We start from the raw sequence: 111147 nt of genomic DNA, 5'->3' as shown, positions 1-111147 counted from the left end.
TGGCGATGGCCTCGATGCGGTCAGCCGGCATCTCCAGGAGGTAGCTGTCCGCGGTGCGCAGCACGCGAAACACCGCGTAGGCGCGCCCTTTGGGGCTGGAGTAGCTGGAAATCTGGCTGTGGCTGGCATCGACCTGGGTGATGTCGTTGCCGAACTGGCCCTGCAGGAACTCGGTCGCGTCCTCGCCGCGGACCTCCAGCAGGCCCCGGTGGGACAGGTCGCAGATCACCTCGCCATTGATGGCCATGCGGCGTTCGCGTTCGGGGTTTCCGTAGTGCAGGAGGTCGTCGTCCTCGAACTCGGCCCCGGCGTCGATCAGGTGATTCTTCCAGTCTTCGCGCATCGAAAACTCTCCCGTGGCAGCGCGTCGTGTGTCCGTTCGGCTGGTGGCCTTGGGGACCCACGGCGGCGGATTGAGGTGGTAAGCTCAACACAGGTCGGGCGACCGGCTGAACCAAGCGGGTCGATAGTAGACGAACCTCTTGCAGGGTGTCAGCCCGACATTTTTCATCATCCGGTTTTGGGGGTGGCATGAGTTCTCCGGCACGGCCCGTTTTCCTGGATCTGCGCAAGATCCGCCTACCGCTGAATGCCGTAGTTTCCATCCTGCACCGTATTACCGGGATTCTCCTGATTCTCGCCATCCCCGTGCTGTTGTGGCTGCTGGATCGCTCGCTGGCGAGCCCGGAGGGCTTTGCGCAGGTGGCCGCGATCATCCGGCACCCGGTCGGGCTGGCGCTGCTGCTGATCGGCCTGTGGTGGCTGCTGCATCACCTGTTCGCGGGGATTCGTTATCTGCTGATGGAGTTCGGCATCGGGGAGGACCGGGCCGGCTCGCTGCGCACCGCGCGTGATGCCCTGTACGCCGCAATCTTCGCCACGCTCGCCGTCTGGCTGGGGCTGATCCTGTGAGGCTGCTGTCGGGGCAGGGCGCCTGGCTGCTGCAGCGGATCACCGCGGTCTACGTGGGGCTGTTCGTGATCGCAGCCCTGGGCTATTTCCTGATCGCCCCGCCGGCCGATCACGCGGCCTGGGTGGCGGTGATCGCGCACCCGGTGGTGGCGCTGGGCAGTGCACTGTTTGTCGTGCTCCTGCTGCTGCATGCGTGGATCGGGCTGCGCGATGTCGTACTCGACTACGTGAAGCCGCTGGCGCTGCGCCTGACCGTACTGACCCTCGGCGCGGGCGCGCTCATTCTTCTGGGCCTGTGGGCCCTCTACCTCCTGATTCGAACGGGGCTTGCATGAATCTGACCCGGCGCAAATTCGACGCGCTGATCATCGGCGCCGGTGGCGCGGGCCTGCGCGCCGCGCTGCAGCTGTCCAACGGCGATGCCAAGGTCGCGGTGGTCTCCAAGGTGTTTCCCACGCGTTCGCACACGGTCGCCGCGCAGGGCGGGGTAAACGCCGCGCTGGCCAACGTGCTGCCGGACTCCTGGCACTGGCACATGTTCGACACCGTGAAGGGCTCGGACTACCTGGGCGACCAGGATGCGATCGAGTACATGTGCCGCGCGGCGCCCAAGGTGGTCTACGAGCTGGACCACTTCGGCGTGCCGTTCTCGCGTCTGGACAACGGCAACATCTACCAGCGCGCCTTCGGCGGGCAGAGCCAGAACTTCGGTCAGGACCAGGCGGCGCGTACCTGTGCGGCGGCCGACCGTACCGGGCACGCGATTCTGCACTCGCTGTACCAGCAGAACCTGCGCGCACGCACGCACTTTTTTGACGAGTACTTCGCGGTGGACCTGCTGCGCGACGAGCAGGGCTTCGTGCTCGGTGTGCTGGCCTTCGAGATCCTGACCGGCGAGCCGATCGTGATCGAGGCCAAGACCACGCTGATCGCCACCGGCGGGGCGGGGCAGCTGTTCCGCACCACCACCAACGCCCTGATCAACACCGGCGACGGCATGGCGATGGCGCTGCGCGCCGGGGTGCCGCTGGAGGACATGGAGTTCGTGCAGTTCCATCCGACCGGGATCGCCGGGCGCGGGATGCTGATTACCGAGGGCGCGCGCGGCGAGGGCGGGTTCCTGATCAACTCCGAGGGTGAGCGCTTCATGGAGCGCTATGCCCCGCGGGCGAAGGACCTGGCCTCGCGCGACGTGGTCAGCCGTTCCATCGCCACCGAGGTGCGCGAGGGCCGGGGCTGCGGGCGCAATGCCGACCATGTGCTGCTGGATCTGCGCCACCTGGGCGCGGACACGATCATGCAGCGTCTGCCGGGCATCCGCGAGACCAGCATGACCTTCCTCGGGGTGGACCCGATCGAGGCCCCGATCCCGGTGTTCCCCACCTGCCACTACAGCATGGGCGGGATCCCGACCAACCGCTTCGGCCAGGTGGTGGCGCCGGTCAAGGACACCCCGGAGGACCCGGTTCCGGGGCTGTACGCGGCCGGCGAGGCCGCCTGTGTCTCGGTGCACGGGGCCAACCGCCTGGGCGGCAACTCGCTGCTGGATATCCTCGTATTCGGGCGTGCGGCGGCCAATCACATCCTCGAGTACCTGGGCGAGAACCGCTATCACCGGCCGCTGGACGAGACGGCGGTGGAGCAGGCGATGGCGCGGCTCACGCGCTGGGACCGCAAGGACCCGGGCGACGGCTCCGCCGAGCAGGTCGAACCGCTCAAGCGCGAACTGCGCAAGGTGATGGAGGACCACTGCTCGGTGTTCCGCAGCGACGAGGTGATGCGCGAGGGGGTGGAGAAGGTCCGCGCGCTGCGCGAGCGCTTGAACCACGCGGTGATCGCGGACCACTCGGCCACCTTCAACACCGCGCGGGTGGAGGCGATGGAGCTGGAGAACCTGATGGACTGCGCGATCGCGACCATCCGCTCCGCGCTGGGACGCGAGGAGAGCCGCGGGGCGCATTCGCGCATTGACTTCCCCGAGCGCGACGACCAGCACTGGCTCAAGCACAGCCTGTACTCGCTGGCCGACGACAGCCTCGACTACAAGCCGGTGCGCACCCAGCCGAACACCGTGGCCTCGTTCCCGCCGAAGGAGCGGGTGTATTGACGGCCGGTGCTGCTTGCAGGGAAGCCTCGCAGGATGCGATGAGGGCCGTAGGATGCGATGAGCTTAGCGAATCGCATCAACAGGCGCCTGATCGGACCACGTTCGGTGCATTTCGCAGGGATTGACACATCCCGCGCACCACGGACCGTATGAGATCAGGAGGCGGCGATTTCAGGGGACTGGATCGCAATAGACAACCTGTAGCAACGCTGACAGGAGAGACGATTGGAATTCTCGATCTACCGCTTCAACCCGGAGACGGACACGCTGCCGAAGATGCAGCGCTTCACCCTGCCCGACGACCAGATCGAGCCGGGGATGATGCTGCTGGATGCCCTGCTGTTGCTGAAGGAGCAGGATGACTCGCTGGGCTTTCGCCGCTCCTGCCAGCACGGGGTCTGCGGCTCCGACGGCATGAACATTAACGGCATGAACGGCCTGGCCTGCATCACGCCACTGGCGGATCTGGAGGGGCCGGTCACGCTGCGTCCGTTCCCGGGGATGCCGGTGATCCGCGATCTGATCGTGGACATGGGCAACTTCTGGGAGCAGTACCGAAGAGCCGAGCCCTGGCTGGTCAACGACAGCCCGGAGCCCGAGGTCGAGCGCAAGCAGAGCCCGGAGGATCGTGACCAGCTGGACGGCCTGTACGAGTGCATCCTGTGCGGCTGCTGTTCCGCCGCCTGCCCGTCGTACTGGTGGAACCCGGACAAGTTCCTCGGCCCGGCCGCACTGCTGCAGGCCGCGCGCTTCATCCAGGACAGCCGCGACGAGGCCACCGATCACCGCCTGGCTGAGCTGGACGATGCCTGGAAGCTGTACCGCTGTCACACCATCATGAACTGCACGCAGGTCTGCCCGAAGGGCCTGAACCCGAGCCGGGCGATCGGCGATATCCGCCGCACCATGCTCAAGAAGTCGCTGTGATGGAGCCCGACAGCCGCACCCGCTGGCGTTGCCGCCGCGGCATGCTGGAGAACGACTGGCTGCTCGGGCAGTTTCTCGCGCAGGGATATGCGCAACTGGACCAGGAGGGTCGCGATGCCTTCGAGCGCCTGCTCGACTACCCCGACAATGTGTTGCTGGATGTGGTCATGGGTCGCCAGATTACGGTGGACGACGGGATAGCCCGGCTTGTCCCGGCGATCCGCGCCGCCGCTGCGGCTGAGACTGCACCCTGACCCCGTCCTGCCGCGGCTCGCGCAGGCCGGGCAGATCCTGCTGGTCCTCGCCGTCTCCGGTTTTGTGCTGGTCTACAGCCCGTTGTGGATGCTGCTGCCCGTCTGGGGCCTGGCGGCCGTCGGCTGGTGGTGGCAGCGTCGCGATGCGGCACCGGACTGGGCCTGGCTGGGGCAGACGCCGGAGGGGGATACCTGGGTCGCGACCCGCGAGGGCCTTCGCCAGGAACAGGTAACCTGGGTGGAGTTGTTGCCCGACAGCCGGGTCCTGGCCGGGATGGTCCTGCTGGTGCTGCGCGAACGGGACGGGGGGCGCCTGTGGCGGCTCTGGCTGCATGCCGCGCGCATGGATCCTGATGACCTGCGCCGGCTGCGGGTCCGCCTGCGCTGGCCGCCAGTCGCAACACCGGAATCCGGTTGGCGCGTGCGGCTTCGGGCCGGGTGGGCATGGGGCGTTGCTATACTGGCGCGAATGCGATCATGCGGAGGACCGACCATGGCGGGACCCGACAAGGCACAGGTGATGGTGGACGTCTCCCACCTGCTGAACGACGACCCGGATCATGTGTACAGTGAGGACGAACTGGACGCGATCGAGGAGCTTGATCCGGAACTGGCCCTGCGCCTGGACCGGGCACAGACCTTCGCCGAGCGCGAGGCGTCCGATGTCCCGGCGGACGGGCCGATCGACGAAGATGCGGTGCGCGCGGCGATCGAGGAGGCACGGCGCATCCTGATGCAGGACGGCGGCGATATCGAGTTCGTGGAGCTCGACGGGCGCACCGTACGGGTGCGCTTGAAGGGGGCCTGCGTAGGCTGCCCGCGTTCGACGCTGGATCTGAAGAACGTGGTCGAGCGCCTGGTGCGCTCGCGCGCGCCGGGGGTTGCCAGCGTCGCGAATACCTTTTGACTCGACGGGCGTTCGCTCGTCGAGCGCCGGCAGGGAGTGCATGATGCAGCGGGCGTTCCGGATCCAGACTGAACTGCGGGAGATCCCGCGCCTGGCCGAGCAGGTGGAGGCCTTCTGCGAGGAGGCCGGCGTCTCGATGTCCTCGGTCTACCCGATTAATCTGGTGCTGGACGAGTGGCTGACCAATCTGATCACCTACGCCTTCGATGATGGCGCGGAGCACACCATCGAGGTGGAGCTGCGCAAGGCGGATGACGGGTTGACGATTACGGTCACCGACGACGGCCAGGCCTTCAATCCGCTGACCGATGCCCCCGAGGCCCAGCTCGACGGTGATATCGAGTCGCGTCAGGTCGGCGGGCTGGGGATTCATTTCATGAAGACGCTGATGGACGAGATCGACTACCGATCCGCCGATGGCGTCAATCGTCTGACCCTGCGCAAGCAACCGGTCTGATTCCGGTCGCGTCCGCGCGGTGTAGCGCGTGTGGGCGGGGCCGCTATTCAACGCAAACGAAAAGGCAAGGCGCACCGATGCAAGTCAACGAAGAGACGATCGACGGCGTGCTGGTCGTCAGTCCGACCGGCCGTCTGGACAGCAATACCTCGCCCGAATTCGAGGCCCATCTGTTCCAGCGGATGGAAGATCACCCGTCGCTGGTCATCCGCTTTGGCGACGTCGACTACATCTCCAGCGCGGGCCTTCGCGTGATGCTGATGACCGCGAAGAAGGTCAAGCAGAACGGTGGGAGACTGGTGCTGTGCGAGATCGGGGATCCGATTCGCGAGGTGTTCGAGATCAGCGGGTTCCTGACCATCCTCGAGGTGTGTGATGATCCCCTGGGGGCCGTGGAACAGGTCAACGCCTGATGGGAAAACCCGGCCCGCTCGCGGGCCGGGTGGCAGATCGGATCATTAATCCGCCGGGGGCATGTACTCGTGCCGGATGTGATCGGGCTGCGCGGGCAGCTGGATCCCGGCCTCCTCGAGCGCTTCGGTCAGTTCCTCGCATTCGTCCAGTTCATCGGCGCGCTTTTTCAGCGTGGCCAGGGCATCGGAGGCCTCCGCCTCCGGCATCGTGATCAGCAGTTCGCCGTTCTCGGCCTTTTCCAGGTGCATAACGTCCTCCTCGCGGGTTCCGTGTGTATACGAGCGGGCTCGCGTCAGTCCTCGATCGATGGCTGCTTGGGTGCGTGCTCGTCGAAGGCATGTGGCGGCTGGCGGAATTCGTTCCCCAGCTCGTAGACGCCCTGCTGCAGTACGGAGCCGAGCGCGCGCGCCCCGTTGCTGATCTCGCCCTCAAGCTCGGTGATGTTCTCCGCGATGCTCTCGGCGGTCTTCTTGTCGATCTTCAGGGTTAGGGTCCCGTCCTTCAGTGTGGCCTCCATGTCGTGCTCCTTGTCGTCTGGCTTCGTGGGTCGCGTCCGCATTGCCCGCAGGGGCTGGAGCGCGTCTGAATCGCATTCCGTTGATCTGGGTCAATACCTTCCCGCGCCGGTGCCCGAATAATGGCCCCGCAGCCTCCGGGAACTCTCCGGGCGGCCTCTAATCACAAGTTTGTGCCGATTCACGCCAGGAGAATTGCAATGACCAGAACGCTTACAAAGATGACATCACGCGCCGGTGCCCGGTTCCTGCCGATTTTCGCGATGCTGTTCGCGGGTTTGCTGCTCGCCGGTGCCGCCCAGGCCGGCAGCCATGGCGGCGAGCAGCCGGACATGGTCAAGGTCACGCCCAGCCCGATGTCCTTCCCGGACACGGTCGAGGCCTTCGAGGCCCAGGTGAAAGACGCCGGCTGGAGCGTGCTGAACAAGAACTACATGTCCGGTGTGCTCTCGCAGCGTGGTTTCACACTGGATCCGGTAGTCATCATCGACGTCTGCAGCGGGGAGTACAGCGCCCGCATTCTCGAGGAAGACGCGTTTCGGCCGGTCTCGGCCTTCATGCCCTGCCGCGTCAGCATCTACCAGGACAGCCAGGGGGATGTCTTTATCTCGCGGATGAACGTCCCGGCCTTCCTGCCGATGATGCCGGACGAGATTGCGGAAGTGATGGAACTCTCCAGCAACGAGATCGAGGCCATCATCGAGCAGACTGTAGCGGAATAATCCGCCTCCAACTCGACCCGCGGACCCGGAATTCGGGGGCGCGGTTGATGAAGCAGCGAATGGGGCATGTCCGGGACGTGCCCCATTCGCTTTTGTGGGCATAATGCGCGAGCGGCATATCGCTTACCGATTATGTCGCCTGTCCGGAGTGCGGCATGGATCGACCATTGGGAGCGGCATGCGAGTGAGCAGGGTGGGGCCGGACGAAAGCTGGCGCAGGTCACGCGGTACGGCGTGGACGGGCGGTTGCGCGTGAATGAACGCGTACACAGCCCCCTGCGCCCTGCAGCCTGGATTGCCGGTACCTACACGGTGCTGGGTCTGCTGTGGATTGCATTGTCTGATGCGGTGGTGGCCTGGTGGTCGGGTGGGCAGGTCGGCGACGCGCTGACAGTAGCGAATCTCGGGAAGGGCTTCGGGTTCGTGATCGTCTCGGGTATGGCCCTGTTGCTGGCCATCCGCTGGGTCCTGGCGCGCCCTCCGGAGGGGGGGGCAGTCACCAGCCCGCTGCGCCCCGGGGGTTTCGGCTACGGGCCCTGGCTATTGCTCGTGCTGGTCGTGATTGTCTCGATCATCGGGGCCACCCTGGTGACCTACCATGTGCAGTACGCCTCGGCCCAGCGGCAGGCGCAAGAGGAGTTGCACCGCTCTGCCTTCCTGAAAGCCGGGCTGCTGGATCGCTGGCTGGCCGAGCGCGAAGGCGATGCGATGGTACTCGCCGAGGCGCGGGACTTCTCCGTCTTTGCACGAACCGCGGTCGAGATGCAGTCGGCGCTGGCGTTGGAACAGGTCCGTCACCGCCTGGAACTGATGCACGAGCGCTACGACTATGACGCCATCACGCTGATTGACCGCGACTGGCGCCCGATTGTCGAGGTGGGGCACAACTCGCTGGACCATGCCGCGGTGGACAAGGCGGTGACGGAGGCCCTGGTCAGCGGCGAGGTGAGCACCCCCCATCTGCATGCGAATGCCCGGGGCGAGGCCCGTATCAGCTGGGCGGTCCCCGTCGAGGACCGCGTGGACCCGGAGGGCGAGGCGGTTGCCGTAGTCGTGTTGTCCTCCGGTATCGAGACGCTGCGGGCGCTCCTGACCGTGGGCGAGGAAGCGGGCACCGTGGACCCGCATGTAGTGGCTCGGGAGGACGCACGCTGGGCTACGATCGCGCGGATCGAGGCAGGGGGCGGACGAATTATCGACCCGCCCGAGGCCTTTGCGCGCTTGCGCAGCGAGCTGCTCGATCAGGAACGAGACGGTGTGCGCGTGGCGTTGTTCGATGACGCCGATGGTGGTTTTCTGGCGGGCGTACAGCCACTGTCGGCGCCGGGATGGGACCTGATCCTCAAGCGAGATGTCGCACCCCTGGCGATCGTTCCGCGCCAGCAGGCGATCTGGATGGGGGCGGCCACACTCTTTGTATGGCTGGTCGTGCTGGCAGGGGGCGGTCTGCTTTGGCGTCAGCAATGGCTGCGCCATCACTTGCAGCTGATGCATTCGCATGCCGAGCAGGACCGTCTGCTGCGGTTGTACTTCGACATGCCGTTTCTGGGCATGGCGATCTCGTATCCGGGCGGCAGGGGCTGGGAGCGGGTCAACCCGTTCCTGGCACAGATGCTGGGCTACTCGCCAGAGGAACTGGTGCGGACCGACTGGGATCGGCTGGCGGTGCCCGAGGATCGCGGCTGTGAAGCGCCGCTGGACGCGGCCATGCAGGCCGGCGAGCGGGATAGTTACAGCATCCAGAAGCGACTGCTGCGCCGGGATGGGCGCGTTCTGGTCACCGACATCGATGTGAAGTGCACGCGTACCGCCGACGGCGCCGTGGATCGCGTGGTCGCAACCATCGAGGATATCACCGAGCGGCGCGAGGAGGAGGAGCGCCGACGGCTGGCCTCGGTGGTATTCGAGAACACCCGCGAGGGCGTGGTGATTACCGACGCCACCGCCCATATCCTGTCGGTCAATGGCGCATTCACCGAGTTGATGGGATATACCCAGGACGAGGTAGTGGGGCGCACGCCCAAGATGTTCCAGTCGGGTCGCCACGACCAGGCCTTCTACGCCAACATGCGGCGTCAGATCGAGACCGAAGGGCACTGGCAGGGCGAGATCTGGAACCGGCGCAAGACCGGCGAGATCTTCCCCGAGCTGCAAAGCATCACGGCAGTGCGCGATGACCAGGGTCGCCTGACACACTATGTCTCCGTGTTCGCGGATATCTCCCGCCTCAAGGCCTCGGAGGCCGAGCTCGACTTTCTCGCGCACCACGACCCCCTGACGGAACTGCCCAACCGCCGGTTGCTACGTGCTCGACTGGCACAGGCGATCGGGCTGATGCGGCGGCGTAATGGTCTGCTGGCGGTACTGATTATCGACGTTGACCGTTTTAAGGACATCAACGACTCAAGAGGGCATGCCGCGGGTGATCGCCTGCTGAAGATTGTCGCCGATCGTCTCCAGGCGGGGCGGCGGGGGACCGACACGGTCGCCCGCCTGGCCAGCGACGAGTTTGCCGTGCTGGCGGACAACCTGGCCCATGTGGATGATGCGGCACTGGTCGCTGAAGACATCCTTCGCGAAGTGGGGCGTCCGGCGGATATCGGTGATGGTGTCGAGATCGAGATCGCGGCGACGATTGGTATCGCGGTGTTCCCGGACCACGGGGCGGATGCCGAGACCCTGTTGCAGCAGGCCGGTACGGCGCTGTCGCGTGCCAAGGAAGACGGGCGCGGCGGCTATCGCTACTACTCGGATGCCTTTACTGAAGCGGCCCGCGAGCGCATCGACCTGAATGCGCGGCTGCGGCGCGCGATCGAGCAGGACAGCCTTGAGGTTCACTACCAGCCGCAGTATCGCGTCAGTGATGGTGTGCTGATCGGGGCCGAGGCCCTGCTGCGCTGGACCGATCCCGAACTGGGGCCCGTATCGCCCGGACGCTTCATTCCGGTGGCGGAGCAGACTGGCCTGATCGTGGAGCTGGGCGACTGGGTGCTGCGGCGCGTGCTGGCGCAGGGGCAGGCCTGGCGCGATGCCGGCTATCCGGCTGTACGCCTGGCGGTGAATGTCTCCGCACTCCAGTTTCAGCGGGTGGCGATCGACCAGCAGGTGGCCGATCTGCTGGAGGGGCATGGTTATCCGGCCAAGTATCTGGAGCTGGAGATTACGGAATCGGCACTGATGTTCGACCCCGAACGCGCCCGGCGTATCCTCCAGCGGCTGCGCGAGCGGGGCGTGAGCTTCGCGGTGGACGATTTCGGGACTGGGTATTCGTCCATGGCCCAGCTCAAGCGCTTCCCGGTCGATACGCTGAAGGTCGACAAGAGCTTCGTGGATGGCCTGGCGGCGGGTGCGCACGATGCTGATGACCGCTCGATTGCGCGGGCGATCGTGGCGCTGGGACACGGGCTGGGCCTGAGCGTGCTGGCAGAGGGGGTGGAGACGCGCGAGCAGCTCGGCGCGCTGCGCGAGCTGGGCTGCGATCACTACCAGGGCTATCTGGCCAGCCGCCCGCTACCCGCCGAGCGCTTTGCCACGTTGCTGGCCGAAGGGTTGGTGGCGGAAGAGTATTAGTCCGGGCGGGCTGGGTCGGTCAGGAATTCGCTGAAGTCGTCCAGCTCCTCGCGAATGGCCGCTGTCGCGCGGGCTTCCATCTCCCGGTAGCGCGCCAGTACCCGCTCGCCGAACTCCGTTACTTGTGCGCCGCCACCACCTGAGCCTCCCTTGGCCGTCTCGACCATGGGCTCACGGAAGCTCTGGTTCATCGTCTCGACCAGATCCCAGGCACGCCGGTACGACATGCCGACACTGCGTGCCGCGGCCGAGATGGAGCCCTTCTCGCGGATGGCCTCCAGCAGCATGGCTTTGCCCGGACCCATGGCCGTGACTTCGCCGAGCAGCACGCGCAGGCGCGGGGTTTGCGAGTGATCGGAGTGGTGTGTCGTCATGCCTTGGGTGCCCCGGGTGGAACGGATATGGTGCCCGGAATGGGGATCGCCGCCAAGGCACAAACGGTAGTAGGCCAGCCCCCTGGCCGATTGGGCGCCGGAAAGGGCCGATCGGCCAGGGGGCTGGCCTCCTACAGGGAGATCAAAGCAGGGCCAGGGCGGTGGGCCCCGGCCCTGACTCAGGCCTTGCCCTGGAGCTGCGGGATCACGGCCTCGTTTTCGAGGGTGGAGGTATCCGAGGTGATCTCTTCGCCCTTGGCGATGGAGCGCAGCAGGCGGCGCATGATCTTGCCGGAGCGGGTCTTCGGCAGGCCGTCGGCAAAGCGGATGTCGTCCGGCTTGGCGATCGGCCCGATCTGGTCGGCCACCCAGTCGCGCAGTTCCTTGACCAGTTTTTCCGCGCTGTCGCCCGTGGGACGGTCGCCGTGCATGATCACGAAGGCCACGATGGACTCGCCCTTCACGTCGTGCGGACGTCCGACCACGGCGGCCTCGGCCACGGCCTTGTGCGCGACCAGTGCGGATTCGACCTCCATGGTTCCGAGGCGATGTCCGGAGACGTTCAGCACGTCGTCGATGCGGCCCATGATCCAGAAGTTGCCTTCGGAATCGCGGCGGGCGGAGTCGCCGGCCAGGTAGTACTTGCCGCCAAATTTGGGCCAGTAGGTGTCCTTGTAGCGCTGATCGTCGCCCCAAACGGTGCGCAGCATCGAGGGCCACGGCTTCTTGATCACGAGGTAGCCACCCTGGTCGGCCGGCAGGCTGTTGCCATTCTCGTCGACGACATCGGCGTCGACGCCGGGCAGGGCCTGGGTGCAGGATCCGGGCACCAGGGTGGTGGAGCCGGGGATCGGCGCGATCATGTTGGCGCCGGTCTCGGTCTGCCACCAGGTGTCGACCACCGGGCAGCGTTCGCCGCCGACCACGCGGTAGTACCACATCCAGGCCTCCGGGTTGATCGGCTCGCCGACCGTACCCAGCAGACGCAGCTTCGAAAGGTCGTGCTGGGCAGGGAAATCGTCGCCGGCCTTCATCAGCGCGCGGATCGCCGTTGGGGCGGTGTAGAACACGGTCACGCCGTGGTCCTGGCACATCTTCCACCAGCGCCCGGCGTCGGGCACGGTCGGCACGCCCTCGTAGACGACCTGCGTCGCGCCGACCGCCAGCGGGCCGTAGGCGACGTAGGTATGGCCGGTGATCCAGCCGACATCGGCGGTGCACCAGTAGACGTCGTCGCCCTGCAGGTCGAACACCCACTGGTTGGTGATGATCGCGCCCAGCAGGTAGCCGGCACTGGAGTGCTGGATGCCCTTCGGCTTGCCGGTGGAGCCGGAGGTATAGAGCAGGAACAGGGGGTGCTCGGACTCGACCCACTCCGGCTCGCAGTCCACCGACTCGCCGTCCACGGCGTCGTCCCACCAGACGTCGCGCTCGTCCTGCATGGTCACGTCGTTGCCGGCCCGCTTGCAGACGATGACCTTCTCGACGTCGGCCGGATTGGAGTCCAGCGCCTTGTCGACGTTGGCCTTGAGTGCCACGGTCTTGCCACCGCGCACGCCACCATCCGCCGTGATGACCAGCTTTGCGCCGGAGTCGACGATGCGGTCACGCAGGGCATCGGCGGAGAAGCCCCCGAAGACCACCGAGTGGATCGCGCCGATGCGGGCGCAGGCCTGCATGGCGATCACGGCCTCGGCGTTCATCGGCATGTAGATGATCACCCGGTCGCCCTTTTCCACATCCATGGTCTTGAGCGCGTTGGCGAGCTTCCCGACCTCGTTGTAGAGGTCGCGGTAGGTCAGGTTGCGGGTCTCGCCGTTCTCCGCCTCGAAGATGATTGCGGTCTTGTCGCCGCGGACCTCCAGATGGCGGTCGATGCAGTTGTAGGACACGTTCATGCGCCCGTCGGCGAACCAGCGGTAGTGGGGGGCGTTCGAGCTGTCCAGGCCTTCGGTGAACTCGGTCTGCCAGTCGATCTTCTCGCGCGCGAGGTCGCACCAGAAGCCCTCGTAGTCGGCATCGGCCTTCTTGTACAGGGCCTCGAGATCCTCGGGCTTCAGACGGGCGTTCTTCGTGAACTCCGCCGGCGGCGCGAAGTGACGGGTCTCGTGCAGCGTGGACTCGATGGTGTCGCTCATCAGGGCCTCCGTGATTCAGTTCGGGAATCGTGATCAATTCGTGGCATTTTGGGGGCTGAGGATAGCATGCCGACCGTCGGGATCCGTGCTTTCAGAACCAGCCGGGACGGAACAGTACGCGCGCCAGCGGGACCTGCGCGTCCGGGGAAAGCTGGCTGACCAGGGCGGCGAACAGCTCGCCCGCGGCCAGCGCGTCGAACAGTGCATCGTGCGCACGGTACTGCGGCAGATTGTAGCGTGTGCGCAGGGTGTGCAGGCGCATGCCATCTGCCGGGATGGGGCGTCCTGCACGGCGCAGCTGGCGCTCGGCCAGGCGCAGGGTGTCTACCACCGGGAGTGGGGGACGCACGCCGTACAGACGTTGGCACGCCTCCTCCAGAAAGCCGAGCTCCAGTGCGGCGTGATGGGCGACCAGGATGCGTCCCTGCAGCGCCTCGAACAACGCGTCCAGGGCGTTGTCGACGGTGCCCCCTCCGGCGGCCTCGCGGTCGGTGATGCGGTGGATGACCGCGCTTTGTTCCGGCACCGGGCAATCCGCGCGCACTAGCCGCTGATCGGCGGTCGCCAGGTCGATCCGTACACCGTCCATCGCGACCCAGCCGATGCTCAGGATCGCATCGTGCTCCGGGTCGAGCCCCGTGGTTTCGAGATCCACCGCGAGAAAGCGACAGCCCGCCACCACGTGCCGGGCGGAGGGCAGGGGTGACTCCAGGCAGGCCCGCAGGGCCCCTGCCGGGGCGTGTCGCGCTGCTCGCTGGCGGTCCCGGCAAAAACGCCAGTGCCCGATGGGGCGCATCCATGGGGTGTCCTCCGGCCGTGGGCAGGGCATCAGGAGGCCTCAAGCCGGGGAGGAATTCGACACACAGGGCTAGTCACCCGTGTACCCGCTCGGCCTGAGCCAGGGCGGCCTTCTGCGCATGGGCCACCAGACGAAATGCGTTTTTCAGGTGGCTGCGCTCCAGCCCGGACAGCTCGTTCGGGGGCAGGGCGTTGTCGGGGGCGGACCCGCGCCGGATCTGCTCGGCCTGCAGGCGCGCGCGCAGCGTGGCGATGAACTGCCAGGCGTCGATCAGGTCGGCGCCTGTGCCCTCCGACAAAACACCCGCGTGGCGAGCGGCCCGCAGTCGCTCGACCGTGCCACGGGCGTCCGACCCGGCGCGCAGGGCAAACACCCGGGCCAGAGCGACGATCGGCATCAGGCCGCGCATCTTCAGGTCCAGGGTGTCGGCGTGTTCGCCCCCGCGCTCGAGTACGAACTGGCGAAAGAATCCGAGCGGCGGGCGCAGCTCCCGTGCCTGGTCGGCGAGCGTGCTCAATACCGCTTCGCTGCGATAGCCCTGTTCCAGGACCGCGTGGCGCATGGGCTCGAACAGGCGGGTCGGGCCATGGATCACGCGCAGATCGAGGTAATGGGTGGCGAGCATCGCATCGCGCGGTGAGGGGTGGCTCAACACCCGTCGAATCTCGCGCTCCCAGTCGCTGGTCGAACGGCGCCAGTGGGGCTGGCTTGGGTCGACATCGCCCGGACAACGGCGGATGCCGCAGGCTGCCAGGCCTTCGCCGACCTCGTTGGCCAGGCGCTGGAACCAGGCGTCGGCATCGGGGGGTGCCGCATCGTCGCAAACCAGCGCCGTGTCCTGATCGGTATGCACCGTCTGTTCGTGCCGCCCCTGACTGCCGCTGGCCAGCCAGGCGTAGGCGGTTGGCGCGGGGCCGAGCTTCTCTTCCGCCTGTTCGATCAGGCACTGCGTGAGGGTGTCGATCACCGTGGTGATGGTCTGGCCGATCTGGGTCGCATCGGCCCCGGCCTCGACCAGTTGCACCTGAAGGCTGGGCAGGGCGCGCATCACGTCACGCAGGCCGTCGAGGCCGTCGGCGCGGCGCAGATCGCGTACCAGGTAGACCGCGCTGGTGCCCTGATGTCGGATCAGGTCGGTGCTGGAGAGGATCCCGACCAGCGGGCCGTTCTCGCCATCGGTGACCGGCAGGTGGTGGATGTCCCGCCGCGCCATGCGCAGGAGAGCATCGAAGGCCGGGGTGTCGCGGCTGACCGAGGCGACCGGCCGGGCCATGCATTCGGCCACGCGGCATCCGGGGTCGGTGCCGGCGGCCAGGGCATGGCGCAGGTCGGTGTCGGTCAGGATGCCCACGGGGATGTCTTCCATTCCGGGCTCGTGCAGCAGCAGGGCGGAGATGTCCGCCTCGGTCATGCGCTGGGCCGCCTCGCGCAGGGTGAGGCTGGTGGGCGACATGATGGGTCGTGGCGTCATCAGGGCACGCACGGGGGTGGTCAGCAGGCTGCGCTCGCCCGCCGGCGAGGTCGCGGCTGGCGCCCGCAGGCGGTCGGTGCCGAGATCGACAAACTCGCGGAAGGCCTCGTCCCGGCCGGCGAGATCGCGGGCACGACCGGCCTCGAGCTGGTAGATCAGGGCATCCTCGGTGATGCGGCCGTGCAGGTGGTCGGTGTGGGCGGTGTTGAGCAGGTCGCCCTCGCCCAGACGGTCCTGGAGCTGGTCCTGGGCGTCGTACAGTTCGGCGGCCCCGGTGCGCACGATCCACAGCTCGCCGGGGGGCGCATCTTCGGGCGGGAACGGGCTGTCTTCGCGCAGGTAGCGCAGCGTCAGGCGCCGAACGAGGCTGGTACGGGTTTCGGACGGCAGTCGTGCGAGCTCCGGGCAGCGTTCGAGGAACTCGCGAATCTCTTCCAGTTCACCGTTCATGTGCGTACCAGGCAACCTTCGTTCGCGGCGTGGGTGGTGGGGTCAGAGCAATTCTCCAGTGCCTCTGCCGGGTACTGGAGAATTGTCCCGAAGGAAAAAAGGCCGACCCGGCATGCGCCGGGCCGACCCCCGGGGGAACCGGATCCCCCTTTCTTGCATGGACGTTCGTCATGCATTTCCATTCATGGTGGGCCGAGAGGCCCGGTCATGCCGCCGGCATGACCGGGCACGACATCAGCTCGGGTTGTCGGTGCGCGGGACACGCACGCTTTCCACCAGCTCCTGGATATGCTGCGGCGGCTCCTTGGTCAGCTTCATCACGATGTAGGCCGCGACGAAGTTGAACACCGCACCAATGGCGCCGAAGCCGGTCGGGTTCACGCCGAACAGCCAGTACTCCTCGGTATCCGGGAGCATGGCGGTGCCGGAGAAGAAGAACCACCCCTTGTAGGTAAAGATGTACAGCAGGGTGGTCACCAGACCGACCAGCATGCCGGCGATCGCGCCTTCCTTGTTCATCTTCTTCATGAAGATGCCCATCATCAGGGTCGGGAACAGCGAGGCCGCGGCCAGACCGAAGGCTAGTGCTACCACCTCGGCCGCAAAGCCCGGTGGATTCAACCCCAGATATCCGGCGAACAAGATTGCGCCTGCCATGGCGATACGTCCCGCCATCAGCTCGTTTTTCTCGCTGATTCGAGGCATGAATACGCCCTTCAGCAAGTCATGCGAGATGGCCGACGAGATGGCCAGCAACAGCCCGGCCGCGGTCGACAGGGCCGCCGCGATACCACCGGCCGCCACCAGCGCGATCACCCAGCCCGGAAGACCGGCGATCTCGGGGTTGGCCAGCACCATGATGTCGCGGTCGAGGGTCACGATCTCGGAGCCTTCCCAGCCGTATTCCTCTTCCGCCATCGCGGCGAACTCTTCGTTGTCCTCGTTGTAGTACTGGATGCGGCCGTCTTCGTTCTTGTCCTCGAACGCGAGCAGACCGGTCTGTTCCCAGCGCTCCATCCAGGCCGGCTTGTCCTCGTAGGCCAGGTGGCCTTCTTCGGTGCCGATCTCGCCCGGATGCACGGTGTTGACGAGGTTCCAGATCGCCATCGCACCGACCGCCGGGGCGGTGGTGTAGAGGATGCCGATGAAGACCAGCGCCCAGCCGGCGGACTTACGCGCATCGCGCACACGCGGCACGGTAAAGAACCGGATGATCACGTGCGGCAGACCGGCGGTACCGATCATCAGCGCCATCGTCAGCAGGAACATGTTGAGCATGCTCATGCCGCCCTCGGTGGCCGAGTACATGGTGAAGCCAAGATCCACCATCGTCTGGTCCAGGGCCTCCAGCAGGTAGGTGTCCTGACCCTGCAGGGTGGAACCCAGGCCGATCTGCGGGAACACCTGGCCGGTGAGCGTCAGCGAGATGAAGACCGCGGGCACCGTGTAGGCGAAGATCATGATCACGTACTGTGCGATCTGGGTGTAGGTAATCCCCTTCATCCCGCCGAGCACCGCGTAGATGAACACCACCGCCATGCCCGATACCAGGCCAATGGCCAGCGGCACTTCAAGGATGTTGGAGAACGCGATCCCCACACCACGCATCTGCCCGATCACGTAGGTGATGGACATCGCGAGCAGCGAGATGACTGCCACCACACGCGCGACCTTCGAGTAGAACCGGTCACCGATGAATTCCGGCACCGTGAACTTGCCGAACTTGCGCAGGTACGGGGCCAGCAGCAGGGCCATCAGCACGTAGCCGCCGGTCCAGCCCATCAGGTAGGCGCCCCCGGTAAAGCCGAGGAACGCGATCAGGCCGGCCATGGAGATGAACGACGCGGCGGACATCCAGTCCGCAGCGGTGGCCATCCCGTTGGCGATGGGATTGACACCGCGGCCGGCGACATAGAACTCGCTGGTCGAACCGGCGCGCGCCCAGATGGCGATGCCGATGTACAGGGCGAAGGTCGCCCCGACCACGAGCAGGCTTAGAGTCTGTTGATCCATGACAGGCTTACTCCTCGTGGACGTTGTACTTGCGATCCAGGACGTTCATGCGCCAGGCATAAACGAAGATCAGGATGATGAAGGTGTAGATCGCGCCCTGCTGGGCGAACCAGAAGCCCAGCGGATACCCGCCGATCGAGAACGCGTTCAGCGGTGCGGCCAGAATGATCCCCAGCCCGAAGGACACGAGAAACCAGACGGCAAGGCAGATTGCCAACAGGCGCAGATGCTCGCGCCAGTAGGCCTGCCGGCTCAGGTCTTCTTGTGACATGACGTAGCTCCTCTCATAGGTTTTATTGTTCGCTGTGACTCGTCTATGCGATTCGTCACAGCTGGTACTGCACTTCAAGCTGGCCTTGCAGCTTGCGGGCCTGCCGGAAGGATTCCTTGAGGATGCGTCCCTCAAGGGTGCCCAGTTCCTCCGGCCGGATTCGGTTGTCGTCGTCGCGTCCTTCTCGCAGCGCCTTTTGCTGGGCCCGCAGGCGCAGCATCTGCAGATAGCGCAGGGCGGCGTGATAGTCGCGCGCGTCGGATTCGCGCATCACCTCCGCGGTGACGGCCTGGTCGAGACGCTCGTGGGTGCGGGTGGCCGGCAGTTCGGCGGCCAGCGCGATCACGCGTGCCGCATCCACGAACGGGGTCAGCCCCTGCTTCTTGATGTCGATGCCGTCCGCACCGCTCTTGATCTCGCCGAACAGCCCCAGCGGCGGGCGAAAGGCCTGCTGGTTGGCCGCCATCTGGCGGCGGAAGCGGCTGTTGTAGGCGGTCTTTTGCAGCAGCTGGGTGCGCAGGGCCTCTACCGGGCCGTGGTCGCCATCCACCGCGCGCAGGTCGAAGAAGATGGTGCTCTTGAGCAGGTGATCGGGCGTGCCCTGCTCGATCCAGCGGGTAAAGCGCCGATCCCACTCCGGGCCGCTCAGGCAGCACTCCGGATTGCCCGCCATGATGTTGCCGGGGCACAGCATGAAGCCGCACTCGGCGAGTGCCTCGTTCACGGCCCGGGCGTAGGGCAGCAGGCGCTCGCGGACCGCATCCGCATCGCCGGCCTCGGCATCGAACAGGATGCCGTTGTCCTGGTCGGTGACCAGGGCCTGTTCCTCGCGCGCCTGGGAGCCGAAGGCCAGCCAGGTGAAATCGATCCCTTCGATCGCCTCGTATTGGGGGCGCAGCAGGGCCAGCACGCGGCGCGTGGCGTGCTCGTTCAGGCGCGTGATCAGGCGCAGCACCTGATCCGCCTCGGCCCCCTGGCCGACGACCGCCTCGATCAGGCGCGGGACCTGGCGCAGCCGTTCGGCAATGGCCGCCACGCTGTCGGCGCGGCGAATCTCGCGCACCAGGCCGTCCAGGGTCAGGGGCTGACTGGTGAGCAGGTCGCGTTCGCCGAGCACGCCGACCAGGCGGCCGTCGCGTACCACGCACAGATGCGTCATCCCGTGTTCGGTCATCGCCTCGATGCCCTCGAAGCCCGGCGCGCTTTCCTCCAGGGCGACCGGTTCGGGCGTCATCACCGCGTCCAGCGGGGTGTCGAGGTCGACATCCTTCAGGGCGACCCGTGCCAGCAGGTCCCGCAGGGTGAAGATGCCCACCGGTCGTTGTTCGGCGTCCACCGCGACCACGGAGCCCACGCGCTCGTCGCGCATGGTGGTCAGCACCTCGCGCAGGTGTGTGTCGGGACGGCAGGTCACCGGGACGCGGGCAATGCGCAGCGCGAGCGGGGTATTCAATTGCCCGGCTGCGCCGCCGTCACGGCTGGACAGGGTGTCGAGGCCCTGTTGCAGGCGGTCCAGCAGGTTGGCCAGCCGTCGCGTGCAGAAGTCATTGAAGACGCGGGAGCGCGTGCGCAGCCGGTCGAAGTCCTCCAGGTCCAGCTCCAGGCATACCGTGTCCTCGGCCGCTCGGTGTACCGTATGAACGGCCCGGCGACCGAGCAGGGCGCCGATCGGAAAACACTCGCCGGGGATCAGTTCCCACGCCTTGCCCGAGAGTTGCTCGTCTTCGCTGGGGGTCTCGCCACGGATGCGCCCCTGGCGGATGATGTGAAAGCGGCGCGCCGGTCCGGCATCGGGATCCGTGATGCGGGCCCCGCGCGCGTAGAAGCGACTCTCCAGACGCGGTACGAGGAACTCCAGCGCGTCGGGTTCGAGCTGATCGAACGGGGCGTGGGCGCTGAGGAACTCGCGGGTGCTGTCGAGCGCGTCGGTCATGGCGGTGGCGCATTCCCCTGGGTGAACGGGATCACAGAATGGCCTTCAACCTGCAAAAAGCACGCCATAAGTGGACAGTATTGGGAATCAGTCGTTTGGATGTACGACTTTCTTGCGGGTGTTACGCAAGGTAACGCTGGTGTTTCGATGCGTGACATGAACGCTTTTTGCGAAGACAAAGGAGCCCGCGATGCCTGTATCGCAAGGTTGCATCCTCGAGCAGATTGACCAGTTTGCAGACCTCGTGCCCGAGGAGAAGGCCCTGTTGTTGCAACTGGAGAAGGACCCGAAGCGTTACGCCGCCCAGACCTGCCTGTGTGCGGCTGGCGAGGAGGCCGAGCGTTTCTACACGTTGCGTTCTGGTTGGGCCTGTGCGGTACGCGACCTGGCCGATGGGCGGCGTCAGGTCCTGGACATCTTCCTGCCGGGGCAAATCCTGGGCTTGCGCGAGATGGGGTTCAACGAGGCGCGCTCGGACTTCGTCGCGCTGACGGACATCGAGGCCTGCCCGTTTCCCCGGCGTCAGTTGACCGAGGTGTTCGAGCAGGCCCCGCGTCTGGCTTCACTGTTCTTTCTGATCCTGGCGCGCGAACAGTCGATGCTGGTGGAGCGCATCATCAACATCGGCCGCCGGCCCGCGGCCGAGCGCCTCGCGCATTTTCTCCTCGAGATGAAAGTGCGCCTGCAGCGTCCGTCCGAGGAGGTACGGCTCCCGATGAATCAGAGCGTGCTCGGGGATGCGCTGGGCATGTCCGCGGTGCATGTGAGTCGATCGTTCAGCCAGCTGCGCAAGCGGGACCTCATTAGCACGGAAGACGGAGCCATCCGAATCAAGGATATGGACGGACTGGTACGCTTCTCCGGATTCAACCAGGCCTATCTGGACTGCGAAGCCAACTGGGTGAAAAGCGCAAGCCTCGGTTGCGCGGAGGAAGCCTCATAAAGCAATCGCCCGGCTCAAGGCCGGGCGATTGCAGTGCCAGAAAGACGTCTATAGCGGGGCGCCTATAGCGGGGGGCGTCGTCCCGTGATGAAGAAGATGACCGCCAGGATCAGGCCCACCACGAAAAGAATCCATGCAATATTGGTCGCTGCGCCCGCGATCCCGCTCAGGCCCAGCACGCCGGCTACGATTCCGACGATCAAGAACATCAGTGCCCATCCCAGCATCGTCCACTCCTTTTTTGGCTGTAATCGCGCCTGAAGTGTAGGGCATGGTCCGCGCTTTTGCGCGGTCCAGCGCCCGCAGGGTGTCTCGGTTCTCATTTTTCCCGTTTCCGGGGAGCTTTTTGCTTCAGGTTAATGCCATCGTTATCCGGTCTGTTCAGGCTTTACCGCCCGCGTGATGCAGACGCATTCAACAAAGGAAAACTGTATGAACAAAGATCAGATGCTGGGGCGTAGTGAACGATTCAAGGCGCGGCTGAAACAGGAATGGGGCCGCCTGACCGATGACGAGGTGGTTGAGGCCGAGGGCAATATGGACGAGCTGGCCGCGCGGGTTCGCGAGAAATACGGTGATAGCCAGGAAAAGATTGCCGCTAAGATCAACGAACTGATGGACGAGGTGCGTAATGAAGAAGACTCCTGAGACCCCGGCTGTTCGTTGGGTGGCGATGGGGCTGGCTGCGGCAGGCCTGCTGTTTTTGTCGGCCTGTTCCGATTCGGATACGGCGGATGATGCCGGTGAAACGTTCGAAGAAACGGTAGAAGACGCCGTGGATGCCGTTGAAGAATCGGGCGATGAGGCACGCGGCTGGATCGAAGATCAGCGTGAGGGCGAAGACGAAATCCAGCGTGAGGAAGAAGAAAACGAGGAGCAATACGAAGACGAGTACTATGACGAGCACCGGGACGGAAACCCTATTCGTTTCGATTAGTCCGTAGGCGTTTGAACCAGAAGGCTGGGGCGCGGGTGGCCACGAGCGGGTGGTCATCCGCGCCCCAGCCTTTTTGTTTTTATGGGTCGTTTTAGATTGATCCCTGACTTTCGCCTTAACCTGAGTCAAAGTGGGTGTGCGCTTTGTCAATGATTGATGGCCGGGGCATGTAGATATCGGTGTAATTATGAATCGGTTCAACCATTGCGCCTTCCATGTAGCCTGGATTGAATCAAGAATCATCTCCGTTCCTTTGCCGTCCTCAAGCACGATTAGCAAATGAGAAGGAGATGAAGATGAAACGTTATCTGGCTGCCGGGGTTGCAGTATCGGCGCTCGTCCTGTTTGGTTCCCAGAGTGCGCTTGGACAGCAGGACCGTGACCGTACGACGCAGGAGCGCGACCGCACCACAGGCCTGTATATGGGTCTGGGTACGGGGTTCAGTTCATTGAAGAATGACAGCGACGAGGTCGCGGATTTTATTGGGTCCGGGACGTCGGACTACAGCATCGACGATGACGACAATGTCTGGCGCGGCTTTGTCGGTTACAACTTCAATCGCTATCTCGCGGTCGAGGGCTTCTATACCGATCTGGGCGAGGTGCACCTGCGGGGCGACCAGGACGGTGCCCATTCGAGCGTCCGCTCGACGGCCTACGGTGCCAGTGTGCTCGGGAAGTTGCCGATTGGCCCCTATGTAGAGGCCTTCGCGAAGGTCGGCGCGGCCAAGTGGGATGCGGACGTGCGCGGCAACCTGGGAGACGAGGGCCGTACGCTGCGCAGTCAGGACGGTTTCGATCCGGTCTATGGTGTCGGCATGCAGGTCAATCTGAACGCGTTCATGATTCGCGCGGAATACGAGCGCTATGACTTCGACAGCGACTACAAGATGGACGCCTTTACCGCGTCGCTGGGCTGGCGCTTCTAGGGGAGTGAAGGACGCTAAAAAAGCCTGACGGGTATCGGCGAGCAAGCCGATCCGGCTAGCCGGATCGTTTCGCCATGGCCCTGGGCAACACAGGCACGCCGCCCCGGCGCTTTGCACAGGGGCGGCGTTTTGCCGTTTGCGACCAGCTGCCTGTCAAGCGGCCTTGGCCTTGGCCAGGCCCTGCTGGCGACCCGGGCGGGCCTCCTTGAGGGTCACCAGTTCCTCGGCGCTGGTGGGGTGCAGCGGAATGGTCAGGTCCAGGTCGCGTTTGGTGGCGCCCATGCGCACGGCCACGGCAAAGCCCTGCAGCATCTCGTCTACATGGGCACCGATCATGTGGATGCCGACGACTTTTTCATTCTCTTCGGCGCAGACCAGCTTCATCGCGACGGGCGGCACCTCGCCCTTGGCGAAGGCGCGGTCCAGGCCGCCGAACTGGGTCTCGTAGATGCGCACTGAATCACCGAAGCGCTCCACGGCCTGCGGCTCGGTCAGCCCGACCATGCCGGCGGTCGGGTGGGTAAAGGTGACCGTCGGGATCTGGTCGTAGTCCACGGGCACAGGGTTCGTCTCCGGGGCATACCAGTGATCTGCCAGTCGGCGACCGGCCGCGATGGCAACCGGGGTCAGCGGACCCTTGCCTATGATGTCGCCCAGGGCATAGATGCCGTCGACGCTGGTTGCCTGCCACTCATCCACCGGGACGGTGCCATCGCGGGCCAGTTTGACACCGGCGTCTTCCAGCCCCATGTCAGCGGTGGCCGGCTTGCGGCCAACGGCCCATAGCACTTTCTCGTACGGGCCCAGTTCCTGGCCGCCCTCGAGCTGGACGGTCACGGCGCCGGGCTTGCCGCCCAGGCCGGCGACCTTCACGCCCAGGTGGCGGTCGATGCCCTGGTACTCCATGTGTTGATCAAGCGCCTGCGAGACCATCGGGTCGAACATCTCCAGCACGCGGTCCTCCATCGCAACCACGTCGGTCTTCACGCCCATGGAGCGCAGCATGCCGGCCATCTCCAGGCCGATGTAACCGGCGCCGATCACGGCGATGGATTCCGGCAGTTCGGTCCACTCGAAGAAGTCGTCGGAGGTCGCGCCCAGTTCGGCCCCTTCCAGCGGCGGCACGATCGGGGCACCGCCCATCGCCAGCACGATCCGCTCGGCGGTGTATTCGGTGCCGCTGTCGCTGATCACCTTGTTCCTGTCGGTCAGGCGAGCGCGTTCCGGGATGTGGGTCACGCCCAGCTTCTCCAGGTGCCCGGCCCAGAACTGGTTCAGGCCTTTCAGCATGGCCTGGCGCTGGTTCGCCAGATCGGTGTAGCGGATGCCCTTGATCTCGACATCGACACCGAACTCGTGCGCCTGACGGGCCTGCGCAGCATGCTCGGCGGCATACCAGGTGAGCTTTTTCGGCACGCAGCCTTCGTTCACACAGGTACCGCCGAGCGGTTTCGGGTCGAACACGGCGACGCGCGCGCCGTGCGGGGCGGCGCGTTCCGCCACGGCCAAGCCGCCACTGCCGCCGCCAATCACGATGATGTCGTAGTGTTCCATGTCGGTTCCTCGAAGGGTTCGGTGAAAATGGTACATAACGACCGCGTTCCGCGCGGTCGCCAGGGTCTGCCATCCGTGTCCGGACGTCCGCCTGTGCGGGCATCCGGACACGGATGGCCACCCCACAGGGTGACCACCGGGGACGGGTCACAAGGACCCGACCCGGCAGGCGGGGTTACGCCGCCTTCTTCTCGCGGGAGATCCACTCCTGGAGATCTTCCGAGTCGCCGATGCGGTGGCCGCCCACGAATACCTGCGGGACGGTCATCGCACCGGTGGCGGCGCGCAGGCTGCGCAGGCTGGCGTCGCGGCCCAGCACGATCTCTTCGTAGTCGAGACCGGCGTTCTCGAGCATCTCCTTGGCACTGGCGCAGTACGGGCAGCCGGGCTTGGTGAAGACGACCACGTCTTCGGGGCAGGCCGCGTCCGGGGCGACGTGGGCGAGCATCGTGTCGGCGTCGGAGACCACGAAGGGGTCGCCCGGCTCGTCCGGCTCGATGAACTGCTTCTCGATCACACCGTCACGCACCAGCATGGAGTAGCGCCAGGAGCGGTGGCCGAAGCCGAGGTCGCTCTTGTCGACCAGCATGCCCATCTGCTCGGTGAACTCGCCGTTGCCGTCGGCGATGAAGGTCACGCGGTCGGCCTGCTGGTCAGCCTGCCAGGCCTCCATCACGAAGCCGTCATTGACCGAGATGCAGACGATCTCGTCGATGCCGTGCTTCTTGAGCACCGGCGCCAGCTCGTTGTAGCGCGGCACGTGGGCCGAGGAGCAGGTCGGGGTGAACGCGCCCGGCAGGGCGAAAACGACCACGTTGCGACCCTTGAACAGGTCTTCCGAGCGTACGTCGTTCCAGTCGTTGTCCTTGCGGCAGCGGAAGGTGACTTCCGGGACGCGCTGGCCTTCGCGATTTTCGAGTTCCATAAATACTCTCCTTAATTAAATGGCGCTTGCTTGTCAGTCAGGGATGAAGATTTCTTTTCGGCCGGGGTAGTTCCCGGCTACGGGACCCAAGGTAAGGCCTGGCCATCGATTGATCCAGTTTTATGTTTCTATTGTGTCATTAGTTTTCGGCTATTGTGTATGCTTGACGTCACCCGGCCAAACCCGGAAGCTTGCCACCCCGATTCGAGTTCGCCTCGATTCGAGGACCGCGTTATGGTGGTCCGTATCAGTCCCCTCGCGACGACAGGTTGTGAATCCCGCCAGGCCCGGAAGGGAGCAACGGTAGCAGCTGCGTCGGGCGCCGGGGTGTGGCGGGTGCGGGCCACCACCCTTTTCCCTGCGGCCCCGACTCCTGCGGTGATGGCCCCGCACGCGGGCTCGCGAAAGACTGCACTGACGGGGGAGGCATGAGTCACCAGGTTCTGGCCCGCAAGTGGCGTCCCGGTCGTTTCGAGGACCTGGTCGGGCAACCGCATGTGGTGCGTGCTCTGGCCAATGCCCTGAGCGGGGATCGTCTGCACCATGCCTACCTGTTCGCCGGGACGCGCGGCGTGGGCAAGACCACGATCGCCCGCATCCTCGCGCGCTGTCTGAACTGCGAGACGGGTGTTACCCCGACCCCCTGCGGTGAGTGTCGCTCCTGCGTGGAGATCGCCGAGGGCCGGCATCTCGACCTGATCGAGGTCGATGCCGCGTCGCGCACCCGCGTGGACGACACCCGCGAGCTGCTGGATAACGTCTCCTATGCCCCGACGGCGGGGCGCTTCAAGGTGTACCTGATCGACGAGGTGCACATGCTCTCCGAGAAGAGCTTCAACGCCCTGTTGAAGACGCTGGAAGAGCCGCCGGATCATGTGAAGTTCCTGCTCGCCACGACTGATCCGCAGAAGCTGCCGGTCACCGTGCTGTCGCGCTGCCTGCAGTTCAATCTCAAGCCGATGCCGCCGGCGCTGATCGCCGAGCACCTGACGCGCATCCTCGAGGCCGAAGGCTTGCAGGCCGAACCGGGCGCGCTGCTGCGCCTGGGCGAGGCGGCCGAGGGTTCCATGCGCGACGCGCTGAGCCTGACTGACCAGGCCATCGCCTACGGCGGCGATCGCCTGACCGAGTCCGATGCCTGCGACATGCTGGGCCTGCTGCCGCGAACCCGCCTGACCGGCCTGCTGGACGCGGCGTTTTCCGGTGATGGTCCGGGCTTGATGCAGGGTCTGCAGGAGCTTACGGGGCTGGGGCCTGACTGGTCCCGCCTGCTGGACGAGCTGGCGGCCCTGGTGCATCGCGTGGCCGTGGAGCAGCTGGTTCGTAGTGCCGCCGGCGCGGACGGTGACGATGCCGCCGAACGCTGGGCGCGCGAGACCGCAGCTCGGGTGGATCCGGAAACCCTGCAGCTGACCTACCAGATCCTGATCCATGGAGCCCGCGATCTGCCCTGGGCGCCGGATGCGCAGATGGGCGTGGAGATGACCCTGTTGCGTCTGCTGGCCTTTCGGCCGGAAGGGCCCGGCGAAGGGGTCGTGCCCGTCGAGCGCCAGGGCGGGGCCCCGGCCGCACCGCAAGCTGGCCCGAGTGCGGGTTCGGCCACGGCCCGGCCCGACACCACGGCGCGGTCGGCTCCGCCCCCCATCCCGGAGCCGCCGCGCGAGCGGGTTCAGGAGCGGGTGCGCGAGCCGGATCCCGGCCCGGATACCGGGCCGGCCGAGTCTGCGCCGCCACCCCGGGATGCCAAGCCTGTCATGCCCCCGGAGCCGGATTCCGGGCCCTTTGACTGGCATCGCTTTGCCGAAGGTCTGCCGACCGGCACGGTGCGCGAACTCGCGCTGCATGGCGAATTGCAGCAACTGGATGACGAAAGCGTCGTGATCGCCGTAGCCCCGGGTACGCTTTATACGGATCGAACCCGAACGCGCCTGAAGGAGGCCCTGGAGAAACGCCTCGGGCACTCGGTGCGGCTGGAGATTGTCGACCAGACACAACCCTCGCAGGCCACGCCCGCTGCACGGCTTGCGGCAGACGCAGCGGAACGTCAGGCTAGCGCCGAAACGGCGATGCGCGAGGATCCGGTGGTACAGGCCCTGGGCGAGGCCTTCGGGGCCGAACTGGGCGCGGTACGCATTCGCGAGGACCGTGCGGGTGACGAGCCGTCCGCGTCGCAATAGATTGAACGACAACCCTCGCGCACGGCGTGGGGCAGGAGAGCGAAATCATGATGAAAGGTGGCATGGGTGGCCTGATGAAGCAGGCCCAGAAGATGCAGGAAGACATGCAGAAGATGCAGGCGGAGCTGGCCGAAATGGAGATCGAGGGCCAGGCAGGCGGCGGTCTTGTGAGTGTGCTCATGACCGGCAAGTACGCGGTGCGCCGGGTCAAGATCGACCCCAGCCTGCTGGAGGACGACCGCGACATGATCGAGGACCTGGTGGCCGCGGCCATCAATGACGCCGTGCAGAAGGTCGAGTCCACCACCCAGGAGCGCATGGGCAGCCTGACCGAAGGTATGGGCCTGCCGGCCGGGATGAAGCTGCCGTTCTGATCGCGTCTCCCTGGGTCGGAACCGGCGCTGCGCGCGATGGACGCTGAACTCGACGAACTGGTGCAGGCGCTGCGCTGCCTGCCGGGTGTCGGTGCCAAGTCCGCGCGGCGTATGGCGCTGCACCTGCTGGAGCGCGACCGCGACGGTGCGCGCCGGTTGGCACGGGCCGTCGATCAGGCGGTCGAGCGCGTCGGGCACTGCCAAGTGTGCCGCACGCTGACTACCGCAGAGGTATGTCCTCGCTGCGCGGATCCCGAGCGCGACCCGGGCGTGATCTGCGTGGTCGAGAGCCCGGGCGATGTGATGGCCATCGAGTCGGCGACCGACTTTGCCGGCCGTTTCCACGTGTTGCTCGGGCGGTTGTCGCCGCTGGATGGCATTGGTCCCGAAGAGCTGGGGCTGGATCAGCTGGAGACGCGCTTGCAGGAAGAGGGCGTACGCGAGCTGATCCTGGCGACCAATACCTCGGTCGAGGGCGAGGTCACCGCGCACTACCTCGCGGAAATGGCGGCGCGCCACGGCATTCGCGCTACGCGCATCGCGCAGGGCGTGCCGACCGGGGGCGAGCTCGAGTACATCGATGCGGGGACCCTGGCGCATGCCTTGTCGGGGCGCCGCGATTACTGATCGGGATCAGGTTTTCGGGATGCATTGAATGCATTACCGTTTCCTGATATAAACCCGCGCGTCGTTTAGGAGAACATGATGGCTGACTGCATCTTTTGCAAGATCGTCGCGGGGGAGATCCCGGCGAAGGTCGTGTTCGAGGACGACCAGGTCCTGGCCTTTGAAGACCTGAATCCTCAGGCCCCGACGCATGTGCTGGTGATCCCGAAACAGCACATCGCCACCCTGAACGAACTGACCGCCGAGACGGCCCCGGTGATTGGGCACATGGCGCACGTGGCGGCACAGATTGCACGCGATCGCGGATTTGCGGAAAACGGTTATCGAACCGTGATGAACTGCAACCAAGACGGCGGGCAAACGGTCTACCATGTACACATGCACGTACTGGGCGGTCGCGCGCTGAGCTGGCCCCCGGGCTGATCGAGACAACACAACACGGACGATACGGCGTGACGCGACGGAATCATCACGGTGAAGCCAGGCAAGCAGCGCGGGGCAACAGCCCGCAGCTGGCGCCTGCGCGTGTGCCGGTCGCGCTGGCACTGGCCGTCTTGTTCGGAGTGGCCGCCACCAGTGTGGCGCATGCCGACGATCACTATTCCCTGACGTATACCCCCACCAGCACCGAGTCGACGCTTGGTGGGCCGGATCGCGTCGATGAAGAAGCCGAGTACGAATCCGAGAGCGGGACCGTGGTGGACCCGGTGGGCATGGAGCCGATCGGTGGCTCTGCCCGCTCCGCGCCCAACGTCCTGCCGATGACCGATCCGGAACCCGCCTCGGCGAGTCGCGACTGGCGCTATCAACTGACGCTGCGCACCGAGACCACTGGTGGCCTTCCGGGTGACGAGACCGGCATGGGCGTCCTCTCCAGCCGCCTGTTCGAGGTGGAAGGGGCTTACCACCAGCAGCTGGGCGCGGGCTTTGGTTATGGCTTGAACCTGGGGGTTGGTATGGAGACTCGTCCGGGCTGGTCGGACCTGGGCCCGGAGACTGAATCCACGGCCTATTTCACCGACCTCAGCTTCGGCCCCACCTTTGCGTCCGGGTCTGGCCGCTTTGACAGCCAGTTCCGTGTCGGCGTGCGCCAGTCACTGACGAGTGGAGACGATGCCCTCGGCTTCGGCTACTGGGGCCGTCATCGCGAGTTGGGTCGCAGCGCGGGGTATCTCAGCCTCGACAGTCGCCTGCGCCTGCAGAATCAGTCCGAGTTGTCGCTGAGCCTGTATTACGACGACTACTCGCTGAACACCTCAAGCGACTGGATGTCCGATCGCCTCGATTTCGAGAGTACCCGCGACTCTTCGTCGTCGGTGGTCGGCGTGGAGATGGGGCTGACGTTCTAGTCGCCTTCCCCTAGCGTTTCTCCAGCGTCCCCAGTAGGGCGGTCCAGGCCTCGAGCCGTGCCACGGGCAGGGTGCCTTGATCGACGGCCTCCCTTGCCGCGCAGCCGGGTTCGGACTGGTGCCGACAATTGCGAAATCGGCAATTGTCGGCAAGCGCTTCGATATCCGGAAACCCGCGCACCAGCGCATCGATGGATTCCAGTTCCGGCGTAAAGTCGCGCACGCCCGGCGAGTCGATCCAGGCGCCACCCCCTGTCAATGAATACCACTGTGCCGTGACCGTCGTGTGGCGGCCCTCGCCGGACACCGCGAGATCTCCCGTTTCCGGAAGCTTGATATCACCGCTGCCGTGGCGCTCCAGCAGCGCGGCGATCAGCGAGGATTTGCCCACCCCGGACTGTCCGATCAGGATGTTGGTATGCCCCCGGGCGGCCTCGGCGAGGGCGGACAGCCCGTACCCACTGCGGGCGCTGACATGCAGGGGGTCAAGGTCCAGGTGAGCGTAAGGGGCCAGCCAGTCCCCCGTGTTGGCGGGTCCCGCGTCCTGCTTGTTCACCAGGATCCGTGGCCGTGCGGGGAGGTTGTATACCGCAACCAGGAAACGGTCGATCAAGTACCGCGCCGGCATCGGGGAGGGCGCGATCACGATCCAGACGGTGTCGATGTTGGCCGCGATGACCTTGCGCCGGCCAAAGCCGTCCTGGCGCACCAAGGTATTGTCCCGGGCCAGGCGCCGCTGAACCTGCTCGCCGGTCGCATCCATCTCCACGCGATCACCGCAGGCGAGATCCTTCACCCGGCGGTGCAGCCGAATGCGGCGCGGCACCGCGTTCGCCGGCGCCGCGATGTCGGCCATCTGGTTGTGGCGGGCGTGAACCCGGCCGACCCGGCTCAAGAGGTCGGACCAGCCGGTGCCGTGCTGGTCACGCTGTTAGTCAAAGAGCGCATCGATGCGGGCGGCGCAGATCAAGTCGTTCTCCGTCAGGCCACCCACCGCGTGCGTCGAGAATTGCACCGAGCAACGGTTGTAGCCGACCGCCATGTCCGGGTGGTGATCCTCGACATGGGCGATCCAGGCCACCGCGTTCACGAACGCCATCGTCTCGTGAAAGTTCTTGAATTTGAAGCCGCGCTGGATGCTGCGGCCGGCCTCGTCGATGCCCCAGTGGCTGTCCAGCTGGCCGAGGCCGCGCTCGGCGTCCGCGCGCGACATCGGCTCGGTGAACCCTTCACAGGCCTGGCAGTGCTTGGTCTTCAGGTCACTCATCGAACTGGTAGTACTCCGCGTTCAGGTAGGCCACCACCGCCTCGATCTCGTCGTCGAACCAGTTGGTGCCCAGTTGTGCGTTGCAGTTGTTGACCTGCCGGACCAGGTGGTCATAGTCGCCAACGATCCGGTTGTCGCGCGTGTACAGGTCCGTACCGTCGCCACCGACCATGTCGGCATGACAGCTGATGCAGTTGTCCTGATGCAGGTTCTTGCCCTTCTGGATGTCGTCGGCCTGGGCGGTGCCCAGCGAAAAACCGAGGCCCAGGGCCGCAAGGCTTGAGATGATCAGTCGCATGATTCCCTCCTTTGTGGGGAATGGATCCGGCGGGGCCGTATGGCCCCCGAGACCTTGGCCGCGTTGCAGGTGAGCAAAACGGACAACGTCATCCTGGACCATGATGATAGACTTTGAGCGCACAGGAAAGGAGCGGGCATGGCAGCGAGCGCCGAAAACCTGATCTGGATCGATCTCGAGATGACCGGCCTGGATCCCCAGAACGACCGAATCATCGAGGTGGCCACCATCGTCACCGACAAGGAACTCAACATCCTGGCGGAGGGCCCGGTCCTCGCGATCTACCAGCCCGCCGACGTGCTGGATGCGATGGACGAATGGAATCGGCGCACGCACGGGGCCTCCGGCCTGATCGAGCGCATCCGCCACAGCAGTACGGACGCGGCCGCCGCCGAACGCGAGACGATCGACTTCCTGTCCGACTATGTGCCGAAAGGGGCCTCGCCGATGTGCGGGAACTCGATCTGTCAGGATCGGCGTTTCATGGCGCGCCTGATGCCGGAGCTGGAGGCCTATTTCCACTACCGTAACCTGGACGTCTCCACGCTCAAGGAGCTGGCCCGACGCTGGGCCCCCGACGTGCTCTCGAAGCTGCAGAAGAACGCCTCGCACCAGGCGTTGCAGGACATCCGCGACTCCATCGACGAACTTCGCGTCTACCGCGAACACTTCATCCAGCTGCCGCCCGCCGCCGCCCACGACTGATCGCGCCCTGCGCTCTAGGGCTAGGCCTGGTTCGTCCTCTGGAGTTTACGGTGCCTTCGGCCGGCCGCCTGCCTGCGCTGTTTCGCCAGCGCGCCGCGAGGTACTTTCTTGCTTGCCCAAGAAAGTACCCAAAGAAGGGCACCCGGATTCCGCCCGGGGACCTTGCTCCAGGGCCCTCGGGCCGGCGGCGCTGAAACTCGCTTCGCTCAGACAGTCAGCGCCTCTCTTCCGTCCCGAGGACCCTTCCGCAAGGGGCTTCATACGGGGGGGGATGAAGGTCAAGACAACGGCGGCCCTAAAGTCTGCACCAGTGGATGGAGGCTGGGTGTTCGGACATCTTGGCACGCGGGGCCTTCGGCCCTGGCGTGCCGCGCCCGCCAGGGGGCGCCAGATCCCATCGTAGGATGCTGATGAGCGCAGCGAATCGCATCAGGGTTGCCCCGGCGTTGGCAGGGTGCGTTTCGCTGCGCTCAACGCACCCTACAGCTCGGGGCTTACCGCAGAGGTTGGAATACCACTTGTTTTGACCTTTCCTCCCGATATGAGCCCCTTGTGGAGGGCGTGACAGGCCGGAGAAAAGGCGCTGACTGTTTGAGCGAAGTCAAAGGCGTAGCGAGTTTCAGCGCCGCCGGCCTGGCGCGTCCGGAGCAAGGTCCCCGGGCGAATCCCGGGCGTGTTTCTTGGTTACTTCTTTGCACGAGCAAAGAAGTAACTCGCGGTGCGCTCGCGAGTGAGCGCAGGCAGGCGGCAGGCCGCAGCCACCGTAAACTCTAGAGGCCGAACCAGGCCCAACTTCAACGGCACTGCCAACCGACCGCAGGCGGCTGCACTAAGACCGGCGCCAAGAGCGGCCGGCAGGCGGAGGCTAGTAGAAACGGCCGAGGGCGCCGCGAACCTGCACCTCGGTCTCCGGCGTCAGGTGCGCGCCCAGCTCCAGCGGATGATCCGGCAACAGCAGCACCACCGACGAGCCGAGGTTGAAGCGCCCCATCTCGGCCCCGCGCTCGAGCGTGATCTCGCGATCCGGGTATTCGCTGCAGCTGTAGGGCTGCCCGGCCGGCGGCGTCACCTCGCCCGCCCATACCGTCTCGATCGAGCCGACGTTCTGGGCTCCGATCAGGGCGACGGCCATCGGCCCGAAATGCGTGTCGAAGCAGGCCACCACGCGCTCGTTGCGGGCATACAGGCGCGGGACATGGCGCACGATGCGCGGCGCGACCGAGAACAGCCGGCCGGGCACATGCAGCATGTGGGTCAGCGTGCCGGTCAACGGCATGTGCAGCCGGTGGTAATGCCGCGGCGACAGATAGAGCGTTACGAAATGGCCATGCCGAAACGGTTCGGCAAGGTCTTCCTCCCCGCCCAGAAGCTCCCGCACCGTATAGTGGTGGCCCTTGGCCTGAAAGATCTGGCCGGCCTCGATGCGCCCGGCCGCGCTGACCCGCGAGTCGGCGGGGCTGACGACCGTGTTGTCGTCACCCGCCAGGGGGCGGGCGTCCTCGCGCAGCGCCCGTGTGAACAGGGCATTGAAGCTGGGGTAGGCCCCGATGTCGGGCTCCGCCGCCTCGTCCATGTTCAGCCCGTACTGGCGCACGAACCAGCGCAGCAGCGGCTGGACGCGCGGAGTCTCGATGCGGGCCAGGCGGTGCACGACCCGCGACAGCGCATGCTGCGGCAGCAGGTGGGAAGCTCGGGCCAGCCAGGGGTCTAGGGCACTCATCGGAATACTCGGTTCGGGCGCACGGGACGAAAGCGAGCCGGTATGATGACGGCCCCCACGCCAATGGGAAAGGCCCAAATGGAATCCACCACAGGACTGCGCACGCTGCGCGACTTCATCCGCTTTGGCGCGAGCCAGTTTCGCGCGGCCGGGCTGAGCTTCGGCCACGGGACGGACAACGCATTCGACGAGGCCGCCTGGCTGGTGCTGCATACGCTGCATCTGCCGCTGGATCTGCCCGAGAGCTGGTGGTCGTCGAACCTGAGCGAGGCCGAACGCACGCGGGTGATTGCGGTGCTGCGCACGCGCATCGAGACCCGCAAGCCAGCGGCCTATCTGACCGGCGAGGCCTGGTTTGCCGGGCTGCCTTTCTTTGTCGACGAACACGTGCTGGTGCCGCGCTCGCCCCTGGCGGAGCTGATCGCGGTCGGTTTCGAACCGTGGATCGAGGCCGATTCGGTGGAGCGGGTGCTGGATCTGTGCACGGGCGGCGGCTGCATCGGTATCACCACGGCGCTGGCCCTGCCGCAGGCACAGGTCGATCTGAGCGATGTCTCCGAACCGGCGCTGGCCATCGCAGCGCGCAACATCGAGCGCCATGGCGTCGGTGAGCGCGTGCAGGTGCGGCACTCCGATGTCTTCGATGCGCTGGGGACGGAGGATCGCTACGACCTGATCGTGAGCAATCCGCCCTATGTTGATGCCCGCGACATGGCCGAGCTGCCGCAAGAGTACCGCCACGAACCCGAATTGGGCCTGGCTGCGGGCGAGGACGGGCTCGACATCGTGCGCCGCATCCTGGCCGATGCGCGCCGCCATCTGACCGAGGACGGCGCGCTGATCGTCGAGGTCGGCAACAGCCAGCCCGCGGTGGAGGAGGCCTTTCCGGATCTGCCGCTGATCTGGCTGGAGTTCGAATCCGGTGGCCACGGGGTCTTCCTCGCGTATGCCCGGGATCTTCCGTAGTCTTCGCGGGCTGGGAATGAACAGAAACGAAGGAAACACGGCAATGATTCGAGTGGCAGTGGCGGGCGCCGCCGGGCGCATGGGGCAGAACCTGGTGCAGGCCGTCGAGGATCACCCCGGAGGCACGCTGGGGGCGGCGAGCGAACGACCGGGCAGCGAGCGTCTCGGTACCTCCGTGGGGTCGGCGGCCTCGGTCCAGCTGGTCGAGGACCTGGCGACCGTGGCCGATGACTTCGACGTCCTGATCGACTTCACCAGCCCTGAGGCGACCATGCAGCACCTGGAGCTGTGCCGCACGCACGGCAAGGCGCTGGTGATCGGTACCACGGGCCTGGATGCCGCGCAGGAGCAGCGGCTGCGAGACGCGGCCGGGGCGATGCGCATCGTCTATGCGCCGAACATGAGCGTCGGGGTGAACCTGACCTTCAAGCTGGTCGAGCTGGCCGCCCGTGCCCTGGGCGACAGCGTGGACGTCGAGATCCTCGAGGCGCACCACCGGCACAAGGTGGATGCCCCCTCGGGTACGGCCCTGAAGCTCGGCCGGGTGGTGGCCGAGACCCTGGGGCGCGACCTGGAGCACGACGCCGTCTACGGCCGCGAGGGCCAGACCGGGGCGCGCGACCGGCGCACTATCGGATTCGCGACCGTGCGCGCCGGCGATATCGTGGGCGAGCACACCGCGCTGTTCGCCGGCGACGGGGAACGCATCGAGATCACCCACAAGGCCTCCAGCCGCGGGATCTTCGCCTCGGGTGCGGTGCGTGCGGCGGTATGGCTGGCTGGTGCCGAACACGGCCTGTACGACATGCAGGACGTACTGGGGCTGCGGGAGCTCTAAGATCCAGCTGCTTTAGGGAGACGCTGATTTAATCGCACGTCCGCGTTGGTGCCCCCTGTTTTCCGAGACAAGGCGCGTCGCGCAGCGGGTAGTGGTTCTACCCGCAAGCGGCGCAACGAAGGATCGGGGAACAGGGGGCACCAACCCCACAAGCCATTGAACGCAGGGGCTCGGCCGCTTTTGCGCGGGAACGGCGTTGCGGTTCCCTTGTGCAGAATGACTGCACGGCAGTCACCGCGCCTTGTTCGCACGCAAAAGCGACTCGAGCGCGGACGTGCGATTAAGTCAGCGTCTCCCTAGCTACGCGGCTTGAAGCCGGGCGGGTGGCGCGCGATCCAGACGACGAAGTCCTGCACGACCGGCTCGGCGAGCAGGGCCTCCGCGGTGTTCAGGTGCTCGGCCAGGGTCTGCTCGTCAAAGTGCTTGTGGATGTGGTCGTGGCAGGGGCGGCAGACCCAGAGGATTCGCTGTTCGCGCTCGCTCCGACTGAACAGGCGCCGGATGCGCTTGCGGCGGTGCTGCTTGCGCGGGATCAGGTGATGCCGCGTCAGGTCGTCCATCGACCGGCCGCACAGCCCGCAGGCCGGTGGCGGGCCGGGCACCCCGGGCGTCATGGCTTCGTCCTGGCTCACGGCATGTCGTGTGCGCCCCCGGCGGGAGGCGATGTGCGGCCACCCATGCGGCAGCGCGGGGGTGGCTCCGTGATCGCGTAGGCCGGATCGCCCAGGTCCATAATGCAGGGCGCACCCTCGGGATCGACAATCCGCTGCAGCATGCCGCCGAGGGCGTCGAGGCTGTCGCGCCGGGGGAGTTCGCCGACCTGGCGCGAGGTGATGGGCTCCCAGTCGCCGTTGTGCTCCTCCGCGATCTCGAAGCCGAACGGGAAGAAGCCGGGGACCCCCAGGCGGATGTCGGTGACCACGAGCCGGTCGGGGCCCTCGTCATGCGCGGTGCGATGAAAGCGCAGGAAGTCGCCGGAGAACCACTGCAGGCGCTGCCCGTCTTCCAGCGCCAGCGCGGCCTCGCGCAGTTCCGGGTCACCGCGCTCGAAGCGTTCGAAGTCGGGTCGGATCGGGTCGTCGAAGATGCCGACCCAGGCATCCAGGAACTCGTCGCCGTTGATCACGGTGACACGCCACAGCAGCAGGTTGAACGGGGTCGGCTGGACCATTCGCGGTTGCTCTTCCAGCTCCATCGCCGCCAGCACGGGCTGGATGCGGTGGTCGATCCAGGCCTTCAATGCCAGGCCGGAGCCGGCATAGACGGTCGAGAGTACGAGCCCGGCGACCAGCAGGCGCGGGGCGAAGCGGTAGAACAGCGCGCCGATCGCCGCGACCAGCAGCGGCAGGGTGTAGAACGGGTCGATCACGAAGATCGAGCCCGTGGACAGGGGGCCGACTGGCAATGGCCAGAGTACCTGGGTGCCGTAGGTGGTCAGCAGGTCGTTCAGCGAGTGGGTGGCCCAGATCAGGAAGAAGAACAGCCACCAGCGGCCAAAGCCGATTTCCCGCGTTGCCGGGACCTTGGCGAGCAGCCCCGCGACGCCGGTGGCCACCAGCAACTGCACCAGCCAGGAGTGCGTAAAGCCCCGGTGGTGGATGAACTCCGATACCGCGTCCCCGTAAGCTATGAACGCGTCCAGGTCGGGCAGCAGCGCGACACCGGCGCCCAGTACCACGGCCTTGCGCCCCAGGCGGGAGCCGAGGGTGAGGCCGCCGATCACGGCGCCGAGACTGGCGTGGGTAATGGGGTCCATGCGCGATAATTCCTTTGTTTAAGGCCCGTGAATTACGAGCCTGCGACCGGGTCACGGGGCGCGAGTTCGGGCGATCAAACCAGAGCGGTGGACATGACTCAAGCCACAGCGGCGAAAGACTGGCATTTCTGGGTGGACCGGGGCGGGACGTTCACCGACCTGGTCGCACGTGATCCGGCGGGGCGCCTGCACACCCGCAAACTGCTGTCGGAGAACCCGGAGGCCTACCGCGATGCGGCCGTGCAGGGTATTCGCGATCTGCTGGAGCTCCCGGCCGAAGCACCCATTCCGGAGGGCGTGGTACACGAGGTGCGCATGGGCACGACCGTGGCCACCAACGCCCTGCTCGAGCGCAAGGGGGAGCCCACACTCCTGGTGATCACTGAGGGGCTGGAGGATGCGCTGGCGATCGGCCATCAGGCGCGCCCCGATCTTTTCGCCCGCGAGATCCACCTGCCGTCCCCGGTCTACGCACGGGTGGAGCCGGTGCACGAACGGGTGAATGCGGCCGGCGAGGTCCTCATCCCGGTCGATCTGGACGCGCTGAGGCCGCGGCTGCAGGCGGCGCTGGCGGACGGCATCCGGTGTGTGGCCATCGTCTGCCTGCATGGCTATCGCTATCCGGCGCACGAGCAGGCGATCGCCTCGCTGGCGCGCGAACTGGGGTTCGCCGAGGTCGCGACCAGCCACGCGACCAGCCCGCTGATCAAGCTGGTCCCGCGCGGCGAAACCACGGTGGTCGACGCCTATCTCTCGCCGGTGTTGCGCCGTTATGTCGAACAGGTGGCGGGTGAGCTGGGCCGTGTACCCCTGCGGTTCATGCAGTCGCATGGCGGGCTGGTGGACGCGGCCCGGTTTCGCGGGCGCGACGCGATCCTGTCGGGGCCGGCCGGGGGGATCGTCGGGGCACTCAAGACCGCCGGTCCGCTCGGCTTCGAACGCCTGATCACCTTCGACATGGGGGGCACCTCTACCGATGTCGCGCATCTGGCGGGGGCGCTGGAGCGCCGCCAGGAGAGCGAGGTGGCCGGTGCGCGGCTGCGTGTGCCCATGCTCGATATCCATACGGTCGCGGCCGGGGGCGGATCGATCTGCCGCTTCGATGGCATCCGTCTGCGCGTGGGACCGGAGTCCGCCGGCGCCCAGCCCGGACCTGCCTGCTACGGCCAGGGCGGGCCGCTGACCGTGACCGACTGCAACCTGCTGCTGGGGCGGCTGCGCCCGGAGTACTTCCCGGCGGTGTTCGGGCCGGATCGCGACCGGCCACTGGATGCGGAGCCGGTGCGCCGACAGTTCGCGGAGCTGGCCGCCGCGGTGGCGGCCGCGACCGGGGAACCCGCGACCCCGGAGAGTCTGGCCGAGGGGGCGCTGCAGATCGCGGTGGAGCATATGGCCCAGGCGATCAAGACCATATCGGTGCAGCGCGGGCATGACGTCTCGCGTTATGCGCTGGTCTGTTTCGGGGGCGCCGGGGGGCAGCACGCCTGCCGCGTGGCGGAGCAGCTGGGCATGCGGCATATCCTGTTTCATCCGCTCGGTGGCGTGCTGTCCGCCTACGGCATGGGGCTGGGCGAGTTGCGCGCCCTGCGCGAACGCAGCCTGGAGTGGCCGCTGGACGAGCCGCATGCCGGGGCGATCGAGTCCGCCCTGGCGGAACAGGTCGCGGCTGCCCGCGCCGCGCTGACGGATCAGGGCGTGGCAGCAGCGGACATGCGCATCGAGCGGCGGCTGCATCTGCGCCTGGCCGGTTCGGACACCGCGCTGGAGGTCCCGGCGGGCGAGCCCGCGGCGTTGATGGCGGCCTTTGCCGAGGCCTACCGCGCGCGCTACGGCTTTGCCCCGCCGGATCGTGAGCTGGTGGTGGCGATCGCGACGGCCGAGGCGATCGCCGCCCCGAGGGAGACCGCACCGGAGCGCATGGCGGCAGCGGCGGCCCAGGGGCCTGCGCCGGAGGCGGATACGGTCGCGATGGTCATCGACGGCGACCAACGCCATGTGCCGCTGTACCGGCGGGAATCCCTGCAGCCCGGCATGACCCTGGCCGGTCCGGCCATCGTGATCGAGCCGACCGCGACGCTGGTGCTGGAGCCCGGCTGGGCCGGGTGCATCGAGGCGGACGGGACCCTGCGGCTGGATCGCGAGCGGGGCAGCGCGCGGCGTCCGGGCGCGGCGGCAACAAGCCCCGAGGCCGTCCCGCGCGATCCGATCCTGCTGGAGGTGTTCAACAACCGCTTCATGGCGATCGCCGACCAGATGGGCTTCACCCTGCGCAACACCGCGCACTCGGTGAACATCAAGGAGCGCCTGGATTTCTCCTGTGCACTGTTCGACACCGAGGGCCGTCTGGTCGCCAATGCCCCGCACATGCCCGTTCATCTCGGCTCCATGGGGGCCAGCGTGCGCGCGGTGGTGGAGGCGTTCGCCGGCGACCTGCGCCCGGGCGATGCCTTCGTGCTGAACGACCCCTACAACGGCGGCACCCACCTGCCGGACATCACCGTGGTCACGCCGGTGTTCCTGGATGGGGGTGAACAGGTGACCGAAGACCCGTCTGCAGCGGCCGGTGCCCCCGCGTTCTTCGTCGCCTCGCGCGGGCATCACGCCGATGTCGGCGGCATTACCCCGGGCTCCATGCCCGCGTTCTCCACATGCCTTGAGGAGGAGGGCGTGCTGATCCCGCCCACCCGGCTGGTGCGCGACGGGGTATTCGACAGCGACCGCATGCGCGCGCTGCTGGGCGAGGGGCCGTGGCCGACGCGCAACCCCGATCAGAACCTCGCCGATCTCGAGGCCCAGGTCGCGGCCAACCGCAAGGGACTGGAGGAGCTGGGCCGGCTCCTGGATGAGTACGGCGCGGCCATGGTGACAGCCTATATGGGCCACGTGCTGGACAACGCGGCCGAGGCGGTGGAACGGCTGATCCCGCAGCTCGAGGCCGGCACGTTCGCGTATCCGATGGACAACGGCGCCGAGGTGCGGGTACAGGTCGCCCCCGGTCCCGCCGACCGGCGCCTGCGCATCGACTTCACCGGTACCAGCGCGGTACGCGGGGACAACTTCAACGCGCCGAGCTCCATCGTGCGCGCGGCGGTGCTGTATGTACTGCGTACCCTGCTGGAGGATGCGATCCCGCTGAACGATGGCTGCCTGGCGCCGGTCGACCTGGTCATTCCGGAGGACGGCCTGCTGAACCCGGCGCCGCCCGCCGCGGTGGTGGCCGGCAATGTCGAGACCTCGCAGGTGGTCACCGATGCCCTGTTCGGGGCGCTGGGGGTGCAGGCGGCGGCCCAGGGCACGATGAACAACCTGACTTTCGGCAATGCCGACTACCAGTGCTACGAGACGATCGCCGGCGGGGCCGGCGCGGGGCCGGGTTACGCCGGGGCCAGCGCGGTGCAGACCCACATGACCAACTCGCGGCTGACCGACCCCGAGGTGCTGGAGAGCCGCTTCCCGGTGCGGGTGGAGCGCTTCGCCTACCGCCGCGGCTCAGGGGGGCAGGGGCATTATCCGGGCGGTGATGGAGTGATCCGCCGGCTCGGGTTCGACCAGGCGATGGAGGTCGTGCTGTTGTCCAACCGTCGCCGGGTGCCGCCGTTCGGGATCGCCGGTGGCGGGCCGGGTGCGCCGGGGGATGATGCGATCCTGCGCGCCGACGGCACGCGCGAACCGATGTCCGCCTGCGATCGCCGCCATGTAGAGCCAGGGGATGCGATCGAGATACGCACACCCGGCGGCGGTGGCTACGGAGACCGTCGCAGCGATGCGTAGGCGTTGAATCGCGGGAACCGGTCACACTTCCCGGGGTCCATGTTGCACTCAAGGGGAGATGCGGCATGCAGCGGATGATGGAGTGGGCGGAGCAGGGACGCGTGCCGGATATGCTGGTGCGTGCGGGGATCCGCCTGCTGCTGGCGGAGCGCCTGGCAGAGGTCTCCGGCACGGCCGAGGAGACCATGGAACGGCGCTACGCCCTGATCGAATCCATGCGCGCTTCTCCCGTTGCCCTGTCCACCGATATTGCCAACGAGCAGCACTACGAGATCCCCACCGCTTACTTCGAGCATTGCCTGGGCCCGCGCCTCAAGTACTCCAGCGCCTGGTGGCCGGAGGGTGTCGACACCCTGGAGGCGGCCGAGGTCGCGATGTTGCGCCTGACCTGCGAGCGCGCGGGGATTGCCGACGGCCAGCGGGTGCTCGAGCTGGGCTGCGGCTGGGGGTCGCTGTCGCTGTGGATGGCCGAGCAGTACCCCGGCGCACGGATCACCGCCGTCTCCAACTCCAATACCCAGCGGGCCTTTATCGAGGCCCGGCGCGATGCCCTCGGGCTTGCCAATCTCGAGGTCCTGACCGCGGACATGAACACGTTCGCCCCACCGTCGCCGGGCTTTGACCGGGCGGTTTCGATCGAAATGTTCGAGCACATGCGCAACTGGCCGGAACTGCTGCGGCGCATTGCCGGGTGGCTCAATCCCGGCGGGCGCTTCTTCATGCATGTGTTCGCCCATCGCGAACACGCGTATGTGTTCGAGTCCGAGGGCGAGCATGACTGGATGGGGCGGCACTTCTTCCGCGACGGCCTGATGCCGTCGGACGACCTCGCGCGGCACTTCCAGGAGGACCTGCGTGTGATCCGCCAGTGGCGCGTCGGTGGGCAGCACTATGCCCGCACGCTCAACGCCTGGCTGGCCCGCCAGGATCGTGCCCGCGACACGCTGATGCCCCTGTTCGAGACGGCCTATGGTGCACAGCAGGCGGCACTCTGGTTCCAGCGCTGGCGGATCTTCTACATGGCCTGCGCGGAGCTGTTCGACTACAGCGGCGGGGACGAGTGGTTCGTCTCCCATGTGCTGTTCGAACGGCCGGGAGACTGATCGCGATGGAGACACTGATGGCGTTTCTCTGGGGCCTTATGGCCAGCCTGCTCCTGATGACCCTGGTCTGGGCCGGCAGCGTCTGGCGCCACGACGCCAGCCTGGTCGACCGCTTCTGGGGCCTGGGCTTCGTGGTCGTGACGCTGGTCTGGTGGGGGCTTGCGGGCTGGCCGGCGCAGGGCCTCTGGATCGTGATCCCGGTGCTGCTGTGGGGGCTGCGGCTGTCGCTGTTCATTACCTGGCGCAACTGGGGTCACGGCGAGGACGGGCGCTATACCGACATGCGCGAGGGGCTGTCGGAACGAGGGTTCGCCGCGCGCAGCCTGGTCACGATCTTCTGGCTGCAGGGTGCGCTGGTGGCCGTAATCGGCCTGCCGATGCTGGCGGTGACGAATGCCGTGAGTGTCTGGTGGCCGCTGGCCGCCCTGGGCGCGGCCGTCTGGGCGCTGGGCACGCTGTATGAATCGGTCGCGGACGCACAGATGGCGCGCTTCCGGGCCGACCCTGCACGGCGGGGCGAGGTCATGGACCAGGGCTTGTGGCGCTACAGCCGCCACCCGAACTACTTCGGCGAGATCGTCGTCTGGGTGGGCTACGGCTTGCTCGCGCTGGCCGTCGGGGGCTGGTGGGCGGTGCCCTCGGCGATCCTGATGATCGTGCTGATCCTGCGTGTGTCGGGCGTCACGTTACTGGAAAAACGTCTGCATGCCTCGCGGCCGGGCTATGCGGACTATGCGCGGCGCACCAATACGCTGATCCCGGGTCCGCCACGATCTTAAGGAAACACCGATCCGCCGCCGATTTCGGTGGCACTCCCTTGCTGTGCTTTCCCCGTCCGCGCTATAAAGCGCGCATCTTTCCGGTCTTCCGACGCGCGTTGGAGGCCGAGTTTCCCGATCGCCGATCTCACAGCAGGGCCCTACGCACGCATGAGCGCTACGCCGAGTCCCGTCCAGACCATTGAACTGAAAGGGCGCATGATGCTGGTGTCGGTGCTGCGGGTGTTCCAGACCGACCCCCGGCAGCTCGGCGAGCAGCTGATCGCACACCGGGAACAGGCCCCGGATCTGATGCGCGACATGCCCATCGTGCTGGACCTCGAGCCGGTGGCCGAGGCCCCCGAGAGCGACCTGCAGGCGACCATCGAGCAGGTGCGCGCCGAGGGCTTCAAGCTGATCGGCCTGCATGCCGGCGAGGTCGCCGAGCGTCTGCAGAGCTATTCCGAGCTATTCGATGTGTTGCCCGTGCTGCAACTGGGTGGCCGCGGTGGCGCGCCCAGTGGCGAGGTGCCCCTGGATGAAGGCGAGCCGCCGGAGCCGGCGCCGAGCAAGAAGGGCAAGAAATCCGCGGACAGGTTGGCCGAGGCCGCCCCCGCGGTCCACAGCGCGACCCGTGTGGTGGATCGTCCTGTCCGTTCCGGGCAGCAGATCTACGCCCGCGGCGGCGACCTGCTGGTGACCGGGGCGGTGTCCGCCGGTGCTGAACTGCTCGCGGATGGCCACATCCATGTGCTGGGTCCTCTGCGCGGGCGGGCACTCGCCGGCGTGCGGGGCCTGGAGACGGCTCGGATCTTCTGCCGGCGACTGGATGCAGAGCTTTTGTCTATCGCGGGACATTACCGGGTGGCCGAGGATATCGCCGAGTCCGAGCGCGGCGAGAACCGGCTGGTGACACTCGCGGGCGAAAGCCTCAAGATCGCTGAAATCTGAGCGAGCGGCGTGGGGCCGCTCGGCCTTGCACATGCCCTCGCACGACGACCAAGGAGAAGCAGCCACCATGGCACGCATCGTAGTGATTACCTCGGGCAAGGGCGGGGTCGGCAAGACCACCACCTCTGCCGCGATCGCCACCGGTCTGGCCCTGCGCGGCCACAAGACGGCCGTGATCGATTTCGACGTCGGTCTGCGCAACCTGGACCTGATCATGGGCTGCGAGCGCCGTGTGGTGTACGACTTCGTCAACGTGATCAATGGCGACGCCAACCTGAAACAGGCGCTGATCCGCGACAAGCGCGCGGACAACCTGTACATCCTCCCGGCCTCGCAGACGCGCGACAAGGATGCCCTGAGCCAGGAAGGCGTGGAACGCGTGCTGAACGAGCTGTCCGAGGACTTCGAGTACATCATCTGCGACAGCCCGGCCGGTATCGAGCGGGGCGCGCTGATGGCGGCCTACTTTGCTGACGAGGCCATCGTGGTCACCAACCCCGAAGTCTCCTCGGTGCGTGACTCCGACCGCATCCTCGGCATCCTCGCCAGCAAGACCCGGCAGGTGGAACAGGGCGGCGAGCCGATCCAGGGGCGTCTGTTACTGACCCGCTATGCCGCGGAGCGCGCCGCGCGCGGCGAGATGCTCAGTATCGAGGACGTGGGCGAGATCCTGGCCATCGACCTGCTGGGTGTGATCCCCGAGTCGCAGGCCGTGCTGAACGCCTCGAATGCCGGCCAGCCCGTGGTGCTGGACGAGGAATCCGACGCCGGTCAGGCCTACCAGGATGCAGTGGATCGCTTCCTGGGCGAGGAGCGCCCGCTTCGCTTTGTCGATGTACCGAAGAAGGGCTTCTTCGGACGCCTGTTCGGGGGCTGACCATGGGCATCTTCGACTACTTCCGCCAGCCGCGGCAGAAAAGCGCCAGTGTTGCCAAGGAACGCCTGCAGATCATCGTGGCGCGCGAACGTGCGGCCCGGGGCGGGCCGGATTATCTGCCCGCGATGCAGCAGGAGCTCTTGCAGGTGATCCGCAAGTACGTGAAGGTCAACGACGACGCCGTGCAGATGAACGTCGACCGTGAGGGCGACTGCGAGGTGCTGGAGTTGAATATCACCCTGCCCGACGATCGGGGCTAGCATATGTTCAGCCCGTCTCTCGCTGTAGGAGCTCAGCCCCCTGAGCGATGGGGAGCCAGGCCCGGCCCCCATCGGCCAGAGGGCTGGCCTCCTACGGTGGGTTGCCCCGGCCCCATCGGCTTGACATCGGCATAAGGCACATGATCCGTCCATGAGAATCCTGGTCACCGGCAGCGCCGGTTTTATTGGCAGCGCCCTCTCCCTGCGCCTGCTGGAGCGGGGCGACGAGGTCATCGGCGTCGACAACCTCAACGACTACTACGATGTCTCGCTGAAAGAGGCACGCCTGGCGCGCACGCAGGACCACCCGAGCTATACCGAGGTCCGCGAGGACATCGCCGACCGCGCGGCGATGGAGCGGGTGTTTCGCGAGCATCGCCCGGAGCGGGTGGTCAACCTGGCGGCCCAGGCCGGGGTGCGCTACTCGCTGGAGAACCCGGCGGCCTATGTCGACACCAACCTGGTCGGGTTCGGCAACATCCTGGAGGGCTGCCGGCACAACGGCGTGGAGCACCTGGTCTACGCCAGCTCCAGCTCCGTCTACGGCGCCAACACCACGATGCCGTTCTCGGTACACGACAACGTCGACCACCCGCTGAGCCTCTACGCCGCGAGCAAGAAGGCCAACGAGCTGATGGCGCATACCTATGCGCATCTGTACCAGCTCCCGGTGACGGGCCTGCGCTTCTTTACCGTCTACGGCCCCTGGGGCCGGCCGGACATGGCGCTGTTCCTGTTCACGAAGAAGATCCTGGCGGGCGAGCCGATCGACGTCTTCAACTACGGCCACCACCGCCGCGACTTCACCTACATCGACGACATCGTCGAGGGCGTGATCCGCACGCTGGATCGTCCGGCGCAGCCCAACCTCGACTGGACCGGCGCCGAGCCCGACTCGGCGACGAGTGCGGCCCCCTACCGGCTGTACAACATCGGCAACCACGAGCCGGTGGAGCTGATGCGCTACATCGAGGTGCTGGAAGACTGCCTGGGCAAGAAGGCCGAGAAAAACCTCCTGCCCCTGCAGCCGGGCGATGTGCCGGACACCTACGCCGACGTCGAGGCCCTGCGCGAGGACGTGGGCTATGCCCCCGCGACCGCGGTGGAAGACGGTATCGCCCGCTTTGTTGAGTGGTATCGCGAGTACTACCGCGTCTGACGGGTCACCCCCAGTACCCCTGCCGGAACCACTGGCCGCTGCGCAGGCAGCGGTACAGCCACAGCCTGCGCCCCTGCCGGTCGCGCGTGACCGCGTAATCGCGGCGCACATCCTGCCCGCGGTCCCACCAGCCATCCTCCAGTCGACCCAGCCTGTGCGCCTGCAGTGGGGGCGGGATCGGTTGCGGGTCCTGTAGCCACAGCGCCGTGCCGCAAATCATTTGCGCGGGTGTCGGCGGCGGAGGCGAGGCCGCCGCGTCGAGATCGTGTTGCGCGCCCTGGGCGGCCTCGGGGCGCGGGATGCCGCTGGCGGTCAGCCGGACGATTGCCTGCTCGCCCAGGCGGGCACTCAGGCGGGCCAGCACGGCCGGTAACTGTGCATCCGGCGGCGGGTGGCCCGGAGTCTCGGCCAGCAGGCTGGCGCCCTGCGCGGGCGGGTCGAGCAGCCGCGTGGCCCGCAGGCGCAGGCCGATGACCGGGGCGGGCAGGACCTCGCGTTCCAGCCGGGTCTGCCACAGGGGCAGCCAGTCCTCCGCACGGATACCGGGATCGCCGCGCTCCAGCGTTATTCGGGTAGAGGTAATACGTGAATGCGCCTCGCGGTGTTTCAGCTCCAGCGTCATCCCCTGCAGGCTGCGGTTCAGGCCGCGCAGCTGGGCCTCGGCCTGGCGCAGCAGGCGCTTGAGCGGGAAGGCCAGGGCCCCGGTCGCGTGAATCTCGTGTTCCAGGCGCAGCGACAGGTCCAGCTCCGGGGGTGGGTCAAAGCGCGGCAGGGTCTCCGTGCGCCGCCCCAGCAGCCGATCCAGCAGTGCCAGCAACTCCGGGCCGTGACGGCGCGCGAGTTCGGGGCGCGCCAACCGCAGCAGGTCGCCGAGCCGGCGCAGGCCGATGGCCCGCAGGCCCTCCCGAGTCGCGGCGGACAGTGGCAGGGCCTCCAGCGGGACGGGTGACAGGGTGCGGCGCAGGGCCTCGGCGTCCTCGGGGATCGCGGGGTTGCGCAGAGTGGCGAGCAGGCGCGCGGCGGCCGGGCTGCGCGCCACGCCGATGCGCGGGTGGAAGCCCAGCCCCTTCAGGGTCTCCCGTACCCGTTCCCGCAGGGCGGCGAGCCCGCCGAACAGGCGCCGGCTGCGGCCGACCTCCAGCAGGATGCGCCGGGTCTCCGGCTCCGGGTGCACGTGATCGGAGAACTGCAGCAGTACGCCGGCCAGCATGCTGACCTGCGCGGTCTGGGCCTGCGGGTCGTGCTCGACGAGCTCCGGGGTGTCGAGGATGGCGAGGGCATCGGCCAGCGCCATGCCCGGTCGGGCCCCGGCGCGCCGCGCTGCGCGGTTGGTGGCATGCACGCGCGGCGCAGCGCCGGCCTCGACCACCAGCAGGGGGCGCTCGGTCAGCCGTGAACGGTCCGCCTCGGCGCGCGCCAGGGTCTCCAGCGCCAGATGCGGCAGCTCGACCGCCATCCACTGTTCGTTTGCCGAGCGCGGTTCGACCCGTGGGGCAGGGCCGGACTCCGCTGGATGCTCCGAGGGTGCAATCGAGGGCGGAATCAGTGCTGCCTGGTGCCATGCGCGGGCCGGGCGCGAGGCACGCGGGTGCGGGACGGCTTGTGGTCGCTCCGGATGGCCCATCTCAGGGCACCGGGATGTGCAGGGCCTGGCCGGAACGGGCCCAGTCGCCGATGCCCTTCAGGCAGTTCAGTTCGAGGCCGTCGGTGGCGGGCTGCCAGCGCAGGCGCTGATGGGCCGGGGAGGGCTGCTCCGCGGCGCGCGGCGGGCGGTACAGGATGGCGCAGGCCTGGCTTTCGGCCGCGGCCAGGCGCAGCCGACGCAACAACGCGGTTTCCACCGGGCCGCCCAGCCAGGCCAGCAGGACCCCGAAGGCCGGGTCGCGCAGGCATTGTTCGCCGGCCCAGAGGGTGTCGCGGTTGTGTTCGGTGCGGATCAGCAGCAACCGTTCCGGCGGGATGCCAAGCGGCTGCCAGCCCGGCAGCCAGGGCGTGGCGGGCGGCGCCAGCAGTGCGATCCAGTACCCCTCGCGACCGCAGGCCTCGAGCATGGGGACCAGCAGACGGGTCTCGCCACAGCCAAAGGGGGAGCCCAGGAGTTCGATCAGCTGGCCGCGCGGCCAGCCGCCCCCGAGGGCCCGGTCCAGCGCCGGGTGACCACTCGGCCAGACCGGGGCATTCGCGGCAGGGGCGGCGCTGCGCCCGCGCCACAGCGCCGGATGATCGAGCAGGGCATCAATGCCGGGCACGGGCTTAGCCCTGCGCTTCAAGATCGCGCAGTACGCCGACCCCGATACCCTCGATCGCCAGCTCCTGGCGCTCCAGGTCGATCTCGATCGGGGCGAAGTCGGGGTTCTCCGGCAGCAGGCGCACGCGGGCACCGTCCTGCTCGAAGCGCTTGACCGTCACCTCGTCCTCGATGCGGGCCACGACGATCTGGCCGGGGCGGGCCTCCGGGGTCTGGCGGACGGCCAGCAGGTCGCCATCGAGGATGCCGGCGTCGCGCATGCTTTCTCCATGCACGCGCAGCAGGTAGTCCGGGCGGGCCCGGAACAGGCTGTCGTCGATCCGGTAGTGGCGTTCGATATGCTCGGTGGCGAGGATCGGCGAGCCGGCGGCCACGCGCCCGACCAGAGGTAGTTCGGCCGGTCGGGCCGCATGCGTACCGGCCAGGCGGATACCGCGCGCGGCCCCGCCCACCAGTTCGATCGCGCCCTTTTTCTCCAGGGCCTTCAGGTGGCATTCGGCCGCATAGGGCGAGCGGAAACCAAATGCACGGGCGATCTCGCTGCGCGTTGGGGCCGTGCCCTGGGTGGCGACGGTCTCGCTGATGTAGTCGAGGATGGCCTGCTGGCGCGCGGTCAGGGACACGGCGGGTGCTCCACGGATAACTGTTCATAAATACAGTATTCCGTGGCGAAGTCCGAGGCAAGTAGCGGCAAGCGCCTTCGTGATCGGTGTTTCCCTAAGGCGAGCCCTGCTCCAGTGTCTTGCGCAGGTGCTCGATCTGCTCCGGCTTGATGCCGGCGATGTCCTTGATCGGCAGGGTGAACGCGAAGCCGTTGCCGACCTCGCTCAAAGCGAGTTCTTCGTCCAGGCGTTTCAGCAGCCGTTCGGCGAGGCTGGCCTCCAGGACCATTAGCAGCACGTTGCGGGCCGCGGAGTCCTTCAGATCCATGATCGGTGTGCGGCGCAGCTGGGCAATGCCCTGGCCCTCCAGCAGCGTCAGGCCGGCGGCGCCCTCGCGGCGCACGGTCTCGATGGCACGGTCGGCCCGGTTGCGCGGGACCACGGCGGCGAGCAGTACGAATTGCATGGCGTTCCTCGCGCAGAAGATTAGGAAACACTGATCAATGTACACGCTCGCGCTCGAGTCGCTTTTGCGTGCGAACAAGGCGCGGTGACTGCCGTGCAGTCATTCTGCACAAGGGAGCCGCAACGCGGTGCGCGCGCAAAAGCGGCCGAGCCCCTTGGGGTTGGTACCCCAGGTTCCCCGATCCTGCGTTGCGGCCCTTGCCGGTAGAACCACTACCGGCTGCGCACCGCGCCTTGTCTCGGAAAACCTGGGGTACCAACGCGAGCGTGTACATTGATCAGTGTTTCCTTAGGGTTGGGCGGGGGTACCCGCGAACTGCATGCCCGCCAGGGCCTGGGCATCCAGTGTGAAGGCCAGGCCGTTGTACGGCTGCAGCAGGTCCAGTTCCAGGTTCAGGCGGCGGGCGATGCGCTCGGCGCGTTCCTCGTCCAGCTCCCAGATGCAGATCGACTCCCGGCCCTGGTAGGTCACGCCGAGAAAGGTCATGTGGTCCGGAAAGCCGAGCCCCGCGCCGTGCATCACCGTGCCGTCCGCGCCGCCTTCCTCGGCCGCGATCGCCAGCGCCAGGTCCTCGCGATCCTGATCGACGATGGCCACCAGAAATGTTTCAGCCATGATGTCTTTACTCCCCGCCCGGCTGGTCAGTTGCCGAGATAGCGGCGCAGCACGCGCTGCCAGTCGTCGGATTCCAGAATCTCCAGTATGGCAACGTTCATCGGGGCGCGCAGGGGCGAGCCCTGGGGCAGGGCGAGGGCGTAGTCCTGGCGCAGGAACTCCACCGGCAGGACCTCCAGTTCGCCGGCGAAGTGTTCGCGCGTCTGGTAGCGCAGCAGCGGGGCGTCGTAGACCATCGCATCGGCGCGCCCCTCGGCCACCGCCGTGAGGGCGGATGTCAGGTCCTGGTGGTCGCGGTAGGCAAAGCCCTGATCGTTCAGCCAGGCGGCAGCACTGGAGCCGCCGATGGTGGCGATACGCTGACCCTCCAGGTCGGAGACATTCTGGATGCCGGTATCCAGCGAGCTGACCGTCAGCGTGGTCGCGATCGCGGCAGTAAATGTAGACACGAGGATCAGCGCGGCGAACATCCAGACCAGCGCGATCATGCGTCCTGGCAGGGTGCGCGGGGCCTTGTCGCCATAGCCGACCGTGGTCATGGTGACTGCGGCCCACCAGAACGCGGAGCCGAGCCCCTGGGCGGCGTTGCCACCGAACTCGTCGGCGTTGCGCCGACGCTCGAACAGCCACAGCAGCGCGCCCACCAGCAGGAGCAGTCCGGCCAGGGCCAGTACCACCATCAGAAAGGGAACGGAGATGAAGGCCCGCAGCGCCCCGGCCACCGGGTTGCCCTGCTGAGGCACGGCGATGGACAGCCCGGTAGTGTAATAGGGGTGAGTGAAATCGACCCGCTCGGCGCGGTCCGAGGTGGCGGTCAGGGCGGCGACCGAGACATCGATACGCCCGTCCCCCAGCCCGTCGATCAGCCCCTCGAGACTGGTCTCGCGGTACTCGTAGTCCAGCTCCAGGCGCTCCGCGACCCGCTCCCACAGTTCGATCGCGATGCCGGTGGGGTGGCCCTCGGCATCGTCCGGCGGGATCACGAAGGGAGGTACGAAGCGGGTGCCGACCCGCAGTGTTTCCGTCTCACCGAGATCGGAGCCTGCCGTGGCCCCGGGGGGCTGGGCCGCGGCAGGGGCAGCCAGCAGCCCCGCGAGCACAGTCAGAACGATCAGGTACAACAGAGCGCGACCGCTACGGGGCATGGGCATATCCTCAAGGTGATTCGCCGTACCATACCGGGAATGCCCACAGGGAAACACCAACGGATGTACGACCCCTTTGCCTGCCCGGAACGCGCGCCAACGGCCATGGGTACGCCGCGCCCGGCGCTGGATGTCGGTTTTACCCTGGACTGGAGCAGTGCCGAGGTGCGGCATCGCGAGTGCCTGTTCCTGCCGTGGCTGATGCCGGCGCACGACGTCTGGCCGGGCGCCATCGGGTCGCAGCTGGCCGGCGTGGATGTCGGCGAGGCAGTAGACGTTCCGGGGGCACCTTTGGTCCCGGGGTGGGACCCGGCCGGGGAGGTCGAACTGCCGCCGGCGGCGTTCAATCGCCGCCTGCGCCGGCATCGGGTGGTGGAACCCCGGGCCGGGCGTTTCTATCCGCGTGCGTTCATCGCCGGCCATGCCGGCATCGAGGCCGGCGACCGCGAGCTGTTCCGCATCGGCAAGCTGGAAGACGCGCGGCTCGTCGCGGACCTGAACCATCCGCTGGCGGGCATGGACGACCTGCAGCTGCGCGCTCGGGTAATGGCGTTTCACGAGCAGGGACGCGAAGACGATCGGGCGGTGGCTGTTACCCGGATGCTGACGGCGCGCGGCCCGGGGATGCAGGCGCGGTGGCACGGGCGGCCGACGGACTTCTGGTCTGGGGAGGCCTGTGAGCGCGAGGATCCCGCGCCCGATCGCGAGTTCTACGCCGGGCCATGCATGGTGCATCACCTGGATGCCACGGCCCGTGCCCGGATCGCGGCGCTGTACGCCACGCTGATCCCGCAGGGTGCACGGGTGCTGGACCTGATGAGCAGCTGGGCATCGCACCTCGATCAGCTGCGAGGGCCCGAGGCGGTTGTCGGGCTGGGCATGAACCACGAGGAGCTGGCCGCCAACGAGGCCCTGGATCAGGCCCTGGTGCACGACCTGAACCGGCAGCCGGCGATTCCGCTGCCGCCCGCGAGCTTCGATGCGGTGGTGTGCACCGCCTCGGTGGAATACCTGACGCGCCCCCAAGCGGTATTCGCCTCGGTGCGCGAGCTTCTGCGCCCGGGTGGGGTGTTCGTGGTGGCGTTCTCCGATCGCTGCTTCCCGACCAAGGCGATCGCGGTCTGGGAGCAGTTGTACGACTTCGAGCGCATGGGGCTGGTGCTCGATTTGTTCCTGCGCGCAGGGTTCGACGACCTTTCCACGCTCTCGCTGCGCGGCCTGCCGCGCCCGCCGGACGACCCTTATGCCGGGCGCCTGGATTATGCCGACCCGGTGTTCGCGGTCTGGGGCCGGTGTCCGTGAGCAACCCCATCCGCATCATCGGCGTCGACTGTGCCACCCAGCCGCGCAAGACCGGGCTGGCCTGTGCCCGCTGGTCCGGCGACGACTTGCGCCTGGAGGAAGCCCGCCGCGCGCACCCGAGCGAGCCGGCGGCCGCGATCGTGGCCGGCTGGATGGATACGCCGGGACCCGTTCTGCTGTGCCTGGATGCCCCGCTCGGCTGGCCCAGCGCCCTGGCGCGGGAACTGTCGGGGCACCAGGCCGGTGCGGGCATTACGGCGGACGCGGATGCGATGTTCCACCGCCATACCGACCGGGTGATTCGGGAGCGCCTCGGCAAGCGCCCGCTGGAGGTGGGGGCGAACTTCATCGCGCGCACTGCGCTGGCGGCGGTCAATCTGCTGCAAGCGCTGCGCGACCAGAGCGGACGGGCGCTTCCGCTGCCCCGGGTTGCTGGGCCGGTTGCCGATTCAGCTGCGATCGAGGTGTATCCGGCCGCCCTGCGCAGGGTCCGTGGCTGGGATACCCGTGTCGATGTCCGGGCCCGGCTGCCCGAGGCCTTCGAGGGGCCCGTGCCAGACCTGAGTGTCGCCACCGACGATACGCTGGATGCGGCGCTGTGCGTGCTGGCCGGGGTCGATTTCCTGGCCGGACACGCAGTCGCGCCGACCGCGGATGAGGCGGCGCTGGCGGGCCGCGAGGGCTGGATCTGGTCGGCCGATCCGGACCCGTTTCGCAGGGAGGGAGATCGGCCCCCACGAACGACGTCTTAATCGGTAAACTGCGCGATGATTCGCAATGCCCGTGTCGCGGGCCGAACACAATGGGGAGCGCATGGCCGCAAGCAAGGCCAAATCCGGGGGCAAGGGCAGGAAGACGGCAGAGCCGGCTGCGGCACCCAGCCTGAGCGGGCAGTTGCTGCGCGGGCTGCGCGAGGGTGCGCTGCTGATCTTCGGCATGCTGGCGCTTTATCTGCTGGTCGCCCTGGTGAGCTATCACCCGGGCGATGCGGCCTGGTCCACCACCGGCGATGGCGAGAGCCTGCGCAACCTGGGTGGCACCACCGGCGCCTGGTTTGCGGACATCGCGTTTCACCTGCTGGGCTATCTGGCCTACCTGATTCCGCTGGCGGTCGGCGGCATCGGCTGGTGGCTGTTCCGGCATCGCCGCGAGGCGCGGATCGCCAGCCCGATGGAACTGACCGTGCGCGGGGTCGCGCTGATTGTGGCACTGATCTCGGGCGCGGCGCTGGCCGCGTTGCACCTGCTCCCGGGCGGGATGCCGGTGCACGCGGGCGGCATCCTCGGAGACTTGTTTGCCGGCTGGGCCGTGGCCGGGCTGAGCCTGGTCGGGGCGACGCTGGTGCTGCTGGCGCTGTTCCTGGCCGGGGTGACGCTGTTCACGGGCCTGTCCTGGTTCCTGCTGATGGACCGGCTGGGTCAGTTGACCATCCGTGGCTTCGAGCGGCTTCGCGCTCAGCTGGATTCGGCCCGGGATCGCCGCATCGGCGCGCGCGAGCGGGCCGAGCGCGAGACGCGGGTGGAAAAGGAGCGCAAGCGCACCGAGAAGCGCGCGCCCTCGCGCGTGGAGCCGCGCATCGAGGCGCCCGCGCCCAGCCCGCGCGTACAGAAGGAAAAGCAGGTCCCGCTGTTCACCGAAGGGTCCGGGGCCGATCCGCGTCCGCCGCTGTCCCTGCTGGACGAGGCGCCACCCCCGCCGGATGGCTTCTCGGAGGAGTCGCTGCAGGCACTCTCGCGCCTGGTCGAGCTGAAGCTGAAGGACTTTGGCGTGGAGGTCGAGGTGGTCGCGGTGCAGCCGGGCCCGGTGATCACGCGCTTCGAGCTGCAGCCGGCGGCCGGGGTCAAGGCCTCGCGCATCTCCGGGCTGTCCACCGATCTGGCGCGCTCGCTGTCGGTGATGGCGGTGCGCATCGTCGAGGTGATCCCGGGCAAGTCCACCGTGGGCCTGGAGATCCCCAACGAGAACCGCGAGATCGTGGCGCTCTCCGAGATCCTGCGTTCGGATCTGTTCGATTCGAACAAGTCGCCGCTGACCATGGCGCTCGGCAAGGACATCGGTGGCGGCCCGGTGATGGCGGATCTGGCGAAGATGCCGCATTTGCTGGTGGCCGGGACGACCGGCTCCGGGAAATCGGTCGGCGTGAACGCGATGCTGCTGTCGCTGTTGTACAAGTCCACGCCGGACGACGTACGCCTGATCCTGATCGACCCGAAGATGCTGGAGCTGTCGGTGTACGACGGCATCCCGCACCTGCTGTGCGAGGTCGTGACCGACATGAAGGATGCCTCCAACGCCCTGCGCTGGGCGGTGGCAGAGATGGAACGGCGCTACAAGCTGATGTCGGCGATGGGCGTGCGCAATATCGGCGGCTTCAACAAGAAGGTGCGCGATGCCGAGGCCGCCGGCGAGCCGTTGAAGGACCCACTGTTCAAGCCGGAGGAGGCGCTGACCGAGACCGAGGCGCCGGAGCTAGAGCCGTTGCCGTTCATCGTGATCGTGGTCGACGAGTTCGCCGACATGATGATGGTGGTGGGCAAGAAGGTGGAGGAGCTGATCGCACGCCTGGCGCAGAAGGCGCGCGCCGCCGGTATCCACCTGATCCTGGCCACCCAGCGCCCGTCGGTGGACGTGATCACCGGCCTGATCAAGGCGAACATCCCCAGCCGTATCGCCTTCCAGGTCTCCTCGCGCGTGGACTCGCGCACCATCCTCGACCAGATGGGGGCCGAGCACCTGCTGGGCCACGGCGACATGCTCTACCTGCCGCCGGGCAAGGCGATGCCGGAGCGCGTACATGGTGCCTTCGTCGGCGACAACGAGGTCCATCAGGTGGTGGAGTACCTGAAATCTACCGGCGAGCCGAACTACAACGAGGCGATCCTCGACGAGCCGGAGGCCGGGGCCGCCGCGATCCCGGGGCTGGAGGCACCGGGCGATGGCGAGGCGGAGACCGACCCGCTTTACGACCAGGCTGTGCAGATCGTGATCGAGACGCGCAAGGCCTCGATCTCGTTCATCCAGCGCCGCCTGAAGATCGGCTACAACCGTGCCGCGCGCATGGTCGAGGACATGGAGGCCGCCGGGCTGGTCAGCCCGGTGCAGTCCAATGGCAATCGCGAGGTCCTGGTCCCGGGGCCGAACGACTGACGCTCGGCCGGGTCCATGTACCGGATCCTGTGATCCGGCTCGACCTTTCTGTTGTGGTATTCACGTCCGGTTAAGCGACCGGGCGCAGGATCATCGTAAACACCCAACCGGAGTCCGCATGATCGTTCGTCTTGTCCCCCGTCTGTTGCTCGCCCTGGCCGCGACGACGATGTTCCTGTTCGCCGGGCCGCTGGCGGCCGAGCGCGGCCCGGCGCCGGATGCGCGCGCGGCGCTGGACCGTTTTGTCGAGGGACTGGAGACCTTTACGGCCGAGTTCACGCAGACGGTACGCGACGAGACGGGCTATGTGCTGCAGGAGTCCGACGGCTCGATGCAGCTGGGCATGCCGAATCGACTGCGCTGGGAGGTGACCGAGCCCTTCCCGCAGACGATCGTGTCCGATGGCGAGGACCTGTGGACCTATGACCCGGACCTGGCGCAGGCGACCGTGCGCCCGCTGGGGGATGCCTTCGATGCGACACCGATCGCGGCGATCACCCAGCCGGAGCGGCTGGACGAACACTTCCGCATGGATGTGCTGCCGGTAGGTGATGCCTCGGCCCTGCGCCTGCTGCTGATCCCGCGCAACGAACAGGCGGACTTTACGCACCTCGAGCTGGACCTGACGCCGGATGGTGACCTGACCCGCATGGCCTTTCGCGACATCTTTGGTCAGGAGACCGAGATTCACTTCGAGCGAAGCGAGCGCAATGCGCCGGTCGACGAGGCTGCGTTTACCTTCGATCCGCCATCCGGGGTGGATATCTATCGGCCGTAACGCACCATTCGCCGCGCCGTGGGAACCCTTGATGGGATTCGCCTGGCTCATCCCATCCTACAGTGCGGGGTGGGGGCAGGAGTAGGGTGCGGTTGAGCACCGCGAAACGCACCGTGCCGTGCGCCGTGGGAACCCTTGATAGGATTCGCCTGGCTCATCCCATCCTACGGCGCTGTGGGAGCGGCCTTGGCCGCGAACTTCAGGAGCGGGGCGTGCCCAGCGACTGTTCGATGCGGTCGGCGATGGCGGTGATGCGGGCCGGGCCGGTCTGCTCGGCGCGCTTGAGCTGCTCCTGGCATTCGAGCATCTCGTGAGCGAGGTTCAGCGCCACCATCACGGCAATGCGCTCGGCGCCGACCACGCGGCCGGTGTCGCGCAGTTCGCGCATGCGCTCGTCGACCAGGGAGGCGGAGGCAAACAGGTCGGCGCGTTCCTCGGGCGGGCAGGCGATCTGGTATTCCTTGCCCAGGATCGAGACGCGTACGGGTTCGGACTGGCTCATTCGCTGTGCTCCATCGACCGCAGGCGGGCGATCATCGTCTCGACCCGGTGGCGGGCCTGTTCGTTGCGTTCCTTGAAGGCCGCGCGCTCGCTTTTGAGCTGACGAATCTGCTCGTGCAGCAGATTGTTCTCCTCGCGCAGGGCGGCATGTTCATCGAGCAGCCGCGTAATCGCGGTCTCGAGGCGCTCGACGGGATCGTGGCTGGAATCCTCGGACGACATGGCGACAGGCCCCAGTTCGGTGAAGGCGACCGCGCACGGCGCGCGACGCAGTCCATGGAGTCTAGGAGGCCCCCCCGCAAATCGTCAACTTGTGTGACCTTTTTGCGGGAGCGCCTTCACTATTGCCATCCGCGACTGCCGGCGGCGACAGGGCCAAACGCGCGCGGACACGGCGCTTTGTTGCGACTCCTATGGCGGGCTGGTCACAATAGGCGGCATATCATTTCTCAGGAACTGCCGCGCCCATGATTCAGCCCCCCGAACCCGACCCGCAGGCCACCGTGATCGAGGGCACCGCCCACAACGGCAAGCCCTGCCGCATCGTGGACAATACCGGGGCGATCCCGCGCGCGGATCTGGAGCAACTGCTGGCGGACCTGATCGCGGAGAAGCGCTTTGGTCTGAATGCGCTGTCGGCCACCGGGTCCAGCGCGATCAAGCTGGGCGAGCCGCAGTTCACCCATCTGCAGGTCGGTGACGACCTCTACCGCTTCCTGCTGTTTCCGTACGAAGCCCGTCTGGAGTCCTTCTGATGGCTGCTCCGACCGGCGAATCGACCAAGGCGCGCGGCGGCCTTGAATCCGACCCGACCGCGCTGGCCGAGCAGCTCGCGCATGGCCTGCGCCGCATGGGCTTCGCGCAAACGCCGGCCTCCGCCCACGGGCTGTTCACCGGCTGTGTGGTCGCGGACCCCGGCGCGGATGTCGAGGCGCTGGAACAAAGCCTGGGCGAGGCGCTGCCGCTGACCGATGCCGCGCCGGACGACTTCCGCGCGACGGTGGAGGCGATCCGCCGGGCACTGCTGGCGCAGCTGTACGACGTCGAGCTCGGCTTCGGGCCCCTGCTGCCGGAAGACGAGCCGATCGAGGCGCGTGCCCAGGCCCTGTCCGAGTGGGTCGACGGCTTTATCTCGGGTTTCGGGCAGATGCCCCGGCTACAGCAGATGAAGCCCTCGGCCGAGGCCAGTGAAATCCTGCGCGACTTTGCCGAGATTGCGCGCATCGAACTGGAGCCGGAGGACGACGAAGACAACGCCGCCGCCTTCGAGGAACTCAACGAATACGTGCGCGTCGGTGTATTGCTGATCGCCGACGAGCTCGCCCCGGACGACCCGAAACGGATCCCGATGCAATGAATGCCCCCACGCGCCCCCCGCTGCCCGGCAAGACCCCGACCATCACCCTGGCCGAGTTCGCCCGGCGGCGTCAGCGCCTGATGCGCGGCGTGGGTGGCGACTCGATCATCGTGGTGCCCGCGGCGCACGAGCAGGTGCGCAATCGCGATGTCGACTACCCGTTTCGACAGAACAGCGACTTCCTCTATCTGACGGGCTTCCCGGAGCCGGATGCGGTCGCCGTGTGCGTCCCCGGACGCGAGGCCGGGGAGTACATCCTGTTCTGCCGCGACCGCGACCCCACGCAGGAGACCTGGCAGGGGCGGCGCGCCGGACCGGACGGGGCGATGGAACATTACGGCGCGGAGTGCGCGTTCCCGATCGAGGACATCGACGAGATCCTGCCGGGCCTGATGGAGAATCGGCGCGTGCTGTGTGCCCCGTTCGGGCGTGACGAGGCGCTGGACCAGCGGCTGTTCGGCTGGGTCAATCGGGTCCGCGCGAAGGCGCGCAACGGCGTGCGGGCCCCGCATGAATACGTCGCGGTCGAGCACTACGTGCACGAACAGCGCCTGTTCAAGAAGGCCCCGGAACTGCGCATGATGCGCCACGCGGCGGCGATCTCGTGCCAGGCCCATATCCGCGCGATGCAGGCGGCGCGACCGGGCGTGACCGAGTTCATGGTCGAGGCCGAGCTGCTGCACGAGTTTCACCGCCATGGCACCGAGCCGGCATATCCCTCCATCGTCGGCGGTGGCGAGAACGGCTGCATCCTGCACTACATCGAGAACCGCGATGTCCTGAACGACGGCGACCTGCTGCTGATCGATGCCGGCTGCGAGGTGCAGGGCTACGCCTCCGACATCACCCGCACCTTCCCGGTCTCCGGCCGTTTCAGCGACACCCAGCGCGAGGTCTACGAGTGCGTGCTGGCCGCCCAGCACGCGGCCATCGAGCAGACCCGCCCGGGCAACCACTGGAACGACCCGCACGATGCCGCCGTACGCGAGCTGACCCGCGGGCTCAAGGATCTGGGCGTGCTCAAGGGCCGGCTCGACAAGCTGCTCAAGGACCACGCCTACCGGCCTTTCTATATGCACCGCACCGGCCACTGGCTGGGGCTGGATGTGCACGACGTCGGCGACTACCGCGTCGGCGACGCCTGGCGCCTGCTGGAGCCGGGCATGGTGACCACCGTGGAGCCGGGCCTCTACTTCGGCCCGTACTCCGAGGCCCCAAAGGCCCTGCGCGGCATCGGCATCCGCATCGAGGACGACGTCGCCGTCACCCGCGACGGACACGAAGTCCTGACCGCCGCCTGCCCCAAGACCCCCGACGACATCGAAGCCTGCATGGCCGGCGACCTCCCGGGCTGGACCTGACCATGCGCTCCCGCCCAAACCCGGCCAACCCAAAATTCGTAGGGTGCGTGGAGCCCCGCAAAACGCACCGGTCGCTGGGGTGTGCCCACACCCCCGATGCGATTCGCTACGCTCATCCGCATCCTACGAAGGTTCGTGGCCCCAGGTGCCGTCATCGCGAGGTGCGCAGCGCCGCGGCGATCACCTTCCGCAGCCACCGGACCTCGCCGCTGCGCCAGCGTCCGGAGATTGCCACGGCCCCTTCGGAGCCTCGCAATGACCGGGTGCGGCGCTGAGATGAGCGTGCAAACCCCCGACATCGCCATCATCGGCGGCGGCCCGGTCGGCAGCCTGGCGGCCGCGACCCTCTCCCGGGCCGGCTATTCCGTGGCCCTGTTCGAGCGGGGCGCCGCGCCGAAGCCGGACACCACCCGCCCCGACACCCGCGGCTACGCCCTGGCCGCTGGCTCCGTCCAGCTCCTGGACGACCTCGGCTACTGGTCCTCCGTGGCCGACCAGGCCACCCCCATCCGATCCATCGTGGTCAGCCGTCGCGGCGGGCTGGGGCGGGTGCACCTGAACGCGCGCGACCATGGCCGCGCCGCGCTCGGGCAGGTCGTTCCGGCCGCCGCCCTGGACCCGATGTTGAACGAGGCCTGCCGCGCGGCCGGTGTGGACCTGCATTACGACTCGACCCTGGCCGGCCTCGATCCGGCCGAAGGGGATCGACGCACTCTGCATATTGAGGGGGCGAAGGACGAGGCGACCTGGTCCGCCCGTCTGATCCTCGCGGCGGACGGCGTGAGCTCCCCGACCCGCAAGGCCCTAGGGTTGCCGGTGCAGCGGCTGCGCTACGACGCCGATGCTTTGGTGTTCGACGTGCGCCCGGACCGTCCGCACAACGGCCAGGCCTTCGAGCGTTTCACCGACGAGGGGCCACTGGCCCTGCTGCCGCAGGCCGATGGCCGCATGAATGTCGTCTGGGTGGCGCCGCCGCAGACTTGTGAACAGCGCCTGGAGCAGGGCGAGGCGGAACGCCTGCGCGAGTTGCAGGCCCGCTTTGGCTGGACACTCGGGCGCCTGCGTCCGGCGGGGCCGGTCGTGCGTTTCCCGCTGGAGCGCGTCCACGCGCCGGACCCGGTCGCCGAGCGTGCGCTGCTGCTCGGCAATGCCGCGCACTCCGTGCATCCAGTCGCCGGGCAGGGGCTCAACCTGTCGCTGCGCGACGTGGCGGGCCTGCTTGGTGCGCTGCGCACGGGCCGGCAAGTCGATGGCACGCCCGCGTTTGCCGCTGACCCGGGTGCGGCGGCCGTTCTGGAGGCCTATGCAAAGGATCGGCGACAGGATGTGGGCAGCGTGGTCGCGGCCACCGATTTCCTCGCCCGGGGCCTGCTGCACGCCGCCGGGCTGCGCGGCCACGGGCTGGGGGCCGGCATGATGGCGGTCGATCGCCTGCGCCCTGCGCGCGATGCGCTGGCCCGCTCCGCAATGGGGCTGGGTCCGCTGCCGCGCCATACGCTCGCCCATCTACCCGCAGCCGGGCAGGGCACGCCATGACGAAAGGCACCCTCGAAACGCTGGACGTCTTGGTCGTGGGCGCGGGCGCCGTCGGCGGGGCGATCGCCCTGGGCGCCGCGCGGCAGGGCCTGCGGGTTGGCGTGCTGGAACGCAACGCCGCGCCCCAGTTCGATCCGGAGACGACACCGGTCACGCGGGTTGCCACGCTCAACTCCGCCTCCATGGCCTTTCTCGACGAGCTGGGCGTGCGCAAGGCGCTGGAGCAGCGCCGCGCCCATGCGTTCTCCGGCATGTACGTCTGGGATGCGAACGGCCCCGGCCATATCCGCTTCGATGCGGACGCGCTGGGTGTCCCGGCGCTTGGCTGGACGGTCGAGCTCGCCGCGCTCGAAGCTGTCCTCTGGAGCCAGTGCGAGGCCGCGGGCGTTGTCCTCTACCCGCAGACCGAATGGAAAGTCCTCGATCGCCGCCCGGATCGGGTTGATGTGTACGGCGACCACCGACACCCGATCGTCTCGGCCCGCCTGCTGGTCGCGGCCGACGGGGCGCGCTCGCGTGTCCGCGACTACGTCGGTATCCCGTTTACCGGACACGACTACGACGCGCGCGGCGTTGTCGCCACCATTACCACCGAGCACCCGCACCAGGACACCGCCTGGCAGCGCTTCGTCGAGGACCGGATCATCGCGCTCCTGCCGCTGGCGGACGGGCGCTGTTCCATCGTCTGGTCACAGCCGGAATGGCCCGCCGCCGAAGACACCCTGGCCCTGGACGACGAGGCCTTTTGTGCGGCGCTGGAGCAGGAGACCGATGGCTGCCTGGGCGCGATTACCGCCACGTCCCCGCGCGCCAGCTTCCCGCTCACCGCGTGGCACGCCAAAACCTACCATGCGGGCCGCGTGGTACTGGCCGGCGACGCCGCCCACACCATCCACCCGCTGGCCGGGCAGGGCCTGAACCTGGGTCTGGCTGACGCCCGTACCCTGGTCGACGGGCTGCGCGGCCCCGCCCGCCACGACCCGGGCACGGAGGCCGTCCTGCGCGCCTACACCCGCGCCCGCCGCCCGGAAAACGCCCTCATGCAACGCGCGATGGACGGCTTCAAGCTCCTGTTCGGCACCCAGGCCGCCGGCCTCCCGGAGCTGCGCGGCCTCGGCCTGCGCCTGGTCGACCAGGCCGACCCCGTCAAGCGGCGCCTCGCCCGCCGCGCCTTCGGCCTCGACTAGCGCAATCGCTGCCACACCCCCTGTAGGAGGCCAGCCCTCTGGCCGATCGGGCATTGGGCGACTCCCAATCGGCCAGAGGGCTGGCCTCCTACAACTCCATCTTCCGCCTTGCACGCCGCAGGATGCGTTGAACCAAGCGAAACGCATCACTCCAGCCTTCGCGCCGTCGCCTCAATTGTCGCCTTCCCGCAACAAATACTCTCGAACGCCTGCCCTGTACCGCTTCGTTGCACATATGCAACAGCTTCAGGGCGGCCGTATTCCATCCTCTAACCCGCCTGAAAGCGCACTTTTCTACAACATAAGATCATCCTTATATGGGTGCTCCATCACAACTACCGTGCGTTCTCGGCGGTTGCCATTATTCCGAATATTCAGTGCCTTGCGATGCAGTTCTGCACTGTCTTTCACCCGTATCCATGCGTTCCTCCCGGTTACCGAGGCGCAAACTTCCAACGCACTCGACATTTTTTCGCCACAAAGGGTTGAAATGCGACACCGTGGTGTATATAAAACACCTGTCATTCGCGGCATCGACCGTGGATGCAGGCGTAGAAACGAACCAAACACCTCTCCTGGGAGATACGCAACATGAAAAAACAGATTCTCGCAGTCGCCGTTGCCGGCGCCTTCGCGGTCCCGGCCTTCGCCGCCGCTGACTCCTCCGTCACCCTGTTCGGCCAGCTGCAGACGCAGGTCGTCCACCATAGCGGTGGCGATCTCGACAGCGGCTTCCGTGTGCACGACGGCGGCTTCACTGGCGTCCAGGGCGATGCCCGCGCTGATGGTGCGAACCCGAATCGTCTTGGCGTCATGGTTAACCACGACCTGGGCAACGGTCTGACCGCGCTGGCCAAGATCGAGCAGGACGTAACCACCCGTGCTGGATTCGGTTCCGGGCAGTCCGCCCGTGACGTGTACGTTGGTCTGGAAGGCAACTTTGGCCGTGTGACCATGGGTCGCATGACCTCGCCCTTCGTCACCGCCGGCAAAGACCCGCTGAACGCGACCTTCATGCAGGCCCGTACCAACGGTGCCCGCCTGAACCCGCAGGTTATTGGTGGCCTGGGTGAAGGTTCCTACCTGGATCGCGCGATTGCCTACTCGAACAGTTTCGGCATTGTCAGTCTGAATGCTGCGGTGATCGTGAACAACGCTGATGACAGCAATTCTGCGGTCGCCGGGCGCCTGAACTTCGATCTGGACCCGGTCGAACTGTACGTGGCGCACACCCATGCCAATGATTACAATGAAGACGGGGAAGATTTCCGCGCCACCAAGATCGGGGCTGACTGGCGCGCCGGTCCGTTCCGTCTGGTCGGTGAAGTGACCGACTTCAAATGGGACTCTCAGGCCGGCATCGATGAAGGTGACGGCAACAACTACTTCCTGTCGGGCACCTACACCATGGGCCGGAATGACTTCGTGCTGAACCTGGGGCACACCCGCAACAAGAACGACGGTAACGACGGCAACGTCGACTACGCCGCCATCGCGGTGAAGCACAACTTCAGTAACCGCGTGATGGCCTACGCCGGCGTTTCCTACGCCGACTACGACAACGACGCCCCGAACCATGCGGGTACCGCCGGTCTGCTCGGTGGTGAGGGTGGCGTGTTCACCGGCAGTAGCTCCACTTCCTTCACGGGTGTGGGCGCCGGGATGCGGGTGTCCTTCTAAGCCCGAGCACTGCTTACAAGCGGTATAACAACAAGCACTAGCTTGTTTTACGGGGCCCCCAGGGGCCCCGTTTTTTATGCACGACCTTCGGCCCCGTTCGGGACTTTTTTGTTGAGGCTTTCCCGAAGGGCTGCAGTGCGCCGAGGCGATGCGGACACGCGTGACCACCGTGTGACCCAAGTGACGCGCAACGGCGCGTAGTGAAGTGACTCTCCTGCCTGCGTTTCAAGTGATGTCTTGGTGGCGGCGAATGGTACGCGCGACGTGCGGTCCATCTTGAAGCGTGCGCAACCCCGTGCCGAGTTGGCCCTCTAAGGCGGGCGTATGCGTTGCAACCTCACGCCCAGGTAACGGATGGGCAGATAAATCGCGCGAGATTCGTTGATCCCCTTCTGGGTGGACCTTTATGGTTCGCTCACGCACACGTCTCGGGCTTTTTATACGACGCCCGATCCGATCTTGTTTGTCTAGGGGGAGAATATGACCAGCACCGCTTTCAAGCGAAACGCACTCGTGGCTGCAATCGCTTTGGGCTCGGCGGCGATGATAGCGCCGTCCATTGGTTCCGCCGCACCGGTTGGTAACTTTGCTACCTCCAGTGATAACCGCTGGAGTGTGACGATTGGGGTGGAACACTCGCGGCGCGATATGGAGCAGCGTGGCGAGACGCGAGTTGGATCGGAATCCCTGTTAGAACGTGACATCCTCGTGAGCGAAGTAGGCGAGGTGCCGGTTGCTACGGAGTACGAATCCATCAGTGGTATTGACGCCCGGGAAGATCACTCGGACCTGTTCGCCCAGATCAACTTTTCGGTCACGCCGAGGATCGAACTGTATGGCCGTCTTGGTGCCAGCCGGACCCGGCTGAGTGGATTCAGCGATTTCGACAACCATTGGACCACGCGAGTGCAGTCTGGCGAGGGAGAATTCACCCAGCGTGAATCGACGCGACAGCCCGGAGATGAGTTGAGCTCGGGTCGCACCAATACGGGCTGGGTGGCCGCAGTGGGCGGCAAGTTCAACCTTCACGAATGGGAAGCGCAGAACGCGGCGCTGAATCTGGATGTGATGTATCAGTGGCGTGATGCCGATGCGAGCTGGAACCTCGCGTCTGATAATGGCGGCGGAGATCGGCTGGACATCGATGGCTATTCCAGCGAGGAGTGGCATGCAGCGCTGGTTGTCGAGCGAACGACTGGCAGCTTCCGTCCTTACGGCGGCATCAAGTACAGCCGGATCAAGTCGGACTATGACGTGGTGCGTTCCAGCTCGTGGTCGAGTGAACTGGATGGTCAGAGCGACACGCTCAGTATGCGAAACCAGCGAGAGCTGGGGTTCGTGGGCGGCATGGAGCAGCTGGTCAGCGACAACCTCAGCTTTGTGGGCGAAGTGCGCGCGGGAGACGAGACCGCGCTCAATCTCGGGATGCGTTATCGGTTCCAGTAGCCGACGCCGCCGGTTGTGCTACCGCAGAAGGCCCGCCATAGCAGCGGGCCTTCTTTTTTTGCCCCACATGTCCCCGGAACCGGCTTATCTTTAAGCCGCTTGTCGCAGAAGCGTCGACCGAAGCTGGACCGACCTGCTGCGGCCTGGGTCACCGATGGAACCCAGTTGGATCGCCTCACGCCGGCCGTAGCGGAGCGGTAGGCCAGTATCCATAACGTCGAGATTGGCAAAGTGGTGGGTACGAGCGACGCACCCCGATCGCCGATCATTCCTGCGCGGCTTCCGGAATGACGATCGCGAGGCGCTGGGCGCTACACGGAGCGCCGACGGTCTCGAAGAAAGGTCCGCGTTCCTTGGTCGGGCGGTCAATCGATCGGGTCGACCCGGATCTGAAGGGGCAGGGCGTCGCGTTCGCGGGTGGTGCGACGGGAGACAATGCCGCGTTCGTCGAGGTCGAGGGTGCGGCCCACTCCGGCGAGTTCGTGCCATGCACCGGGGTCGATGGTGATGGAGGATTCGAGGGACTGGCGTTCCACGCGGCCCATGGTGGTGTGGGGTGGCTGTTCGTGCAGCTGATAAATATCCACGCGGATGCGGCCGTCGGGCTGTGTGTGGGGTTGCACTCGGAAGCCGCGGGCGGTGTCGCGAAAGACGGGTTCCATGCCGAAGCCGGCGCGGCCGGCGAATACGCGGAAGCCGTGGGCCTCGGTCTCGCCGACCAGGATGATGGCCTCGGTGCCTTCGCGCAGGCGGATCTGCTGGGTCTGGTCGTCGTGGCGGGTGGTGGTCCAGCGCCGGGCGGTACCGCGGGCCTGGGTGCCATCCGGGCCGGATTCGATGTCGATCCCTGCACCGGTTTCCTGCCGGGGGCGCTCGCTGCTGCGGCGTACCGAGAGGACGAGATCCTGGGCGCTGTGGTCGAGTTCGGCCACGACCTCGCGGATCTGCACGAGGGTCTGGGCGTCGGCGCGAACCAGGAGGCGGAACCCATCGGCGCGCAGCGTGGCGGCATTCCCGAACAGGCCTTGTAGCTCTGGCAGGATCTCGGCGGCCGGGCGATTTTGCAGCGGGAGCACGGCGACCTCGGCCTGTGGGTCGCGGGCCAACGCGGGTGCCGAGAGTCCGGGCAGTAGCAGGCTCCCCGCCAGGATGCGCAGGGTGCGGCGCCTAGACCATGAGCCGGCGCAGTTCGATCGCTTCATCGCTGAGACTCCAGTTCGCCTCGAAATCCAGGGCGGCCCGCTGGGTGCCCCCACGATCATCGACATCCCCCCGAAGGATTCGTTGCCCTCCAGCCTGCGTCAGCTGCATCCAGCCGCTGTGGTCAGCGATTGCGGTCAGCGTCAGGGGGCTCTCCTCGGCGGCATCGAGCCGGCGCACGGTGACGGCGGTGGGCAGACGCTTGATGGTTTCGACCAGTCCAGGGATGCGATCGCGCAGCGCCAGATCGTCGTCTACCAGAATGCGGATGTCCGTATGCCGGTGGCGGCGCGCGATGTTGGCCAGATACGAGCCCAGCTGCAGCCCGCGAAACTCCGCCAGGAGTCCCACGCGCGCATGCAGCCAGAAGCGCCGCCGGGTTTGGTCCAGCAGCTCCCCGAGAAGCACGGCGGCATCTTCCATCACGGGGTCGGTAGTCGGTTCGGCCATGCAGTCGCCTCCGGGCAGGGTCTCTACTCAGCATAGGCAACTACCGCCCATCGCGCATCTACGCGCATGCGCAATCAATGGAGATGGATGATTCGGTTCGAGCGGCTGTGCCGGGAAGGGGCCGTACCAACAATCGTGGTCACCCACAGCGTGGTGTGCGGCACGGGACCATTGTCCCGAGTGTTTTCGGAGGACTCGCAACTCGCGAGCAGGTGTTGGTTACCTGGCCTGCGCCAGGGGCTGGCGGATGCGGCGGAGCATGCGGCGGTGGGGGATGCCGGCGTCCTCGAAGGTGTCGGAGATGATGAAGAAATCGTGCTGGGCGTAGAAGCCCAGGCGGGTGTTCTGGGCGTTTAGCCAGACCTCGCGCCAGCCATGGCGGATGGCGGCCTCGACGGCGTAGTCGAGCAGCCGCGAGCCGATGCCGTGGCCGCGCCAGGGTTCGCGCACGGCCATGCGCCCGATCTGACCGGAGGGCAGCATGCGCAGGGTACCGATGGGTTCTTCGCCGGGGCCGATGGCCAGCCAGTGCAATGCGGTCACATCCAGACCGTCGAATTCCAGCGGTTCGGGGACGCCCTGTTCGTCGATGAAGACCTCGCGTCGGACGGCGGAGATGGCTTCGGCGTCGGCGGGCCAGCTGGCCTCGCGGAACTGAATGCGTTGTTGCATGGCTGGGGTCCTCGACCAATCGGGGCTCGACCACACGGGGCGGGTGGTGCGCGGATCCCGCTTTCCATGAGCCCGGAAATTTGCATTCTAGTCGACGAATCCAGAACCGTCCTGTGACTGGTGTCCCAATAAACTGGTGATTGGGTACCAGTTTGCGCTCATCGGTGGGGAGGGGTCTTGAGAATCTTGGATTATTGGGAAGTTATGTGGGGCACGCGCTCGTCCCGGTCGTGGGGCTCCAGGACTACCTGCATCAGGTCGACACGCTGGTGCTCGAAACCGACTTCGCAGTAGGCGAGGTAGTAGCGCCACATGCGGAGGAACTCGGGCGAGTATCCCAGGGCCTCGATAACGGGTTCGGCATGGCGCACCTCGCGATCCCAGCGACGCAGGGTTTCGGCGTAGTCCTGCCCAAAGAACTGCTGATCGCCGATCGCGAGGCCCGCCTGGCGGGCGGCGGCGTTGAAGCGGGGGACGGACGGCAGCATCCCGCCCGGGAAGACATACATCTGGATGAAATCGGCGTTGTTGCGGTAATACTCGAACGCGGCTTCGTCGATGGTGATGACCTGCAGTGCGGCGCGCCCGCCTGGGCGCAGGCAGGCACGCAAGGTCTCGAAGAAGCTGGGCCACCATTGCTGTCCGACCGCCTCGAACATCTCGATCGAGACGACGTGATCGAACTGGCCGTGCAGATCCCGGTAATCCTGCAGGCGCAGTTCGACACGGTCGGAGAGACCGGCCCGCTCGATCCGCTCGCGAGCGTAGTCGAGCTGCTCTTGCGACAGGGTAATGGCCGTGACCTGATGGCCGCGACGCGCGGCGAGTTCGGCAAAGCCGCCCCAGCCGCACCCGATCTCGAGGATGTGGGACCCGGGGGCGGCGTCGAGTTGATCCAGCAGGCGCTCGTACTTGCGCTGCTGGGCACTTTCCAGTGCCTCGTCGCCGCGGCTGAACAGGGCCGCGGAGTAGCTCATGCTCGGATCCAGCCACATGCGATAGAAGTCGTTGCCTAGATCGTAGTGGAAGCGGATGTTGGCACGACTGCCGCGGCGGCTGTTGCGGTGCCACCAGTGGCGCAGGGCGTCGAATTGACGCTGGACCACGGGGCGAGCCGCAAGATCGGCCAGCGCCGCCTCGTTGTCGGTGGCGAGGTGCAGCAGGCCCTTCAGGTCCGGCGTATTCCAGTCCCCCGCAATATAGCCCTCGGCAAAGCCGAGATCGCCGTGGCGCAGGATGCGCAGCAGCGTCCGCCAGGGCCGCTTGAGGTGCCAGATCACTTCACGTCCGGGTTGCTCGCCCTGTACGACCTCCCGTTCCCCGCGTGGGCCGACCAGCGTCAATTGTCCCTGCTCGAGACCGCGCAGGGCCCGGGCGATCAGTTGCAGGGCCCAGTGCCGGCGGGTCCCGAACCCGGTCGTCGCGCTTCCTTGTTCGACGGACATCAGTGCATCTCCTTTTGCGGCGGCGCAGGGCGCGGGTGGTAGCGTCCGCCGCGCAGCCAGATCTTGAGTGCCTGCCAGTGAATCAGTGGCAGGACCTTGAGGGTCATCCAGGGCTGGTGCATCAATGCGGCCAGCAGCGTTCGGTCGGCAAAGTCGCGCAGGCGGCCGTGCTGGGTTGCGACCAGGAATGGTGAACCCGCCTGGGTCTCGCGGATTGCCAACCGCACGGTGGCCCCGCGTTCCAGCCGTGCGGGCGAGATGGTGAAGGCGTAGCGCGCATCCATGTCGATGAACGGGGATACATGAAAGGCCTTGTCCTTCTCCTTGCGTACCGGCGTAGTCAAGGTGCGACCGCCTTCGTGCAGCAGGTAGTGGTGGTGCTCGCCGAAGGTGTTGCGGACTTCCAGCAACACGCCACGCAACCCGCCATCCGCGTGATAGGCGAACCAGACGCTGAGCGGGTTGAACGCGTGCCCGAATACGCGCGGCATCGCGAGCAGGTGGATCGCGCCGCCCGCGAGTTCAATGCCGTGCTCCGCGAGATGGGACTCGATCCAGGGCCGCCAGGGACGGCCATCGCGCGGGCCGTGGTCGCGGGTATGCAGGCTGAACAGGTTGAAACGGTCCAGCGAGAACAGCCGGCAGCGTTCTGCGGTGGTCTCCAGGCGATCAATGTCGAACAGCGCGGCGATTACCGGGTAGCGAAAGCGATACGCCGGCGTTGCAATGCGCTGGTGCATGACCGATGTATAGACCAGGGCCGCGTCCATGCCAGTGCCTCAGGCATCCTCGGGGCGCGCAGCCGGTGCCGCGGTCGGCGTCGCGCCGCCGCCGTTGACCGGCTCCGAATCCACCGCCACCGGCGCGGGTGTAGCACTCGGCGTGGAGTCCCAAGGGGGCGCGATGCCCATCGCCTCGCCGATCACGACGGCGGAGCGTAGCCCGTCCTCGTGGAAGCCGTCGCCCATCCAGGCCCCGGCGAAATAGAGTCCGTCCTGGCCCTGGCAGTCCATCAGGCGCTGGCGGGCGGTCTCGGCGGGGGCATCCATTACGGGATGTTCCCAAAGGTGCTCTCCGAGCACTGCGGTGGGGTGGGGCTCGCGCCAGGGATTCAGGCTGATCACGTAGTCGCGGCGACGCTCCAGGTTGTGCAGGCGGTTCATCCAGTAGGAGACCGAAACCCGTTCACCAGGCTGCGTGGTGCGTCCGCTCAGGTAGTTCCACGAGGACCAGACGCGGCGTGAGCGGGGCATCAGGGTGGCGTCGGTATGCACGATGGCGCGGTTTTCCTGGAAGCGGCAGTCCGCCAGCAGGCCGTCGAGCGCGGGCATGGTTCGCCCCAGGAGGCGGCGGGCGTCGTTCGCATGACAGGCGAACACGACTTGATCGAATCCCTCGGAGCGCTCCGCGGTCAGCACACGCCACTGGCCGCCTTCGGGGATCACGGCGCGGACGGCCTCGTGGATGACGCTACGTGGCTCGAGCCGCGCGGCGAGGCGCTGCACATATTCGCGGCTGCCACCGCGCACGGTGCGCCACTGCGGGCGGTCGCGCAGGTCCAGCAGCCCGTGGTTGCGAAAGAACCGCAGGAAACTCGCGGACGGGAACTCGCGGATGGACTCCGGCGGCGCGGACCAGATCGCGGCGGCCATCGGCAACAGGTAGTCCTCGATGAAACCCTGGCCAAAGCGGTGCCGCGACAGAAAATGGCCCAAGGTGCCCTGCGGGGTCTCGCCGCGCTCGAACAGTCGATGCCCCAGGCGGTTGAAGCGCAGGATGTCGGCGCCCATACGCAGAAAGCGCGGGCTGAGCAGGTTGCGCCGCTGCGCGAACAGGGTGTTCAGGTCGCTGCCGGCGTATTCCACGCCGTGGGGATGCCGGGAACAGGAGAACGACATTTCAGTCGGCTGGGTCGGCACGCTCAGGTCGCGAAAAAGGCGGGTCAGCAGCGGGTAGTTGCGCTCGTTGTACACCACGAAGCCGGTATCGAGGTGCGTGGGGCCCTCCGGGTCGGATACCTCGATGGTGTGGGCGTGACCGCCCAGTTCGGGCGCCGCCTCGAACAGGCGCACCTGGTGACGCGACTGCAGGATCCAGCCGCTGGCCAGCCCGGCGATGCCGCCGCCGATGACGGCGATGCGAGAGGTGCTCATGATGACGGTTCCGATTCCATCAAAGGGTGATGTACATCTTATACAATACCTGTACAATGCCTGCAAATGGTCGTCGTCCAGAATACGGCGCACAGTGAGCCCCGCACAGCCCGGGGCGCGGAGGGTGCAGCGATGCGTAGGGGTAGTCGGTTGCTTGTGGTGATAGAGCTGTTGTGGGCAGGCCTGACGTCCGAGGACCGGCGTTTGCGCGCCGCGATTGAGGCCGCGTTATGAACGACACCGCCCAGACCATGAGCGGCTGGCCTGCCGAGGTGCGCCAGGCACTGGTCGAGCACGAGGTCGTCGCGATCACCTCCGGGCTGTCCGATGTGCGCGATGCTGTGGCCCTGCTGGATGCAATGCTGCCCGGTCGCTGGGTGCGCCTGGAGTGGGGCATGGGCTCTGCTCACAACCGCGAGCAGTTTCATGCCCTGCAGCAGGCGACCGGGGCCGATGTATTGCCCTATTTCGTTGCGCGGGACGGTGCAATCGGGGGGCTCCCCGAATTGCGTGAGTACCTCGGTGCGCGGGCTGTCGCGGCCGGGGCCAACCGAGGTCCGCGTGACGTCGCGGAACGGGCAGGGCAGACGCAACAGTCCCAGGAAGCCTCGGCACCGATGCTTCAGGTGCTGGGATACGGAGGTCTGATCCCCTTTGTGGTCCTGGGCTTCGGGGCCTGGATGGCCCAGCCGGAATGGCAGGTTTTCGCGCTGGAGGCCCTGGCGTTTTATGGTGCCGTCATCCTGTCGTTTCTCGGAGCGATCCACTGGGGCCTTTACCTGGCGGATCGTGAGCACCGGGTGGGCCCGCTGTCGGCACCCGTGTGGGCGGTGGTCCCGGCGATCCTCGCCTGGCTGGCGTTGCTCCAACCGCTGCCCGAGGCGCTGATGACCCTGGCCGCGCTGTTTTTGGGGGCGCTGTGGGTGGACCGGTTGAGCCTGCGTGGGCGGCCGTTGCCGCGCGGGTACCTGGGACTGCGCATGGCGCTGACTGCGGGGGCTATCGTTTCGCTGGCCTCCGGGCTGGCCGTTATCATGGTGCGCTGACGCGCCCGCACGCCCCTAGGAATGCCGAAGATGGCACAGAACAAGGACCTATCGATGCAAGCAGATGCCCGTACCGCGGACGAACCCGTGACCAGCGCAGCCGATGGGCGGCCGCTGCCGGCCCCCGAGGCCCTGGCCCGTCATTATCGCGAGATCCTCGCCGGCCTGAATGAAGACCCGAACCGCGAGGGTTTGCTGGATACGCCGATGCGGGCGGCCAAGGCGATGCAGTACCTGACCCGGGGCTATCACCAGGACCTCGACACGATCGTCAACGGCGCGCTGTTCAGCTCCGACAACGACGAGATGGTGCTGCTGCGCGATATCGAGCTGTACTCGCTGTGCGAGCACCACCTGCTGCCGATCATCGGCAAGGTGCATGTCGCCTACCTGCCGAATGGCAAGGTGATCGGCCTCTCCAAGATCGCGCGGATTGTCGATATGTTCGCCGCGCGCCTGCAGATCCAGGAAAACATGACGCGGCAGATCGCCGAGGCCCTGAAGCAGGTCACCAATGCCAAGGGCGTGGGCGTGGTCGTGGACGCCAAGCACATGTGCATGACCATGCGCGGGGTGGAGAAGCAGCACTCCTCGATGGCGACGTCGGTGATGCTGGGTGCCTTCCGCGAAGATGCGCGTACCCGTCGCGAGTTCCTCAACCTGATCCACGGCTCCCGCGACTGAACCGCTGGCGGCGGGGCCCTGAACCGGCGAACCGGCGTCGAGTGATTACATCGGGCGCAGCGGGATACTGAACGAGATGTAGTTGACCCCGGCCATGCGCAGGTGTCGCACATCCTGCGCGAGGCTATTCAGCAGGTACAGCCCCAGTTCGCGCAGGGACTGCTCGTCGTTGTGACCCCATTGCCGGGCCTTGCGCAGCGAGGCCTCGTCGACTTCGGCCGCCGCACTGCGGTCGATCATCTCCACCGCGAGGTGTTCGCCCTCGCGTTCCAGACGGACATCCACCGGGCGGCTGCGCCCCGGCTCGCTGGCGGCCTGTTCGGACAGGTGCATGAACACCTCTTCCAAGGCCACCTGCAGCTTGACGGACTGCTTCTCCGGCAGACTCAGGCTCTCGCCGAACTCCCGCGCCATGGCCTGGATCTGCGGCAGGGATTCGGCCTCGGGCGCGAAGGTGCTGCGGCGTCGTGGGCGCGGGCGCAGGTTGAAGATCAGGCTGATGGCGACCGCGACGGTGCCGCCGGTGGTCACGCTGTTGTTCATGAACGGCCCCAGCGCGTCCGGGATCAAGTGATGGAAGAACAACTGGTTCTGGAACAGGAAGCCGGTGGAGAACGCCACGCCGATGATCAGCCCGCTCTGGTAGCTCAGGCCGTCCTGTGCGCACAGGCGAATGCCGGCCACGAACAGCAGCGCCAGAAGGATCAGCAGGAAGGCTCCGAAGACCGGGCCGGGGAGCGAGATCATCACCATGTTGAGTTTGGGGATGAGTGCGACCAGGGCGAGGAAGCCGGCGAAGTAGTAGCCGACACGCCGCGCAGCCATGCCGGTCAGCTCGATCGAGGACACGCCGATCCCGTAGGTGGTGTTCGGCAGCGTACCCAGGCCGCCGGCGATCATGTTGCCGACCCCGTCCGCATAGAGGCCGCCGCGCACGCGGTCGTAATCAACCTTGCGCGGGGTCCGGTGGGAGTTGCGTTGCGCGACCATGGTGTCGCCCACTGACTCGACCGATCCGACCAGGGTGACGATGATGAAGGTCAGAAGTAGTGTGAACCAGGCGGTCGAGAACTCGAAGTTGAAGCCCGGCCATTCCAGTGGCGGCAGACCCAGCCAGGCGGCGTCCGCGACCCTGGAAAAGTCCGTGATGTTGAATGCAACCGCCACCGCGACGCCAACCCCGAGCCCGATGATGGGTGCCCAAAGGCGCAGCATGCGACCGCCGAAGATCGCCAGCAGGATGGTGAACCCGAGCGTAAACAGGGCGACGACCAGGGCGCGCCAGGTGCCCTCGTACTCGCCTTCTCCATGCATCATGTCGGCCGTGGACGGGATCACGGTCAGCACCAGCAGCATGATCACGACCCCGCTGACGGTCGGCGTTATGATGCGCCGGAACAGGCCCAGGTAGCGGGCGAACAGTAACTGTGCGGGTGCGGACAGGATGGCCAGCGTCGCGACCAGCGCCATGCCGCCGACCATGGCCGCCTCGATGCCGACGGCCAGATACGCGGTCGAGGTGCCCATGAAGATCAGGTAGCCCGAACCGACCGGCCCGACGCGACGAACCTGGACCAGCGTGGCGAGCGCACTGCCGATGAGTGCGGCAAAGACGGTCCACTGGGTGGCGGCCAGGTCGAGGCCGATGGTGCGCGCCAGAATCAGGGGCGCGAGGATAATGGTCGGGGCGACCAGGATCAGACTCTGAAGGGCGCTGAGCGCGCATTTCCCGACCGGCGGATGGTCATCCACCTCGTAGAGAATCTTCGATTGCGAGGGTTCGGTCATTGCATCACCGCGTGGGGAGCACGAAAGCGCCGAATCGTATCAGGGTAAGGGGGGAGTGACCGCGCAGGCGTGAGTCAGGCGTTGGCCCGCGCCGACCCCGGTCGTGGGCCCGGACAAAAAAATGGCCCGGTGGGAGTCCGGGCCGAACGTTCAGACAACCGTGTGATGGAGTCTTCTAGTCTGAACGGCGGAACTGCGGCGGCCGTTGCCAGGCGCCGATTTTTCCGCTCTTGCCTCGGTGGACAGGGGTGTTGCCCACAGGTTCCTTCCGGATTCGGGCATCACGCGAACGCGTTCACACTTTGCGGCGCGTAGAATGGTTTCCATGCGCGGAGTGGAACAGATTCCCTGGCTTTATGACGCTCTGATGGGGCTGGCGGACGCGCTTGGTTTCCGTGGCTGGCGCCGGCGTCTCGTCGTGAGGGCACGGGGTCGTGTCCTCGAGCTGGGCTGCGGCACGGGCCGCAATCTTCCTCTGTATTCCGACCCGACGCAGCTCGTCGCACTCGATCCAGACCTGGCGGCCCTGCATCGGGCACGTGAACGCGCACCCGGGGCGCTTTTTGTGGTCGCCCGGGCCGAGGCATTGCCATTTGCCGATGGACAGTTCGACACGGTCGTCTCGGGGCTGGTGTTCTGTTCGGTTCAGGACCCGGAGCGGGGGCTGGGGGAGATCCTCCGTGTGCTGGGCGCCGAGGGCCAGTTACGCATGCTCGAGCACGTGCGGCACCGGCGCCCGAGCCTGGCCTGGGTACAGGATCGCGTACAGCCGACCTGGACCTGTGTGACCGGGGGCTGCCACCCGAACCGTGATACCGAGGCCGCGGTGGAGCGCGCCGGGTTCGCGATCGAGGCAGAGGATCGCGAGTCGCGCGGGGTCATGCGGCGCTTCGTGGCCCATCCAAAAAAATTCGAGGCGAACTCTAAAGTCTGAGCATGCGTGGTCGTCACCCCGGGAGAGCCAGGTCCGAGTCGGTGTTAATTACACCCGGCGGGCTGGCTCTACATTCGAATCAGGAGTGAACGATGGATGCCAGTGCGATTGCCAGCCAGGCCACGCAGATGAGCCAGCAGAATATCGCAGCGCAAAAGGATGTGGCGGTGCAGAAGAAGGCCATGGAATCGGAAGAGATGGCGGCACAGGGCCTGTTGCAGGCCATGCCGAACATCAGCGAGATGCAGGCGACCTCCCAGGGCCTGCCCGACCACGTGGGCAATAACGTCGACACGACCGCCTGATTGCCCATACGGTCACTCAGGGGAACACTGATCAGTGGTTCCCTTTACGCCCCGCCGGAGCGCCCCGGTGGGGCGTTTTCGTTGATGGGGCCTGTACGGTCCGTCTGATCAGGTGGTCTCGGAAGCCTCGGCGCGGGATTCGTCGGCAGCGGGCTCCGGCGCGGTCGCCGTGTGCTGGTCGATCCAGTTCTTGGCGGCGATCAGCAGGCCCATGGCCATGAACGCGCCAGGCGGCAGCAGGGCCAGCAGGAAGCCGTGCTCGGACGGGAAGATCTGGATGGTCATCGCGTGGCCCCACTCGCCGAACAGCAGGTGGGCGTTGTCCATCAGCGTGCCCTGGCCCAGGACCTCGCGCAGTGCGCCCAGCGCAATCAGTACGCCGGTAAAGCCCAGCCCCATCATCAGCCCGTCCAGCGCGGCGCGCGGGACCGAGTTGCGCGAGGCGAATGCCTCGGCGCGGCCGATGATCGCGCAGTTGGTGACAATCAGCGGGATGAAGATGCCGAGGATCAGGAACAGGCCGTGGAACCAGGCGTTCATCGCCAGCTCGATCGCGGTCACGATGGAGGCGATGATCAGCACGTAGACCGGGATGCGGATCTCCGGGCGGGCGTGGCGGCGGATCATCGAGACCAGCACGTTCGACAGCAGCAGCGTCAGGGTGGTCGCGATGCCCAGCCCGATGGCGTTGACCATCGTCCCGGAGATCGCCAGCAGCGGGCACAGGCCGAGCAGCTGGACCAGGCCCGGGTTGTTGTTCCACAGGCCGTCGCGAATGATGTCGGTCAGGGTCGGGTTCATCGGTCGTCCTGTTCCGTGAGCGGCTCGACCACCGCGCCTTCCTCTTCCTTCGGCGCGGTCGAGAGCAGGTCGTCGCGGTAGTCGTCGAAGTATTCCAGTGTGCGGCGGACGGCGCGAACCACCGCACGCGGGGTAATGGTGGCGCCGGTGAACTGGTCGAACACGCCGCCATCGCGGCGCACCGCCCACTCGCCAGGCTCGGGGTCGCCCAGGGAGCGGCCTTCGAAGCCATGGATCCAGTCGGAGCGCTCGGCCTCGATGGCATCGCCCAGTCCCGGCGTCTCGCGATGGCTGGAGACGCGCACGCCGAGCAGTTCACCGTCGCGGTCGACGCCGATCAGCAGATGGATGTTGCCGCTGTAGCCGTCGCGCGCGACCGCCGAGAACACGATGCCCATGACATTGTCGTCTGTGTCGCGGGCGAACCACGCCGGCAGGTTGTCGCCTCCCAGACGCTCGTCGCTCAGGGCCATCGTGTCGTGCACCGGGTCATTGGCGTAATCGAGATCGCCGGTGAGCTCCGCGATGCGGTTGCGGTTGACCTCCATGCGGTTGTCCGCGATGCGCGCCTCGGTGCCTTCCTGCACCAGCGCGACCAGCCCGGCGCCGGCCGCTGCAAAGCCGGCCAGCAGGACGGTGGCGATCAGGATATCGCGCGGTTTCAGGTTAAGCATGACCGTCGCCTGGCGGCGGCCCGCCGCGGCTGCGCCCGAAGACTCGGGGTCGCGTCAGGTGGTCGAGCGTCGGGGCGACCATGTTCATCAGCAGTACGGCAAAGGCGACCGCGTCCGGGTAGCCGCCCCAGGTGCGGATCACGAAGATCAGCACGCCGATCCCGGCCCCGTAGAGGATGCGTCCGAGCGGGGTGGTGGACGCGGAGACCGGATCGGTGGCGATGAAGAACGCGCCGATGATCACCGCCCCGGAGAACACGTGGAAGGCGGGCGAGGCGAACGAGTCCGGGTCCAGCAGCCAGAAGAAGCCGGCCGGGATGGCCACGCCGAGGATGACCGCCACCGGGATGTGCCAGTGGATGATGCGGCGGAACAGCAGGTACAGCCCGCCGAGCAGGAAGAAATTGCCGACCCATTCCCAGCCCGTCTCGGTGAAGGTGCCGAACAGCGGGCTGGCGGTGATCTCGCCGACCGTGCGTCCGGAAACAAGCCCTTCGCGCATCGCGTCGAGCGGGGTTGCGCGCGTGACCGCGTCCCACTCCTGGGCGCCGGGGAGGCTGCCGGTCAGCACCGTCTGCAGGCTTTGCAGCAGGGTGAGGGGGGATTCCGGCAGCGTGGTGGCGGCCGGCCAGAGCGCCATCTCGCGCGGGAACGAGACCAGCACGACGACATAGCCGACCATCGCGGGATTGAACGGGTTGTAGCCCAGCCCGCCGTACAGGTGTTTGGCGACGATGATCGCGAACGCGATCCCGATCAGCGTGACCCAGAACGGCGCCAGTGGCGGGATCGCCAGCGCGAACAGCCAGCCGGTAACGATCGCGGAGTTGTCCGCCAGCGTGGCCATGACGGGCCGCTTGCGCGCGGCGACCATCGCCGCCTCGAAGGCCACCGCGAACAGCACGCCCAGCAGCACGTTGACCAGCACGCCCCAGCCGAAGAACCAGGTCATCGCCAGGGTGCCAGGCACCAGCGCCATCAGGACCTGCTGCATCACGCCGCCCACGGAGTGCGCCGGGATTACATGGGGCGAGGATTGCGTACGAAAGCGCATCAGCGGTCGTCCCCGTCCCGGGTGTCATTAGTCGTGGACGTTTCCTCGCCGTTCGTCTCCGAGCCGGTCCCCTTCTCGCTATTCTTCTCGGAGCCTTCCGCGCGGGCCGCCTTTTTCTTCTGCGCGCGTTCCAGTGCCGCCTGGATCGCCGCCTGCTTGTCGCCGTCGTTTTCCTTGTTCTTCACCGCGGCCTTCTTTTTCGCCAGGCGTTCGGCCTTCTCGCGCTCCTCGCGCTCGATGCGTTCCTGGCGGAATTCGTAGCGCTCGCGCGCGATGTCCGACTTCTGGCGCTCCTTCTCCCGCGCCCAGATCTCGTTCTTGGCATAGCGGTAGTACTGCACCAGCGGGATGTTGCTGGGACAGACATAGGCGCAGCAGCCGCATTCGATGCAGTCGAACAGCCCGTAGTCCTGGATCGCGTCGAAGTCCTTCGCCTTCGCCTGCCAGTACAGCTGCTGTGGCAGCAACTGGGCCGGGCAGACGGCCGCACACTCGGCGCAGCGGATGCAGGGCATGACCGGGCCGGGGGACGGCGTGTCCTGGGGGCGTGTGGCGAGCAGGCAGTTGGTGGCCTTGATCACCGGGATGGAGTCATCGTGGACCGCGAAGCCCATCATCGGGCCGCCCATCACCAGCCGGTCGACGCCTTCGGCATAGCCCCCGGCCGCCTCGATGACGTCGGCGAACGGGGTGCCGAGCAGGGCCTCCACGTTGCGCGGGTGTTTCACGCCGGGGCCGGTGACCGTGACGATGCGGGACAGCAGCGGACGGCCCTGAATCACCGTGTCGCAGATCGCCTTGAAGGTGCCCGGGTTGTGGCAGACCATCCCGAGATCCGCGGGCAGTCCGCCGCTCGGGACCTCCTGGCCGGTCAGAACCTTGATCAGCTGGCGTTCGCCCCCGGTGGGATAGATCGAGGGGACCGATACCAGCTCGATCAGGTCGCGCAGCTCGGTCGGCAGGGTCTCGGTCAGTGCCCGCATGGCCTCGGGCATGTTGTCCTCGACCGCGAACAGCACGCGCTCCACGCCCAGCAGGCGGGCGGTGATGCGGATGCCTTCGAATACCGCCTCGGGGGCGGTGCGCAGCAGCATGTCATCGGCGCTGATGTAGGGCTCGCACTCTGCCCCGTTGACGATCAGTGTGTGGATGCGCTGGCCGGCGCGCGGGTTCAGCTTGACCGCGGTGGGGAAGGCCGCGCCGCCTAGCCCGACGATGCCCCCGGCGCGCAGGCGCTGGCGCAGTGCGCGCAGGTCGCGGGTATCCCAGTCCAGCCAGGGTTCCATGCGGGCATCGCCCCATTCGTCGCGCCCGTCGGGCTCGATGACCACACAGGGGGCGTTGAGGCCCGAGGGATGCGGTACCGGGTAGAGGTCGATGTCCGCTACCTTGCCGGAGGTGGGCGCGTGCACGTGGGCGGCGATGTAGCCCTTGGACTGGCCGATGCGCTGGCCCTTGGTCACGTGATCGCCGACCTGGACACAGGCCTCGGTCGCCTCGCCGATGTGCTGGCCGAGCGGCACGGTCAGTTTCGCGGGCACGCCCATCACCAGTACCGGCTCGGCGGTACTGGCGTCGGTCTCGTCGGCCAGTTTCAGGCCTCCATGGAAGCGGTGCAGCTGCATCGGCGTATTCTAACGGTTCGCGGAAAAGCGGCTTAATGGCCGCTGCGCGAGACGTCCGCAATCGCGTAAATGGGCCGCTCGATGGGCGAGGGTTCCGGCTCCGCCCAGCGCCACTCGGTGATATCGGTCTGGACCGGCACCATGTCGATGCAGTCGACTGGACAGGGTTCGATGCACAGTTCGCAGCCGGTGCATTCCTCCTCGATCACGGTATGCATCTGCTTGGCTGCGCCCAGGATGGCGTCCACCGGGCAGGCCTGGATGCACAGGGTGCAGCCGATGCAGATGTTTTCGTCGATCACCGCGACGGCCTTTTCCTGTTCCTCTTCTTCCAGCGGGGTCGGCTCGCGGTCCAGCAGGTCCGCCAGCGCCTGGACCGTGGCCTGGCCACCGGGCGGGCAGCGGTTGATGTCGGCTTCGCCTGCAGCGATCGCCTCGGCATAAGGGCGGCAGCCAGGGTAGGAGCACTGGCCGCACTGGGTCTGGGGCAGCAGGGCGTCGATCTGGTCGACGACCGGATCCGCCTCGACGCGAAAGCGCTGCGCGGCAAAGCCGAGGATCAGTCCGAACGCGGCGGCCAGACCGCCGATCGCGAGGATGGCGTAGACGACACTCACAGCCGCACCAGCCCGGAGAAGCCCATGAACGCCAGCGACATCAGGCCCGCGGTGACCATGGCGACCGCGCTGCCGCGAAAGACCACGGGCACATCGGCCACCGCGATGCGTTCACGAATGGCGGAGAACAGGATCAGCACCAGGGAGAAGCCGACCGCGGCGCCGAAGCCGTAGAGCGCGGATTCGACGAAGTTGTGTGCCTCCTGGACGTTCAGCAGGGCCACGCCCAGCACCGCGCAGTTGGTGGTGATCAGCGGCAGGAAGATGCCCAGCACGTTGTAGAGCAGCGGGCTGGTCTTGCGCACCACCAGCTCGGTGAACTGGACCACGGCGGCGATCACGAGGATGAACGCGATGGTGCGCAGGTACTCGAGCCCCAGTGGGGTCAGCAGGTATTCGTTGATCACGTAGGAACTGACCGCGGACAACGTCAGCACGAAGGTCGTGGCCAGGCCCATGCCGGTGGCCGTCTCGACCTTGCGCGAGACCCCCATGAACGGGCACAGGCCCAGAAACTTCACCAGTACGAAGTTGTTCACGAGGATCGTACTGATGAGGATCAGGACGTATTCCACGTTAATTCCGAGTCGTCAGGTCAACAAAATAGTATCAGGGACTGCTTATCCCGACTCAACCCTTCCGGGGCGCTGGTTTTGCGTGGGAGCGGGCCTGCCCGCGAAGCCCCTGCAATAGCCGGACCTTGGCGGGCGGCATTCGCGGACAGGCTTGCCCCTGCAGGATAGAGTCTAGTCGCCTGCCGGGATGAGCGATTCCAGGCTGCGCAGTGGGTGTTGGTCGGTAGCCGCCGGGTCGGTGAACGGGCGGGCGGTCTGCAGCCAGGCCTGGTGTGCGGCATCCAGCTCCTCGCCGCGCACCGACAGCAGCATGATCGCCTCCGGCGCGATGCCGATCTCGTCGGCCAGACGGCGGTAGCTGCCGGCATCGCGGCGACCGCCGATGCGGGTGTCGAACAGCCCGGTCAGACGCTGCTCCACCTCCGGATACGGGCCGTGACGCAGCCAGTCGCGCTGGACCGGGGCCGGGCTCGCACCAAAGCTGTACAGGGCCACGCTGGCATCGTCCAGCGCCATCAGGGCGCGGGCCGTGTCGTCCGACAGCTCAGGGCGCAGCATCGAGGCCTCCAGGGCGTCGGCCCAGATCAGCCCCTGTAGCTGGCGCAGGGGCGTGATGTCCTGTCCGCCGCGAATCCAGGCGCGGATCTGCGCGAGCAGCCCGTCGACGTCCAGCTCGCGGCCGGAATAGGCGAGGATATCCGCGAGCACGCGTTGCACCGCGGTACTCTCCGCGTGGCGCTCGAGAAAGCCCGGCAAGGCCTCCAGGGAATAGGGCTCGAGCGTGTCGCGCAGTACGCCGGGCGGCGCCAGCACCCCCTCGAACGCGAGGATCAGGGCCTGGGGCGCGGGATTCGGTGACATGTTCATCGGCTCATCTGGTGTGCAAGCGTCTCGCACTGGAACATGAATTCGAAGGCCTCGACCCGGTGCAGTGCCAGCTCCACGCTCGCGCCCCAGGTATAGAGGCCGTGGCCGCCGATCAGGAACCCGGCGAGATTCGGCTCGCGGGTCATGGCGGCGTCGACCCGCGCGGCCAGTTGCTGTACGTCGGGGTCGTTCGCGAACACGGGCAGGTCCAGGCCCCGCGCGGGATTCTTCACGCCGGGCAGTTCGCGCAGGACCTCGTAGTCGCGCAGGGCAAGCGTGCCGGTGAACTGGCGCGACAGTACGGTCGCATGTACGGAATGCGTGTGCAGCACGGCGCCCAGCTGGACATCGTGGCGGTACATGATGATGTGCAGGAAGGTCTCCGGGGCCGGCTCTTCGCTGCCGGCGACCACGTGGCCGTCGAGATCGACCACCAGGAAGTCGTGGCGGTCGAGAAAGCTCTTCTCGCGATTGGGCGCGGTGACGGCGATATGCCGGTCGTCCAGGCGCGCGGAGAAGTGGCCGGTGCGCGCGGGCAGCCAGCCGCGCGCCGAGAGATCGCGGCCTGCTTCGGCCAGCAGGCGTACCTGCGCCAGGAATTCGGGGCTTTGGTCCATGCGTCCGGGTATCGACAAAAGAGCGGCAGCTTACGCGAGCCGTGGGTGCAAATCCATGACGCGGGCGGCCTATTTGACCCGCATCCCGGCTTGGGCGCCGTCGTCCGGGTTCAGGATGTACAGCTCCGAGCCGCCGGGGCCGGCCGCCAGGACCATGCCCTCGGATACGCCAAAGCGCATCTTGCGCGGCGCGAGGTTGGCGACCATCACAGTATGCCGGCCGACCAGGTCCTCCGGCGCGTAGGCCGACTTGATCCCGGCAAACACCTGGCGCGTCTCCGAGCCGATATCGAGGGTGAGCTTCAGCAGCTTGTCGGCACCTTCCACGTGCTCGGCACTGGCGATGCGGGCGATGCGCAGGTCCACCTTTGCAAAGGTGTCGAAGTCGATGGTCTCGGCGATGGGGTCCACGTCGGGCTCCGCTTTGGTGCTGGGGGTGGGCGTTTGCGCGGTCGCGGCCAGGGTGGCCTTCGAGGCCTCCAGCAGCTTGTCGACGGTCTCGCCTTCGATGCGGGTCATCAGCGGCTTGAACTTCTCGATCGAGCGCCCGACCAGCGGCGCGCGCGTGTCCCAGGCCAGGCTGTCCAGCCGGAGGAAGGCCGCAGCGTCGGCCGCCAGTCGCGGCAGCACCGGGGCGAGGTAGACGATCAGGATGCGGAACAGGTCCAGGCCCTGGGTGGAGATGGCCTGTACCTCGGCCTCGCGGCCCTCCTGCTTCGCCAGCACCCAGGGCTGGGCCTCGTCGATGTATTGGTTGGCCTGATCGGACAGCGCCATGATGCGGCGGATGGCCTGGGCGTATTCGCGGTTCTCGAACGCGGCCGCGATGGCGTCGCCCTCGGCGACGAAGGCCTCGTGCAGGTCCGGACGTGGCAGCTCGGCCGCCAGTTCGCCGTTCGAGCGCTTGGTAATGAAGCCGGCGCAGCGGCTGGCGATGTTGACCAGCTTGCCGACCAGATCGGAGTTCACACGCTGGACGAAGTCGTCCAGGTTGAGGTCGAGGTCGTCGACCCCGGCACCCAGCTTGGCGGCGAGGTAGTAGCGCAGGGATTCGGGGTTCAGGTGGTCCAGGTAGTCGCGCGCGCGGATGAAGGTCCCGCGCGATTTGGACATCTTCTGCCCGTTGACGGTCAGGAAGCCGTGGCAGAACACCGCGCTGGGCGTGCGAAAGCCCGCGCCGTGCAGCATCGCCGGCCAGAACAGCGTATGGAAATACGCGATGTCCTTGCCGATGAAGTGATACAGCTCGGCATCGGAATCCGCGCCCCACCAGGCATCAAAGTTCAGGCCCTGCTTCTCGGCGTAGGCGCGAAAGCTCGCCATGTAGCCGATCGGCGCGTCCAGCCAGACGTAGAAGTACTTGCCCGGGGCGTCGGGGATCTCGAAGCCGAAGTAGGGGGCGTCGCGCGAGATGTCCCAGTCGGTCAGGCCCGCGTCGAACCACTCGTCCAGCTTGTTGCGGATCGCATCCTGCAGACGGCCGGAGCCGGTCCACTCGCGCAGGAAGGCCTCGAAGTCGCCGAGTTTGAAGAAGTAGTGCTCGGACTGGCGCGACTCGGGACGGGCGCCGCTGATCGCGGAAACCGGGTCTTTCAGGTCCAGCGGGCTGTAGGTGGCTCCGCAGGCCTCGCAGGAATCGCCGTACTGCTCCTCGGCGCCGCAGTTGGGGCAGGTGCCCTTGATGAAGCGGTCGGGCAGGAACATCCCGGCCTCGGGGTCGTAGGCCTGGTCGATGGTGCGCGTCTCGATGTGCCCGGCGTCGCGCAGCGCGGTGTAGATGTGGGCGGCCAGTTCGCGGTTTTCGTCCGAGTGGGTCGAGTGGTAGTGGTCGAAATCCACCAGGAACTCGCTGAAGTCGGCCTCGTGCTCCTGGCGTACGCGCGTGATCAACTCTTCGGGTTCGATGCCCTCGGCGCGGGCCTTCAGCATGATCGGCGTGCCGTGGGCGTCATCCGCGCAGACGTAGATCACCTCGTGGCCGCGCGCACGCTGGAAGCGCACCCAGATATCGGTCTGGATGTACTCGACCAGGTGCCCCAGATGGATCGGCCCGTTGGCGTAGGGCAGGGCGCTGGTGACCAGGATCTTGCGCGGCGTGTCAGTCATCGTCGGACTCGTGCGTCGGTAGCGGCGGGCGGTGGCATGCAGGGGCGCTATTGTCGGGGCTGCCAGCCGGGTTGTCGAGGCGTGGAAAAGTCCGCCACGGGCTTTTCCACAGAAGCTGTGGATAACTCTGTGGGCAACCCAGTGGAATTCATCGTCAGGCCTTGTCACGCAAGGGCCTTGTACAGATTGGTCAAAAAACGTTCAATTTCTTTTTATACCGAAAAAACAAATACATGAAGGTTCTTTGTGTAGTGCTTTCGGTGTTTTGGCTGCTATCTGGGGCGTTTTCAGGGGCAGCGAAGATTCATGTGTATAAAAGTCGCGAATAGGGGTTGACAGATCATCTGTGGCGCCTCTTGCGGCATGGGTAAAGGGCTGGCGTGTGGTGGTGCCATTGGCGTGCTGATTGCGGCCCAGTAGAATCGCGCGATCACTCCCAACTGCCGGATGGAACGAACGCCATGGCCGAACTCTCGCGCGAGCAGATCGAAAACGCCCTGAAGACCGTTCAGGACAAGTACCTGGAGCAGGACTTGGTGGCCGCCGGTGCGGTCAAGGACATCCGTGTGGAGGGCGCACGGGCGGCCATCACCCTCGAGATGGGCTACTCCGCGAGCGGCTATCACGACGAGCTGCGCGCCGCGATCCAGGGGGCGCTGGCCGGCGTCGCCGGGCTGGAGTCCTCCGAAGTGACGATCACCACCAGGGTGACCGCCCACGCGGTGCAGAAGAGCCTGAAGCCGATGCCCGGCATCAAGAACATCATCGCTGTGGCCTCCGGCAAGGGCGGGGTGGGCAAGTCCACCACCGCGGTCAACCTGGCCTTGGGCCTGGCGGCCGAAGGCGCGCAGGTCGGCATCCTGGATGCGGATATCTATGGCCCCAGCCAGCCGCGCATGCTGGGCATCAAGGACCGCCCGGAGTCGAAAGACGGCAAGTCCATGGAGCCGCTGGAACGCCACGGCGTGCAGGCGATGTCCATCGGCTTCCTGATCGACGAGGACACGCCGATGATCTGGCGTGGCCCGATGGTCACCCAGGCCCTTGAGCAGCTGCTGAACGAGACCAACTGGAAGGATCTCGACTACCTGGTGATCGACCTGCCGCCGGGCACCGGTGATATCCAGCTGACCCTGTCGCAGAAGATCCCGGTCTCCGGCGCGGTGATCGTCACCACCCCGCAGGACATCGCACTTCTGGATGCGCGCAAGGGCCTGCGCATGTTCGAGAAGGTGGAGGTGCCGGTACTGGGCATCATCGAGAACATGAGCATTCATATCTGCTCGAGCTGTGGCCACGAGGAGCACATCTTCGGCCAGGGCGGTGCCCAGGGCATGGCCGAAGAGTATGGCGTGGACATGCTCGGCGCGCTGCCGCTGGATATTCGCATTCGCGAGCAGGCCGACGGTGGTGAACCGACCGTGATCGCCGATCCGGACGGCCGCATCACAGAGATCTATCGCGAGATCGCCCGCCGTACCGGCGCCAAGCTCGCGGAGCAGGCGAAGGACTACAGCAGCAAATTCCCCAATATCGTCATCCAGAACAACTGATCCGGCGATCACAACCAGGGACAGGGCAGATGAGCATCAAGTCGGACCGCTGGATCCGGGAGATGGCCGAGACGAAGGGCATGATCGAGCCCTTCGAGCCCGGTCAGGTCCGCTATCGCGACGAGCAGCGCATCGTCTCCTACGGCACGTCCAGCTATGGCTATGACGTGCGCTGCTCGGAGCACTTCAAGATCTTCACCAACATCAACTCGAGCATCGTCGACCCCAAGGGCTTCGACGAGGGCAGCTTTGTGGACGTGCATTCCGATGTCTGCATCATCCCGCCCAACTCGTTTGCGCTGGCGCATACCGTCGAGTACTTCCGCATCCCGCGTGACGTGCTGACCATCTGCCTCGGCAAATCGACCTACGCGCGCTGCGGCATCATCGTGAACGTGACCCCGCTGGAACCCGAGTGGGAAGGCCACGTGACCCTGGAGTTCTCCAACACCACGCCGCTGCCAGCCAAGATCTACGCCAACGAGGGTGTGGCGCAGATGCTGTTCCTGCAGTCCGACGAGGTCTGCGAGACGTCCTACAAGGACCGCGGCGGCAAGTATCAGGGCCAGCGCGGCGTAACACTGCCCCGTACCTGACGCACTCACCCTTCTACCCAGGAGGCCGCCATGCGCATCGTGATCGCGCTGGGCGGAAACGCCCTGCTGCAACGCGGCGAGACGCCGTCGGCCGAGGCCCAGCGGCGCAACGCCCGTGCCGCGGCGCGGGCTGTCGCCGCAGTCGCAAACGAGCACGAGGTCGTTGTGACCCACGGCAATGGCCCGCAGGTGGGCCTGCTCGCCAGCCAGGCGGAGGCCGACTCCATCCACTGGCCACTGGATGTGGTCGGCGCCGAGAGCCACGGGATGATCGGCTACATCCTTGCGCAGGAACTGCACAACGCCCTGGGCCATGACCGGGTTGCCAGCCTCCTGACGCAGACCGAGGTCGACCCGGACGATCCGGCGTTCGCCCGCCCCGAGAAATTCATCGGCCCGGTCTGGGGTGAATCCCGGGCGCGTGCACTGGCCGAGGCACGCGGCTGGGATATCGCCCGCGACGGTGACGGCTGGCGGCGCGTGGTGGCCTCGCCGGAGCCGCAGAAGGTGCTGGGCGTGGAGGCCGTACGGACCCTGGTCGACGGCGGGTCCCTCGCGATCTGCGCGGGCGGCGGCGGTGTGCCGGTCGCGCGAGACGCTGAGGGAAGGCTGTACGGTATCGAGGCGGTGGTGGACAAGGACCTGACCGCCGCACGCCTCGCAGTGGAACTGGGCGCGGACTGGCTGTTGATGCTGACGGACGTCGACGGCGTCTACTGGAACTGGGGCGAGCCTGACGCCACGCGCTTGAAGGCATTGCTGGTGAGCGCGGTCGACCCCGCGTCGTTCCCGGCCGGTTCGATGGGCCCGAAGATGGAGGCCGCGCGGCGCGTCGCGGAATACGGTGCCCGTGCCGGGATCGGGGCGCTCGAGGACGCTGCCGCGATTATTGCGGGGCGGGCCGGGACGCGGATACTGCCGGTTGGGATGTCGTAGGGTCCGGGCCCGCGCGGGAATCAGCGTCTCGCCGTGGTGGATTGTTGCCAAGCCATTGGCGCCACGGCAAGCTCGCCAGTTCACGCCCCTGTCTTGCAAGGAAGAATGCTATGTACCGCCATGCCCGAATCACTGGATTCCTCGTTCTGTCGGTTGCCGCCACGCTTGTGCTGGCCGGTTGCGGAGGCGAGGAAGAAGAGGTGAACCCGCCGCAAGGGCTGGAACAGCAGATGGCGCCGCAGGACATGTCCAGCGACGATGCCCGCCGCCCGACCAATCCCGGTCTGCCCGCGGCGGACGTGAAGAAGTCGGACGACTGAAGCCGGCTGTCTGCACAATGCTGGGCCGCCTCCCGGGATGGCTTTTCCGCACCCCGGTGCTGGGAAAAATCGTCATTTCATATTAGGATGTTGGGCTATTTTGATTCCTGCTGGGTGATCCCGTCACGATCACGCACGAGCCCTTAGGTAAGGAAGTCGACCACCATGTCCGAGACCTCAAGTTCCTCCACCGCCATCACCGGCGCCGAAATCTTCTGCCGCAGCCTGCAGGCCGAGGGTGTCGATGTCGTATTCGGGTATCCCGGCGGGGCGGTACTGCACATCTATGATGCGCTGTATCGCCAGGACAAAGTCTCGCACGTACTGGTGCGTCACGAGCAGGGTGCGGTGCACGCGGCCGAGGGCTATGCCAAGTCCTCCGACAAGCCGGGTGTCGCGCTGGTCACCTCCGGCCCCGGTGCGACCAATGCGATTACCGGGATCGCCGATGCCTACATGGATTCGGTGCCGCTGGTGGTGTTCACCGGCCAGGTGCCGACCAGCCTGATCGGCAACGATGCCTTCCAGGAAGTGGATACCGTGGGGATTACCCGCCCCTGCGTGAAGCACAACTTCCTGGTCAAGGACGTGAAGGACCTGGCGACCACGATCAAGAAGGCCTTCTACGTGGCGACCACCGGCCGCCCCGGCCCCGTGGTCGTGGATATCCCGAAGGATGTGACCGCGGCGAGCTGCGAGTTCGAATATCCCGAGTCCATCCACATGCGCTCGTACAACCCGACCTTTGGCGGCTATACAGGCCAGATCGACAAGGCGGTGGACCTGATCCTGTCGGCGAAGCAGCCGATGATCTACACCGGTGGGGGCGTGATCCTGGGCAGGGGTTCCGAGGCACTGACCGAGTTCACCCGCAAGCTGGGCTACCCGATCACCAACACCCTGATGGGGCTGGGTGGCTATCCGGCGTCGGACAAGCAGTTCCTCGGCATGCTGGGCATGCACGGGACCTACGAGGCCAACATGGCCATGCACCACGCCGACGTGCTGATTGCGATCGGCGCGCGCTTCGACGACCGCGTGACCGGCAACATCGAGAAGTTCTGCCCGCACGCGAAGATCGTGCATGTCGATGTCGACCCATCCTCGATTTCCAAGAACGTGAAGGTCGACGTGCCCATCGTTGGCGAGGTGGAGCCGGTGCTGCGCGAGCTGATCAAGGCGCTGGACGCCGCCAACGCGAAGCCGGACCCGGCGGCGCTGGATGCCTGGTGGAAGCAGATCCGCGAGTGGCAGTCGCAGGACTGCCTGAAATACGACCGCGAGTCCGAACTGATCAAGCCGCAGTACGTGGTGCAGAAGTTCTGGGAGCTGACGCAGGGCGATGCCTTCGTGACCTCCGACGTCGGCCAGCACCAGATGTGGGCCGCGCAGTTCTACGGCTTCGACAAGCCCAACCGATGGATCAACTCGGGTGGCCTGGGGACGATGGGCGTGGGCCTGCCGTTTGCGATGGGCGTGCAGTTCGCGCACCCGGACGCGACGGTCGGCTGCATCACCGGCGAGGCCAGCATCCAGATGTGCATCCAGGAGCTGTCGACCTGCTACCAGTACCAGCTCCCGATCAAGATCCTGAACCTGAACAACCGCTACCTGGGCATGGTCCGGCAGTGGCAGGAATTCTTCTACCAGGGCCGTTACGCGATGTCCTACATGGACGCGCTGCCGGACTTCGTGAAGCTGGCCGAGGCGTATGGCCATGTGGGCATGCGTATCGACAAGCCGGGCGACGTCGAGGGCGCGATCAAGGAGGCCCTCGCGCAGAAGGAGCGCCTGGTGTTCCTGGACTTCCTCACCGACCAGTCCGAGAACGTCTATCCGATGATCCCGGCCGGCGCCGGCCAGAACGAAATGATCCTGGTCTGAACCGGGTACAGGGAAGAGCCGTATGCGTCATATCATCAGTGTCCTGCTGGAAAACGAATCCGGTGCCCTCTCAAGGGTGGCCGGCCTGTTCTCCGCGCGTGGCTACAACATCGAATCGCTGACCGTCGCGCCGACCGACGACCCGTCGCTGTCGCGCATGACCATCGTCACCAGTGGCTCCGACGAGATCGTCGAGCAGATCACCAAGCAGCTGAACAAGCTGGTCGACGTGATCAAGCTGCTGGACATGACCGCGCATCCGCACATCGAGCGCGAGATGGCACTGGTCAAGGTACGCGTCGGCGAGGCCGCCGACCGTGAAGAGGTCAAGCGCCTGACCGATATCTTCCGCGGTCGCATCATCGACGTGACCCAACAGACCTACGTGATCGAGATCACCGGCGAGGGCTCCAAGCTGGATGCCTTCCTCGAGGCTGTCTCGCCGTTCCCGGTGCTGGAAGTCGTGCGCTCGGGTGTGATGGGCATCGCCCGCGGCGACGTCGCGCTGCAGCTGTAATCGTCTTCGTTTTCGTCCGTGCCGGCCAGGCACGGGCTTTTTATTCGTCATCGGCCCCCTGGCGGGGCCTGTTGCCAAGGAAATGACTGCCATGAATCTGTATTACGACAAAGACGCCGACCTCTCCATCATCCAGGGCATGAAGGTCGCGATCATCGGCTACGGCTCGCAGGGCCACGCCCATGCGAACAACCTGAAGGATTCCGGTGTGGACGTGACCGTGGGCCTGCGCGACGGCTCCGCCTCGCGCGCCAAGGCCGAAGAAGCTGGCCTGAAGGTCGCCGATGTCGACGCCGCGACCGCCGGCGCCGACCTGATTATGGTGCTGGCCCCGGACGAATACCAGGCCGCCCTGTACCGCGACGTGCTGGAGCCGAACCTGAAGGAGGGTGCGACCCTGGCGTTCGCCCACGGCTTCGCGATCCACTACAACCAGATCGTGCCGCGCAAGGACCTGGACGTGATCATGATCGCGCCGAAGGCCCCGGGCCACACCGTGCGCTCCGAGTTCGTGCGTGGCGGCGGCATCCCCGACCTGATCGCGATCCAGCAGGACGCCTCCGGCAAGGCCCGTGACATCGCGATGTCCTACGCCTCCGCGATCGGCGGCGGCCGCACCGGCATCATCGAGACCACCTTCAAGGACGAGACCGAGACCGACCTGTTCGGCGAACAGGCCGTGCTCTGCGGCGGTGCGGTGGAACTGGTCAAGGCCGGCTTCGAGACCCTGACCGAGGCCGGCTACGCCCCGGAGATGGCCTACTTCGAGTGCCTGCACGAGCTCAAGCTGATCGTCGACCTGATGTACGAGGGTGGCATCGCCAACATGAACTACTCGATCTCCAACAATGCCGAGTACGGCGAGTACGTGACCGGCCCGCAGGTGATCAACGAGGAGTCGCGCTGGGCGATGCGCGAGGCGCTGAAGAACATCCAGAACGGCGAGTACGCCAAGCAGTTCATCCTGGAAGGCGCGATGAATTACCCGTCGATGACCGCCAACCGCCGCCTGAACGCGGCCCACGAGATCGAGCAGGTGGGCGAACGCCTGCGTGCGATGATGCCGTGGATCAAGGCCAACCAGCTGGTCGACAAGTCCCGCAACTGATCCGTCGGGGCGACCCGGGGCACAGACCCCGGGTCGCGCACCCGCACCCCCTCCGAGAACCCCATGCTGTTTCCGCTTGCCCCCGAAGGCCGTCTGTTCGTGATCATCTCCGCCTGGATGGCGGTGATCTCGCTGCTAGTCGGGGAGGCGGAGCTGGGCCTGTTCATGGTGCTGCTGACCGTGGCGCTGATGGGGCTTTTCCGCGACCTTCGGCGCAAGGCGGCGGCCCCCGCGCTGGGCGTGATTGCCCCGGCCGATGGCACGGTGGAGGCGATCGACGAGACGACCGATCCGTTCACGGGCAAGTCAGCCCTGCGGATTCGCATTCGTCAGCGACGCCTGGGGGAATACAACGTCCATGCCCCGCAGGAATCGAAGGTGGTGGAGCGGGTCTGGCCGGGTAAGGAGACGGATAGCCCGCCGGACGGGCAGCTCGATCACCGCCTGGCATTTGCGCTGGCGACCGACGAGGGCACGCGCCTGACGCTCGCGCTGTCGGTCAATCACTGGCCGCGCATGATCCGCCTGCAGAATGTGGTGCCCGGGAATCGACTCGGGCGCGGCAAACGCATGGGTTTTGCCGGGTTCGGTGCTACCTTCGAGGTCTGGCTGCCGGCCGGGTCGCAGGTCATGGCCCAGGTCGGCCAGAAGGTGCTGGCGGGCTCCACCGTGATCGGTGGGCTGCCGGAGGCCAGTGGCGACGAGGAAGCGACCGTGGAGGTGCTGGAGTGACGCCGGATGACGAGAGATCAAGCGATATCGACGAGATGAACGGGGCCGACGAGCGGCACGAGGGCCGTTCCCGGCGTCGCCGCGGGATCTTTCTGCTGCCCAACCTGTTCACGACCGGGGTGCTGTTCTCCGGCTTCTTCGCGATTGTCTCCGCGATCAATGGCGAATTTACGACCGCCGCGATCGCGGTATTCGTGGCCATGGTCCTGGATACCCTCGATGGCCGCGTGGCGCGTATGACGGACACGCAAAGCGAGTTCGGGGCGCAGTACGACTCGCTCTCCGACCTGGTCTCCTTCGGCGTGGCCCCGGCCCTCGTCGTGTACCTGTGGCAGCTGCAGGATCTGGGCAATCTCGGCTGGGTGGCGGCCTTCTTCTTTGCCACGGCCGCGGCATTGCGTCTCGCGCGCTTCAACAGCCGACTGGCCGTGGTCGACAAACGTTTCTTCCAGGGGCTGCCGAGCCCTGCCGCCGCCGCGCTGGTGGTGGGGATGGTCTGGGTGCTCGAGGATCTTGGCATTCCGGCGGATCTGGCCGATCCGTACGTGGTGGCGATCCTGATCGTGACGGTTCTGGCGGGTGCGGCGATGGTCAGCAATCTGACCTACTTCAGCTTCAAGGACATGGACTTCAAGCATCGGGTGCCCTTCCTGGCGATCGTCGGGGTGGTGGGCGCACTGATGCTGCTGGCGCTGGATCCGCCCAAGGTCCTTTGGGCGGGCTTCGTGATTTACGCCCTGTCCGGACCCCTGCTGACGCTGGAGCGCTGGCGCCGCCACCGTCGCCGTACGCCCTCGGGGGATTGAGGCGTGGACCTGTCGGCGCGCAAACGCCGTATCCTGGCCGATATGGGGATCCCCGTTTGGCGTGCCCGGGACGGCGCCTTTCCTGGCGTGCCGGCCGCAGCCCCGACCGTCGAGCCTCCCACTGCCCCGCTAATGCCCGAGGCCGCGTCGGCTCAAGCGACCAGTGCGCCCCCCGAGACACCCGAGATACCCGAGCCGCTCGTGCCCCCCGCGAGCGGGCCGGTGGAAGTCGAAGTTGCGGCTCTGGACTGGCCCGAGCTCGAAGCCCGTGTGCGCGACTGCACGGCCTGCGCCGAACTGGCGGCCCAGCGTACGCAGACCGTGTTTGGCGTGGGCGACCGCCGTGCCCGGTGGCTGTTCGTGGGCGAGGCACCCGGGGCCGAGGAGGACCGCCGAGGCGAACCGTTTGTCGGGCGTGCCGGCCAGTTGCTGGACAGCATGCTCGCCGCGCTGGGACTCGATCGACGGCAGGATGTCTTTATCGCGAATGTCCTCAAGTGTCGTCCGCCGAACAACCGCGACCCCAGTCCGGAGGAATCCCGGGCCTGCCGTGGCTTCCTGGACCGGCAGATCGCACTGGTGCAGCCGGAGGTGATCGTGGCGCTGGGGCGTGTCGCCGCCCAGCAACTGCTGGAGACCGACCAGCCGCTGGGATCCCTGCGGGGCAGCCTGCACCGGTATCGTGAGGTCCCGCTGGTCGTGACCTATCATCCGGCCTACCTTTTGCGGAAGCCGCAGGACAAGGCCAGGGCCTGGCAGGATCTGCAGCGCGCGCGGGCCTGTCTGACGAGTGCGCCCGGAGGGCAACCCTGCAGAGTGTAGGTGTTAGGGAACGCAGCGAACGCGGACTCGCCTATATGTTCAGCCCAGGTAATAAACTCAGGAGATCCAGCCCGACGCCATGAGTGCCGAGCCGCAAGTACAACCCCGGATGCGCCGCATGCTGGCCGAGGATGTCGAGTGTGTGATGGGCATCGAGCGCGAGGCGTATCACTATCCGTGGACCGCGCGCATCTTCGAGGACTGCATCCGGGTCGGATACGACTGCTGGGTGCTGGAGGTGGATGAACGCCAGGTGGGACACGCCGTGCTGACCGTGGCGGCCGGCGAGGCGCATCTTCTGAATCTGACCGTGGACCGACGCTGGCAGGGCTACGGGCTGGGTCGCTTCATGCTGCGCCGCCTGCTCGACTATGCCTGCGACCAGAGGGCCGAGGCCCTGCTTCTGGAGGTGCGTCCCTCCAATGTCGCGGCGGTCCAGCTTTATCGTTCGGAGGGCTTCGAGCACATCGGCACCCGGCCGCGCTACTACCCGTTGCACAGCGGCCGCGAGGATGCCTGGGTGCTGAGTTGCCGTTGCGACGCCCCGGCCGGGGCGTGACGCGACACAGTGTGACGTCCGCCACGTTTTTTCGGCGTTCGGAGGGCGTTTTGCGGCCAGCGGTTCTCGTACCCGTGGACGGGTTTTGCGCGCGGATGGGGGGCGGTCTATGATCGTAACCGGCATTGATGCCGGAATTCCCTGCGAGGCTGCCCCATGTCCCGATCCCTGCGTGCGTTGTTTTTCTCTCTTCCCCTGACATTGCCCCTGGCCTTTGGGGTCGGTGCGGCTCAGGCCCAGGATTTCGGCTACGACGAAGTCGAGCGGCAACAGGAGTTGCTCGGCGTCTGGTACGAGATTCGTGAAGGCAACGCCCAGCGCGGTGACACCCGCGCCATGTTCGACGTGGGTATGGCCAACTATGTCGGCCGTGGCACTGACGTGGATTACGACGCGGCGCTGCACTGGTTCGCGCGTGCGGCGGACGACGACCATGCGGGCGCCCACTACTACCTTGGTTTCATGTTTGCCGCCGGCCGTGGCACGGCTGCCGATGAAGACAAGGCCCTCGAGCACTACACCCGCTCGGCCGAACTCGGCTACGCCAATGCGCAGTACTGGCTGGGCAGCCACTATGCCCGTAACGAGCAGTCGAATGGCGAGGCCCTGGAGTGGCTGGGCAAGGCGGCCGAGCAGGGCCAGGTTTCGGCCAAGTACTACTACGGTTTCCTGCACGAGACGGGTCGCGGGACGAACCGGAATCCCGGTGAGGCCGCCCGCTGGTACACCAAGGCCGCGGAGCGAGGCGATCGTAATGCGCAGATCGGTCTCGGGCGCCTGCACCAGAACGGACAGGGCGTGGAACGTGATCTGGTCGAGGCCTATGTCTGGTATTCCCTGGCCGAGGACCGCGAGCGCATGGAGGCCGTGAAGACGCGCATGAGCCAGCGTGATCTGGACCTGGCCCAGAGCCGGCTGGACGAACAGTCCTCCGCGATCCAGCGAGCCTCTGCACGCTAGCGCGAGCCATTATTGTTCAGGGCCTGCTGCAAACGGCCCCGGATCTTGATCCGGGGCCGTTTGCATTACGGGCACCGGGAAACGCAACGCCTGCCCCGTTTTCGCGTTAAACTCCCGCGCTTCACTCAGGCGGCCCAAGACCATGTCTTTTCTCGAGGAAACCGCCCGTCGCCGGACGTTTGCGATCATCTCGCACCCGGACGCGGGCAAGACCACCATGACCGAAAAGCTCCTGCTGTACGGTGGTGCGATCCAGCTCGCCGGTACGGTCAAGGGGCGCAAGGCGTCGCGCCATGCCACCTCCGACTGGATGGAGATGGAAAAGCAGCGCGGGATCTCGGTGACCTCCTCGGTGATGCAGTATCCCTACAAGGGCCGCATCGTGAACCTGCTGGACACCCCCGGGCATGCAGACTTCTCCGAGGACACCTACCGCACGCTGACCGCGGTGGACTCCGCGCTGATGGTGATCGACGCGGCCAAGGGTGTTGAGGAGCGCACCATCAAGCTGATGGAGGTCTGCCGGCTGCGCGATACGCCAATCATGACCTTCGTCAACAAGATGGACCGCGAGGGCCGCGACCCGATCGAGCTGCTCGACGAGGTCGAAGAGGTGCTGAAAATCCAGTGTGCCCCGATCACCTGGCCGATCGGGTCCGGCAAGCGTTTCCGCGGCGTCTACCATATCCGCCGCGATGCGGTGCACCTGTACGACCCGGAAGAGGGTGGCAAGAAGTCCACCGGCGAGATCATCGAAGGGCTGGACAATCCGCGCCTGGACGAGGTGCTCGGCGATCAGGCACAGGAGCTGCGTGACGAGATGGAGCTGGTGCGGGGTGCCTCACATGAGTTCGATTCCGACGGCTACCTGCGTGGCGGCCAGACCCCGGTGTTCTTCGGCTCCGCGATCAACAACTTCGGCATCGAGGAACTGCTGGACGACTTCGTCGAATACGCCCCGGGTCCGCTGCCGCGGCCGACCCATTCGCGCAAGGTCGAGCCCACCGAGGAGAAGTTCACCGGCTTCGTGTTCAAGATCCAGGCGAACATGGACCCAAAACATCGCGACCGCATCGCCTTCATGCGCATCTGCTCCGGCACCTTCGACAAGGGCGCGAAACTGCGCCATGTGCGCATCGGGCGCGACGTGAAGATCCCCGATGCGCTGACCTTCATGGCCTCGGACCGCGAGCATGTGGAGACCGCCTACCCGGGCGACATCATCGGCATCCACAACCACGGCACGATCCGCATCGGGGACACCTTCACCCAGGGCGAGGACCTGACCTTTACCGGCGTGCCCAACTTCGCGCCGGAGCTGTTCCGGCGCGCGCAGCTGAAGGACCCGTTGAAGATGAAGCAGCTCGCCAAGGGCCTGCAGGAGCTGTGCGAGGAAGGGGCGACCCAGCTCTACCGCCCGCTGACCAATAACGACCTGATCCTGGGCGCGGTTGGCGTGCTGCAGTTCGATGTGGTCGCCGAGCGCCTGCGCACCGAGTACAAGGTCGAGGCGCAGTTCGAGAACGTGAACGTCCAGACGGCACGCTGGGTCGAATGTGACGATCCGAAGAAACTCGAGGAGTTCAAGGAGAAGGCCGCGGTCAACCTGGCGATCGACCACGGCGGCGATCTGGTCTATATCGCCCCGACACGGGTGAACCTGCAGATGGCGCAGGAGAAATGGCCGGAGGTCCGCTTCGAGGCCACCCGCGAGCACGGCCAGCCAACCGAGTAGGGGCGACCCCGGAGCCCTGCGTTGGCACCGTCATCGCGAGGAGCGTAGCGACCTGGGGACCTCCATCCGAAACCAGTGGTTCGTGGCTTGATGCCAGTTTGCGACTGCTGCGGCGCCTGCGGTGCCTCGCAATAAAGTTGCATACGACTGACGCCGGAGGGATGCATGTCACGAGTACTTCGATGGATGTCCGTAGTGGCAGTGATGCTGGCGCTGGGGGTTAGCGGCTGCGCGGTCCACAAGACCGAGACGCGGCCCGACGGGCCGGAGCCGCGTCCGGGGACGGTCAAGCAGATGAACCCGTTTCTGCACTTCCTGGAAACCCGGCCGAGCCCCGAGGAGTTCGAGCGCGTCTACCCGGACGTGACGCTGGTGCTGCCGGGCGAGATCGCGACCCACGAGTACCGCCAGGACAACTCGCGCTTCTTCGCCGAGCTGGATGACGAGGGTCGAATCCAGGACGGCGACTTTCGCTAGCGAATACGCTGCCATGACCCTGCGTATCTCCAACAGCGTTACGGTGCCGGACGACGAGATCGAACTGACCGCGATCCGGGCCCAGGGCGCGGGCGGGCAGAATGTGAACAAGGTGGCCTCGGCCATCCATCTTCGTTTCGATATCCATGCCTCCAGTCTCCCGGAGGTCTACAAGCAGCGCCTGCTGCGCCGCCGTGATCAGCGCATCAGCAAGGACGGCGTGGTGGTGATCAAGGCGCAGCAGTACCGTGCCCAGGAGGCCAATCGCGAGGATGCGCTGGAGCGCCTGGCCGAGCTCCTGCGCGAGGCGGGCCGCCCGATCAAGACGCGCAAGCCGACCCGGCCCACACGTGCCTCCAAGCTGCGTCGGCTAGAGGGCAAGACCCACCGTGGCCGCAAGAAGGCCCTGCGCGGCCGCGTCGATCCCGACTGAGAGGGTGGGGCTGCGGCGATAGACGCCTAGTCGATCCCGAGATGCCGCGGCAGCTGGCCCAGGCGGCCCAGTGTCAGTATTGGTCGGGGGCGCCCGTGTTCCCAGGGCAGCGCGTCGGGATTGAACCAGGCGGCCTGAAACCCCGCGTTCAGGGCTCCCAGGACGTCGCTGGTGCTGTCATCCCCCACATGCAGGATCTGCTTGGCCTCGACGCTGGCCTGCTCGCGGGCCTGGGCGAAGATCACCGGGTCGGGCTTGGCCGCGCCGGCCTCGCCCGCCGCGATCGCAAAGTCGAAGTGGCGCCCCAGGGGGGTGCGAAAGACATCGGCATTGCCGTTGCTGATCGCGCCCAGCCGGAAGTGACGCGACAGCGTGGCGAGCACGCCATCCGCCTCGGGGAAGGGCGTCACCTCGTTGCGCGCATGCCAGAACACCGCGAATCCCTCGCCCGAGAGCAGATCGGGACAGCAGCCGCAATCCGTGGCCAGCCGGCGCAGCCAGCGCTTGCGCAGGCCGGTCAGGTCGTGGCGCTCGCTCTGCGGGGCCGCGCGCATGAAGGCGGCCCGTTCAGCAATCAGGGCCTGCGGATCAAAGCGTTCGCAGACCGCCGGCGCGTGCTCGCGCAGCCAGGCGTAGAAGCGCGCCTCCGCATGGTGGATCACCGGCATCACCGGCCACAGCGTGTCGTCGAGGTCGAACGTCAGGCAGCGTACGCCGGTCAGCGGCGTGGGGTTGGGGATGGAGGATCGCATCCTCAAAGCATAATGGCCCGGTATGGCCAATGGGGGATATCGTCAGCCGGGCTGGGGTTGCGGGCATGCTGTGGGGGCGGCATGTTGGGGGCATACACGAACGGGAGTGCGGGATGGAGACGGACAATACCGGAGTGTGGCCGCGTTACGCCCTGAGCCAGCGGATCGTGCACTGGGCGGTCGCCGTGCTGGTGCTGGGTGCGCTGGCGCTGGGCGGGACCATTGGCTGGTATGGCTTCGAGGGTCTCCAGGAGCGCTTTGGCGAAGGCACGACCGACACCATCTACACCTGGCACAAGAGCTTCGGCGTGCTGGTGCTGCTGCTGATGCTGGTGCGTGTGGGCCTGCGCCTGCGTCACGGCAAACCACCCTACGCGGTCGCGTTGCCGCCGGCTCAGCGCATTGCCGCGGAGTCGGTCCACGGGCTGCTGTATCTGCTGCTGATCGTGATGCCGGTAATCGGCTGGTGGGCCACGGCCGCCGGAGGCTACCCGGTGCAGCTGGGTCCGCTGATCCTGCCGGGGCTGTTCCCGGAAAACGAGGCGCTGTCGGAGACCCTGTTCGCCTGGCACCAGATCCTGGGGATCACCCTTCTGGTGCTGACACTGGGTCATATCTCGGCGGCCCTGTACCACTGGCGTGTGCGACGGGATGGTGTCCTGCAGCGGATGACGTTCGGTTCCCCGCAGCGCGAGCGTGTACATTGATCAGTGTTTCCCTAATGCCCGTCCGCCCGTGATTCGACTGCTGCTGACCCTCGCGGCACTCAACCTCGTGCTGCTGGGACTGGATGTGCCCCGGTACGCGGGTATCGGCCCGCACTGGCTGGCCTGGGAGGCGGTCCTGCTGGTCGGGCTGTTTGCGCTGCTGCCCTCTGGGCGGATGGCGCGCGCGCTGGCCTGGCTGGCCGGATTCGTTCTGCTGGCGCTGGTGATGCTGGCGCTGTTCGATGCCCTGACCCGCGTCAGTCTGGTGCGCCCCCTGAACGTAATGCAGGACTGGATCCTGCTGGACGCGGTCTACCGGCTGGTGACCGGCAACCTGGATGTCTGGGCCACCGTGGCGCTGGCCGGTGTCCTGATCGTGGGGCTGGTCGCGGTGATCGCGGGCGCGGGCCGCGGGTTGTTCGCGCTGACCGCGCATCCGGAGCGTCTGCGCCGAGTACCCCTGTCCGTTGCGGTCGGTCTGCTCACGCTTGGATTGGTGGGGGCGGTCGTCTCCGCACGGGGTGCGGCACCGCCGGGTACGGCCGCGCCCGGGCTCGTTTCGGTCCAGGAGCAGATCGTGGCCGGGCAGGAGGCGCTGGCGGAGAACCGGGCGTTTCGCGAGCGCCTGGCACAGACCCGCGAGCAGGCCGAGGGGCGCCCTCTGCCAGGTCTTGGTGACGTGGACGTGATCCTGGGGCTGGTGGAGTCCTACGGGGTCTCGGCGGTGTTCGGCGAGCGCTATGCCCCGGTGATTGTGCCGAGTCTCGAATCCATTGGCGAGCAGCTTGAGGCCTCGAACCTGCATGTGGTGACCGGTGTACTGGAGGCCCCGATCGCCGGGGGGCAGTCCTGGCTGGCGCAGGCCTCGCTGCTCACGGGCCTGCAGGTGCGTTACGCCGGACATTACGACGCCCTGCAGGCGCAGACCCGCGACACCCTGGTGCAGGACTTTCAGGCGACCGGGCACGAGACGACCATGCTGGCCCCGGCGATCCAGCTCGACTGGCCGGAGGGGCAGTGGTTTCGCTGGGACCGGATCGTCGACAAGTACGGGTTCGACTACGCCGGGCCGCCGTTTTTCTGGGTGACCATGCCGGATCAGTACACCTGGTCGTTCTTCGAGCGCGAGATCCGCGGGCCCTCGGAACGCCCGGTATTCGCGATGCTGGCCCTGATCAGTTCGCATGCGCCGTGGACCCCGATCCTGCCGGTGCTGGAGGACTGGGAGGCGGTCGGGGACGGCGCGGTCTTCGACGAGTGGGCAGGCAAAGGGCCGACACCAGAGGGGCTGTGGCGGGACTTCGATCGCGTGCGCGAGTACTACGCGGAGTCCGTGCGCTATTCGCTGGAGGTGACCGGGGGCTATGCGGCGCGGTATGCGGACGAGGACACGCTGTTTTTCATGCTGGGCGATCACCAGCCGGCCGCCCTGGTGACTGGTCAGGACGCCAGCTGGGCCGTGCCCGTGCACGTCATCAGCGGCGATCCGGCCTTGCTGGAGCCGTTTCGCGAATACGGGTTCGTCCCGGGCATGCAGCCGCCCTCGGAGCGGGCGGAGCATGGCTTTGACGCCCTGCGCGAGTGGCTGCGCGAGGCGTTCGGGGCGGCACCTGATCCGGACTAATCGTCGCCGTCCAGGGCTCTGTAGTCTTCCTCGAGCAGTTCGCGCATCTGGTCGACGACGCCGGGCTCGGTCCACTCGATCGCGCCGAACAGGTAGTAGCGCAGGTTGCCCTCGCGGTCGACGACATAGCTGGTGGGGTAGGCCATCGCGCGCCAGTCGTTCAGCGACTCCTGGTCCGGATCGAGCAGGATGGTGAACTCCGTTTGCACCTCGTTCTCGATGAAGTCCCGGATGGTCTCTTCGTCCTCGCCAAGATTGACCGCGAGGATGCGAAAGCCCTTTTCGCGCAGCTCGTCTTCCAGCAGCTGCATCGACGGCATTTCGTGCACGCAGGGCGGACACCAGCTGGCCCAGAAGTTGATCAGCACGACCTCGCCACGATAGTCCTCCAGACGGTGCTCTTCGCCGGCCAGGTCCGGGCGGACCAGTTCGGGCGCCGTGACGGGTTCGTCCAGCGTATCCAGCTGGACGTCGCCGCCGGTGGGCGTGTTCACGCTCAGGTCCAGGTCGTCGGATGCGGCGGCGGTGCGCGCGGCCGGCAGGCGACGCAACAGGTCCATGCCGTAGACCAGCTCCTGGTGAAAGATCTCGCGTGCCAGGAGTTCAGCCTCCATTGCATCGGGGCGGAAGAAGAACCGGTCACGCAGCTCGGGCAGCAGGCGCGCCCCGACGGAGCTGCCTCCGTCGCTCAGGGTCGAACGGATCAGGCCCAGGTGCTGGAACTGCGGGGAGAGTATCGGCTGGATGATGTAGATCGGCAGGTTGGTGACGCCGACGATGGGTTGCATCTCGGCCTCGTCGGTGTCCACGCCGGTATGCAGGTACGGGCTCATCATGATCAGCCCCGCGAGGTGTTCTGCCTCGGGGTGCTCCTCCTGCCAGTGATACAGGCCCGTGAGCAGCCAGGGCAGGGCGCGGTCATTGCCGAACACGAACACCGCACGCTCGTCCTCCGCGTGTGCGGCCTCGATCAGGTCGCCCACGGTCTCGATCGGCATCTCGTCGAAGCTGGAGGCGGCCTCCGGCAGGAAATGCCCGGCGAACGGGTCCGCCAGCCAGACCTCGACGCCGGCAGCCTGAAGCGCCAGGGCCTGCTGCCGGTGGCCGTCCAGCAGCCCGTGCTCGGACGGGAACCACAGCAGCACCGCCTCGCCATCGGCGGGGTAGCGCTCGACCGGGATCTCGGCCCCGCCCGCATCGATGCTGGTGGCGGCCGAGACCGCGCCGGTCTGGGCATCGTCCGGGGTCTCTTCGGCAAGCTCTTGTGCCAGGGCGGGGCTGGCACACAGGGCGCCAGTCAGGAGCAGGGCACTGAGCCACAGGGGCAGACGGATCATGGGCAGGGTTCTAATGGAATAGGTTCAGTTCCTAGACGCGACCGCTGCGGGTTTTGATCCCCCGCGAGTGTGAACGTCAGGGCGTTTCCGGGCGCGGGGCGTCGGCGTAGGGGTAGTCGCTGGCCTCGAGGTTTTCCTGGAAGGTCTCCAGGCGCTCCACCGCCAGATCGGTCCGGTTGAACTGGGCGATATGGAACAGGGCATCGCCCTCGTTGATCAGCGGCAGGTTGAGCTGGCCGATGATGATCCCCGAGGCCGGGGCGAGGACCTCGGTCTCGGTCTCGCCGAAGGGGTCGGAGACGATCGCCAGGCGCGTCTGGTCGCGGACCACGCGGTCGCCCTGACGGACGAAGCTGCGCAGGATGCCGCTTTGCGGGGCGCGTACCCAGCCGCTGGTGCGAGCCATGATCGGCTCGCGCGGGGTGCGCCGCCGGCTCGCCGGCAGCATGCCAAGATGCCGCATGACCTCGATGATCCCGTGCACGCCGCCGCGGATGGACAGCTCGTCGAAGCGCAGTGCCTCGCCAGCCTCGTACAGCAGGATCGGGGTGTCCCGCTCCGCCGCGGCCTCGCGCAGGGAGCCGTCGCGCAGCGCGGAATTCAGGATCACCGGCGCGCCGAATGCGCGCGCCAGCGTCTGTGTCTCCGGGTGGTCGAGGTTGGCCCGGATCTGCGGCAGGTTGGAACGATGGATCGCCCCGGTATGCAGATCGATCCCGTGGGTGCTGCGGTGGACGATTTCGCGCATGAACAGCCGTGCGACCCGGGCCCCCAGCGAGCCCTTGGGCGAGCCGGGGAAACAGCGATTCAGGTCGCGGCGGTCGGGCAGGTAGCGGCTCTGGTTGATGAAGCCGTGCATGTTGACCACGGGAATGGTCAGCAGCGTGCCGCGCATGCGCCGCAGTGCCGGGATCTTCAGCAGGCGGCGGATGATCTCCACGCCGTTGATCTCGTCGCCATGGATGGCGGCGCTGATGAACAGCACCGGCCCCTTGCGTCGTCCGCAGAGCACCTGCACGGGCATATTGGTCGGGGTGTGGGTGTACAGGGCGCCGAGCTGCAGTTCCACCGTGCGGCGCTCACCCGGGCGGACGGTCGTCCCGCCGATCGTGATCGGGTCGTTCCGGTCGGCCCGGGGCGTGGCCATCAGCCACGGCCCTTGGTCTTGGTGCGGTTCGGCTTGGCGTTCTTCTCGATGAAGTCGATGATCATGCCGGCCACGTCCTTTCCGGAGGCGTTTTCGATTCCTTCCAGCCCCGGCGAGGAGTTCACCTCCATCACCACCGCGCCGTGGTTGGAGCGCAAAAGGTCCACGCCGCAGACGTTCAGCCCCATCACCTTGGCCGCGCGCACCGCCGTGGCCCGCTCCTCGGGCGTGATGCGGCACAGGCTCGCGCTGCCACCGCGATGCAGGTTGGAGCGAAACTCGCCTTCCTTCGCCTGGCGCTTCATCGAGGCGACGACCTTGTCGCCGATCACCAGGCAGCGAATGTCCGAGCCCTTGGCCTCCTTGATGTACTCCTGCACCAGGATGTGCTGCTTCAGACCCATGAAGGCCTGGATTACGCTCTCCGCTGCCTGATTGGTCTCGGCCAGCACGACCCCCAGCCCCTGAGTGCCCTCCAGCAGCTTGATCACGGCAGGCGCGCCGCCGACGGTGGCCAGCAGATCGTCGATGTCATCGGGGGAGTGGGCAAACCCGGTCACCGGGAGCCCGATGCCGCGGCGCGAGAGCAGTTGCAGGCTGCGCAGCTTGTCGCGCGAGCGCGAGATGGCCACCGACTCGTTCAGCGGATAGACGCTCATCATCTCGAACTGGCGCAGCACCGCGGTACCGTAGAAGGTGATGGAGGCGCCAATACGCGGGATGACGGCGTTGAACTGGTCGAGCACATCGCCCTTGTAGTGAATCTGGGGCTTGTGTGCGGTGATGTTCATGTAGCAGCGCAGCGGGTCCACCACGCGGATTTCGTGGCCGCGTTCCTGGGCGGCCTCGACCAGGCGCCGGGTGGAGTAGAGCTTGCTGTTGCGCGAGAGGATTCCGATCTTCATTCGGGCGTGGGTTCCGGTGTTGCAAGATGTGGAGCGGGACGCCCGAGCAGGAACGAGGCCTGGGGGTCGACCAGAAAGCGACCCCGCATGGCCTCGCGCCCGAGCAGCATACGAAACCGCATGGTATCGCGGCTGGTCAGGGAGAGTTCCAGAGGGATCACTCGATCACCGATTTTTGCGCGGGTGGCAATGAAGTAACGCTCGCCGGTATGGCCGCCGGAGTCGGTGACGTTCCGGACATCCAGTACCGGGGCTTCGCACCAGGCTTCCGTCTCGGCATCCTGCTGATAGGGATGGATGCCAAAGCGCACCCACTCACGCCCGTTGCGGGTGAAACTCTCGATATAGAAGGCATGCAGCGCGGAGCTGCGCGCGCCGGTATCCACCTTGCACTTGATGGCTCCGAGGCCGAGATCCGGCAGGCCGACCCACTCGCGCCAGCCGAGCACATCTTCGGCCCGCGCCGATAAATTGAAATGAGGCGGGCGATTCATGAGTCTCCCGATGAATTGGGTCCGGCCCCCACTATAACGAAACGAATGGACCTCCGGATGCTGACGCCCGGAGCCCTCACCGCTCCGTTACCTTTACAGCGCCCCGCCGCAGCTGGAGCCCTGGCCGGCCGTGCACCCGTAGCAATGGTCGCCGACCGCGATCGGTGCCTGCGCCAGGTGCTCTGGCGTCAGCTCGCCGATGTACACGCGACGGCCCCGACCGGCCCCCAGGGGCAACTCCAGCATCTGGTTGAAGTCGCAGTCGTGCACGTACCCCTGCCAGTCGACCGAGACGAGTGTCCGACACATGACGGCTGCGAGGTTAGACGACTGATAGGCGTTTCGCAGTGTCTGCATGTACGTGTTGTAACGGCCTTCCCGCGCAAGAGTCTTGGCGAAGCGGTGGATCGGCATGTTGGTGATCGTGAACAGCGCGTTGAAGCGGATGCCGTATTCGCGCTCGAGATGCTCGTGATAGGCGGCCTCCAGTTCGGCCTGTGGCGGCGGCAGGCTGGGGCCCTGCGGGTTGTACACCAGATTGAGGCGGAGCCCGCTGCCGGGGTCGCCGTAGCCCAGGGCATTGAGCTGCTTCAGGCCGGCGAGGCTTCGCTCGAACACGCCGTCGCCTCGCTGGGCATCGACATTCTCTTCCAGATAGCAGGGGAGCGAGGCCACGATCTCGACGCCCTGTTCGGCCAGAAAAGCTGCCAGATCTTCCTGCCCGGGTTCACCGAGGATGGTCAGGTTGCAGCGATCCATCACGTGTATCCCGCGCTGGCGGGCGGCGCGGACCAGGTCGCGAAAGCCGGGATTCAGTTCCGGGGCGCCACCGGTCAGGTCCAGGGTCTGGACGTCGCAGCGATCGCAGCAGGCGAGCAGTTCGTCGATCACCTCTGGCGGCATGATCTCGCGCCGGTTCGGCCCGGCGTTCACATGGCAGTGAAAGCAGGTCTGGTTGCAGACATAGCCGAGGTTGGCCTGCAGGGTCTCCAGCCGCGCCCGGGTCAGGGGCGGGAAATCGTGGTAGGCCACCAAAGGCTCCTGCTGGATCATCACATCCCCTGCACGGTGCGGATACGTACGCAAAGCAACACCCTAAGCCTGACCGGTCGCGGCGCCGCCGACAACGAAGCCGGACGGCGGGTGGGGTTCTGATACCGTAGCGGGATGCTGGAACGTCTTCAGGTCTGGGTCTATCTCGCCGCGATTGTGCTGGGGCTCGTCCTGGCCAGCCTCTGGCCGGGGCTTGGCGAGGGGCTGACCGCCTGGGTATGGATCGCGCTCGGGCTGTTGCTGTTTGTCACCTTTGCGCAGATCCCCTGGGAGGCGATCCGGCTCGCCTTTAACGATCGCCGCTTCCTGGTGGCCGCACTGGTGGGGAACTTCGTGCTGGTGCCGCTGTTGCTGATCGCCCTGCTGCCGTTGGCCCCGGACGACCCGGCGATACGGCTGGGCATCCTGCTCGTGCTGCTGATGCCCTGCACCGACTGGTTCATTGCCTTTGCCCGCCAGGGCGGGGGCGATAGTGCGCGTGCCGCGGCCTTTGCGCCGGTGAGTCTTGCGGCGCAATTCCTGATGCTGCCGGTGTACCTGGCCCTCATCCTGGGGCCGGGCGAGACCGTGGGCCTTATGTCGCCGACCGTGTTCGCCGCGGCGGCGCTGCTGATCGGGCTGCCGCTGTCGGCGGCCGTTCTGCTGGAGCAGGCGCTCAGGGTGCGGGGGCGTGTGCAGGTCTGGCAGAACCGCTTCGGGGTCGCCACCGTTCCGCTGCTGGCGCTGGTGGTGGGGCTGATCGCGCTGGCGGAGGCCCCGGTGGTGTTCGAGGGCGGGCGGGAGCTGCTGGGGGTGATCCCGGTGTACCTGCTGTTTCTGGTCGGGGCGGCCGCACTGGCATGGGCCCTGGCCCGGGTATTCGCCCTGCCCATTGAGCAGGGGCGCACACTGGCGTTCAGCCTGGGTACGCGCAACTCGTTTGTCGTGCTGCCGGTGGCGCTGGCACTGCCGGAGGCCCTGCACGCGGCCGTCATGGTCATCGTGCTGCAGTCGCTGGTCGAGCTGTTCGGGATGCTCGGCTACCTGCGCTGGATGCCGCGCCTGTTCCCCGCCCCGCAGGCACCCTCGGAACCATCCGGGTCGAGCTGACGATCAGTCCTGGGGAGACATTGGTCCCCCTAGTTCTCCAGCTGACGCAGTTCGTGCTCGATGATCAGGTCCGCGAGGCCCTCCGGATCGTGGGCGTCAAGCACGCCCAGGTCGCCATCACGCACGAGCGGGCCGCCGGCCCCGTGCGCGTCGCTGTGCAGCTGCTGGTAGGTCATCTGTCCGGGATAGAACACCGGGACCTCGGTCCATTCGAGGTCGGCGTCGTCCAGGTGTCCGTCCGTGTACTGGGCTTCGATGTCGGCCTCGCCATTGTCCAGCCCCAGCGTCAGGGGCAGCGAGACCAGATGCCAGCGGGCCCCGGTGCCGTTGTGCACGGCGAAGGCGACGTTGTAGGTATTGCCCTGTTCAAGTGCCTTGCTGTCGCGTGAGTCCGGGGCGTCGAGCGAGCGGGTCAACGCGATGCGCCAGGCCCCGTCCTGGTAGCCGCCCGAGGCCTCGATCGCGCCGCGGCTGCCACCGGGCTCGCGCAGGAAGCGCTGGGGCAGGGTGTCGCCCTCCTGCCAGTCATAGTCGGGGTCAAACGCGACCGAGTTATTTTCCGACAGGAAGTAGGGGTCGTTCTGGCCATATTCGCCCGCGACCAGGCGCTCCCAGTCGAGGGCCGGGGCGCCCACCTGGTCGGGGTCGAACATATAGGCGGGCTGCTCGGTGTCGTCGTCCCAGTTGGTGGTGAACATGCTGTCGCCCTCGGAGGCGAGGCGGTAGTGCAGCACATAGCCGTTATCCGCGTACCCCATCGGGTGGCTGCGGTGGGCCCGCCATTGCCACAGGTCGAGGAATTCGCCGTTCTCGCGCATCGCCTCGAGCTCGTCATCATCGCGGATGGCGTCCCAGGAGACATCTTCCGGGTCATCGGTCTCGCGGGTCTGCGGCAGGTATTTGCGCACATCGCTGCGGCCCATCGCTTCGCCCAGCTTGGGGTGTTCGCGCACGTCGTCGCGATCCACCTCCGAGCTCAGGCTGCGCATGCCTTCGTGTGCCGTCATCCAGCCACCAAGGCGCATGAAGTCGTCGACCGAGCCGTCGTCCAGCATCATCGAGATGCGGTCTTCGTACAGGCCGTGCTCGTCCGGCTCCGGGCCGCCGGAGCCGTAGCGCACCCATTCGCCATCCTCGTAGCGCCAGTACTGGTGATACCAGCTGGGGCTGTTGGTTTCGTACTCGTAGTGAATCCGGATGCGGTCCCCGTTGTAGACTGCTGCCACGCGCAACACGCCCTGGCTGTCCTCGGCCCCTGGGATGTAGACATTCTGATCAGGGTCGCTCTTCCGCGGTTCGTCGGCCAGAACCAGGGTGGGGCCGGTGGCTGCGATCAGGAGGGCAAGCAGACGTCGTTTCATGAGCGGGGATTCCTTGGGGTGCTATCGATGGGGCGTAGGGAGGCTTGCTCGGGGCAGCCATTGAAGGGGCGTTAACAGGCAGACACGAGGGTTCTGGCGTCTGCCTGCAGGCGGGGCCTCACTGCATCAGCAGGTAGCCCTCGTGCTGCAGTTCGATGATCTCGGCGTCGGCCATGGGCACCAGGTTCACAAAGCCGTGGACGTCTTCGTGGTCGATGCCGCGCAGCCGGGCGGAGGCCTCACACATGCGGAACTCGATGACGCCGCCTTCACTGAGGGACTTGGCGCGACGCATGGTTTCCTCGCGCTCCTCGAACTGGTCGCGCGTGAAGAACGGGACCTCGCGGCCATGCAAAACCAGCACGATGTGGGCCTCGAACGGATCGGACTCGTAGACGTTGTTCAGCATGCTGACGCGATCGAGCACCATGTTCAGCTCGTCTTCGGTATCCACATAGACGTCGTAGACCACCTTTCGTGGCTCGTATTCGCGGTCCATCATCTCGGCCGAGCCCCAGGGCATCTTGTCGTCCGCACTGCCCGCCAGCGGCAACGCGAACAGGGCAATGCCGGCAAGCAGGCAGAGCAAAAAAGCAGGGGTGCGGGAGCGATGTTGCATGGTCGTGTCCTCCGGGTCGGTTCTTGATGTTGGACGACTGGGGGTGGGCGCTTCTTCCCCGGTTATAGCCGTTCATGAGGAGCGCTGCCGCGCAGCGCACGCTCGACGATGGATTCCATCGCCAGCGTGACGCGTCGGCTCAGGCGCTGCGGGCGCGTATAGGTAATCTCGAACAGGTCGGCCTCGCGGCTGGTCTCCAGCAGCAGATCATCGCTGGTTCGCAGTTCATCGGCCAGGCCCAGGTCGTGTGCCTGTTCGCCGTACCAGTGCTCGCCGGTTGCCACTTTCTCCAGGTCCAGGGATGGGCGGTAGCGGGAAAGAAACGTCTTGAACTGGTCGTGCGCCTCGTCCAGCTGCTCGCGGAACTTGCGCCGGCCCTCGTCCGTGTTCTCCCCGAGTACGGTCAGGGTGCGCTTGTACTCACCGGCGGTCAGCAGTTCGACATCGATGTCATGACGCTCCAGCCAGCGGTGGAGGTTCGGAATCTGGGCTACGACCCCGATCGACCCCAGCACCGCGAAGGGTGCCGCCACAATGCGGTTTGCCACCGCGGCCATCATGTACCCGCCGCTGGCCGCGACACGATCCACCGCGACGGTCAGGTCCAGTCCCTGGTCGCGCAGGCGGGCCAGTTGCGAGGCGGCCAGGCCGTACGACGGGACGAGCCCGCCCGGGCTTTCCAGACATACGATCACCCGGTCCTGCTCGGGGCGGGCGAGGGTCAGGATTGCGGTGACCTCCTCGCGCAGGCTGTCGACGCTGGAGGCGCGGATGTCGCCGTTGAAGTGCAGCACATACACCCTGGGCCGTTCCTGTTCGCCGGAATCCGGGCCGGGGTGTTCGGTCGGGGTTTCCGGCTTTGGCGCTTCGGTGGATTCGCCTTCGCCGGGCGAGGAATCGCTGCCGCGCCATCCCAGCTTCTTGCGCAGCCGGGCCCGCCAGGTCGCGCTTCCCTCGACCGCGTGGCGAATGGTTTTCTCCATGCGGCGATAGCGATCGTTCAGCTTGCGTACCGTCAGGCGGTCCGGCCGCCTCTCGCGGCTCTTGGCGACCACCCCCGCCGCGGCGCTCACGAAGATCAGCACCACTACGAGGGCGGTCACGAGTTTGGCGAAGAACAGCCCGTATTCCTGTAACAATTCCATCCGTGTCGTCCTGT

The 111147-nt window shown here is 66.7% G+C and carries 114 protein-coding genes and 1 other RNA gene (1 of these 115 running past the window's edge); 63 read left to right on the top strand and 52 right to left on the bottom strand.

Annotation, left to right across the window (positions count from 1 at the left end; all coding sequences use genetic code 11):
- Positions 1-343: the 5' end (the start) of a folate-binding protein YgfZ gene (locus tag F467_RS0111315; RefSeq protein ID WP_018138463.1), read on the bottom strand. Its footprint begins 704 nt before the window's first position; 343 of the gene's 1047 nt are visible here — the first part of the coding sequence; the start codon lies at positions 341-343; its stop codon lies beyond the left edge, outside the window.
- Positions 344-531: 188 nt separating this feature from the next.
- On the opposite strand from F467_RS0111315, the gene sdhC reads away from it, so the two are divergent.
- From sdhC to F467_RS0111275, 8 genes are all read left to right on the top strand, one after another.
- Positions 532-912, top strand: coding sequence for a succinate dehydrogenase, cytochrome b556 subunit (gene sdhC / locus F467_RS0111310; protein ID WP_018138464.1), 381 nt, complete (start codon positions 532-534; stop codon positions 910-912).
- The gene (sdhD, locus tag F467_RS0111305) at positions 909-1247 is read left to right on the top strand and encodes a succinate dehydrogenase, hydrophobic membrane anchor protein (RefSeq protein WP_018138465.1); all 339 of its coding nucleotides are present in this window, start codon (positions 909-911) and stop codon (positions 1245-1247) included. Before sdhC ends, sdhD begins: the two co-directional genes overlap by 4 nt.
- Entirely contained in the window at positions 1244-3019 is a 1776-nt protein-coding gene (gene sdhA, locus F467_RS0111300; RefSeq protein WP_018138466.1) for a succinate dehydrogenase flavoprotein subunit, read from the top strand. Before sdhD ends, sdhA begins: the two co-directional genes overlap by 4 nt.
- Before the next feature lie 225 nt (positions 3020-3244).
- The gene (locus F467_RS0111295; protein ID WP_018138467.1) at positions 3245-3946 is read left to right on the top strand and encodes a succinate dehydrogenase iron-sulfur subunit; all 702 of its coding nucleotides are present in this window, start codon (positions 3245-3247) and stop codon (positions 3944-3946) included.
- Positions 3946-4200 (top strand): succinate dehydrogenase assembly factor 2, encoded by a 255-nt coding sequence (locus F467_RS0111290; RefSeq protein ID WP_018138468.1) that lies wholly within the window; start codon positions 3946-3948, stop codon positions 4198-4200. Before F467_RS0111295 ends, F467_RS0111290 begins: the two co-directional genes overlap by 1 nt.
- A complete protein-coding gene (locus tag F467_RS0111285; protein ID WP_018875327.1) occupies positions 4154-5107 on the top strand; it encodes a NifU family protein in 954 nt (317 codons plus the stop codon). The genes F467_RS0111290 and F467_RS0111285 overlap by 47 nt, the downstream gene beginning before the upstream one ends.
- 43 nt (positions 5108-5150) lie before the next feature.
- Complete coding sequence (locus tag F467_RS0111280; RefSeq protein ID WP_018138470.1) at positions 5151-5564, top strand: ATP-binding protein; 414 nt, start codon at positions 5151-5153, stop codon at positions 5562-5564.
- A 77-nt stretch (positions 5565-5641) separates the two neighbouring features.
- Positions 5642-5977 carry an STAS domain-containing protein gene (locus tag F467_RS0111275; protein WP_018138471.1) on the top strand — a complete coding sequence of 112 codons (336 nt, stop codon included), beginning with the start codon at positions 5642-5644 and terminating at the stop codon, positions 5975-5977.
- A gap of 45 nt (positions 5978-6022) precedes the next feature.
- Here the strand turns inward: F467_RS0111275 and F467_RS0111270 are convergent, their stop codons facing one another.
- Both F467_RS0111270 and F467_RS0111265 read right to left on the bottom strand, forming a co-directional pair.
- A complete protein-coding gene (locus F467_RS0111270) occupies positions 6023-6226 on the bottom strand; it encodes a hypothetical protein (protein ID WP_018138472.1) in 204 nt (67 codons plus the stop codon).
- A gap of 44 nt (positions 6227-6270) precedes the next feature.
- Entirely contained in the window at positions 6271-6495 is a 225-nt protein-coding gene (locus F467_RS0111265) for a hypothetical protein (RefSeq protein ID WP_018138473.1), read from the bottom strand.
- A 219-nt stretch (positions 6496-6714) separates the two neighbouring features.
- Here F467_RS0111265 and F467_RS0111260 point away from each other — a divergent pair, with 219 nt between their 5' ends.
- Positions 6715-7215 (top strand): DUF302 domain-containing protein, encoded by a 501-nt coding sequence (locus F467_RS0111260; RefSeq protein WP_018138474.1) that lies wholly within the window; start codon positions 6715-6717, stop codon positions 7213-7215.
- Positions 7216-7449: 234 nt separating this feature from the next.
- Positions 7450-10785 (top strand): GGDEF domain-containing phosphodiesterase, encoded by a 3336-nt coding sequence (locus F467_RS0111255; RefSeq protein ID WP_018138475.1) that lies wholly within the window; start codon positions 7450-7452, stop codon positions 10783-10785.
- Here F467_RS0111255 and F467_RS0111250 read toward each other — a convergent pair.
- From F467_RS0111250 to F467_RS0111220, 7 genes are all read right to left on the bottom strand, one after another.
- A complete protein-coding gene (locus tag F467_RS0111250; protein WP_018138476.1) occupies positions 10782-11159 on the bottom strand; it encodes a winged helix-turn-helix domain-containing protein in 378 nt (125 codons plus the stop codon). The genes F467_RS0111255 and F467_RS0111250 overlap by 4 nt on opposite strands.
- A gap of 179 nt (positions 11160-11338) precedes the next feature.
- Positions 11339-13297 carry an acetate--CoA ligase gene (acs, locus tag F467_RS0111245; RefSeq protein WP_018138477.1) on the bottom strand — a complete coding sequence of 653 codons (1959 nt, stop codon included), beginning with the start codon at positions 13295-13297 and terminating at the stop codon, positions 11339-11341.
- Positions 13298-13388: 91 nt separating this feature from the next.
- Positions 13389-13979 (bottom strand): exonuclease domain-containing protein, encoded by a 591-nt coding sequence (locus F467_RS0111240; RefSeq protein WP_018138478.1) that lies wholly within the window; start codon positions 13977-13979, stop codon positions 13389-13391.
- Between the two features lie 190 nt (positions 13980-14169).
- Positions 14170-16017: a putative nucleotidyltransferase substrate binding domain-containing protein gene (locus F467_RS0111235; RefSeq protein WP_018138479.1), complete on the bottom strand. Its 1848-nt coding sequence runs from the start codon at positions 16015-16017 to the stop codon at positions 14170-14172.
- Positions 16018-16251: 234 nt separating this feature from the next.
- On the bottom strand, positions 16252-18030 hold the full coding sequence (locus F467_RS0111230; protein ID WP_018138480.1) for a sodium:solute symporter family protein: 1779 nt from the start codon (positions 18028-18030) through the stop codon (positions 16252-16254).
- A gap of 7 nt (positions 18031-18037) precedes the next feature.
- Positions 18038-18301, bottom strand: coding sequence for a DUF4212 domain-containing protein (locus tag F467_RS0111225; protein WP_018138481.1), 264 nt, complete (start codon positions 18299-18301; stop codon positions 18038-18040).
- A 55-nt stretch (positions 18302-18356) separates the two neighbouring features.
- Positions 18357-20234 carry a DUF294 nucleotidyltransferase-like domain-containing protein gene (locus F467_RS0111220; RefSeq protein WP_018138482.1) on the bottom strand — a complete coding sequence of 626 codons (1878 nt, stop codon included), beginning with the start codon at positions 20232-20234 and terminating at the stop codon, positions 18357-18359.
- Between the two features lie 190 nt (positions 20235-20424).
- On the opposite strand from F467_RS0111220, the gene F467_RS0111215 reads away from it, so the two are divergent.
- A complete protein-coding gene (locus tag F467_RS0111215) occupies positions 20425-21177 on the top strand; it encodes a Crp/Fnr family transcriptional regulator (RefSeq protein ID WP_018138483.1) in 753 nt (250 codons plus the stop codon).
- 62 nt (positions 21178-21239) lie between these two features.
- Here the strand turns inward: F467_RS0111215 and F467_RS13575 are convergent, their stop codons facing one another.
- Positions 21240-21404 carry a DUF1328 domain-containing protein gene (locus F467_RS13575; RefSeq protein ID WP_012983227.1) on the bottom strand — a complete coding sequence of 55 codons (165 nt, stop codon included), beginning with the start codon at positions 21402-21404 and terminating at the stop codon, positions 21240-21242.
- A 205-nt stretch (positions 21405-21609) separates the two neighbouring features.
- Between F467_RS13575 and F467_RS0111205 the strand changes: the two genes are divergently transcribed.
- The 3 genes from F467_RS0111205 to F467_RS0111195 all read left to right on the top strand — a co-directional run bounded on the left by F467_RS0111205 (position 21610) and on the right by F467_RS0111195 (position 23043).
- On the top strand, positions 21610-21825 hold the full coding sequence (locus F467_RS0111205; RefSeq protein WP_018138484.1) for a CsbD family protein: 216 nt from the start codon (positions 21610-21612) through the stop codon (positions 21823-21825).
- A 25-nt stretch (positions 21826-21850) separates the two neighbouring features.
- Entirely contained in the window at positions 21851-22114 is a 264-nt protein-coding gene (locus F467_RS0111200) for a hypothetical protein (RefSeq protein WP_018138485.1), read from the top strand.
- A 296-nt stretch (positions 22115-22410) separates the two neighbouring features.
- On the top strand, positions 22411-23043 hold the full coding sequence (locus F467_RS0111195) for a porin family protein (protein WP_018994343.1): 633 nt from the start codon (positions 22411-22413) through the stop codon (positions 23041-23043).
- Positions 23044-23196: 153 nt separating this feature from the next.
- Here the strand turns inward: F467_RS0111195 and gorA are convergent, their stop codons facing one another.
- Both gorA and F467_RS0111185 read right to left on the bottom strand, forming a co-directional pair.
- Positions 23197-24597 carry a glutathione-disulfide reductase gene (gene gorA / locus F467_RS0111190; protein WP_018138487.1) on the bottom strand — a complete coding sequence of 467 codons (1401 nt, stop codon included), beginning with the start codon at positions 24595-24597 and terminating at the stop codon, positions 23197-23199.
- Between the two features lie 175 nt (positions 24598-24772).
- Entirely contained in the window at positions 24773-25522 is a 750-nt protein-coding gene (locus tag F467_RS0111185) for a glutathione peroxidase (RefSeq protein ID WP_018138488.1), read from the bottom strand.
- A 245-nt stretch (positions 25523-25767) separates the two neighbouring features.
- Here F467_RS0111185 and ffs point away from each other — a divergent pair.
- From ffs to F467_RS0111160, 6 genes are all read left to right on the top strand, one after another.
- An RNA gene (gene ffs, locus F467_RS13570) (signal recognition particle sRNA small type) lies at positions 25768-25864 on the top strand.
- Positions 25865-25950: 86 nt separating this feature from the next.
- Positions 25951-27699, top strand: coding sequence for a DNA polymerase III subunit gamma/tau (dnaX, locus tag F467_RS0111180; protein ID WP_018138489.1), 1749 nt, complete (start codon positions 25951-25953; stop codon positions 27697-27699).
- 47 nt (positions 27700-27746) lie between these two features.
- The gene (locus F467_RS0111175) at positions 27747-28073 is read left to right on the top strand and encodes a YbaB/EbfC family nucleoid-associated protein (protein ID WP_018138490.1); all 327 of its coding nucleotides are present in this window, start codon (positions 27747-27749) and stop codon (positions 28071-28073) included.
- A gap of 36 nt (positions 28074-28109) precedes the next feature.
- A complete protein-coding gene (recR, locus tag F467_RS0111170) occupies positions 28110-28700 on the top strand; it encodes a recombination mediator RecR (protein WP_018138491.1) in 591 nt (196 codons plus the stop codon).
- 78 nt (positions 28701-28778) lie between these two features.
- The gene (locus tag F467_RS0111165) at positions 28779-29123 is read left to right on the top strand and encodes a histidine triad nucleotide-binding protein (protein WP_012983218.1); all 345 of its coding nucleotides are present in this window, start codon (positions 28779-28781) and stop codon (positions 29121-29123) included.
- Positions 29124-29227: 104 nt separating this feature from the next.
- On the top strand, positions 29228-30049 hold the full coding sequence (locus F467_RS0111160) for a hypothetical protein (protein WP_018138492.1): 822 nt from the start codon (positions 29228-29230) through the stop codon (positions 30047-30049).
- A 10-nt stretch (positions 30050-30059) separates the two neighbouring features.
- On the opposite strand, the gene rsgA is transcribed toward F467_RS0111160, so the two are convergent.
- The 3 genes from rsgA to F467_RS0111145 all read right to left on the bottom strand — a co-directional run bounded on the left by rsgA (position 30060) and on the right by F467_RS0111145 (position 31614).
- Complete coding sequence (rsgA, locus tag F467_RS0111155) at positions 30060-30905, bottom strand: ribosome small subunit-dependent GTPase A (RefSeq protein ID WP_018138493.1); 846 nt, start codon at positions 30903-30905, stop codon at positions 30060-30062.
- A gap of 75 nt (positions 30906-30980) precedes the next feature.
- Positions 30981-31316 (bottom strand): 4a-hydroxytetrahydrobiopterin dehydratase, encoded by a 336-nt coding sequence (locus F467_RS0111150; protein ID WP_018138494.1) that lies wholly within the window; start codon positions 31314-31316, stop codon positions 30981-30983.
- Positions 31309-31614 (bottom strand): cytochrome c, encoded by a 306-nt coding sequence (locus F467_RS0111145; protein ID WP_018138495.1) that lies wholly within the window; start codon positions 31612-31614, stop codon positions 31309-31311. The genes F467_RS0111150 and F467_RS0111145 overlap by 8 nt, the downstream gene beginning before the upstream one ends.
- Positions 31615-31752: 138 nt before the next feature.
- Between F467_RS0111145 and orn the strand changes: the two genes are divergently transcribed.
- Positions 31753-32319, top strand: a complete 567-nt coding sequence (gene orn, locus F467_RS0111140) for an oligoribonuclease (protein WP_018138496.1) — start codon at positions 31753-31755, stop codon at positions 32317-32319.
- 865 nt (positions 32320-33184) lie between these two features.
- Here orn and asd read toward each other — a convergent pair.
- Positions 33185-34039, bottom strand: coding sequence for an archaetidylserine decarboxylase (gene asd, locus F467_RS0111135; protein WP_018137553.1), 855 nt, complete (start codon positions 34037-34039; stop codon positions 33185-33187).
- Between the two features lie 78 nt (positions 34040-34117).
- Between asd and prmB the strand changes: the two genes are divergently transcribed.
- Both prmB and dapB read left to right on the top strand, forming a co-directional pair.
- Positions 34118-35005 carry a 50S ribosomal protein L3 N(5)-glutamine methyltransferase gene (gene prmB / locus F467_RS0111130; protein ID WP_018137552.1) on the top strand — a complete coding sequence of 296 codons (888 nt, stop codon included), beginning with the start codon at positions 34118-34120 and terminating at the stop codon, positions 35003-35005.
- Positions 35006-35048: 43 nt separating this feature from the next.
- A complete protein-coding gene (gene dapB / locus F467_RS0111125) occupies positions 35049-35843 on the top strand; it encodes a 4-hydroxy-tetrahydrodipicolinate reductase (RefSeq protein WP_018137551.1) in 795 nt (264 codons plus the stop codon).
- A 296-nt stretch (positions 35844-36139) separates the two neighbouring features.
- Here the strand turns inward: dapB and F467_RS0111120 are convergent, their stop codons facing one another.
- Together F467_RS0111120 and F467_RS0111115 are read right to left on the bottom strand one after the other, a co-directional pair.
- A complete protein-coding gene (locus tag F467_RS0111120; protein WP_018137602.1) occupies positions 36140-36457 on the bottom strand; it encodes a hypothetical protein in 318 nt (105 codons plus the stop codon).
- A gap of 14 nt (positions 36458-36471) precedes the next feature.
- Complete coding sequence (locus tag F467_RS0111115) at positions 36472-37599, bottom strand: metal-dependent hydrolase (RefSeq protein ID WP_018137601.1); 1128 nt, start codon at positions 37597-37599, stop codon at positions 36472-36474.
- A 93-nt stretch (positions 37600-37692) separates the two neighbouring features.
- On the opposite strand from F467_RS0111115, the gene F467_RS0111110 reads away from it, so the two are divergent.
- The 7 genes from F467_RS0111110 to F467_RS0111080 all read left to right on the top strand — a co-directional run bounded on the left by F467_RS0111110 (position 37693) and on the right by F467_RS0111080 (position 46478).
- Complete coding sequence (locus F467_RS0111110; RefSeq protein WP_018875326.1) at positions 37693-41370, top strand: hydantoinase B/oxoprolinase family protein; 3678 nt, start codon at positions 37693-37695, stop codon at positions 41368-41370.
- 65 nt (positions 41371-41435) lie between these two features.
- A complete protein-coding gene (locus tag F467_RS0111105; RefSeq protein WP_018137599.1) occupies positions 41436-42473 on the top strand; it encodes a cyclopropane-fatty-acyl-phospholipid synthase family protein in 1038 nt (345 codons plus the stop codon).
- 5 nt (positions 42474-42478) lie between these two features.
- Positions 42479-43252, top strand: a complete 774-nt coding sequence (locus tag F467_RS0111100; RefSeq protein WP_018137598.1) for a DUF1295 domain-containing protein — start codon at positions 42479-42481, stop codon at positions 43250-43252.
- Positions 43253-43402: 150 nt separating this feature from the next.
- Positions 43403-44182: a septum site-determining protein MinC gene (minC, locus tag F467_RS0111095; RefSeq protein WP_051068161.1), complete on the top strand. Its 780-nt coding sequence runs from the start codon at positions 43403-43405 to the stop codon at positions 44180-44182.
- A 67-nt stretch (positions 44183-44249) separates the two neighbouring features.
- The gene (minD, locus tag F467_RS0111090) at positions 44250-45059 is read left to right on the top strand and encodes a septum site-determining protein MinD (RefSeq protein WP_018137596.1); all 810 of its coding nucleotides are present in this window, start codon (positions 44250-44252) and stop codon (positions 45057-45059) included.
- Between the two features lie 2 nt (positions 45060-45061).
- Positions 45062-45319, top strand: coding sequence for a cell division topological specificity factor MinE (gene minE, locus F467_RS0111085; RefSeq protein ID WP_018137595.1), 258 nt, complete (start codon positions 45062-45064; stop codon positions 45317-45319).
- Between the two features lie 151 nt (positions 45320-45470).
- On the top strand, positions 45471-46478 hold the full coding sequence (locus F467_RS0111080) for an NAD-dependent epimerase (protein WP_018875325.1): 1008 nt from the start codon (positions 45471-45473) through the stop codon (positions 46476-46478).
- A gap of 4 nt (positions 46479-46482) precedes the next feature.
- Here the strand turns inward: F467_RS0111080 and F467_RS0111075 are convergent, their stop codons facing one another.
- The 6 genes from F467_RS0111075 to F467_RS0111050 all read right to left on the bottom strand — a co-directional run bounded on the left by F467_RS0111075 (position 46483) and on the right by F467_RS0111050 (position 51554).
- Positions 46483-47934, bottom strand: coding sequence for a DNA polymerase Y family protein (locus tag F467_RS0111075; protein ID WP_018137557.1), 1452 nt, complete (start codon positions 47932-47934; stop codon positions 46483-46485).
- Positions 47935-48103: 169 nt separating this feature from the next.
- Positions 48104-48727, bottom strand: coding sequence for a translesion DNA synthesis-associated protein ImuA (gene imuA, locus F467_RS0111070; protein ID WP_018137558.1), 624 nt, complete (start codon positions 48725-48727; stop codon positions 48104-48106).
- 4 nt (positions 48728-48731) lie between these two features.
- Positions 48732-49349, bottom strand: coding sequence for a transcriptional repressor LexA (lexA, locus tag F467_RS0111065; protein WP_018137559.1), 618 nt, complete (start codon positions 49347-49349; stop codon positions 48732-48734).
- Positions 49350-49443: 94 nt separating this feature from the next.
- Positions 49444-49794 (bottom strand): hypothetical protein, encoded by a 351-nt coding sequence (locus F467_RS0111060; RefSeq protein ID WP_018137560.1) that lies wholly within the window; start codon positions 49792-49794, stop codon positions 49444-49446.
- A gap of 288 nt (positions 49795-50082) precedes the next feature.
- Positions 50083-50409: a hypothetical protein gene (locus F467_RS0111055; RefSeq protein ID WP_018138356.1), complete on the bottom strand. Its 327-nt coding sequence runs from the start codon at positions 50407-50409 to the stop codon at positions 50083-50085.
- Between the two features lie 26 nt (positions 50410-50435).
- Complete coding sequence (locus tag F467_RS0111050) at positions 50436-51554, bottom strand: transporter substrate-binding domain-containing protein (protein ID WP_018138357.1); 1119 nt, start codon at positions 51552-51554, stop codon at positions 50436-50438.
- 63 nt (positions 51555-51617) lie between these two features.
- Here F467_RS0111050 and F467_RS0111045 point away from each other — a divergent pair, with 63 nt between their 5' ends.
- The 4 genes from F467_RS0111045 to lolA all read left to right on the top strand — a co-directional run bounded on the left by F467_RS0111045 (position 51618) and on the right by lolA (position 56781).
- Positions 51618-52856 (top strand): methyltransferase domain-containing protein, encoded by a 1239-nt coding sequence (locus F467_RS0111045; RefSeq protein ID WP_018138358.1) that lies wholly within the window; start codon positions 51618-51620, stop codon positions 52854-52856.
- Positions 52853-53608 carry a DUF429 domain-containing protein gene (locus F467_RS0111040; protein WP_020404934.1) on the top strand — a complete coding sequence of 252 codons (756 nt, stop codon included), beginning with the start codon at positions 52853-52855 and terminating at the stop codon, positions 53606-53608. The genes F467_RS0111045 and F467_RS0111040 overlap by 4 nt, the downstream gene beginning before the upstream one ends.
- Positions 53609-53633: 25 nt before the next feature.
- On the top strand, positions 53634-56003 hold the full coding sequence (locus F467_RS0111035; RefSeq protein WP_018138360.1) for a DNA translocase FtsK: 2370 nt from the start codon (positions 53634-53636) through the stop codon (positions 56001-56003).
- Positions 56004-56121: 118 nt separating this feature from the next.
- The gene (lolA, locus tag F467_RS0111030; RefSeq protein WP_018138361.1) at positions 56122-56781 is read left to right on the top strand and encodes an outer membrane lipoprotein chaperone LolA; all 660 of its coding nucleotides are present in this window, start codon (positions 56122-56124) and stop codon (positions 56779-56781) included.
- A gap of 199 nt (positions 56782-56980) precedes the next feature.
- On the opposite strand, the gene F467_RS0111025 is transcribed toward lolA, so the two are convergent.
- Positions 56981-57283: a cell division protein ZapA gene (locus F467_RS0111025; protein ID WP_012983191.1), complete on the bottom strand. Its 303-nt coding sequence runs from the start codon at positions 57281-57283 to the stop codon at positions 56981-56983.
- Complete coding sequence (gene zapB, locus F467_RS0111020) at positions 57280-57504, bottom strand: cell division protein ZapB (RefSeq protein WP_018138362.1); 225 nt, start codon at positions 57502-57504, stop codon at positions 57280-57282. The genes F467_RS0111025 and zapB overlap by 4 nt, the downstream gene beginning before the upstream one ends.
- A 245-nt stretch (positions 57505-57749) precedes the next feature.
- Between zapB and F467_RS0111015 the strand changes: the two genes are divergently transcribed.
- From F467_RS0111015 to F467_RS0110980, 7 genes are all read left to right on the top strand, one after another.
- Complete coding sequence (locus tag F467_RS0111015; RefSeq protein WP_018138363.1) at positions 57750-58037, top strand: hypothetical protein; 288 nt, start codon at positions 57750-57752, stop codon at positions 58035-58037.
- Positions 58037-58639 (top strand): UPF0149 family protein, encoded by a 603-nt coding sequence (locus tag F467_RS0111010; RefSeq protein WP_018138364.1) that lies wholly within the window; start codon positions 58037-58039, stop codon positions 58637-58639. The genes F467_RS0111015 and F467_RS0111010 overlap by 1 nt, the downstream gene beginning before the upstream one ends.
- Positions 58636-60000, top strand: coding sequence for a Xaa-Pro aminopeptidase (gene pepP / locus F467_RS0111005; RefSeq protein WP_018138365.1), 1365 nt, complete (start codon positions 58636-58638; stop codon positions 59998-60000). The genes F467_RS0111010 and pepP overlap by 4 nt, the downstream gene beginning before the upstream one ends.
- Positions 60001-60276: 276 nt before the next feature.
- The gene (locus F467_RS0111000) at positions 60277-61536 is read left to right on the top strand and encodes an FAD-dependent monooxygenase (RefSeq protein ID WP_018138366.1); all 1260 of its coding nucleotides are present in this window, start codon (positions 60277-60279) and stop codon (positions 61534-61536) included.
- A complete protein-coding gene (locus tag F467_RS0110995) occupies positions 61533-62723 on the top strand; it encodes an FAD-dependent monooxygenase (protein WP_018138367.1) in 1191 nt (396 codons plus the stop codon). Before F467_RS0111000 ends, F467_RS0110995 begins: the two co-directional genes overlap by 4 nt.
- Before the next feature lie 591 nt (positions 62724-63314).
- A complete protein-coding gene (locus F467_RS0110990; protein WP_018138368.1) occupies positions 63315-64403 on the top strand; it encodes a porin in 1089 nt (362 codons plus the stop codon).
- 648 nt (positions 64404-65051) lie between these two features.
- Complete coding sequence (locus tag F467_RS0110980; RefSeq protein WP_018138370.1) at positions 65052-65849, top strand: hypothetical protein; 798 nt, start codon at positions 65052-65054, stop codon at positions 65847-65849.
- Between the two features lie 365 nt (positions 65850-66214).
- Here the strand turns inward: F467_RS0110980 and F467_RS0110975 are convergent, their stop codons facing one another.
- The 6 genes from F467_RS0110975 to F467_RS0110950 all read right to left on the bottom strand — a co-directional run bounded on the left by F467_RS0110975 (position 66215) and on the right by F467_RS0110950 (position 71769).
- On the bottom strand, positions 66215-66955 hold the full coding sequence (locus F467_RS0110975) for a secretin N-terminal domain-containing protein (RefSeq protein WP_018138371.1): 741 nt from the start codon (positions 66953-66955) through the stop codon (positions 66215-66217).
- Positions 66956-67016: 61 nt separating this feature from the next.
- On the bottom strand, positions 67017-67499 hold the full coding sequence (locus F467_RS0110970) for a hypothetical protein (protein WP_018138372.1): 483 nt from the start codon (positions 67497-67499) through the stop codon (positions 67017-67019).
- A gap of 219 nt (positions 67500-67718) precedes the next feature.
- A complete protein-coding gene (locus F467_RS0110965) occupies positions 67719-68171 on the bottom strand; it encodes a GNAT family N-acetyltransferase (RefSeq protein WP_018138373.1) in 453 nt (150 codons plus the stop codon).
- 191 nt (positions 68172-68362) lie between these two features.
- Positions 68363-69616 (bottom strand): cyclopropane-fatty-acyl-phospholipid synthase family protein, encoded by a 1254-nt coding sequence (locus F467_RS0110960; protein ID WP_018138374.1) that lies wholly within the window; start codon positions 69614-69616, stop codon positions 68363-68365.
- Entirely contained in the window at positions 69616-70386 is a 771-nt protein-coding gene (locus F467_RS0110955; protein ID WP_018138375.1) for a DUF1365 domain-containing protein, read from the bottom strand. The genes F467_RS0110960 and F467_RS0110955 overlap by 1 nt, the downstream gene beginning before the upstream one ends.
- A 9-nt stretch (positions 70387-70395) precedes the next feature.
- Positions 70396-71769 (bottom strand): NAD(P)/FAD-dependent oxidoreductase, encoded by a 1374-nt coding sequence (locus F467_RS0110950; protein ID WP_018138376.1) that lies wholly within the window; start codon positions 71767-71769, stop codon positions 70396-70398.
- Positions 71770-71999: 230 nt separating this feature from the next.
- On the opposite strand from F467_RS0110950, the gene F467_RS0110945 reads away from it, so the two are divergent.
- On the top strand, positions 72000-72815 hold the full coding sequence (locus F467_RS0110945; protein ID WP_018138377.1) for a DUF3429 domain-containing protein: 816 nt from the start codon (positions 72000-72002) through the stop codon (positions 72813-72815).
- A 30-nt stretch (positions 72816-72845) separates the two neighbouring features.
- Positions 72846-73499, top strand: a complete 654-nt coding sequence (gene folE, locus F467_RS0110940) for a GTP cyclohydrolase I FolE (protein WP_018138378.1) — start codon at positions 72846-72848, stop codon at positions 73497-73499.
- Between the two features lie 45 nt (positions 73500-73544).
- On the opposite strand, the gene F467_RS0110935 is transcribed toward folE, so the two are convergent.
- Complete coding sequence (locus F467_RS0110935; protein ID WP_018138379.1) at positions 73545-75287, bottom strand: uracil-xanthine permease family protein; 1743 nt, start codon at positions 75285-75287, stop codon at positions 73545-73547.
- A gap of 325 nt (positions 75288-75612) precedes the next feature.
- On the opposite strand from F467_RS0110935, the gene F467_RS0110930 reads away from it, so the two are divergent.
- Both F467_RS0110930 and F467_RS0110925 read left to right on the top strand, forming a co-directional pair.
- The gene (locus F467_RS0110930; RefSeq protein WP_018174139.1) at positions 75613-76221 is read left to right on the top strand and encodes a class I SAM-dependent methyltransferase; all 609 of its coding nucleotides are present in this window, start codon (positions 75613-75615) and stop codon (positions 76219-76221) included.
- A gap of 92 nt (positions 76222-76313) precedes the next feature.
- The gene (locus F467_RS0110925; protein WP_012983163.1) at positions 76314-76526 is read left to right on the top strand and encodes a YjfB family protein; all 213 of its coding nucleotides are present in this window, start codon (positions 76314-76316) and stop codon (positions 76524-76526) included.
- A 108-nt stretch (positions 76527-76634) separates the two neighbouring features.
- Here the strand turns inward: F467_RS0110925 and F467_RS0110920 are convergent, their stop codons facing one another.
- From F467_RS0110920 to metG, 9 genes are all read right to left on the bottom strand, one after another.
- Positions 76635-77327: an electron transport complex subunit E gene (locus tag F467_RS0110920; protein ID WP_018138381.1), complete on the bottom strand. Its 693-nt coding sequence runs from the start codon at positions 77325-77327 to the stop codon at positions 76635-76637.
- Complete coding sequence (gene rsxG / locus F467_RS0110915) at positions 77324-78001, bottom strand: electron transport complex subunit RsxG (protein WP_018138382.1); 678 nt, start codon at positions 77999-78001, stop codon at positions 77324-77326. The genes F467_RS0110920 and rsxG overlap by 4 nt, the downstream gene beginning before the upstream one ends.
- Complete coding sequence (rsxD, locus tag F467_RS0110910) at positions 77994-79055, bottom strand: electron transport complex subunit RsxD (protein WP_018138383.1); 1062 nt, start codon at positions 79053-79055, stop codon at positions 77994-77996. Before rsxD ends, rsxG begins: the two co-directional genes overlap by 8 nt.
- Positions 79055-80680 carry an electron transport complex subunit RsxC gene (gene rsxC, locus F467_RS0110905; protein ID WP_018138384.1) on the bottom strand — a complete coding sequence of 542 codons (1626 nt, stop codon included), beginning with the start codon at positions 80678-80680 and terminating at the stop codon, positions 79055-79057. The genes rsxD and rsxC overlap by 1 nt, the downstream gene beginning before the upstream one ends.
- Positions 80681-80712: 32 nt before the next feature.
- Complete coding sequence (gene rsxB, locus F467_RS0110900; protein ID WP_018138385.1) at positions 80713-81297, bottom strand: electron transport complex subunit RsxB; 585 nt, start codon at positions 81295-81297, stop codon at positions 80713-80715.
- Positions 81294-81872, bottom strand: a complete 579-nt coding sequence (gene rsxA / locus F467_RS0110895) for an electron transport complex subunit RsxA (protein ID WP_017925285.1) — start codon at positions 81870-81872, stop codon at positions 81294-81296. Before rsxA ends, rsxB begins: the two co-directional genes overlap by 4 nt.
- 171 nt (positions 81873-82043) lie before the next feature.
- The gene (locus tag F467_RS0110890) at positions 82044-82739 is read right to left on the bottom strand and encodes a hypothetical protein (protein WP_018138386.1); all 696 of its coding nucleotides are present in this window, start codon (positions 82737-82739) and stop codon (positions 82044-82046) included.
- Positions 82736-83356, bottom strand: a complete 621-nt coding sequence (gene mtnB / locus F467_RS0110885; protein ID WP_018138387.1) for a methylthioribulose 1-phosphate dehydratase — start codon at positions 83354-83356, stop codon at positions 82736-82738. The genes F467_RS0110890 and mtnB overlap by 4 nt, the downstream gene beginning before the upstream one ends.
- A gap of 69 nt (positions 83357-83425) precedes the next feature.
- A complete protein-coding gene (metG, locus tag F467_RS0110880; RefSeq protein WP_018138388.1) occupies positions 83426-85462 on the bottom strand; it encodes a methionine--tRNA ligase in 2037 nt (678 codons plus the stop codon).
- 461 nt (positions 85463-85923) lie between these two features.
- Between metG and apbC the strand changes: the two genes are divergently transcribed.
- The 15 genes from apbC to arfB all read left to right on the top strand — a co-directional run bounded on the left by apbC (position 85924) and on the right by arfB (position 98900).
- Positions 85924-87015, top strand: coding sequence for an iron-sulfur cluster carrier protein ApbC (apbC, locus tag F467_RS0110875; RefSeq protein WP_018138389.1), 1092 nt, complete (start codon positions 85924-85926; stop codon positions 87013-87015).
- A gap of 29 nt (positions 87016-87044) precedes the next feature.
- Entirely contained in the window at positions 87045-87611 is a 567-nt protein-coding gene (dcd, locus tag F467_RS0110870; RefSeq protein WP_018138390.1) for a dCTP deaminase, read from the top strand.
- A 30-nt stretch (positions 87612-87641) separates the two neighbouring features.
- Positions 87642-88547 carry a carbamate kinase gene (locus F467_RS0110865; RefSeq protein WP_018138391.1) on the top strand — a complete coding sequence of 302 codons (906 nt, stop codon included), beginning with the start codon at positions 87642-87644 and terminating at the stop codon, positions 88545-88547.
- 110 nt (positions 88548-88657) lie between these two features.
- Positions 88658-88867 carry a fimbrillin family protein gene (locus tag F467_RS0110860; protein WP_018138392.1) on the top strand — a complete coding sequence of 70 codons (210 nt, stop codon included), beginning with the start codon at positions 88658-88660 and terminating at the stop codon, positions 88865-88867.
- Between the two features lie 165 nt (positions 88868-89032).
- Positions 89033-90751, top strand: coding sequence for a biosynthetic-type acetolactate synthase large subunit (ilvB, locus tag F467_RS0110855; RefSeq protein ID WP_018138393.1), 1719 nt, complete (start codon positions 89033-89035; stop codon positions 90749-90751).
- 22 nt (positions 90752-90773) lie between these two features.
- On the top strand, positions 90774-91268 hold the full coding sequence (gene ilvN / locus F467_RS0110850) for an acetolactate synthase small subunit (protein ID WP_018138394.1): 495 nt from the start codon (positions 90774-90776) through the stop codon (positions 91266-91268).
- Between the two features lie 91 nt (positions 91269-91359).
- Positions 91360-92376, top strand: coding sequence for a ketol-acid reductoisomerase (gene ilvC, locus F467_RS0110845; protein WP_018138395.1), 1017 nt, complete (start codon positions 91360-91362; stop codon positions 92374-92376).
- A gap of 63 nt (positions 92377-92439) precedes the next feature.
- Positions 92440-93108: a phosphatidylserine decarboxylase gene (locus F467_RS0110840; RefSeq protein ID WP_018138396.1), complete on the top strand. Its 669-nt coding sequence runs from the start codon at positions 92440-92442 to the stop codon at positions 93106-93108.
- Positions 93105-93914: a CDP-diacylglycerol--serine O-phosphatidyltransferase gene (pssA, locus tag F467_RS0110835; protein WP_018138397.1), complete on the top strand. Its 810-nt coding sequence runs from the start codon at positions 93105-93107 to the stop codon at positions 93912-93914. Before F467_RS0110840 ends, pssA begins: the two co-directional genes overlap by 4 nt.
- Before the next feature lie 3 nt (positions 93915-93917).
- Positions 93918-94736, top strand: coding sequence for a uracil-DNA glycosylase family protein (locus F467_RS13220; RefSeq protein WP_026182201.1), 819 nt, complete (start codon positions 93918-93920; stop codon positions 94734-94736).
- Positions 94737-94815: 79 nt separating this feature from the next.
- Complete coding sequence (rimI, locus tag F467_RS0110825; RefSeq protein WP_026182202.1) at positions 94816-95295, top strand: ribosomal protein S18-alanine N-acetyltransferase; 480 nt, start codon at positions 94816-94818, stop codon at positions 95293-95295.
- A gap of 156 nt (positions 95296-95451) precedes the next feature.
- Positions 95452-96255, top strand: coding sequence for a tetratricopeptide repeat protein (locus tag F467_RS0110820; RefSeq protein WP_018138400.1), 804 nt, complete (start codon positions 95452-95454; stop codon positions 96253-96255).
- Between the two features lie 142 nt (positions 96256-96397).
- Positions 96398-97990 carry a peptide chain release factor 3 gene (locus tag F467_RS0110815; protein WP_018138401.1) on the top strand — a complete coding sequence of 531 codons (1593 nt, stop codon included), beginning with the start codon at positions 96398-96400 and terminating at the stop codon, positions 97988-97990.
- 204 nt (positions 97991-98194) lie between these two features.
- Positions 98195-98467: a hypothetical protein gene (locus F467_RS0110810; protein WP_018138402.1), complete on the top strand. Its 273-nt coding sequence runs from the start codon at positions 98195-98197 to the stop codon at positions 98465-98467.
- Positions 98468-98480: 13 nt separating this feature from the next.
- On the top strand, positions 98481-98900 hold the full coding sequence (gene arfB, locus F467_RS0110805; protein ID WP_018138403.1) for an alternative ribosome rescue aminoacyl-tRNA hydrolase ArfB: 420 nt from the start codon (positions 98481-98483) through the stop codon (positions 98898-98900).
- Between the two features lie 26 nt (positions 98901-98926).
- On the opposite strand, the gene F467_RS0110800 is transcribed toward arfB, so the two are convergent.
- The gene (locus F467_RS0110800; RefSeq protein ID WP_018138404.1) at positions 98927-99652 is read right to left on the bottom strand and encodes an HAD family hydrolase; all 726 of its coding nucleotides are present in this window, start codon (positions 99650-99652) and stop codon (positions 98927-98929) included.
- 113 nt (positions 99653-99765) lie between these two features.
- On the opposite strand from F467_RS0110800, the gene F467_RS0110795 reads away from it, so the two are divergent.
- The gene (locus F467_RS0110795) at positions 99766-100359 is read left to right on the top strand and encodes a cytochrome b (RefSeq protein ID WP_018138405.1); all 594 of its coding nucleotides are present in this window, start codon (positions 99766-99768) and stop codon (positions 100357-100359) included.
- Between the two features lie 28 nt (positions 100360-100387).
- On the top strand, positions 100388-101983 hold the full coding sequence (locus F467_RS0110790) for a hypothetical protein (RefSeq protein WP_018138406.1): 1596 nt from the start codon (positions 100388-100390) through the stop codon (positions 101981-101983).
- Here the strand turns inward: F467_RS0110790 and F467_RS0110785 are convergent.
- The 5 genes from F467_RS0110785 to arsS all read right to left on the bottom strand — a co-directional run bounded on the left by F467_RS0110785 (position 101980) and on the right by arsS (position 106919).
- Complete coding sequence (locus tag F467_RS0110785; protein ID WP_018138407.1) at positions 101980-103320, bottom strand: TlpA disulfide reductase family protein; 1341 nt, start codon at positions 103318-103320, stop codon at positions 101980-101982. The genes F467_RS0110790 and F467_RS0110785 overlap by 4 nt on opposite strands.
- 76 nt (positions 103321-103396) lie before the next feature.
- Complete coding sequence (locus F467_RS0110780) at positions 103397-104467, bottom strand: succinylglutamate desuccinylase/aspartoacylase family protein (protein ID WP_018138408.1); 1071 nt, start codon at positions 104465-104467, stop codon at positions 103397-103399.
- Positions 104467-105372, bottom strand: a complete 906-nt coding sequence (rimK, locus tag F467_RS0110775) for a 30S ribosomal protein S6--L-glutamate ligase (RefSeq protein ID WP_018138409.1) — start codon at positions 105370-105372, stop codon at positions 104467-104469. The genes F467_RS0110780 and rimK overlap by 1 nt, the downstream gene beginning before the upstream one ends.
- On the bottom strand, positions 105369-105866 hold the full coding sequence (locus tag F467_RS0110770) for an ATP-dependent zinc protease (RefSeq protein WP_018138410.1): 498 nt from the start codon (positions 105864-105866) through the stop codon (positions 105369-105371). The genes rimK and F467_RS0110770 overlap by 4 nt, the downstream gene beginning before the upstream one ends.
- A 93-nt stretch (positions 105867-105959) precedes the next feature.
- Positions 105960-106919 carry an arsenosugar biosynthesis radical SAM (seleno)protein ArsS gene (arsS, locus tag F467_RS0110765; protein ID WP_018138411.1) on the bottom strand — a complete coding sequence of 320 codons (960 nt, stop codon included), beginning with the start codon at positions 106917-106919 and terminating at the stop codon, positions 105960-105962.
- A 114-nt stretch (positions 106920-107033) separates the two neighbouring features.
- Here arsS and F467_RS0110760 point away from each other — a divergent pair, with 114 nt between their 5' ends.
- Positions 107034-108008, top strand: coding sequence for an arsenic resistance protein (locus tag F467_RS0110760; protein WP_018138412.1), 975 nt, complete (start codon positions 107034-107036; stop codon positions 108006-108008).
- A gap of 29 nt (positions 108009-108037) precedes the next feature.
- On the opposite strand, the gene F467_RS0110755 is transcribed toward F467_RS0110760, so the two are convergent.
- The 3 genes from F467_RS0110755 to sohB all read right to left on the bottom strand — a co-directional run bounded on the left by F467_RS0110755 (position 108038) and on the right by sohB (position 111133).
- Complete coding sequence (locus tag F467_RS0110755) at positions 108038-109369, bottom strand: ethylbenzene dehydrogenase-related protein (RefSeq protein WP_018138413.1); 1332 nt, start codon at positions 109367-109369, stop codon at positions 108038-108040.
- A 118-nt stretch (positions 109370-109487) separates the two neighbouring features.
- Complete coding sequence (locus F467_RS0110750) at positions 109488-109988, bottom strand: DsrE family protein (RefSeq protein ID WP_018138414.1); 501 nt, start codon at positions 109986-109988, stop codon at positions 109488-109490.
- A 62-nt stretch (positions 109989-110050) separates the two neighbouring features.
- Complete coding sequence (gene sohB, locus F467_RS0110745) at positions 110051-111133, bottom strand: protease SohB (RefSeq protein ID WP_018138415.1); 1083 nt, start codon at positions 111131-111133, stop codon at positions 110051-110053.
- Between the last annotated feature and the right edge of the window lie 14 nt (positions 111134-111147).

This window comes from Thioalkalivibrio sp. ALJ12, from assembly GCF_000378305.1.
Classification (GTDB): domain Bacteria; phylum Pseudomonadota; class Gammaproteobacteria; order Ectothiorhodospirales; family Ectothiorhodospiraceae; genus Thioalkalivibrio.
This window is presented reverse-complemented; position numbering and strand designations above follow the sequence as displayed.

What these genes read in the sequence shown, in the direction of transcription:
- F467_RS0111110 (WP_018875326.1), top strand. Translation starts at nt 37,693, where the DNA reads ATGACTCAAGCCACAGCGGCGAAAGACTGGCATTTCTGGGTGGACCGG.
- F467_RS0111185 (WP_018138488.1), bottom strand. Translation starts at nt 25,522, where the DNA reads ATGGAACTCGAAAATCGCGAAGGCCAGCGCGTCCCGGAAGTCACCTTC.
- F467_RS0111230 (WP_018138480.1), bottom strand. Translation starts at nt 18,030, where the DNA reads ATGGATCAACAGACTCTAAGCCTGCTCGTGGTCGGGGCGACCTTCGCC.
- rsxD (WP_018138383.1), bottom strand. Translation starts at nt 79,055, where the DNA reads ATGCGCTTTCGTACGCAATCCTCGCCCCATGTAATCCCGGCGCACTCC.
- folE (WP_018138378.1), top strand. Translation starts at nt 72,846, where the DNA reads ATGGCACAGAACAAGGACCTATCGATGCAAGCAGATGCCCGTACCGCG.
- gorA (WP_018138487.1), bottom strand. Translation starts at nt 24,597, where the DNA reads ATGGAACACTACGACATCATCGTGATTGGCGGCGGCAGTGGCGGCTTG.
- F467_RS0110785 (WP_018138407.1), bottom strand. Translation starts at nt 103,320, where the DNA reads ATGATCCGTCTGCCCCTGTGGCTCAGTGCCCTGCTCCTGACTGGCGCC.
- F467_RS0110750 (WP_018138414.1), bottom strand. Translation starts at nt 109,988, where the DNA reads ATGCAACATCGCTCCCGCACCCCTGCTTTTTTGCTCTGCCTGCTTGCC.
- F467_RS0111215 (WP_018138483.1), top strand. Translation starts at nt 20,425, where the DNA reads ATGCCTGTATCGCAAGGTTGCATCCTCGAGCAGATTGACCAGTTTGCA.
- F467_RS0111055 (WP_018138356.1), bottom strand. Translation starts at nt 50,409, where the DNA reads ATGGCTGAAACATTTCTGGTGGCCATCGTCGATCAGGATCGCGAGGAC.
- F467_RS0110995 (WP_018138367.1), top strand. Translation starts at nt 61,533, where the DNA reads ATGACGAAAGGCACCCTCGAAACGCTGGACGTCTTGGTCGTGGGCGCG.
- F467_RS0111060 (WP_018137560.1), bottom strand. Translation starts at nt 49,794, where the DNA reads ATGCAATTCGTACTGCTCGCCGCCGTGGTCCCGCGCAACCGGGCCGAC.
- prmB (WP_018137552.1), top strand. Translation starts at nt 34,118, where the DNA reads ATGGAATCCACCACAGGACTGCGCACGCTGCGCGACTTCATCCGCTTT.
- F467_RS0111275 (WP_018138471.1), top strand. Translation starts at nt 5,642, where the DNA reads ATGCAAGTCAACGAAGAGACGATCGACGGCGTGCTGGTCGTCAGTCCG.
- F467_RS0110780 (WP_018138408.1), bottom strand. Translation starts at nt 104,467, where the DNA reads ATGGCCACGCCCCGGGCCGACCGGAACGACCCGATCACGATCGGCGGG.
- F467_RS0110960 (WP_018138374.1), bottom strand. Translation starts at nt 69,616, where the DNA reads ATGTCCGTCGAACAAGGAAGCGCGACGACCGGGTTCGGGACCCGCCGG.
- F467_RS0111000 (WP_018138366.1), top strand. Translation starts at nt 60,277, where the DNA reads ATGAGCGTGCAAACCCCCGACATCGCCATCATCGGCGGCGGCCCGGTC.
- F467_RS0110925 (WP_012983163.1), top strand. Translation starts at nt 76,314, where the DNA reads ATGGATGCCAGTGCGATTGCCAGCCAGGCCACGCAGATGAGCCAGCAG.
- arsS (WP_018138411.1), bottom strand. Translation starts at nt 106,919, where the DNA reads ATGATCCAGCAGGAGCCTTTGGTGGCCTACCACGATTTCCCGCCCCTG.
- dnaX (WP_018138489.1), top strand. Translation starts at nt 25,951, where the DNA reads ATGAGTCACCAGGTTCTGGCCCGCAAGTGGCGTCCCGGTCGTTTCGAG.
- rsxG (WP_018138382.1), bottom strand. Translation starts at nt 78,001, where the DNA reads ATGCTTAACCTGAAACCGCGCGATATCCTGATCGCCACCGTCCTGCTG.
- F467_RS0111105 (WP_018137599.1), top strand. Translation starts at nt 41,436, where the DNA reads ATGCAGCGGATGATGGAGTGGGCGGAGCAGGGACGCGTGCCGGATATG.
- F467_RS0110920 (WP_018138381.1), bottom strand. Translation starts at nt 77,327, where the DNA reads ATGAACCCGACCCTGACCGACATCATTCGCGACGGCCTGTGGAACAAC.
- sdhC (WP_018138464.1), top strand. Translation starts at nt 532, where the DNA reads ATGAGTTCTCCGGCACGGCCCGTTTTCCTGGATCTGCGCAAGATCCGC.
- ilvC (WP_018138395.1), top strand. Translation starts at nt 91,360, where the DNA reads ATGAATCTGTATTACGACAAAGACGCCGACCTCTCCATCATCCAGGGC.
- F467_RS0111115 (WP_018137601.1), bottom strand. Translation starts at nt 37,599, where the DNA reads ATGGACCCCATTACCCACGCCAGTCTCGGCGCCGTGATCGGCGGCCTC.
- F467_RS0110945 (WP_018138377.1), top strand. Translation starts at nt 72,000, where the DNA reads ATGAACGACACCGCCCAGACCATGAGCGGCTGGCCTGCCGAGGTGCGC.
- F467_RS0111205 (WP_018138484.1), top strand. Translation starts at nt 21,610, where the DNA reads ATGAACAAAGATCAGATGCTGGGGCGTAGTGAACGATTCAAGGCGCGG.
- F467_RS0111250 (WP_018138476.1), bottom strand. Translation starts at nt 11,159, where the DNA reads ATGACGACACACCACTCCGATCACTCGCAAACCCCGCGCCTGCGCGTG.
- F467_RS0111010 (WP_018138364.1), top strand. Translation starts at nt 58,037, where the DNA reads ATGGCTGCTCCGACCGGCGAATCGACCAAGGCGCGCGGCGGCCTTGAA.
- F467_RS0110755 (WP_018138413.1), bottom strand. Translation starts at nt 109,369, where the DNA reads ATGAAACGACGTCTGCTTGCCCTCCTGATCGCAGCCACCGGCCCCACC.
- F467_RS0110980 (WP_018138370.1), top strand. Translation starts at nt 65,052, where the DNA reads ATGGAGCAGCGTGGCGAGACGCGAGTTGGATCGGAATCCCTGTTAGAA.
- F467_RS0110860 (WP_018138392.1), top strand. Translation starts at nt 88,658, where the DNA reads ATGTACCGCCATGCCCGAATCACTGGATTCCTCGTTCTGTCGGTTGCC.
- F467_RS0111035 (WP_018138360.1), top strand. Translation starts at nt 53,634, where the DNA reads ATGCCCGTGTCGCGGGCCGAACACAATGGGGAGCGCATGGCCGCAAGC.
- F467_RS0110965 (WP_018138373.1), bottom strand. Translation starts at nt 68,171, where the DNA reads ATGCAACAACGCATTCAGTTCCGCGAGGCCAGCTGGCCCGCCGACGCC.
- rsxC (WP_018138384.1), bottom strand. Translation starts at nt 80,680, where the DNA reads ATGCAGCTGCACCGCTTCCATGGAGGCCTGAAACTGGCCGACGAGACC.
- F467_RS0111290 (WP_018138468.1), top strand. Translation starts at nt 3,946, where the DNA reads ATGGAGCCCGACAGCCGCACCCGCTGGCGTTGCCGCCGCGGCATGCTG.
- F467_RS0111260 (WP_018138474.1), top strand. Translation starts at nt 6,715, where the DNA reads ATGACATCACGCGCCGGTGCCCGGTTCCTGCCGATTTTCGCGATGCTG.
- F467_RS0111265 (WP_018138473.1), bottom strand. Translation starts at nt 6,495, where the DNA reads ATGGAGGCCACACTGAAGGACGGGACCCTAACCCTGAAGATCGACAAG.
- F467_RS0110810 (WP_018138402.1), top strand. Translation starts at nt 98,195, where the DNA reads ATGCTGGCGCTGGGGGTTAGCGGCTGCGCGGTCCACAAGACCGAGACG.
- mtnB (WP_018138387.1), bottom strand. Translation starts at nt 83,356, where the DNA reads ATGGACCAAAGCCCCGAATTCCTGGCGCAGGTACGCCTGCTGGCCGAA.
- F467_RS0110760 (WP_018138412.1), top strand. Translation starts at nt 107,034, where the DNA reads ATGCTGGAACGTCTTCAGGTCTGGGTCTATCTCGCCGCGATTGTGCTG.
- sdhA (WP_018138466.1), top strand. Translation starts at nt 1,244, where the DNA reads ATGAATCTGACCCGGCGCAAATTCGACGCGCTGATCATCGGCGCCGGT.
- minC (WP_051068161.1), top strand. Translation starts at nt 43,403, where the DNA reads ATGAGCGCTACGCCGAGTCCCGTCCAGACCATTGAACTGAAAGGGCGC.
- acs (WP_018138477.1), bottom strand. Translation starts at nt 13,297, where the DNA reads ATGAGCGACACCATCGAGTCCACGCTGCACGAGACCCGTCACTTCGCG.
- F467_RS0110795 (WP_018138405.1), top strand. Translation starts at nt 99,766, where the DNA reads ATGGAGACGGACAATACCGGAGTGTGGCCGCGTTACGCCCTGAGCCAG.
- F467_RS0110820 (WP_018138400.1), top strand. Translation starts at nt 95,452, where the DNA reads ATGTCCCGATCCCTGCGTGCGTTGTTTTTCTCTCTTCCCCTGACATTG.
- ilvN (WP_018138394.1), top strand. Translation starts at nt 90,774, where the DNA reads ATGCGTCATATCATCAGTGTCCTGCTGGAAAACGAATCCGGTGCCCTC.
- F467_RS0111220 (WP_018138482.1), bottom strand. Translation starts at nt 20,234, where the DNA reads ATGACCGACGCGCTCGACAGCACCCGCGAGTTCCTCAGCGCCCACGCC.
- F467_RS0110950 (WP_018138376.1), bottom strand. Translation starts at nt 71,769, where the DNA reads ATGAGCACCTCTCGCATCGCCGTCATCGGCGGCGGCATCGCCGGGCTG.
- F467_RS0111175 (WP_018138490.1), top strand. Translation starts at nt 27,747, where the DNA reads ATGATGAAAGGTGGCATGGGTGGCCTGATGAAGCAGGCCCAGAAGATG.
- F467_RS0110970 (WP_018138372.1), bottom strand. Translation starts at nt 67,499, where the DNA reads ATGGCCGAACCGACTACCGACCCCGTGATGGAAGATGCCGCCGTGCTT.
- F467_RS0111025 (WP_012983191.1), bottom strand. Translation starts at nt 57,283, where the DNA reads ATGAGCCAGTCCGAACCCGTACGCGTCTCGATCCTGGGCAAGGAATAC.
- arfB (WP_018138403.1), top strand. Translation starts at nt 98,481, where the DNA reads ATGACCCTGCGTATCTCCAACAGCGTTACGGTGCCGGACGACGAGATC.
- orn (WP_018138496.1), top strand. Translation starts at nt 31,753, where the DNA reads ATGGCAGCGAGCGCCGAAAACCTGATCTGGATCGATCTCGAGATGACC.
- F467_RS0111225 (WP_018138481.1), bottom strand. Translation starts at nt 18,301, where the DNA reads ATGTCACAAGAAGACCTGAGCCGGCAGGCCTACTGGCGCGAGCATCTG.
- F467_RS0110815 (WP_018138401.1), top strand. Translation starts at nt 96,398, where the DNA reads ATGTCTTTTCTCGAGGAAACCGCCCGTCGCCGGACGTTTGCGATCATC.
- rimK (WP_018138409.1), bottom strand. Translation starts at nt 105,372, where the DNA reads ATGAAGATCGGAATCCTCTCGCGCAACAGCAAGCTCTACTCCACCCGG.
- F467_RS0111015 (WP_018138363.1), top strand. Translation starts at nt 57,750, where the DNA reads ATGATTCAGCCCCCCGAACCCGACCCGCAGGCCACCGTGATCGAGGGC.
- F467_RS0110955 (WP_018138375.1), bottom strand. Translation starts at nt 70,386, where the DNA reads ATGGACGCGGCCCTGGTCTATACATCGGTCATGCACCAGCGCATTGCA.
- ilvB (WP_018138393.1), top strand. Translation starts at nt 89,033, where the DNA reads ATGTCCGAGACCTCAAGTTCCTCCACCGCCATCACCGGCGCCGAAATC.
- F467_RS0110800 (WP_018138404.1), bottom strand. Translation starts at nt 99,652, where the DNA reads ATGCGATCCTCCATCCCCAACCCCACGCCGCTGACCGGCGTACGCTGC.
- lolA (WP_018138361.1), top strand. Translation starts at nt 56,122, where the DNA reads ATGATCGTTCGTCTTGTCCCCCGTCTGTTGCTCGCCCTGGCCGCGACG.
- F467_RS0110865 (WP_018138391.1), top strand. Translation starts at nt 87,642, where the DNA reads ATGCGCATCGTGATCGCGCTGGGCGGAAACGCCCTGCTGCAACGCGGC.
- rimI (WP_026182202.1), top strand. Translation starts at nt 94,816, where the DNA reads ATGAGTGCCGAGCCGCAAGTACAACCCCGGATGCGCCGCATGCTGGCC.
- F467_RS0110990 (WP_018138368.1), top strand. Translation starts at nt 63,315, where the DNA reads ATGAAAAAACAGATTCTCGCAGTCGCCGTTGCCGGCGCCTTCGCGGTC.
- F467_RS0111200 (WP_018138485.1), top strand. Translation starts at nt 21,851, where the DNA reads ATGGGGCTGGCTGCGGCAGGCCTGCTGTTTTTGTCGGCCTGTTCCGAT.
- F467_RS0110930 (WP_018174139.1), top strand. Translation starts at nt 75,613, where the DNA reads ATGCGCGGAGTGGAACAGATTCCCTGGCTTTATGACGCTCTGATGGGG.
- minE (WP_018137595.1), top strand. Translation starts at nt 45,062, where the DNA reads ATGGGCATCTTCGACTACTTCCGCCAGCCGCGGCAGAAAAGCGCCAGT.
- apbC (WP_018138389.1), top strand. Translation starts at nt 85,924, where the DNA reads ATGGCCGAACTCTCGCGCGAGCAGATCGAAAACGCCCTGAAGACCGTT.
- dcd (WP_018138390.1), top strand. Translation starts at nt 87,045, where the DNA reads ATGAGCATCAAGTCGGACCGCTGGATCCGGGAGATGGCCGAGACGAAG.
- F467_RS0111050 (WP_018138357.1), bottom strand. Translation starts at nt 51,554, where the DNA reads ATGCCCCGTAGCGGTCGCGCTCTGTTGTACCTGATCGTTCTGACTGTG.
- pepP (WP_018138365.1), top strand. Translation starts at nt 58,636, where the DNA reads ATGAATGCCCCCACGCGCCCCCCGCTGCCCGGCAAGACCCCGACCATC.
- F467_RS0111100 (WP_018137598.1), top strand. Translation starts at nt 42,479, where the DNA reads ATGGAGACACTGATGGCGTTTCTCTGGGGCCTTATGGCCAGCCTGCTC.
- F467_RS0111120 (WP_018137602.1), bottom strand. Translation starts at nt 36,457, where the DNA reads ATGACGCCCGGGGTGCCCGGCCCGCCACCGGCCTGCGGGCTGTGCGGC.
- F467_RS0110840 (WP_018138396.1), top strand. Translation starts at nt 92,440, where the DNA reads ATGCTGTTTCCGCTTGCCCCCGAAGGCCGTCTGTTCGTGATCATCTCC.
- F467_RS13575 (WP_012983227.1), bottom strand. Translation starts at nt 21,404, where the DNA reads ATGCTGGGATGGGCACTGATGTTCTTGATCGTCGGAATCGTAGCCGGC.
- F467_RS0111080 (WP_018875325.1), top strand. Translation starts at nt 45,471, where the DNA reads ATGAGAATCCTGGTCACCGGCAGCGCCGGTTTTATTGGCAGCGCCCTC.
- F467_RS0111195 (WP_018994343.1), top strand. Translation starts at nt 22,411, where the DNA reads ATGAAACGTTATCTGGCTGCCGGGGTTGCAGTATCGGCGCTCGTCCTG.
- minD (WP_018137596.1), top strand. Translation starts at nt 44,250, where the DNA reads ATGGCACGCATCGTAGTGATTACCTCGGGCAAGGGCGGGGTCGGCAAG.
- metG (WP_018138388.1), bottom strand. Translation starts at nt 85,462, where the DNA reads ATGACTGACACGCCGCGCAAGATCCTGGTCACCAGCGCCCTGCCCTAC.
- F467_RS0111280 (WP_018138470.1), top strand. Translation starts at nt 5,151, where the DNA reads ATGCAGCGGGCGTTCCGGATCCAGACTGAACTGCGGGAGATCCCGCGC.
- zapB (WP_018138362.1), bottom strand. Translation starts at nt 57,504, where the DNA reads ATGTCGTCCGAGGATTCCAGCCACGATCCCGTCGAGCGCCTCGAGACC.
- F467_RS0110770 (WP_018138410.1), bottom strand. Translation starts at nt 105,866, where the DNA reads ATGAATCGCCCGCCTCATTTCAATTTATCGGCGCGGGCCGAAGATGTG.
- recR (WP_018138491.1), top strand. Translation starts at nt 28,110, where the DNA reads ATGGACGCTGAACTCGACGAACTGGTGCAGGCGCTGCGCTGCCTGCCG.
- F467_RS0111165 (WP_012983218.1), top strand. Translation starts at nt 28,779, where the DNA reads ATGGCTGACTGCATCTTTTGCAAGATCGTCGCGGGGGAGATCCCGGCG.
- F467_RS0110935 (WP_018138379.1), bottom strand. Translation starts at nt 75,287, where the DNA reads ATGACCGAACCCTCGCAATCGAAGATTCTCTACGAGGTGGATGACCAT.
- F467_RS0111145 (WP_018138495.1), bottom strand. Translation starts at nt 31,614, where the DNA reads ATGCGACTGATCATCTCAAGCCTTGCGGCCCTGGGCCTCGGTTTTTCG.
- F467_RS0110890 (WP_018138386.1), bottom strand. Translation starts at nt 82,739, where the DNA reads ATGAACATGTCACCGAATCCCGCGCCCCAGGCCCTGATCCTCGCGTTC.
- F467_RS0111045 (WP_018138358.1), top strand. Translation starts at nt 51,618, where the DNA reads ATGTACGACCCCTTTGCCTGCCCGGAACGCGCGCCAACGGCCATGGGT.
- sohB (WP_018138415.1), bottom strand. Translation starts at nt 111,133, where the DNA reads ATGGAATTGTTACAGGAATACGGGCTGTTCTTCGCCAAACTCGTGACC.
- rsgA (WP_018138493.1), bottom strand. Translation starts at nt 30,905, where the DNA reads ATGGCCGACATCGCGGCGCCGGCGAACGCGGTGCCGCGCCGCATTCGG.
- asd (WP_018137553.1), bottom strand. Translation starts at nt 34,039, where the DNA reads ATGAGTGCCCTAGACCCCTGGCTGGCCCGAGCTTCCCACCTGCTGCCG.
- F467_RS0111150 (WP_018138494.1), bottom strand. Translation starts at nt 31,316, where the DNA reads ATGAGTGACCTGAAGACCAAGCACTGCCAGGCCTGTGAAGGGTTCACC.
- F467_RS0111270 (WP_018138472.1), bottom strand. Translation starts at nt 6,226, where the DNA reads ATGCACCTGGAAAAGGCCGAGAACGGCGAACTGCTGATCACGATGCCG.
- F467_RS0111075 (WP_018137557.1), bottom strand. Translation starts at nt 47,934, where the DNA reads ATGGCGGTCGAGCTGCCGCATCTGGCGCTGGAGACCCTGGCGCGCGCC.
- F467_RS0111235 (WP_018138479.1), bottom strand. Translation starts at nt 16,017, where the DNA reads ATGAACGGTGAACTGGAAGAGATTCGCGAGTTCCTCGAACGCTGCCCG.
- dapB (WP_018137551.1), top strand. Translation starts at nt 35,049, where the DNA reads ATGATTCGAGTGGCAGTGGCGGGCGCCGCCGGGCGCATGGGGCAGAAC.